The sequence below is a fragment of the Mycobacterium conspicuum genome (assembly GCF_010730195.1).
GTDB classification, from domain to species: domain Bacteria; phylum Actinomycetota; class Actinomycetes; order Mycobacteriales; family Mycobacteriaceae; genus Mycobacterium; species Mycobacterium conspicuum.
In genome coordinates this window covers 912,851-1,026,643 of the sequence record NZ_AP022613.1, presented here as the reverse complement: position 1 = coordinate 1,026,643, position 113,793 = coordinate 912,851, and the positions used below count along the sequence as shown (strand labels likewise).

Genomic DNA, 113,793 nt, shown 5'->3' with positions numbered 1-113,793 from the left:
GAATGTCACCGCCAGCACCTGACCCGGGGCGACGTGACCGCTCGCGACGAGCTGAGCAATCCGCGCGGTGATGGTGCGGGTCTTGCCCGTCCCGGCTCCCGCGAGCACGCAGACCGGTCCGCGCGCGGCCAGGACGGCCTCGCGCTGCTCGTCGTCCAGTCCGGCGGTCAGTGCGTCGGCGACCATCGGCATGGGCTCCATCTTGGCAGCGACGGGCGACAAATCTGGTGCAGCGCCACGCGGCGAATCCCCTCCCCCCGCACGGGATGCATTGTCACCGGGCTACGTTATCGAGCTATGACCAATGCTGCCCTCACGATGTACAGCACGCCCTGGTGCGGCTACTGCCATCGCCTCAAGACAGCGCTGAAGGCGAGCGGGATCGCCTACGACGAGGTCGACATCGAACAGGATCCCGCGGCCGCCGAATTCGTCGGCTCGGTGAACGGCGGCAACCACGTGGTGCCGACGGTGAAGTTCGCCGACGGGTCGACGCTGACCAACCCGAGCGCGGCCGAGATCAAGGCGAAGCTGGCCGCGAATTCGGACTAGTTGCTAATTGGCGCGAGCTGTCACGCGCCACAGTTTTTCGCGGCGGCAGGGGTGCAATAGACGCCGCTTGCCGGGCCCGCATTCAGTTGAATGGTCGGCCCAAAAGGCTGCGGAACCAGCCGGGCCGATATCGGCCCGGCGTTACCACCCTGACCGGTGTCGGTGAGGATGTTCCCGTTGGCCGTGTCGCCCCAGACGGAGGTCAACACGAAGGTGGCGACGGATCGGCGCACCGCGGCCGGCGGACAGCCCGGGCAGGCATTGAAATCCGGGTAGGTGAAATGGCCGTTGCCGCCGCCGTCGATGACAAGAGCCTGCTTCATCCCGGCCCACGATCCGACGAACGGTTCGATCCCCGGCAGGTCGGCGTGGGCGGGTGCCGCGAAGGCAACTGCGGCGATGCCCAGCGCTGCGAGCGCAAACTTGTTCATGAACGGCGAGTATTACATTTGTTCACCGGGCGGTCCCTAGCCACCGCGTTTGCGGGTCGGCGCCCGAGCAACCTAGTCGCTGGCGGCCCAGGATTCGATGATCACCCGGGCGATCGAAATCGATCCGGGCAGTAGCAGTTTCGACTCTGAGGCGCTCGACCAATCGCCGGCGTCCAGCGCTTGGCGCACCTCGTCGCGGGTGAACCACGCCGCCTCGGCGATCTCGCCGTCGTTGAACGAGAACGGCTCGTCGGGGTCACCGACGGCGTGGAAGCCGACCATCAGCGAGCGCGGGAACGGCCACGGCTGGCTGCCCAAATAGCGGACATCGCGCACGGTCAGGCCGATCTCTTCGCGGATCTCGCGCGCGACGCAGACCTCGAACGACTCGCCGGCCTCGACGAACCCGGCCAGCAGCGAGAACATCCGCTCGGGCCACACCGCCTGGCGGGCCAGCACCGCGCGGTCGCCGCCGTCATGGACCAGACAGATCACCGCCGGGTCGATGCGCGGGAACTCCTCGTGACCGGTCAGCGGGTTGACGCGGGACCAGCCGGCCCTGGACGCCTTGGTCGCCGAACCGTCCGTCGCGCTAAATCGCGCGCTGTCATGCCAATTCAGCAGCGCGATCGCCGACGACACCAGCTGACTGCTGGTGTCGTCGAAGATCGGGCCGAGGCTGCGCAGGTTGAGCACCTCGGTTTCGACGCCCTCGGGTGCTTCCAGCGCGCCCCGGATACCCCAGACATGCCGGCCGCCCTCGATGCGGCCCAGAAACACCGCGTCCGGCGGCGGCTTGTCGCCCAGCCCGGCCGTGGAGCCGAGCACCACCCTGCCGTTGGCGACCAGCACCTGATTGCGGGAATCGACGCGCAACAGCGCCGCATCCGCCCAACCGGCGATGGCCGCGTCGACGTCGGTGCGCACCTGATCGGCCCGGTCGGCGCCGACGCGCGACAGTAGCGGAACGGACCGCAGCTGGAAGTCCACGCGGTCTAGTGTCCCGCCTGCCGGATGTAGAGCAGCCGGTCGGTGGCCTCGATGGCGTCCACCTCGGGCGCACCGATGCGCAGCAGGTGGCCGTCGCGCACCACACCGAGCACGATGTCGCGCAGATGGCGCGGGGATCCGCCAATCTCGGTCTCCTCCACCTCGCGTTCGGCAATCGCCAGCCCGGCCTGCGGCGTCAGCAGATCCTCGATCATCTCCACGACGCTGGGTGTGGTGGTGGCAATGCCGAGCAGCCGACCGGCGGTCTCCGAGGAGACCACCACCGAATCGGCGCCCGACTGCTTCAGCAGGTGTTGGTTCTCGGCCTCGCGGATCGACGCCACGATCTTGGCCTTGGGGGCAATCTCGCGGGCCGTGAGCGTCACCAAGACCGCGGTGTCGTCGCGGTTGGTGGCGACGATGATCGAGGCCGCGTGCTGCGCGCCGGCCAACCGCAGCACGTCGGACCGGGTGGCGTCGCCGTGCACGGTGACCAGGCCGGCGGTAGCGGCGTGTTCGAGCGCGGTGCGATCGGTGTCGACGACGACGATCTCGCCCTGGGCTTCCTCGTCCGCGAGCCTGGCGGCGACCGCGGTCTTGCCCTTGGTGCCATAGCCGATCACGACGGTGTGGTTGCGCACTCTGCTCCTCCAACGCTGAATCTTCCATGCCTGCCGGGACCGCTCGGACAGCACCTCGAGCGTCGTGCCCACCAACACAGCCAGGAAGGCGATCCGCAGGGGCGTAAAGACCAGGGTGTTGATCAAACGCGCGGCCTCGCTGTAGGGGGTGATGTCGCCGTAGCCGGTCGTCGACAGCGACACCGCCGAGAAGTAGAGGCAGTCCAGGAAGCTGATGTCGGCGCCGCGCACATCGCGGTAGCCGCCTCGGTCCAGGTAGACGAACAGGGTCGCGGCGAACAACACCGCCACGGCGATCACCATTCGGCGGGTGATCACCCGCACGGGGCTGGCGGGGTCTTCCGGGATGCGCAGCACACCGACCAACAGGTGCCCGGGTTTGGCGGTCAGCGTCTGATCGAGACCGCTCAGCAACCTACCCCTGCGCACGGCACCTATGTAACCACGATCTACGTGGGGCCACCGGCGGTGACAGCGAGCAGTGCGGTCAGCTCGGCCGGATCGGGCAGATCCTCCGGGACGACGGTGACGCCGGTGCGCACGTAGTAGAAGGCGGCGCGGATCGACGATACCGGGCATCCGGACAACGCGGCCCACGCCAGCCGATACACGGCGAGTTGGACGGCGGCCTGGCGCAGGGCTTCCGGTCCACGCGGTGGCTCCCCGGTCTTCCAGTCCACCACGGTGGCACCGCCGTCGGGGTCGGCGAACACCGCGTCGATGCGGCCACGCAGCACGGTGTCGGCGATGGGCATTTCGAAGGGCACCTCCACCGCAATGGGGGTGCGGGTCGCCCACTGCGATCGACCGAAGGCCGCCTGCAGCGCGGCCAGTTCCTCGGTGTCGCCGACGTCGGAGTCCGCCGCGCCGGGCAGGTCGCCGAGCTCGAACAGCCGCTCTGCGCCGTAGAACCGCTGAACCCAGGAGTGAAATGCGTTGCCCAGCAAGGCATGTGGGTCGGGTCGGCTCGGCAGCCGATGCATCAGCCGCTGCGCCGCGCCCGCCGGGTCGCGGGCCAGGTCCACCAGCGCGCTGACCGACAGTTGGCTGGGCAGCGCGACCCGGTCGCCGCAAATGGCCGGTTGCGCGGCGCGGGCACGTTCGGCCAACAGCGCATCCACATCGGCGACCCAGCCGTCGACGTCGCCGCCCGACGGGGCGGGGTCGTCCGTGTCGGCCGCCATCGCCCGGGCCACCAGCGCCGCCCCGCGTTCGACGTCGCCGCGGCGCCCCGCCAGCGGATCGGCGGGCCACACCGCTTCGATGGCGCTGTCGCGCAGCGGATTTCGCTCACCGTCGGCGGGCGCGGGCGTCCAGTGTTCCACCACGCCGCACGGATCTCCGGCCGCGGCGGAACGGTCGATCACGTCCTTGATTTCGCACAGGAAATCCGACGGGCCGCGCGGCTTGATCCCGGTGCAACCCCAGTGATGCCCGGACACCAGCAGGGTGTCCTCGGCGCGCGTGATCCCGACGTACAACAGCCGGCGCTCCTCGTCGACGCGCCGCTGATCGAGCTGGCGGCGATGCGCAGAGATCTTGTCCGACAGCTGCTTTCGGTTGGTGACGTCGGAGGTGTCCAGCACCGGTATGCCGAGCGCGCCCGCGCGGGCGCGGTCGCCGCGCAGCAGCGGCGGCAGTTCGGCCGCGTCGGTGAGCCAGCTGCTGCGCGACGCCGTGGACGGGAATACCCCACCGGACAGGTGTGCCACCGCCACCACCTGCCACTCCAGGCCCTTCGCCGCGTGCACGGTAAGGACCTGGACCCGGTCCTTGGCGACCGCCGACTGGGCCGGCGCCAAACCGTTCTCCACCGCCTCGGCCGCGTCCAGGTAGCTCAGCAGGCCGGCAACCGACGGCGCTTCCGATGTGACGCCGGCGCGTTCGGCGTAGTCGGCGACCACATCGGCGAACGCGTCGAGGTGCTCGGCGCCCGTCCAGCCCGCCGAGGCGGCCACCGCGGCCCGCACTTCGCAGTCGATGCCCAGCACGCGCCGCAGCTCGGCGACCAGATCGGGCAGGGAATGACCGAGGTGGCCGCGCAGCGCGTGGAGTTCGCCGGCCAGGGCGCAGATGCGCTGATACCCCGCGGCCGAATACGGGCCGGCCGGGCCGGGGTCGCTGATCGCGTCGGCCAGGCACGCGCTGTCGGTGTCCGGCCCGGCCGCCATGGCGATCGACTCGGGGGTGGGCGCCTCGGGCCGCCCCCCGGCGAGGGCAACCGCGCGGCGCCACAGCGCCGCGATGTCCCGAGCCCCGAGCCGCCATCGCGGACCGGTCAGCACCCGCATCGCGGCCGCGCCGGCCGTCGGGTCGGCGACCAGCCGCAGCATGGCCACCAGCTCGGCGACCTCGGGCACCGAGAGCAGGCCGGCCAGGCCGACGACCTCGACGGGAATTTTCCGCGCGCGCAAGGCATCCGCGATGGGTGCGGCGTCGGCGTTGCGGCGGACCAGGACCGCGGCGGTCGGCGGGCTGACGCCCTCGGCCCGCGCGCGCTGGTACCGCGCGTGCAGGTGGTCGGCGATCCATTCGCGTTCGGCGCGCACGTCGGGAAGCAACGCGCAACGGACGGTGCCGGGCGCGGCGTCCGGGCGCGGGCGCAGCGCCTGCACCGCCACCGACCCCCTATTTCGGAGTCGCGCCTCGGCCGAGACGGCGTTGGCGACGTGCAGCGCCTGCGGCGGGTTGCGCCAGCTGGTCCGCAGCTCGAGAACCGGCGCGGGAGTGCCGTCGGAGCGCGGGAAGTCGGTGCAGAAGCGCGGCAGGTTGGTCGCCGAGGCGCCGCGCCAGCCGTAGATCGACTGGATCGGGTCGCCGACGGCCGTGAGCGCCAGCCCGTCATCGCGGCCGCCCCCGAACAGCGCCGACAGCGCGACCCGCTGGGCGTGCCCGGTGTCCTGGTACTCGTCGAGCAGCACCACCCGATACCGGCCGCGCAGGTCCTGGCCGACCTGCGGGAACTCCGCAGCAAGCCGTGCGGCGCAGGCCATTTGCGCACCGAAGTCCAGCACCTTCGCGGCGCGCATGCGCTCGGCCAGCGCGTCGAGCAGCGGCACCAGCTCGGCGCGTTCGGTCTGGGCCGCCAGCAACCGCACCAGCCATTGGCTGGGGCCGCGCTCGCGCTGATACGGACCGGCCGGCAGCTGGGTGATCAGCCGCTCCAACTCCACATGGGTGTCACGGAGCTGGCAGGTGTCCACCAGGTGCTCGGCGAGCTGACCCCACAGCCGCAGCACCATCGACGTCACCGCGGCGGGTGTCTTGCCGGTGTGCAGCTCGCCGGCGTAGCCGTTGACGACGTCGAAGGCCAGCTGCCACAACTCGGTCTCGCTGAGCAGCCGGGCGTCGGGCTCGACGGGCAGCAGCAGGCCGTAGTCGCGCAGCAGCGAGCCGGCGAACGCGTGATAGGTGCTGACCAGGGGGGTATCGGCCGCGTCGGCCGGTGCGGCGGGGCCGGTCGTGCTCAACCCGATGCCGGACAGCCGCGCCAGCCGGGACCGCACCCGGCGCAGCAGCTGACCCGCGGCCTTGCGGGTGAACGTCAATCCCAGCACCTGGCCCGGTTCGGCGTAGCCGTTGGCGACGAGCCACACCACCCGCGCGGCCATGGTCTCGGTCTTTCCGGCGCCCGCCCCCGCGATGACGACCAGCGGGCCCGGGGGCGCGGCGATGACCGCGCTCTGCTCCTCGGTGGGCGGGAAAAGCCCTAGGGCGCTTGCTAATTCAGCGGGACTGTAGCGCGTCACCGGGCCGTCCCTTCGGCGTGTGCGGGACACGACGGCCGCAACGGGCAGTGCGTGCACCCGTCGTTGCGCCGGGCGAGGAACCGCGGCCCCGCCGTCGCCTCGGCCGCCCGCCGGATGAGATCACGCCATTCTTCAAGCGCGGCGGGTGTCAACGGATCCTGTTGGCGCTCAACGACTCCCGAGGCACCGGTCTTGGCCGGGTAGACCAGGCGGGCACCGCCGGGCTCGGCCCCTTCGACACCCCCGGGCACCAGGCCTTCGGCCACCGCCAGCTGGTACATCGCCAGCTGGGCGTGCTGTTGGGTGTCGTCCTTGCTGGCGGGTGTCTTGCCGGTCTTGACGTCGACGATCACCAGTCGCCCGGCGGCGTCGCGCTCCAGGCGGTCGATGCGACCGCGCAGCCGAACCTCTCCCCCCTCCCCGCGCCGCACCCCCAGCACCCCGTCGACGTCGACCTCGACACCGACCTCGGTCAGTTCGGCGCGGCTCTCGGTTCGCCACTGGACGAAGGCCTGCACCATGGCGCGATAGCGGGCCAGCTCGTTGGCCGAATGCCATTGCGCATCGAAGGGCAGGTGCTGCCACGCCCGCTCCAGCTCGGCCAGCAGCTGCGCGTCGGTCTTGCCCGGTTGGGCGATCAGCGCGTGCAGCACCGAGCCGAGCGCCGAGCGCAGGTCACGGGCGTTGGTTCCGCCGTGCCGTTCGGCCAGCCAGCGCAGCGGACAGTCGGTCAGCGATTGCATGGTCGAGGGCGTCAAGGTGACGACATCCGTTGCGCCGCACAGTGAATCGTCGGTGCTGACCGGGGTGAGCGCGTGCCAGCCGGCCGGGTCGGCGCCCGGCACGCCGGCGCGCGCCAACCGGGCCAGCTGCGTCGCCGCGCGGGCGCGGGCGGCGTCGTCAACCCCGTCGGGGGCGCCGTCGGGCGCGCACACCACGGCGCGCAACCGGCCCACCAGCGCCGCCGCCGAGAGCACTCGGGGCGCGCTGATCGGCGCCAGTGCCTCCGGCTCACCCGCGCCCGTGTCCCACGCGGCGAGCTCGTAGCAGAACGGCGACGGCAGCGCGGCCTCGTCACCCGCGCCGCCGGCGTCGCTGTCGACCGCAGTCACCAGCAGCCGGCGCCGGGCCCGACCCATCGCCGCCACCAACAGCCGGCGTTCCTCCGCCAGCAGGGGCGCCCGCACCGAGGCGTCCTCGCCGACCCCGTCGAGCACGTCGAGCAGACGCTGGGTGCCCAACACGCCGCCGCGCGGAATCGTGTTGGGCCACAACCCGTCCTGCAGGCCGGCGATGACCACCAGGTCCCATTCATGCCCGATCGCCGCGTGCGCGCTGAGCACCCGGACCTGCTGCGCCCCGTCGGCGGGCTCGGCGGTGACCCCGGGCAGCTGCAGCGCCGCGACGTGCTCGACGAGCCCGCGCAACGACGAGCCCGGCGTCCGAGACACGTACTGGTCGGTGACGTCGAACAGCGCGGTCACCGCATCGAGGTCCCTGGTGGCCTGCGCGGCGCCCGGCCCGCCGCGCTCGCTGGCGGCCAGCCAGCGCCGCTGCAAGCCGGACCGCTGCCACGCCGCCCACAGCGTGTAGCGCGGGTCTTGGCCGTCGCGATCACAGCGGGCCGCCGCGTCCAGCACCGCACGCACCCGGCGCAGCGCGCCGGACAGTGGCGCGTCGCCGGAAAGCGCCTCGACCAACAGGTCGCCCAGACCAGCCGGCGCGCCAACGGCCTTGGCGCGCTGAAGCGTTCGACGCAACTGCCGCAGCGAGACCGGGTCGACGCGACCGATGGGCCCGGTCATCAACTCCAGCGCCCGCGCCCCGTCGAGCCCGTCGGCGGTCGCGGCCAGAACCGTGAGCAGCGCGCGCGCCGCGGGCTCCTCGGACAGCGGGGCCCCGAACGCGGGCGGGGCCACCGGCACCCCGGCGGCGGCCAGGGCACGCGGCAACCGCGAGCCGGCCCGCGCCACCGATCGGACGATCACCGCCATCTGCGACCACGGCACCCCGTCGATCAGGTGCGCGCGCCGCAACGCGTCGGCGATCATCGCGGCCTCGGCGTGCGCCGAGGCCGCCAGCCGCACGGTGACCGACCCCTGCGCACTGCCGGTGCCGTCGATGTGCCTGCCGCCGCTGCCGCCGGACAATCGGCGCGCCACGCCGCTCACGGCGCGCGCGACGGCCGGCGCGCAGCGATGCGACACCGTCAAGGTGACCGCCGGGCCGTCCTCGGTGAGCAGCCCGGCGGGCTCGCCGCCGCGGAAACCGAACACCGCCTGGTTGGGGTCGCCGGCCACGAGGGTCAGTTCGGTGCCCGCGGCCAGCACCCGAATCAGGTCGGCGGCCTGCGGGTCGAGTTGCTGGGCGTCGTCGATCAGCAAGACACGGACCCTGGCCCGTTCGGCCGCCAGCAGCTCGGAATCGACCGCGAACGCCTCCAACGCGGCACCGACCAGCTCGGAGGCGCCCAGCGCCGGCGCCGTCGCCTGCGGCGCCGCCATCCCGACCGCGGCCCGCAGCAGCAGCACCTGCTCGTATTGCCGCGCGAATTGGCCCGCGGCGGTCCACTCCGGCCGCCCGCACCGCCGGCCCAGCCGTTCCAGCGCCGCGGGGTCGACGCCGCGTTCGGAGCAGCGCGCCAACAGGTTGCGCAGCTCGGTGGCGAAGCCGGCGGTGCTCAGGGCGGGCCGCAGCTGCTCCGGCCAGGCGGTGGCCGCGCGTGGTCCGTCTTCGACGTCGCCGGCCAGCAGTTCCCGGATGATGGCGTCCTGCTCGGCGCTGGTGACCAGCCGCGGCGGCGGGTCACCGGCGCGCTCGGCGGCCCGCCGCAACACCGCGTACGCGTAGCTGTGCACGGTGCGGACCAACGGCTCGCGCACCGCGGCACCCAAGGGACCCTGGCCGGCGGCGTCGGCGCGCGCACGCAGCAGCGCCGTCGTCAGAATGCTGCGCGCCCGCATCCCGAGCCGGCCCGAACCGGTAAGCAGCAGAACTGATTCCGGATCCACACCGCCGGCGATGCGGCTGACCGCGGCGTCGACCAGCAGGCTGCTCTTCCCGGTGCCCGGGCCGCCCAGGACACGCACCCGGCCGCGGGTGCCGGCGTGCAGCACGGCGCCCGCCTCGGCTCCCCAGTGCAATGTCATATCGGCATGACAGCACGGGGGTCCGACAAGTCGGGCCGGCCTGGCATCATCGACGCGTGACCGCCGAACTTCACGTGCACCGCTACGGCCCCGCGGGCCCGGTGCGCATGCTGGCCATCCACGGGCTGACCGGTTACGGGGGACGCTGGCAACATCTGGCCGCCGAACTGCCCGAAATCTCCGTCGCCGCACCCGATCTGCTCGGTCACGGCAGCTCGTCGTGGGCGGCGCCGTGGACGCTTGACGCCAACGTGTCGGCGTTCGCCCGCCTGCTCGATGACCAGGCTGACACACCGGTGTTGGTGGTCGGGCACTCGTTCGGGGGTGCCATCGCGTTGGCGCTGGCCGCGGCCCGCCCGGACAAGGTCGCCGCGCTGCTGCTACTCGACCCGGCGATCGGCCTGGATGGCGCCTGGATGAGCCAGATCGCCGAGGCGATGTTCCACCACCCCGACTACACGGACCCGGCCGAAGCGCGCACCGAGAAGCTGACGGGCTCCTGGTCGGACGTGGACCCCGCGCTGCTCGACGCCGAACTCGGCGAGCACCTGGTGCGGCTGCCCAACGGGCGCTACGGCTGGCGGGTCAGCATGCCGGCGATGATGTCGTACTGGAGCGAGCTGGCCCGCGATTTCGTGCTGCCGCCCACGGGAACGACGACGACGCTGGTGCGGGCCAAGTGGACGTCGCCGCCGTACGTCACCGATCGGCTGATCGATGCGCTGCAGCAACGATTGGGGCCCGACTTTCGGCTGCTGGATTTCGAGTGCAATCACATGGTGCCCAACGCCAAACCCGGCGAAGTCGCCGCGCTGATCCGCGAGCATCTCCCGGGGCGCTGACCATGGCGGCCGTGACGGACGAGCAGGTCGAACGGGTGCGCTCGCTGGTCGCGGCCATTCCGCCGGGCCGGGTGGCCACCTACGGCGACATCGCCGCTGTCGCGGGGCTTTCCAGCCCGCGCATCGTCGGCTGGATCATGCGAACCGACTCCTCGGATCTGCCGTGGCATCGGGTGATCACGGCGTCCGGGCGACCGGCGCGCCATCTGGTGACCCGGCAGCTCGAATTGCTGCGCGCCGAAGGGGTTCTCAGCGCCGACGGGCGGATCGCGCTGGCCGAGGTTCGGTACGAGTTCCCGCGCCGAATCTAGAGCACCAACCGGACCAGGGCCGCGGTGCGGGCCAGACCCGGAAACGCCTCGGCGGTGGACCGCGGGTGCAACGCGTGCACCGCCAGCCGGAACATCAACGCGCGCAACAACATCTGTGGCCACTCGGGCAAGGCGTTCCAGCGCTCGATGAGCCCGTCGTCGGCCTCGCCCCAGGACAGCGCGTCGACGACGACCACACCCGCCGCCCAGGATGCGGGCCGCCAGTAGGGCGTGATGTCGGTGATGCCCGGCGCGGCGGTGCCCACGAAAAGCACTGTGCCGTAAAGGTCTCCGTGCACCAGTTGATTGGGGCTGCGGGTTGGCTTGCGCAGCGTTGCCAACTGGTTGATCAGATCGACCGACCGCTCGCCGTCGGCGGTCGGCGGCGCCGTCCGCGCACCCGGCGGCACCGAGGCCAGCGGCCGCTCCTCCCACGCGGCACGGTCGGCCGCGATGAAGATGTCGACGTCGGCCCAGGGCGCCGTGGGCCCCTGCGTCAGGAAGCGGGGGCGCTCCAATTTGCCGGTGGCCTCGTGCAGTCGCACCGCCGCCGAGACGACCTCGTCGTGCCTGGGCTCCGGGGTGCCGGCGACGAATGTGTCTGCGCGCCATCCGGAAACCACGTAGCGCCCGTCCGTCGAGCGGACCGGCCGGGCCAGGCGAACCCCGTCGACGAACAACGTTTCGCGCACCCGGGCCGACCAGGCGGCCCGGGCATGGTCGGCGACGATCGACAACACGACCTCACCGCATCGCCAGCCGCCCTCCCAGCCGACACCCAGAAGAACGGGTTTCACGCCGGTCAAGCCGAACGCCGCCAGCACATGCTCGGGCGGTGGCTCCACTGTCACATGGGCCAGACTAATAGAGCCTGGTCGTGGCGATCGCGAGCGCGGCGAAGCCGGGCGTGGCGGGTCGCCACGAGACAGGTTCGGAGCACCGGGTTAGTACATCACCATGTCGGGCTGCATTTGTTTGGCCCAGGCCACGATGCCGCCCTGCAGGTGGACCGCATCGGAGAAACCCGCCTTGCGCACCACGGCGAGCGCCGCGGCGGAACGCACCCCCGTCTTGCAGTACAGCACCGCCATCCGGTCGTGCGGCAGCTGCGCCAGGCCCTCACCCGAGTCGATCAGCGACTGCGGGATCAGCTGGGCGCCGTCGAGGTGCACGATGTCCCATTCCGCCGGCTCCCGCACGTCGATGAGGGCCAGCTTTCTGCCCGAATCCAGCAACTCGCGCAGCTCGCGCGGGGTGATCGCCGACGCCGGCGGGGCCGCCTCGGCATCCTCCGGCGGTGCCCCGAAAAACTGCTCGTAGTCGACGAGTTCGGTGATCTTCGGCCTGGACTGCTCCGACGGGTCCCGGCGGATCGTGATGGTGCGATAGCTCATCTGCAGCGCGTCATAGATCAGCAACCGGCCCAGCAGCGATTCGCCGATCCCGGTGATCAGCTTGATCGCCTCGGTGCCCATCACCGAGGCGATGGACGCGCAGACGATGCCCAGCACGCCGCCTTCGGCGCAGGACGGCACCAGGCCGGGCGGCGGCGGTTCGGGGTACAGGTCGCGGTAGTTCAGGCCCCGCTCGTTGCCGGCCTCGTCGGACGGCGCGTCCTCCCAGAACACGGACGCCTGGCCCTCGAAGCGGTAGATCGACCCCCACACGTACGGCCTGCCGGCCAGCACCGCGGCGTCGTTGACCAGGTAGCGGGTGGCAAAGTTGTCGGCGCCGTCGATGATCAGGTCGTATTGGCTGAACAGGTCGACGGCATTGCCCGCATCCAGCCGGCACTCATGCACCCGCACGTCGACCAGCGGGTTGATCGCCAGCATCGACTCGCGCGCCGACTGCACCTTGGGCCGCCCGACGTCGGCCACGCGGTGGATGATCTGACGCTGCAGGTTCGACTCGTCGACGACGTCGAAATCGATGATGCCGATCGTGCCGACGCCGGCCGCGGCCAGGTAGAGCAGCGTCGGCGCGCCGAGTCCGCCCGCCCCGATCACCAGCACGCGCGCGTTTTTGAGCCGCTTCTGCCCGTCCACACCGAGGCCGGGAATGATGAGGTGGCGGCTGTAGCGCGCCACCTCGTCGCGGCTCAGCTCGGCTGCGGGCTCGACGAGGGGCGGTAGCGAGGTCAAGGCACCAACACCGCTAGGCGATCGGGTACGGCCAGGGATTGAACCGGCAGGTCTTGCCGTCCGGCTTGACAAATTCGGGGTCGAACTTGGCACCGTCGTCATCGGACGTCGAGAAGGTCTGCTGCATCATGACCGGGGCCAGGCCGCCCTGCTTGTCGCACGGCTCGTGGCGCACATAGCCGATCGCGTGGCCGACCTCGTGGTTGATCACGTACTGGCGGTAGGACCCGATGTCGCCCTCGAACGGGACCGCGCCACGCACCCAGCGCGCCTCGTTGATGAAGACCCGGGCTTGCCGGTCCGGCCCGTACACCGGGTTGTAGCAGGACGTCTCGAGGCGGAATTCGTAGCCGCATCCCTCGCGCACCGTCACCGGCGACACCAGCGAAATCCGGAAGTCGGGCTTGGCCGGGCCAGTTCCGTCGAGGCGGACGAAGGCGAACTGCGGGTTGTGGGTCCAGCCTTTCGGGTTGGCCAGCGTCTGGTCCACCATCTGGGCGAACGCGTCGTCGCCGCCGAACATCGTGGGATCCAGACCGTTTTCGATCTCGACGGTGTACTTGAACACCTTGGCGGTGCCCTGACCGACCTGTGGCGTGGTGCCCGGAACGACGCGCCAGGTCTTGGTGCCGGCCTCGGTGAAGGGGCCGCCCGCCGGCAGCGTCCCGGCCGGCAGGTTGTCGTCGAAGGCGGCGAGCCCGCGCGGTGGTGCGTCCAGGATCGACGTGCCCACCACCCCGATGGCCGGCGGGCCTTGGATCGCCTCACTCGCGGCCGGCTTGACCGTGCTGGTCCCGGTCACCGTCTGGTACATCACCACCACGGTGAGCGTCGCCAGGACCGGCAGCGCATACGCCCGCCAGCCGTACGTGGACACGAACCGGCCCAGCCACGTCTGTTTACGCCAGTGGCGCCGCTCACGGTCGGCGCGGGCGCGTCCCGCGCTCTCGGCGAGAGGGTCGCGCTGAGCCCGCAGCGGCTCCCGCCACTCGTCGTGTAGCACCGGAACTCGACCGGTGCTGCGCACAGGCCGCGGGGAAGTCACTTTTCCAGGATTGCACAGCCGGCAGCCGGTGGGACTCCTGGCGCGCCCGGCGACACCGCCGGACTCCCGGTTCAGCCAGCATCGACGACGCCGTTGCAGGTCCTGTGGAGGTAGTGGGTAGTAATGTCTTTCCGGCGAGCCGCACGGGCGGCACACCGGCCGTCATTGCGGACAGATCAGACGAGGACTTGATGAGCGATCTCACCAGGGCAACCGAACGTCGGGCCGACCCATCGGCCGACCGCGGTGAGGGCTCGGATCGCCCCAGCGCCTCGAATCGGCGCGGCAACCGGCTGCCCCGAGACGAGCGCCGCGGCCAGCTGCTCATCGTCGCCAGCGACGTCTTCGTCGACCACGGCTACCACGCGGCCGGGATGGACGAGATCGCCGACCGCGCGGGAGTCAGCAAACCCGTTCTGTACCAACACTTTTCGAGCAAACTCGAACTGTATCTGGCGGTGCTGAGCCGGCACGTGGACAACCTGGTGTCGGGCGTGCAGCAGGCGTTGAGCACCACCACCGACAACCGGCAACGGTTGTATGCGGCGGTCCAGGCGTTCTTCGACTTCATCGAGCACGACAGCCAGGGCTACCGGCTGATCTTCCAGAACGACTACGTCAGCGAACCCGAGGTCGCCGCGCAGGTGAAGGTGGCCACCGAATCGTGCGTCGATGCGGTGTTCGCGCTGATCGCCGCCGACTCCGGGCTGGAACCGCACCGCGCCCGGATGATCGCGGTCAGCCTGGTGTCCATGAGCGTCGACTCGGCCCGGTACTGGCTGGACGCCGACCGCCCGATTTCCAAGGCGGACGCGGTCGCGGGCACCGTGCAGTTCGCCTGGGGTGGGCTGTCACACGTGCCGCTTACCCGCTCGTAGCGGCCTTTCCGGCGTGGCGGCCGACCTTGGACTCGCCCCCGATGCCGAACCCGACGCGGCGCGCGTCGGCGGCCCCGATCTCGATGTAGGCGATCTTGGCGGCGTGAATCAGGAAGCGACGGCCCCGCTCGTCGGTCAGGCCCAGCAAACCCGAGCCCGCCCGCACCGCGGCGTCGACGGCCTCTTCGACCTCGTCGGGGGTCTGGGAACTGGAAAAGACCAGCTCGCGTGGACTGTCCGTGATTCCGATCTTTACCTCCACGGTGACCCCTTCCGGTTGGCTTCAGCTGGCTTGATACCGGCCTGAGACTGGCACTGCAGTCCCTGGCCTGTTAGCAGCAGGCTAGTGGACTGCGCTGACCCGCTCGACGCGGACCTATCCGGGAGATAACGATTCGCTCCCAGCTCGGCCAACGTGCCGCACGCCGGCCGAACCTCGATAATCACATCAGTACCGTTGGCGCCATCAGACACACACTGGACGATCTCGCGGGCGGCAGCCGGGTGGTCTACGACTACCCGGACTACCCCGATGACGAGATTTACGACACAGGCGGAGCCGACTACCTCTCCGACGAGGACGGCTACGACGATCTGGGCTGGGCAACCGACCGCCGCTGGCGCCCCGTGGTGGCGATCGCCGGCGCGGTGGTGGCGACCTGCGCCATCGCCACCGCGGTCATCCTCAACAGCGGCGACACGGCGACCACCAAGGCCACCATCGGGGCGCCGACCCCGACACCCAAGACGGCAATGAGCACCCCCTCGGCGAAGCCGTCGGCCCCGCGCGTCGCGGCCCCGACCACACCCGCGCTGCCGCCCGAGACCGTCACCACCCTGACCCCAGTGCCCAGCGCCGCTCCGACCCGGACCCCGACCGCGGCGCCGCGCCCGGCGCTCCCGCCGCAGGCCGCGCCACCGCAGGCCGTGCTGAGTCCGCGTGCCGTCCTCTACAGCGTCAACGGGACCAAGCAACTGCTGGACATGGTGAACATCGTCTACACCGATGCGCAGGGCTTCCCGCAGACCGAGCTCAACGTGGCCCTGCCGTGGTCCAAGGTGGTCGTCCTGAACCCCGGCGTTCAGACCCAGTCGGTGATCGCCACCAGCATCTACAGCCGGCTCAATTGCTCGATCGTCGACGCCGCCGGGCAACCGGTCGTGGTGTCGACCAACAACTCGATGATCGCGACCTGCACCAAGTAGCCCGCGCCTCAGCTCAGGCCGAGTTCGTTCATCCGCTGATCGTGCTTGTGCTGCAACCGGTCGAAAAACGCCGCGACGTTGCTCAGGCCGTCGGGGCCCGATACCACCAGCTCGACCAGCTCATCGTGGTCGGCCAGCAAATACTGGGCCTGCGTGATCGTCTCGCCGAACAGCCGGCGCGCCCACAGGGCCAGCCGGCTGCGCTGTCTGCTGCTGGCGGTCACCGCGCTGCGCACCTCGGCGACGACGAACTGCGAGTGCCCGGTCTCCGACAGCGCCGCGCTGATCACCTCGACGCACTCGTCGGGCAGCCCGCCGGCGATCTCGAGGTACAGCTCGGACGCCAACGCGTCGGCGACATACGTCTTGACCAGGGCTTCCAGCCAGGTGCTCGGCGTCGTCAGCCGGTGATAGTTCTCCAGCGGCGACACGTACGGGGCCATCGCGGCAACCACGTCGACGCCGCGCGCTTCCAGCGCGTCGCGCAACAGCTCGTAGTGCCCCATCTCGGCGGCCGCAATGCTGGCCATGGAGATGCGTCCGCGCAGGTTGGGGGCCATTCTCGCCTCGTCGGTCAGCCGGTAGAACGCGGCGATCTCGGCGTAGGCCAGCAACGCGTACAGCTCGTTGACGGCCGGATGATCCGCGGGCAGGCGTGGCTTCAGCGAATCGGCGGAATCGGCCACCTGGTCCGCGGACGAGGACGAGGGCATGGCAACACTCTAGTCGGCAGATACGCAGGACACCGGGGGCCGCAGGTGAGCATTAGTTATCATGTGTGTAGGTAGTGGCTGTATTCATGCCGCCGCTACCGGCGAAATGTGCGTGCACGGCTGGCCCACCGGAGGCCAGCGCCTCGACGACCTGTTGGGCGACCTGTTGGAGTCGGAACTCGTGCGCGCGTGAACCGCGACAGAGAAACACGACAGAAAACCGACACGGTCACCGAAAGGCTTCCTACTCACGTATGACTTCACCCACCAGCACAACTGAACTGACCCCTCAACTGACCCCTCAACTGACCTTTGCCAACCTCGGAGTGCACGACGGCATCGTCCGCGCACTGGCCGAGAAGGGCATCGAAAAGCCCTTTGCCATCCAGGAACTCACGCTGCCGCTGGCGCTGGCCGGCGACGACGTCATCGGCCAGGCCCGCACCGGCATGGGCAAGACCTTCGCGTTCGGAGTTCCTCTCCTGCAACGGATTACGGCCGGCACCGCGACCAGGCCGCTGAGCGGCGCGCCGCGGGCCCTGGTGGTGGTGCCCACCCGCGAGCTGTGCCTGCAGGTCACCGAGGACCTGGCCGCCGCGGCCAAATACCTGACCGCCGAGGGCGGCCGCAAGCTTGCGGTGGTCTCCATCTACGGCGGACGCGCCTACGAGCCGCAGATCGAGGCGCTGCAGAACGGCGCCGACGTCGTCGTGGGCACCCCGGGCCGGCTGCTCGACCTGTGCCAGCAGGGCCACCTGCAGCTGGGCGGGCTTTCGGTGCTGGTGCTCGACGAGGCCGACGAGATGCTCGACCTGGGCTTTTTGCCCGACATCGAGCGCATCCTGCGGCAGATCCCCGCCGACCGGCAATCGATGCTGTTCTCGGCGACCATGCCGGATCCCATCATCACGTTGGCCCGCACGTTCATGGTCCAGCCCACGCACATCCGCGCCGAGGCGCCGCATTCGGCGGCCACGCACGACACCACCGAGCAGTTCGTCTACCGCGCCCACGCGCTGGACAAGGTGGAAATGGTCAGCCGGATCCTGCAGGCCGACGGCCGGGGCGCGACGATGATCTTCACCCGCACCAAGCGCACCGCGCAAAAGGTCGCCGACGAACTGGCCGAGCGCGGCTTCAAGGTCGGCGCCGTGCACGGCGATCTCGGGCAGATCGCCCGGGAGAAGGCGCTCAAGGGATTCCGCAACGGTGACGTCGACGTGCTGGTGGCCACCGACGTCGCGGCCCGTGGCATCGACATCGACGACATCACCCACGTCATCAACTACCAGATCCCCGAGGACGAACAGGCCTACGTGCACCGCATCGGCCGTACCGGTCGCGCCGGCAAGACCGGCATTGCGGTCACCCTGGTCGACTGGGACGAGCTGCCCCGCTGGGCGATGATCGATAAGGCGCTGGGCCTGGACACGCCGGAGCCCGCCGAGACCTACTCGAACTCCCCGCACCTGTACACCGAGCTGGGCATCCCGACCGAAGCCAAGGGCACCGTCGGTTCGGCCCGCAAGTCCCCGGTGAAGCGGCGCAGCACCGAGCGCGACGGCCGAGACGGCCACGCCCCGGAGAAGAAACCGCGGCAGCGCACCACCACCCGGCGGCGCACCCGCGGCGGCCAACCCGTCACCGGGCACCCCGCGCCCCCCGCCGGCGAGAACGTCGCTGCCGAAGCGACGCCCGCCGAATCCCCCGCCGCCTCCACGGGCAACGCGCGGCGGCGCCGTCGCCGCCGCAAGCCGGCGAACGCCACCACGTCCGCCAACTGAGCGCACGCCGCCGCATGGTCAGACCCGAGCGCCGCACCAAGGGCGACATCGCGGCGGCGGTGATCATCGGCGTGGTCGTTGCCACGGTCGCGGCGCTGATCTGGTGGACCAGCGATGCCCGGGCCACGATCAGCCGCCCGGCCTCGGCCCCGGTGCCCAATCCGATTGCGGCAAAGGCAGTTCCGGCCTCACTGAAAGAGCTGTGGACGGCCGCCAGCCCCGCGACCGCCGCGCCCATCGTGGTGGGTGGGGCGGTGGCCACCGGCGACGGGCGACGCGTCGACGGGCGTGACCCGGCCACCGGCGAGTCGCGTTGGAGCTACACCCGGGACACCGACCTGTGCGGGGTGTCGTGGGTCTACCACTACGCGGTCGCGGTCTACCGCGACGACCGCGGTTGCGGTCAGGTCAGCGCCATCGACGGCTCCACCGGTGTCCGCGGGCCCGCCCGCAGCGGCTACGCCGATCGGCAGGTGCGACTGTCCTCCGACGGCACAACGGTGTTGTCGGTGGGCAGCACCCGGCTGGAACTGTGGCGCTCGGACATGGTCCGGGTGATGGTCTACGGCGAGACCGACGCGCGGGTGAAGCCGTCCAACCGCGGCCTGCACTCGGGCTGCACGCTGGAGTCCGCGGCGGCCAGCTCGTCGGCGGTGTCGGTGCTGGAAGCGTGCGCGAACCAGGCCGACATGCGGCTCGTGCTGCTGCGCCCGGGCAAGGACGACGACGAACCCCAGCAACGTTTGGTGGCCGAACCGGGCATCCGGGCGGGTTCGGGTGCGCGGGTGCTGGCCGTGTCGGCGACCAACACCGCGGTGTACCTGCCGTCACCGCAGCCGAGGGTCGAGGTGGTCGACGAGAGCGGCACCACGGTGTCGAGCACACTGCTGCCCAAGCCGCCGTCGAGTTCGGCGGTGGCCACGCAAAGCGGCAGCGTGGTGACCTGGTGGACCGGCGACGCCGTCGTCGTGTTCGACGCGGCGACCCTGACCCAGCGCTACACCATCGCCGCCGGCGAGACGACCGCCCCGTTGGGGCCGGGCGTGATGATGGCGGGACAGCTGCTCGTGCCGGTCACCGACGGGATCGGCGTCTACGACGCGCTCAGCGGGGCGAACAACCGCTACATCCCGGTGCAGCGGCCGCCCAGCAAGGCCGCCGTGATCCCGGCGGTCTCCGGTTCCCGGGTGTTCGAGCAGCGCGGCGACACCGTCGTCGCGCTCGGCTAACTGAGCGCTAACTGAGCTCCACGTCGAACGTCGGCAGCGGGTTGCCGGACTTCCAGTGCTTCAGCAGCGCCTGCGCCAGCTCGCGATAGGCCGCGGCGCCCTTGTTCTTGCGTCCGGCCAACACCGACGACCCGGACGCGCTGGCCTCGGCGAAGCGCACCGTGCGCGGCACCGGCGGCGCGAGCACCGGCAAGTCGTAGCGGTCGGCGACGTCGAGCAGCACATCGCGGGTATGGGTGGTGCGGGAGTCGTACAGCGTCGGCAATGCACCCAACAACCGCAGCTTCGGGTTGGTGATCTGCTGAACGTCGGCGACCGTGCGCAGGAACTGTCCGACCCCGCGATGGGCCAGCGTCTCGCACTGCAACGGCACGATGACCTCGTCGGCGGCGGTGAGCCCGTTGAGGGTGAGCACGCCCAGCGACGGTGGGCAGTCGACGATGACCACGTCGAATTGGTCGTCGAGCTTGGCCAGCGCGCGCTTGAGCGCATACTCGCGGCCCGCCCGCATCAGCAGCATCGCCTCGGCGCCGGCGAGGTCAATGTTGGCCGGTAGCAACGTCATTCCCTCCGCCGTCGTCACCAGCGTGGCGTTCGGCTCCACCTCGCCGAGCAGCACTTCGTGCACCGACACCGGGAGTTTGTCGGGATCTTGGCCGAGCGAGAAGGTCAAACAACCCTGCGGGTCCAGGTCGACGAGCAGGACGCGCCGGCCCTTGTCCACCATCGCCGCACCCAGGGACGCGACCGTCGTCGTTTTCGCCACGCCACCCTTCTGGTTGGCCACCGCCAATACCCGGGTCTCACTCACAAGCGCTGCCCCTCCGCTCTACTTCGTCGCCAGCGCGGTCACAGTGCCCATCCTGGCATGGTTCCCTCGGGCTTCGCTTCGGGACGCCGTCCGGCAGAATTGCTTGGCATGGGCCTCCATAGCCACCGGCTGCTGCTACTGCGCCACGGCGAGACGGAATGGTCGAAGTCCGGCCAGCACACGGGCAGCACCGACATCGACCTGACCGATAACGGCCGCGCGCAGGCCAAGTCGGCCGGACAGGTGTTGGGTGAACTCGGGCTCGATGACCCGGTGGTGATCAGCAGTCCGCGCACGCGGGCCGTGGACACCGCCGAGTTGGCGGGCCTGACCGTGAACGACGTGTCGCCGCTGCTGGCCGAGTGGGATTACGGCGAATACGAAGGCGTGACAACCGCACAGATCCACCAAACCGACCCCGACTGGCTGGTGTGGACACACGGATGTCCCGGCGGCGAGAGCGTGGCGCAGGTCAGCGAGCGCGCCGATGCTGCCATCGCGATGGCGCTGGCGCAGATGGAGTCGCACGACGTGGTGTTCGTCAGCCACGGCCATTTCTCCCGCTCGGTGATCACGCGCTGGGTGGAGTTGCCGCTAGTTGAGGGACGCCGGTTCGGCATGCGCACCGCCTCGATCGCGATGTGCGGGTTCGAGCACGGGATACGACAGCTGCTGGCGCTCGGGCTGACCGGTCAGTGAGCCCGGGCGAACCGCCGTTCGTGCTGTGCGGGCCCAGCGGGACTCTGGTCGCCGACCGGGTCGCAGCGCACTTCAGCGACGTGCACGCCGCCCGGGCGGCGCTGCTGTCGGGGACCACGCCAATAGTGTTGGGCGCGTTGCCTTTTGACGTCAACCGACCCGCGTCGTTGCTGGTGCCGGAGAATGTGTCGCGCCTCGACGGGCTACCGGATTGGCCGACGGGCCCGCTGCCGGCGGTCCGCATCGCCGCGGCCATTCCGGCACCGACGGAATACCGTGCCCGGATCGGCCGGGCGCGCGATCGTCTCACCGCGCCGGGGAGCGCATTGCGCAAGGTGGTCCTGGCCCGCGCGCTGCGGCTGACCGCCGATGCGCCGCTGGACGCCCGCGCCGTCCTGCGCCGGCTGATGAACGCCGACCCGACCGCATACGGCTATCTCGTCGACCTGACCGCGGCCGGCGCCGCGCACGCCGGTGCCGCCCTGGTGGGCGCCACCCCCGAACTGCTGGTGGCGCGCTCCGGCGATCGCGTGGTGTGCCGGCCGTTCGCCGGTTCGGCCCCACGCGCCGCCGACCCCGACGTCGACGCGGCCAACGGCGCCGCGCTGGCGGCTTCGGCCAAGGACCGCCATGAGCACCGCCTGGTGATCGACGCCATGCGCGCCGCCCTGGAGCCGGTGTGCGACGACCTGACCCTCGCGCCCGAGCCGCAATTGAGTCGCACCGCCGCCGTGTGGCACCTGTGCACGCCGATCACCGGCCGGCTACGCGACATGTCAACGACGGCAATCGATCTCGCACTGGCCCTGCATCCGACGCCGGCGGTCGGCGGGGTGCCGACCGATGCCGCCGCCAAGCTGATCGCCGAGCTGGAGGGCGATCGCGGTTTCTATGCCGGAGCGGCGGGCTGGTGCGACGCCGCCGGCGATGGCCGCTGGGTGGTGTCCATCCGCTGCGCGCAGCTGTCGGCCGATCGCCGCACCGCGCTTGCCCACGCCGGTGGCGGCATCGTCGCCGAGTCGGACCCCGATGACGAAGTCGCGGAAACCACAACGAAATTCGCCACGATACTGCGTGCGCTGGGAGTCGAACAATGACCGAAAAGATCCGCCGCGCCCGACCGGAGGACACCGCCGACGTCACGGCCATGATTCACGGACTGGCCGAGTTTGAGCGTGCCCCCGATCAGTGCACTGTCACCGAAAGTCAAGTCGCTGCAGCACTTTTCGGTAGCTCTCCGACGCTCCACGCGCACGTCGCCGAGGTTGACGGCGAGGCCGCGGCGATGGCGCTGTGGTTTCTCAACTTCTCCACCTGGGACGGCGTACCCGGGATCTTTTTGGAGGATCTGTTCGTATGGCCCAAGTTTCGCCGCCGCGGCCTGGCCCTCAGGCTGCTCGCGGCGCTGGCGGCCGAATGCCGCGACAGGGGCTACACCCGGTTGTCATGGGCGGTGCTGAACTGGAACACCGATGCCATCGCCCTGTACGACGGGGTCGGCGCGGTGCCGCAGCGCGAGTGGACCACTTATCGGCTGTCGGGCCCCGAGCTGGCCGAGCTGGCCGGGCCGCGCTGATCGCCGCCGGCGGCCCAGCGCACGGCCGCGGGACTGAACAACAGCACCAGGACCGTCAGCGCCACCAGCCCCACCGGGATCCCGTAAGCCGGCTGATGCGAACCCACCGCGAGGTACCAGGCGACGGGCAGCAGCAGCAACTGCGTGAACACACCCAGGCCGCGTCCCCACCGCTTGCCGGTCACCAACGCGCGTCCGGCGGCGAGCACCGCGCCGCCGAGCACGACGAAGAAGACCGCGGTGCCCAGCCCGTTGACCACACGCTGGTCGGCCCCGCCCAACCCGCGGATCACCAGCACCGCGGCCATCACCAGCGCGGCGACACCCTGCAGGACGACGATCCAGCCCGCGCGCCGCACGGGGGCCGGCGCGGCCGGCTTGGGCACAGTCACAGCGCCAGCGTAGCCAGCCCTCATGGTCCACCTTCGGCTCGCACAGGGGCGGCTTAGCTGCCCCGCCTAAGCTGATCGATCATGCGCGCCGTGCTGATCGTGAACCCCACAGCCACTTCGACCACGCCGGCCGCTCGCGACCTGCTGGCCAACGCGCTCAAGAGCCGCCTCGAGCTCACCGTCGAACACACCCGCCACCGCGGTCACGGCACCGAGCTCGCGCAACAGGCCGTCGCCGACGGGGTCGACCTGGTCGTCGTACACGGCGGCGACGGCACGGTGAGTGGCGTGATCAATGGTCTGCTCGGGCGTCCCGGCTCGACACCGAGCGGTCCGGTGCCCGCGGTGGCCGTGGTGCCGGGCGGTTCGGCGAACGTGTTGGCCCGATCGCTGGGTATCGCGAAGGATCCGGTCGCGGCCGCCAATCAGCTCATCCAGCTGCTCGACGACTACCGCCGCCATCAAACCTGGCGGCGCATCGGGCTGATCGACTGCGGTGATCGATGGGCGGCGATCAACGCGGGGATGGGCATCGACGCGGAAGTGGTGGCCGGGGTGGAGGCGCAACGCGACAAGGGCGTCAAGGTCACCCCGCTGCGCTACTGGCGGGTTGCCGTACCCCTCACCATTGCCTTTAGCCGCCGCGAACCGACCCTCACGCTGGAACTCCCTGGCCGCGAACCGATTTCGGGCGTGCACTTCGTCTGGGTGTCCAACACCACGCCATGGACGTACAGCAATAACCGACCGATGGTGACCAACCCCGGCTGCAGCTTCGACTCCGGGCTCGGCGTCTTCGCGCTCGACGGCATGAAGGTGTTGCCCACGCTGAACTTGGTTCGGCAGATTCTCGGGAAGGGCCCCAAGCCGAACGCCAAACAACTGATCCGCGACGACGACGTGTCCTGCCTGAAGGTCACCTCGCCGGGTGCTCCGATTGCCTGTCAATTTGACGGGGAGTACCTCGGCCTGCGCGAGAGCATGACGTTCCGCGCGGTGCCCGATGCGCTGGCCGTGGTCGCCCCGCCCGCCAAAAACCGTGCCTGACCTGCTGCTATCGCAGAAGTGACGAGCTACACACCGTAAAATCCCGGTAAACAAGCGCGGCAGTGTAGTACAACTGTGTAAGGGCTTTGTTGAGAGATTTTCAAAGTGAGATGGCCCACCAGCCAACTCGGACTATTGACATCTGTCGAGCCTGTGAAACGATCGAAAGGTTGCACGCAGAAATTTTGTAGGGGTACGGAGCCTTTCTTCTGCACGCGTTTAACAGTCGCAGAAATTGCCCGTGCATCTTGCTGCGCAAACGGTAAGGAGTAATACGTATGGATTGGCGCCACAAGGCGGTGTGTCGCGACGAGGACCCGGAGCTGTTCTTCCCGGTGGGGAATAGCGGTCCGGCGCTCGCGCAGATCGCTGACGCGAAACTGGTCTGTAATCGGTGCCAGGTGACCACGGAGTGCCTCTCCTGGGCCCTGAACACAGGTCAGGACTCGGGCGTCTGGGGCGGCATGAGCGAAGACGAGCGACGCGCGCTGAAGCGTCGCAACTCCCGGACGAAGGCCCGTAGCGGAGTCTGACCCAGCTCTACATCGGTGCGGCCTCGACGATCGTCGGGGCCGCACTTGTGTGCGGGCTCCCTACAGCAGCAGCCGCGCCCGCGGGCGGGTGGGTCCGATCGGCACCCGCAGCACGACATCGGTGCCGCGATCGGATCCTTCCCGCATGCCCAGCGAGCCGTCCAGCTCGGCGGAGACCAGGGTCCGCACGATCTGCAGGCCCAGGCTGTCCGACTTCTCCAGGCTGAAGCCCTCCGGCAACCCGCGGCCGTCGTCGTGCACGACGACATCGAGCCAGCGCGCCGAGCGCTCGGCGCGGATCGTCACCGATCCCTCTTGGGCGGCCGGGTCGAAGGCGTGCTCGATGGCGTTCTGCACCAGCTCGGTGATCACCATGATCAGCGCCGTCGCGCGGTCGGAGTCCAGCACGCCGAGATCCCCGACGCGGTTGATCCGGATCGACCTGTCCACCGCTGCGACGTCGTTCATGATTGGCAGAATCCGGTCGATGACCTCGTCAAGGTTCACCTGTTCGTCCACCGACATCGACAACGCGTCGTGGACCAACGCGATCGACGACACCCGGCGCACCGACTCGATCAACGCCTCGCGGCCCTCGGCGTTGGCGGTCCTGCGCGCCTGCAGACGCAACAGCGCGGCCACGGTCTGCAGGTTGTTCTTTACGCGGTGATGGATTTCGCGGATGGTGGCGTCCTTGGAGATCAACGCCCGGTCTCGGCGCTTCACCTCGGTGACATCGCGGATCAGCACCGCGGCGCCGGCGCTGCGACCGTGCACCACCAGCGGCAGGGTCCGCAGCAGCACCGTGGCGCCGCCGGCGTCGACCTCCATCCGCATGCTCTTGCCGCCGGCGAGCAGGTCCTGCACGTGTTCGGCCATCTCCTGGGCCTCGAAGGAGTCGGAGATCAGGGGCCGGGTGACCTGGACCAGGTTGCGGTCCTCCAGCTCGCTGGTCAGGCCCATCCGGTGGTAGGCCGACAAGGCGTTGGGGCTGGCGTACGCGACGACACCGTTGACGTCGAGGCGGATGAAGCCGTCGCCGGCGCGCGGGGTGGAGCGCGACATGGCCACGTCCCGCACGTCGGGAAAGGTGCCCTCGGCGAGCATGTGCAGCAGGTCCGTCGCGCACGCCCGGTAGGCGGTCTCGAGGTGACCGGAGTTGCGCTCGGCCGCCAGCTCGGTCTGATGCTGCGTGAGCACCGCCACCACCTGTTCGCCGTATCGCACCGGCGACGCGGCGACGTGCGGTCCGGGGAGTTTCCGCGAATCCCGTTGGGCCGCATCGCTTTCCCGCACCAGGACGCCGGCGCCGGCGGCGCTGAAGGCCTCGACGACCAGCGGCGCCCGCTCGGCGGTGACGACGCTGCCGACCGCGTCGGCCTGCATGACGGTCGGTGCGGTGTTCGGCCGGCATTGCGCCACACACACCAGCACGTCGTCGTCGCGGCGAACCCACATCAGGTAGTCGGCGAACGACAGGTCGGCCAGCAGCTGCCACTCCCCGACCACCGCGTGCAGGTGATCCACCGCGTTGCCGGGCAGCATCGTGTGTTCGGCGAGCAAATCACCGAGCGTGGACATCAGTTACTTTCGAGTCGTTCCCCGCTGGAAGTTCGGGCCTAGCTGATCACGGCGATGAGGTCACCCGCCTGGATGACGTCGCCCACCGCCACGCTTACCTTGCTGACGGTGCCGCCGACTTCGGCCAGGACGGGGATTTCCATCTTCATCGACTCCAGCAGCACCACGACGTCGCCCTTGCCGATCTCGTCGCCCTCGTTGACAACGACCTCGAGCACACTGGCGACGATCTCGGCGCGAACATCCTCGGCCATCTTCACTCCACTCGTTTCGGCCCTGGAATAGGTCGGCCGCATGCTGGCGGTTGGTGTATATCGAACCACACGACGCACCCAGACCGCGGTTACCCGGCTTGCGAAGGCGGTCAGCGTCGCGTCGGGCGTCCATGAGAAGATGGACAGCAATCTGACGGGTGCGCGGCGCCCGGTATCCCAGCATTGACGGAGGTTCCCCCATGGCCAAGCGCGGCCGCAAAAAGAAAGACCGCAAGTACAGCAAGGCCAACCACGGCAAGCGGCCCAACAGCTAACTCGCTACGGCCCGCCCCGGATGATGGTGGTGCGCCGGATCTCCAGGCGAAGCCGCTCCTTCAAACCCTCGGGGGCCTTCTCGCCTTTGCACTTGGCGGCAATCAACGCCTTGATCCGCTCCTCGAGCCCGTAATGCTTGAAGCATCCCGGGCAGGCCTCGAGGTGCCGACGCAGCTTCTCCTTGTTTTCCGGCGTGCATTCGCCGTCCAGCAGCGTCCATACCTCGGCGATCACCTGCGCGCAGCCGATGTCGCCATGCGCGTCGTCGTTGGGGCACGGCGCCGCCGGCTCGGAAAACTCGCTCATGACGACACCTCCTCAGGCGCCTGACCTCGGATGAAGCCGCGGTCCTTGGCCACGTCGGCCAGCAGACTGCGCAGCTGACGCCGGCCGCGGTGCAGCCGGGACATCACGGTCCCGATCGGCGTGTCCATGATCTCCGCGATTTCCTTGTACGGGAAACCTTCCACATCGGCGTAGTACACCGCCATGCGGAACTCTTCGGGCAATGCCTGCAGCGCCGCCTTGATCTCGGTATCCGGCAGCGACTCCAGCGCCTCGACCTCGGCCGAGCGCAATCCGGTGGAGGAATGCTCGGCGTTGGCCGCCAGCTGCCAGTCGGTGATCTCCTCGGTCGGATACTCCGACGGCTGCCGCTGCTTCTTGCGGTAGCTGTTGATGTAGGTATTGGTCAGAATCCGGTACAGCCACGCCTTGAGGTTGGTGCCCTCCCGGAACGACCGGAACCCGGCGTAGGCCTTCACCATCGTCTCTTGCAGCAGGTCCTCCGCGTCGGCGGGATTGCGCGTCATGCGCAGCGCGCCGCCGTACAGCTGATCCAGCAACGGAATCGCGTCGCGCTCGAAGCGCGCCGTCAGCTCCGCATCGGTTTCTTCACGGGTTTCTTCACGGGTCTCTGCAGGCCGCGGCGGCCCCTGACCATCGTCGAAGTCGTTGAGGTCGGCCATTTCGATTAGCACGGTCCCTTCTGTCGCGGTGTCCCCGGACCACACCGGTAGTGACACCGGACTCGCTAACAGGCTCGTCGCCATCGACGTCGGAGACACCAGACTCCTCCTCCCAATCTAGAGGCTGCGACCGACACCGTGCTCGTGTGTATCACCTGCCGAAAGTAAACCGAACGTTTTAACAGCGGTTTGACCCGGGCTATTTCCGAAGCCCCCGGTCAGATCGGGCGCCGCAGGGCGTTAGTGTGACGCCATGTCCCTTAAAGGCAAGACCATGTTCATCTCTGGGGCCAGCCGCGGCATCGGCCTCGCCATCGCCAAGCGGGCCGCGCAAGACGGCGCCAACATCGCCCTGATCGCCAAGACCGCCGAGCCGCACCCCAAGTTGCCGGGCACGGTGTATACGGCGGCCAAGGAACTCGAGGAGGCGGGCGGTCAGGCGCTGCCGATCGTCGGAGACGTCCGCGACCCGGACTCGGTGGAATCCGCCGTGGCCAAGACCGTCGAGCAGTTCGGCGGCATCGACATCTGCGTCAACAACGCGTCGGCGATCAACCTGGGGTCGATCACCGAGGTGCCGATGAAGCGCTTCGATCTGATGAACGGCATCCAGGTGCGCGGCACCTACGCGGTGTCGCAGGCGTGCATCCCGCACCTGAAGGGGCGGGAGAACCCGCACATCCTGACCCTGTCGCCGCCGGTGCTGCTGGGCAAGGAATGGCTGAAGCCGACCGCCTACATGATGGCCAAGTTCGGCATGACGCTGTGTGCGTTGGGGATCGCCGAGGAGATGCGCGAGCACGGCATCGCGTCGAACACGCTGTGGCCGCGCACCCTGGTGGCCACCGCCGCGGTGCAGAACCTCCTCGGCGGCGACGAGGCGATGGGTCGCGCGCGCAAGCCCGAGGTGTATTCCGACGCGGCCTACGTCATCCTCAACAAGCCGGCGAAGGAGTACACCGGCAACATGCTGCTGTGCGAGGACGTGCTGGTGGACTCCGGCGTCAAGGACCTCTCGGTCTACGACTGCGTTCCGGGTTCGAAGCTCGGCGTCGACTTCTGGGTGGACGGCGTCAACCCGCCGGGATATTCGGGGCCTTAAGCGCGTGGCCACACCGGGGATCGCTGCCCTTGTGAAAGCCGGTGTGCCACATGAGGTTTGCCACTTCGACGTCGTCACCGACCTGTCGGACTCCGGGGAGTTCGCGCCCGAGCAGGTGTTCAAGACGCTCATCATCGCTCTACCGCAGGAGCTGGCCGTGGCGATCGTGCCGGTGCCGTCGAAGCTGTCGTTGAAGGCGGCCGCGGCGGCGCTAGGCGTGCCCAAAGCCACAATGGCCGAACCCGCCGCGGCCGAGCGCTCCACCGGCTACGTGGTCGGCGGGATCTCGCCGTTCGGGCAGCGCAAGCGGCTGCGGACGGTGCTGGACGCCTCGGCGCTGGGCTGGGAGCGGATGTTGTGCAGTGCCGGTAGGCGCGGCTGGGATGTGGTGGTTTCGCCGCACGACCTGATCCGGCTGACGGGCGCGATCACCGCGGATTTGATTGCGCGAGCGTAACCGCACCGCGAAAACCGGCGCTTGGATTCGCGGTGCGGTTACGCTCGCGAAAGTTGGGGAGGTTATCCCGTGCTTTCGCCTGTGGGAACGGTGATGTCGCGTTTCTGGACCTTGCCGGTGGGCCCCTTGGGCAGCGCGTCGACGAGCCACACCTGGCGCGGATACTTGTAGGCGGCCACCCGGGCCTTGACGTAGTCCCGCAACTCCTCGGCCGTCACCGCTGCGTCCTTCTTGAGGGCGACGGCGGCGGCGACTTCCTCGCCGAGGGAGTCGTGCGGGACGCCGATGACGGCGGCCTCGGCCACCTCCGGATGCTCGTAGAGCACCTCCTCGATCTCGCGGGGGTACACGTTGTAGCCGCCGCGAATGATCATGTCCTTGGTGCGATCGACGATGTAGAAGTAGCCGTCCTCGTCGACGCGTCCGACGTCCCCGGTGTTCAGCCACCCGTCTTCGGTGATGGTGGCCTTCGTCGCGTCGGGCAGGTTCCAGTAGCCCTTCATGACGTTGTGGCCGCGGATCTGGATCTCGCCGGTCTGGCCCGGCGGGACCTCGACCCCGTCCAGATCGACCAGCCGCATCTCGACTCCTTCGATCGGGGTGCCGATGGAGCCCGCCTTGCGTTCGCGATTCGGGTGATTGAACGCGGCAGCCGGAGAGCTCTCGGACAGGCCGTAGCCCTCGAGAACGGTGCAGCCGAAAGCCTTTTCGAAGTCGTTGAGCACCTGGACGGGCAGCGCCGCGCCACCGGAGACACAGGTGCGCAGGCTGCGCGTGGCCTCGGAGGAGGTGTCGTCCGCCACGCTGAGCAGTGCCGAATACATCGTCGGCACGCCCTCGAACACCGTGACGTGGTCGCGCTCGATCACCTCGAGCGCGGTGCGCGGGTCGAACCGTGGGATCAAGGTCAACATCGCGCCGGCGAGGACCGACACGTTGAGGCCGCAGGTCAGTCCGAAGACGTGGAACAGCGGCAGGCAGCCCATCACCACGTCGTCCGGGCCGGTCTCGACCAGGGTGCGCATGCTGACCTCGCAGTTGCGGCTCAGGTTGCCGTGCGTGAGCATCGCGCCCTTGGGCTTGCCGGTGGTGCCGGACGTATGCAGGATGACCGCGACGTCGTCGTCGGCGCGCTGCACCGGCGCTTGGCCCGGGAGATCCGCGGTCAGCTCGGCCAGGCCGGCGTCGTCCACGAGCCAACACGTGGCGCCCGCCTCGGCGGCGCCGGCGTTGGCCTCCTCGGCGAAAACGGTCGCCGCGAACAGCGCCTTGGCGCCGGTGTTGGACAGGTAGAAGGCCACCTCGCGGGACTTGAGCAGCGGGTTCATCGGAACCGCGACGGCGCCGCGGTAAATGATCCCGTAGAACGCGATGGCGAATGCCGGGGTGTTGGGCAGCATCACCCCGACCCGGTCGCCGGGCTCGATGTCGGCCTGCTGCAGCAGCGTGGCCACGCGGGCGGCGGCGGCATCGAACTCGCCGTAGGTGATCTGCAGATCGTCACACCGCAACGCGATCCGGTCGGGGTTGCGGTCTTTCGATGCGACGAGGTTGGCGCTCAAACCGGTCATCGGGTGCCTTTCGGAAATGTCCTGTTGCCCTCCCATCGTCGTTCAGGCGTGAGAGCAAGACAATGCCGCGGCAGACGATGCGCGGTCGAGTTTCCTACCCGCCGTGCGCCTTTGCGCGGCTGCGGACCCCGAAGGCGCTGATGATGTCCATCAGGCCGATGGCGATCAGCCAGCAGCCGGCGACCAGGGTCAGGATCGCGATCGACTCGATCGGCGAGATGATCAGCACGCCGCCGCCGATGACGATGATCAGACCGGAGATCACCTGCCAGCCACGTCCGGGCAGGTGATCGAACGACAACGCCGAGGCGAGCAGGGTCATCCCCCGGAACACCCAGCCGATCCCGATCCAGAGGGCCAATAGCGCGACCGCCTCGAACTTGTCGCGGAAGCAGAAGAAGCCCAGCACCACCGACACGGCGCCGGTGATGAACCCCAGCACCCTCATCGCGGCGCCGGCATGGGTACCGAAAGCGGCAAACATGTAACCGATTCCGGACACCACCAGGTAGATGCCGAACAACGCACCGGCCACCCACAATGTCTTGCCCGGCCAAGCGAGCACGATGACACCAAGGGCTATGGATGTGATGCCGACAAGCAGGAGCATTTGCCAGGTGCTCCGGGCGAGTTGCTGCAAAGGACCTTCAAAAACGGTCTTTTCGCTGGTTGTCATGAAAAAACGATAGGTCGGGGCCCGCGCTAAGAGAATGTTCGTGGCGACACAATCCGGTGAAGCGCCGGTATCGCAATGTGGACGAGCCGCTTTCGTTACCCGATCACAACCACGCGTAGATACTGGGCAGTGTGAACAACACCGCGGTGGTCGTGGGCGGCGGCCCCAACGGGCTCGCCGCCGCCGTCGTCTTGGCCGCCGAAGGCGTGCGGGTCACCGTGCTCGAGGCCGCCGACGAGGTCGGCGGCGGCACCCGCAGCGGCGAAGCCATCGTTCCCGGCCTGCTGCACGACCACTGCTCGGCGATCCACCCGATGGCCGTCGGGTCGCCGTTTCTGAGCCGCTTCAACCTCGACCGCTACGGCCTTGCGTGGCGCTGGCCGGAGATCGACTGCGTGCACCCGCTCGACGACGGCAGCGCCGGAGTGCTGCACCGCTCGGTGCGGCAGACCGCCGCCGGCCTCGGTCGCGACGGCTCGCGGTGGGAGCTTGCGTTCGGCTACCCGGCTTCGAGGTTTGACGCCCTGTCCGAGGACATCATGCGGCCGCTGCTGCGGTTCCCGCATCACCCGCTGATGCTGGCGCGGTTCGGGGCGCCCACCGTGCTTCCGGCTTCGACCTTCGCCCGGTTCTTCCGCACCGAGCAGGGCGGTGCCTTGTTCGGAGGCGTTGCGGCCCATGCCTTCCGGCCGTTGCACTACCCGATGACGTCGGCCATCGGGATGGGCATCATCGCGGCCGGCCACCGGCACGGCTGGGCGGTGGCCGAGGGCGGCTCGCAATCGATCACCAACGCGATGGTGTCACTGCTCGGCGATCTGGGCGGCAAGGTCGAGACCGGCGTGCGGGTGGAAGATGCCGCGCAGTTGCCGCCCGCGGATATCACCATGTTCGATCTGGCGCCCGGCGCGGTCGCCCGGATCCTCGGCGAGCGGCTACCTCGCCGAATCTTGCGGGCGTTCACCAAATTCCGGCGCGGCCCCGGCGCCTTCAAGGTCGACTTCGCCGTCGAGGGCGGTGTGCCCTGGACGAACCCGGACGCGCACCGGGCCGGCACGGTGCACCTCGCCGGCAGCTTCGCCGAACTGGCCGCCACCGAACGCGAGATCCACGCCGGCCGCATGCCCGAGCGTCCGTTCGTCCTGGTCGGCCAGCAGTATCTGGTCGACCCGCAGCGCTCGGTGGGCGATGTCCATCCGGTGTGGAGCTACGCCCACGTGCCGAACGGCTACACCGGTGACGCGACCGAGGCGATCACCGCCCAGATCGAACGGTTCGCCCCGGGCTTCCGGGACCGCATCATCGGGTTGGCGGTTCGCTCGACGACCGAGATGGACTGCTACGACGCGAATTTCGTCGGCGGCGACATCATGACCGGCGCCAAGGACCTTCGCCAGCTGACGTTCGGTCCGCGAATCACACTGTCGCCCTACCGCGTTGGCGTTCCGGGCATGTACATCTGCTCGGCGGCCACCCCGCCGGGCCCGGGCGCGCACGGCATGTGCGGCGCCAACGCCGCCCGGCTCGCGCTGGCGCACCTCGCCACCTAGCGCGAGCGGTTAAAAGGTGACCACGACCTTGTCGGTGGCGCCCGGCGTGCTGGCGAGGTCGAGTGCTTCCATGACGTTGTCGAACGCGATGGTGTGGCTGACGATCAACGCGTACTTTTCCCAATTCGCGACGAGATCGGCGGTCACCTGGAAGATTTCGTCGGGATAGCCCATCGATCCGACGATGGTGATCTCGTTGCTCATCACGTTGACGAACTCGACCGGAACTGGTTCTTTGTGCACGCCAACGATTCCGAGCGTGGCCCCCTTCTGCGCGGCGGCCAGCGCGGTGTTGACGACGGCCGGCACACCCGCGGCGTCGAGGTAGATGTTGGTGCCGGCCTTGCCGCCGAACATCGACGAGCCTTCGCCGTGCAGCTCGATCAGCCGCTGGACGACGTCCTCGTCGGCGGAGTTGATGACGGCGTCGGCGCCGATCTTCAGCGCCTTGTCCAGCCGGGACGCGATGAGGTCGATGACCACGACATGGCTGACGCCAAGGGATTTGAAGGCCAGCGTGGCGCCCAGTCCGATCGGGCCGGCACCGAAGATGGCGACCTTGTCCGACGGTTTGGGTTTGCACTGGTTTGCGCCGTGGCGCGCGACGGCCATCGGTTCGTTGAGGGCGGCGACTTCCCACGGGATGTGGGAGGGAATGACTTCGAGGCTCTTTCCGCGGACGGCGTTTCGGATCAACAGGTAGTTGGCCAGGGCTCCTGCGGCCCCTCCGTTGCCGATGATGTCATCGGGGGCCGCCATCGGGTTGATGACGACGTGATCACCGACGGCGATGCCGGAGACGTTGGCGCCGACCTCGACGACCTCGCCCGCGGGTTCATGGCCGAGCGGCGTGCGTCCCTGGCGCGGCGGGATGCCGCCGATGGTGATGTAGAACGCGTCCGAGCCGCAGATGCCGCAGGCCCGCATCGCGACCAGCACGTCGTCCGGCCCGGCCTGGGGGCGTTCGGCGTCGACGACTTCCGCCTTGCCCGGCCCGGTCACCATGGTTGCTTTCACGGCGTGCCCTCCAGTTCGATATCGAAGGTGTCCAGGTATTCGGCGAAGATCGGTTCGAGTTGTTCGACGCTCAGGCCGTACTGGTCGAGGCTGTAGGTGTTCAACGCGAACAGGTCCTGCGGGTGTTCGGCGAGCCAATTGCGCATGCGCGCTTCGGTTTCCGCGGTGAGTGGCTCGTCGGCCCATTCGTAGATGCGGCGCATGACGTCCATCGGGTCGCGCATCATCTCGTGGTAGTACATGTGGAAGAACCGTTCGTCGCCGATGCGTTTCCGCGCGCGCAGCGGCCGGTCGACGTGGTAGCTCATCTGCCACATCGCGGCGCGACCCATCTCGGTCTGATCCACCAGCTCGGTGTTCATCACCAGGCTCTGCGGCAGCCGCCACAGGTTGCACAGCGAGCCCGTCGCCTTGTAGGGGTCGCGGTGCGCCCAGATCAATCTCGCATCGGGAAACACCTTCAGCAACGCTTCGATGTGTACCGAATGCGACGGCATCTTCAGGCTCCAGGTGCCGGGCGCCTTGGATTGCAGCACTTGCAGATACCGCTTCTGGTATTCGTAGGTGCTGGTCATGTCGGTCTCGTCGAACAGCCAGCGGGCGTAGCGATCCGTCGGGAGGAAGGAGTCCCAGGACAGGCCCTTGAAGTCCTGGTTGTGGATGAACATGTCCTCGGTGGGCCCGTCGGCGTCTTCCCAGTGCGGCAGCGGCATTTTCGCCTGCTTGACGAGCTCCAGGATGTTGCGCTGTTCCTCCAGCAGGGCCAGACATCGCGGATCGGTGCGCAGCGTCTCGGTGGTGGCCGGCGGTATCGGGTGCACGCACTGCCAGTGCAGCAGCGATCGGCGTGCCGGGTCCTGGTCGAGCAGGTAGCTGATCACGGTCGTGCCGGTGCGCGGCATGCCCAGCACGATCAGCGGACGCTCGACCGGCGCGTCGAGCACCTCGGGGTGGGCCTGGATGTAGTCGTGGACCTGCAGGCGCCGGCCCAGGGCGTCGGTGGCGTCGCCCAGCACGCGTTCGCGGCCGAACGGCGTGAACGCCGGCGAGGTGTTGACCTCGTCGACGATGAGCGCCAAACCCTCACGCCAGGAGTCGGATTCGACCTCGCCGCTGCAGCCGGTGCGTTGGGCGGCGAGCTTGAGGACGTCGTCGGCGGTCGCGACGTTGGCTAATTCATTCGGGTCGCTCATGGCTCTAGACCGTCAGGTATCCGCCGTCGACGGCGATGGTGCTGCCGGTGATGTAGGACGCGGCGTCGGTGCACAAGAACAGCGCCGCGCCGGCACAGTCCTGCGGGGTTCCGGGTCTGCCCAGCGGTGTGTGGAAACCGACCTCGACATCCATCACCGCGGGAATATCCATGGCCGGGGCCGTCATTCGCGTGTTGATGAGCCCAGGGGCGATCGCGTTCACGCGGATTCCGTCGTTGGCCCAGCGGCGAGACAGGTTCATCGTCAACGCGATCAGGCCCATCTTCGACGAGGCGTACCCGGGCACGAAGACCGCGGAACGGAACGCCGACATCGAGACCACGCTGACGACGCTCGCGCCACCGGCGGCCTGGCTCGCCTTGAGCAGCTCGTGGCAGCGCATGGTCAGCCGCATCGGGCCGAACATGTTCTGCGCCACCGACGCGACGTAGCCGTCCGGGTCGTACTCGTCCCCGGCGGGATAGGGCCCGCCCGCGTTGTTGATCAGGATGTCGAGTCCGTCGAGTGAATTTGCCAGCGCATCAACGGAATCGGGCTCTTGGATGTGGCACTGTTGGTAGGTGAACGCGCTCAGGTCCGTCTCGGGATAGTCGTCGGCCGACGTGCGGGTGCCGGTCACCGTGACCGACGCGCCGGCCTTGGCGAATTCGGCGGCGATCGCGTTGCCGATGCCGCTGGTGCCGCCGGTCACGAGCACGTTGGCGCCGGTGAAATCGAAGGTGAGGGAATTCATTCGGCGGTCCTCAATTCGTTGATTTGTTTGGTGAGCCAGGCCCTTTTCCAGAAGTTGTCGGTGTCGGCCAGCAGCGCCTCGTGGGCGTCGGCGGCCACCGTGCGCGCGCCCGCGTGCGTCGGTTCGGCGGCCAGGACGAGGTCGGTGAGGTGCAGCGCCTCCACCGGGCGCCCGCTCGCCACGTGGGTGCGCGCCGCATCGATGAGCGCGTCGGCGCCGGCGGCACGCACCACGTCGCCGGCGACGGACGCCGGGGCCACGCCGTAGAGCTCGGTGGTGGAGCGGTGCTGGAACCAGCCGGCGTACATCTCCCAGATGGCGCGCACATTCCACGACGTCTGGCCATACCCCTCGCCCACGTCCAGGTGCTCGGGCACCCGGACTTCGCGCATCGCGGTGTAGAGGTCGCTGCCGGAGTTCATCAGCTCGACGGTGCGGTCGTGCACGGCTTGCATCGCGTCGCGCATCGCGGTGACTTCCTCGGCGATCCGGTCGGCGCCCTCGATCGGGGCGAAGTGGCCCGTGATCAGTTGCCGCGGCCCGTACGCCAGCACGGTGTTCAGCGCCTCGATGTAGAGGATCGGGTCGCGGTAGCGATCGCCGCGGATGGTCATCAGATTCGGCACGTGCCCGAACAGCGGCCCGAACAGGTTGCCGGTGAACAGGATTCGGTCCTCGGGCAGCCACACCACCAGCGCGTCGGTGGTCTCCCCACCCGGTGTCCAGGTCAGCTCGAAGGCACGCCCGCCGACCGTCAGGTCGTGGTGGCGGTCGAACGTCGTGGTCGGCTCGGGAAAGGAGAAGTCGATCGTGGCGGGATCGATGGTTTTGAAATGCTCCATCACCGCGTCGGAGAATTTCTGGAAGGCGAACGACGTCTTGGGCACGCGGTACCCCATCAGGCGCTGGTTGTCGTCGCGCCAGTAGTGGTAGTTGCGCTGCATCACAATCTCGGTCTCGAGGTCGGTGCCCCGTTCGCGCAGCGAGTGCACCCCGCCCCAGTGATCGGCGTGGCCCTGGGTGACGACGATGGCCCGCGTCGGGCCGGCCACGGCGGAGAAGGCTTTGCGGTGCAGCGGGCCCTCGAAGACCAGCCCGGCATTGACGATGACCCGCCCGTCGTCGGTGGCCACCGCGTAGGAGTTGGAGACCCCCGGCGACATCCAGATGTGGTTGCCCAGGGCTATCGCGGGGGTGTCGGTCGCCGCGGCGAGGTCGGCAGCTCCTGGACGCTCGCGATGAATCCCAGCCATGACTGGCGATCCTCTACAGTTCTAGAGGTAAAGTCAATATCCATGACACTGCGGGGTCTGAGCGACAAGGTCGCGGTCGTGGTCGGCGGCGCCACCGGCATCGGCGCGGCGACGGCCGCCCGGCTGGGCGTGGAGGGCTGCCGGGTGGTGATCGGCGACATCGCCGACGACGCCGCCCGTCAAACCGCCGAACGCATCACCGTCGCGGGCGGCACCGCGACCCATGTCGCCTTCGACCTGGCCGACCCCGACTCGGTCGCCGAGCTAATCGATTCCGCCGCAACGACTTACGGCGGCGTCGACCTGTTGTTCAACGTCGGCGCCGACATGAGCACGATCCGCGCCGACACCGACGTGGTCGACATCGACTTCGACGTGTGGGATCGCGTGATGACGGTGAATCTGCGCGGGTACGTGGCCGCGATGAAATACGCGATCCCGCGCATGCTCGACCGCGGCGGCGGGGGGATCGTCAACATGTCCTCGGCGGCGGCGTTCCAGGGCGAGCCCGCGCGACCGGCCTATGCCACCGCGAAGGCCGGCATCGGCGCGCTCACCCGACACGTGGCGTCCCGGTGGGGAAAGGAAAACATCCGATGCAACGCGGTCGCGCCCGGCTTCACCGCGACCGAGGCCATCCGATCCGTGCCGCAGTGGCCGGACCTGCAAGCCGGCGCGCTGAAACGCATCCGCGGAACCCGCGTCGGCGATCCCGGCGACGTCGCGGCACTTGTCGCCTTCCTGCTCTCCGCGGAGGGCGAGTGGATCAATGGTCAGGTCGTCAACATCGACGGCGGAACGGTTTTGCGCTGACTCATGGGCACCCCCGCACGCAAGCGCGACGGCGACGAGCGTCGGCGCCAGTTGAGCGACGCGGCGATTCAGGTGCTGGCCGAGCATGGATCGCGCGGCTTGACCCACGGGCACGTCGATCGCTACGCGGGGCTGCCCGAGGGAACCACGTCGTACTACTACCGCACCCGCACGGCGCTGTTGCGCGGCGTGGCCAAGCGCGTCGCCGAAATCGACTTCGCCAACCTGCAATCGGTGATCGATGAACCGCTCGATCCGCTCTCGCCGTTCGCACATTTGGCCAGGCTCACCATGATCCAGGCCGACGGGCCCGGGCTCATGCTGAACCGGGCCCGGCACGAATTGCTGCTGGGGGCCGCCCGCGACCCCGATCTCGCCGAGAGCTCACAGACGTTCGTGGCCCGGATCAACGCCATGACCCGGGACGCCATCGCCCACCTGCAGCCCGGCACTGACGACCCGGAACTGCTCGCCGCGCAAACGACCGCCGTCACCACCTTCATCGCGGGCGTGTTCACCCGGCTCGTCTCCGGGGACCGCACCATCAACGACGCCGAGCAACTCAGCCGACTGCTGGAGGCGGTCGCCACCGCCGTGCAGGCGTAGCGTCACATGACTATGACAGATACTCGTTCGGTTCGGGTGGGTGGCATCGCTGGAATCGTCTATGTCCTGGTCGCATTGGTAGCCGCGGCACTGCCCGGCGCTCCGCCCGAGGCGGACGGCCGGGCCGTCACCTACCAGAACTACTTCGTCGCGCACGAGCACGCGCTAGTCACCCAGGCATGGATGTACGCGTTCGCCGCCCCCCTGATGCTGATATTCGCGATATCGGTACACCGCGTGCTGCGCAAATCAGACGACGACGGCTACCTTGCCGGGATCTTCCTGTTCGGTACCGCAGCCGTCGCGACGCTGCTGCTGGTAACGCAAGCCATACAAATTGCCGTCGCCCAGCATGCGGACGCCATACCCGCCGACGTCGTGTTCACGGTGGGGGTCCATTTCCCGGGCGTCCTCATTGGCTTGTGGGGATTCTTCATGGCGGCAACGGCGTTCGCCTACGCGTACTGCGTGTTCGCCCATGGCGTGCTTCCTCGATGGACGGGCGGGCTGGCGGCCCTAGCGTTCATGGTGAGCCTGACGGCGACCGCGGGTGTGTTCTTCCGTACCGGGGCGTTCTGCCTGGAGGGCGGCTTTTCCGCATGGGCACCCGCCGCCACGACGGTGCTCTGGTACCTGGGCACGTCGATCGCGATTGTGCGGATACGCGACGGGGCTCCCGCCGTTGCGAAAAGCCCCGTATCGGTCGCCGACTAGGCCTAACGTTGTGGCCATGAAGCGATCGATATTTGCTGCGCTGGCTTTCGCGGGGCTGCTGACCACCGGTGTGGGCGTCAGCCACGCCGACACGATTCAGACCGAGGGCAACTACCCGACCCGGCAGGCGTGTCAGGACGCCGGCCCGGGCGTGAAGGCGTCAACCCCGGGTAGCTGGAACAATTTCTGGTGCGTCCCGGATCGAGTGGCGCCGGGCCAGTGGCGGTTGGTGCTCAGCAACTGACGGTGTCGTTTAGGTCGTTCGGTACGTGTAGAAGCCCTCGCCGGATTTGACGCCGAGCTTGCCCGCGTCGACATAGGACTGCAACAGATCGCGCACGCTCTGCGGTAGGTGCGGAAACTCGGCGGCGTAATGGTTTTCGATGTCGAGCACCACGTCGAGGCCGACCAGGTCCATCATCTGAAACGGTCCCACCGGTACCTGCAGGTTGAGCTTGAACATGCCGTCCACGTCCTCGGGGCGCGCCACGCCTTCGGCCACCACGGCCAGCGATTCGCGCTTGATGGCGGCCCAGATGCGATTGAAGATGAAGCCGGTCGACTCCTTGCGCGCCTCGAACGGATGCAGCCCAAATTCGGGTAGGACGGCCAGCAGGGAGTCGAGCAGTCCGCGGTCGGTTTGCCCGTCCGACATCAGCTCGACCGCGGGGAGCTCCGGTGGCATGCCGAAGTGCGTGTTGCACAGACGTGTTTTGTCGCGCACGTTGTCGGCCATCAGCCGCGACGGGAACGACGACGAATTGGTCCCGAAGATGGTGTCCGGCGACGCCGCCCGGTCGATCTCGCCCCACAGCGGGACCTTGATCTCGAGCTTCTCCGGGACGGACTCGACCGCGAGCCAGGCACCGTCCAACGCCTCGTCGAGTGACGAAGCCCCCACCGCGACGCCCACTTCGCCAAAGCCTCTGTCCGACAACAGTTTTGGCAGGCTTTCCGCGACGAACCGGGTCGCTTCGGCGCGCTGGTCGTCGCGCCTGGCGTAGATCCGCACGGTGCCTCCGCGACTGGCGAACATCAGCGCGATGCGGCGGCCCAGCGTTCCCGCTCCGACTACCGCGACCGGGCGGTCCCGGATGTCTTGGAATGTGTGGGTATAGGACACACCAGCATGCTAAATGGGCTGGGTCGCGACGGCCGGGCTGCGGCGGCTCACGCAATAGCGGAACAGGTGCCAGGACACGTCCGCGACGACCCCCGCCTCACGCAGGTAGGACTCCCAATCCTCGCGACGGAAGCTGCGGGCGATCGATATCGCCCCGTCGCGACGGATGATCCGGTGCCAGCCCATCACTCGACACAGGACGGGGAAGGCGTAATAGGCCATCGCATGCCGCTGCAGATCGGCGATATGCCAGCCGCGGGTGGCGTTTTGCTCGAGCCAGGCCACGAAATCGACGACCTGTTCGTCGGTGAAATGGTGAGCGACCTGCGAGCTGACGATGAAATCCACCGGCTCGGGTGGCAGGTAGGAAAACACACAGCCGGTTTGGTAGTCGATCTGCATCCACGACGGGGTCGCCGCCCGCGCCGCGGCCGAGCTCCGCGGATTGAGATCAATGCCCGACAGCTTCGCCTTCAGGCCACGTCGATCAGCCCACCGAGCAATCGCCCGGAGCAGATCGCCGTCCCCGTGACCCACATCCAGGACGGAAAATTCGGTCATCCCCGTGGTTGCCCGCCCCAACCAGCGCAAGGTCGGCCGGTGGGTGAGGGTCATGCGGTTGCACACGGCCAATTCGCTGAGCACGCGCTGATAGGTCACCGGATCAGTGGTGTCGCTGTCCAGCTCTTCAGGCAGCGTGCTGCGGATGGCGAGCATTATCCAATCATTTCGGCGATGCCGTATGCGGACATGCGAAGTCCACTACGTCATTGGTACTACGGGTGGTCACCCCTTAATCGGCGAAACTATCACTGTCGGTCGCAGGGTGGGGGCGATTCGCCACCAGCCTAGAGTAGCTTCATCTGCTCGGGCTCCGGCTCGGCGGGTTCCAGCAGCTCGGGTCCGTTATTGCGGATGCTGTTGACCAACGTCGAGACCTCACGCAGCTCGATGCCGCGGACGTCCGGCGGGCGGTTCAGCAACTCGGGATCCAGTGGGGCGTCGGGATTCAGCCAGGCGTCCCAGTCGGGCTCGGCCAGCATCAGCGGCATCCGGTGGTGGATTTGGGCCAGCTCCCCCACCGCGTCGGTGGTGATGATCGTGCAACTCAGCAGCGGGTCGGCGCCTTTGGCCGGTTTCCACACCGACCACAGCCCCGCGGCGAACAGCGGTTCACCGTCGCTGCGGTGCAGGTAGAACGGCGTCTTGCGGGATTTCTTGCCCTCGACATCGGGGTTGACACGCCATTCGTAGTAGCCGTCCATCGGGACCAGGCAGCGCTTGCTCTTGGCCGAACCGCGAAACGCCGGTGAGCTGCTGACCTTGTCGGCGCGGGCGTTGATCAGCAGCGGGCCTTTGTTGTCCGGCGCGCCGTCGGGACCGGCCTTGACCCACGGCGGGATCAAGCCCCAGCGCATCAGCCGCACCCTTCGGGTGGGGTCATCATCGGGCTCGGTGTGCCGCGTCACCACGGTCGCCACCGTCGTGGTGGGGGCGACGTTGTAGTTCGGCGCTTGAGAAGCCCCTTTGGCAGCACCCGATGCCTCATCGATGGCCTTGATTTTCTCAGCCAGCCGAGCCGGATCGGTCGTGACCGCGAAACGCCCACACATGACTCCATGGTGGCAGAGCCAGCCGACAAGGGAAGATGGACCGGTGAGCGCATGGCCGGCACCCGTCGCGGCTTCCCCCGTGCGCGCGACGGTGACCGTTCCCGGCTCGAAATCGCAGACCAACCGCGCGCTGGTGCTGGCGGCCCTGGGCCAGGGCACGTCGACCATCGGCGGGGCGCTGCGCAGCCGTGATACCGACCTAATGATCGGGGCGCTGCGCAGCCTGGGCTTACGCGTCGATGGGGACGGGACCGAGCTCACCGTCAGTGGCCGCATCGCGCCCAAGGCGGGCGCCCGCGTGGACTGCGGCCTGGCCGGCACGGTGTTGCGGTTTGTTCCGCCGCTGGCGGCGCTGGCCGACGTGCCGGTGACCTTCGACGGTGACGAGCAGGCCCGGGCGCGGCCCATCGCGCCGCTGCTGGACGCGTTGCGCGGCCTGGGTGTCTCCATCGACGGCACGGGCCTGCCGTTTCGGGTGCACGGCGGCGGGTCGGTCGCCGGCGGCACGGTGCGCATCGACGCGTCGGCGTCCTCGCAGTTCGTGTCGGGCCTGTTGCTGAGCGGGGCGTCGTTCACCGAGGGCCTGACCGTGCAACACACCGGCGCGACGCTGCCGTCCGCGCCGCACATCGCGATGACGGTGGCGATGCTGCGCCAAGCCGAGGTCGATGTCGACGACTCCGCCGCCAACCGCTGGCGGGTGCGACCCGGCGCGGTGGCGGCCCGACACTGGGACGTCGAACCCGACCTCACCAACGCGGCGGCCTTCCTGGCGGCCGCGGTGGTCACCGGCGGCACGGTGCGCATCACCGGCTGGCCCGCGACCAGCGTGCAACCGGCCGACGACATCCTGGACGTGTTGCGCAAGCTCAATGCCGTTGTCACCCAAGCTGATTCGGTCCTCGAGGTCAGCGGTCCGCCGTCGTACGACGGATTCGATGTCGACCTGCGCGCCGTCGGCGAACTGACCCCATCGGTGGCGGCGCTGGCGGCGCTGGCCAGCCCGGGATCGGTGTCGCGGCTGAGCGGCATCGCGCATCTGCGCGGCCACGAAACGGACCGGCTCGCCGCGCTGAGCGCCGAAATCAACGGCCTCGGAGGCAATTGCACCGAAACGCCGGACGGCCTGCTGATCACCGCCACGCCGCTCACATCGGGCACCTGGCGCGCCTACGCCGATCACCGGATGGCGATGGCCGGCGCGATCGTCGGGCTGCGGGTGGCAGGGGTGACGGTGGACGACATCGGCGCCACCACCAAGACGCTGCCGGAATTCCCGCGGCTGTGGGCGCGAATGCTCGAGGACTCCCGCGGTTGAAACCCGGCGACTACGACGAGTCCGACGTCAAGGTCCGGCCCGGAAGGGGCACGCGACCCCGAACCAAGACTCGTCCCGAGCACGCCGACGCCGAGGCCGCCATGGTGATCAGCGTCGACCGCGGCCGCTGGGGCTGCGCGCTGGGCGGCCGCGCCGACAAGCGGGTCACGGCGATGCGGGCGCGCGAGCTGGGCCGCACCCCGATCGTCGTCGGTGACGACGTCGACATCGTGGGCGACCTGTCCGGACGGCCGGACACCCTGGCGCGGATCGTGCGGCGCGGTGAGCGACGAACGGTGTTGCGGCGCACCGCCGATGACACCGACCCCGCCGAGCGCGTGGTGGTCGCCAACGCGGATCAACTGCTGATCGTGGTGGCTCTCGCGGACCCGCCGCCGCGCACCGGCCTGGTGGATCGCGCGCTGATCGCGGCCTACGCCGGCGGGCTGGAGCCGATCCTGTGCCTGACCAAGACCGACCTCGCGCCACCCGAACCGTTCGCCAAGCAGTTCGTGGACCTGGAGCTGACGGTGATCGCCGCGGGGGTCGACGATCCCCTGCTCGCGGTGGCGGACCTGCTCGCCGGGAAGATCACGGTGCTGCTCGGGCATTCCGGGGTCGGCAAGTCGACACTGGTCAATCGGCTGGTGCCCGAGGCCGATCGGACCGTCGGCGAGGTCACCGAGATCGGCCGGGGCCGGCACACCTCGACGCAGTCGGTGGCTTTCCCGTTGGCGGGTTCGGGCTGGGTGATCGACACGCCGGGCATCCGCTCCTTCGGGTTGGCCCACATCGAGCCCAACGACGTGCTGATGGCCTTCTCGGATCTTGCTGAGGCGCTTGAGGATTGCCCGCGCGGCTGCGGGCACATGGGGCCGCCGGCCGATCCCGAATGCGCGCTGGACGCGCTGTCCGGCGCCGCCGAGCGCCGCGTCGCCGCCGCCCGGCGACTGCTCGCGGTGCTCAGGGAGACCTGAAGCCTCCGCGAGCGCGCTCATATGTACGCCGACACGCCGTATTTGGCGTACATTTGGGGTCTTTCGCGGCTATTAGCGTGGCTTGATCAAGCGCATGCCGAGCTCGTCGGGCGACACCGGATGCCCTTCGGCGCAACGGATCTCGACGGAAGCCTCCGCGCCACAGCCCAGATGGGTCAGCCGCAGCCGGTTGTGGCCGGGCAGATGCTGTCGCCCCCACTCGAACATCGCCCAGATCACCGGCATGAAATCGATGCCCGCCTGGGTGAGCACGTACTCTTCGCGGCTGCGCTGCCCGGGCTCCTGGTAGGGCCGGCGGGTCAGTAGCCCGAGCTCGACCAGCTCCGCCAGCCGCGCCGAGGTGGCGGCCTTGGTGATGCCCACGCGGCGGGCGAAGTCGTCGAATCGGGTGGTGCCGTAGTAGGCCTCACGCAGGATCAGCATGGCGGACTTGGTGCCGAGCACCGCCATGGTCTTCTCGATCGCGCACTCCCCGACCGCCGACCATTTCTCGCGATCGGCCAGCACCCCTTGCAGGAATGTCATCTAAATCACCTCGATCCTGGGTTGCATTTAGTATACCTAGACGTTTATCTGGGTATAGCTAGCAATATCTAGCCTCGGGACTCAAGGAGGAGCCATGACCAGCTATCAAGGCCGCGATGCCGTCATCGTCGGCGCCGTCCGCAGCCCAATCGGCAAGGGCAAGGCCAGCGGGGCGCTGCACGACGTGCTGCCCGCCGACCTGCTGGCGCACAGCCTGCGCGAACTGGTGGCCCGCACCGGCGTGGACCTGGCGCAGATCGACGACGTCATCGCCGGCGCCGTCACCCAGGTCGGCGACCAGGCCGTCAACATCGCCCGCAATGCGTTGCTGGGCGCCGGCTTCCCCGAGACCGTTCCCGGCGTGACCATCGACCGGCAGTGCGGCAGCAGCCAGCAGGCGATCAGCTTCGCCGCCCACGGTGTGATCGCGGGCGCCTACGACCTGGTGATCGCCGCGGGCGTGGAGTCGATGAGCCGGGTCCCGATGGGCACTCAGGTCTTGCCGGGCAGCGACCCGTTTGGCGCGGGCATGGCCGTGCGCTATCCCGAAGGCCTGGTGCCGCAGGGCATTAGCGCCGAACTGATCGCCGCGAAGTGGGGCTTCTCGCGCACCGAGCTCGACGAGTTCTCGGCCGGCAGCCACGAGAAGGCCGCCCGCGCAACCAAAGACGGGCTCTTCGACAACGAGCTGATCCCGATCGCCGGACTGGAAACCGACGAGATCATCCGGCCCGCGACCACGGTCGAGACGTTGGCCACCCTGCAGCCGGCGTTCTACAGCGAGGCGATGAAAGCCCGCTTCCCGCAGATCAATTGGGAGATCACCCCGGGCAACTCGTCGCCGCTCTCGGACGGCAGCGCCGCGGTCCTGATCACCACGAGTGAGGTCGCCAAGAAGCTGGGCCTGCGCCCGTTGGCGCGGATCCACACCACCACCGTGGTGGGCGACGACCCGCTCTACATGCTGACCGGGGTCATCCCGGCCACCGAGAAGGTGTTGCAGCGCTCTGGGCTGACGCTGGCCGACATCGACCTGTTCGAGGTGAACGAGGCCTTCGCACCCGTCGTGCTGGCGTGGGCCGCCGACACCGGAGCCGATCTGGCCAAGACGAACGTCAACGGCGGGGCCATCGCGATCGGCCACCCGCTGGGTGCCAGCGGTGCTCGGATCATGACGACGCTGGTCAATGCCTTGGAGCAGCGCGGCGGACGGTATGGCCTGCAGACGATGTGCGAGGGTGGCGGCATGGCCAACGCAACCATCATCGAGCGGCTGAGCTAAGCGCGGCTTATACCGCATCGGACTAGGCCGAGCCTACATTTCGCACTGCTCCGAGTGTCTCCCGCGCTTTGCCGGATAAGACCTGTAACGATGGAATAGTGACAGATGAAGAGTGGGAAACCGCCTTGCCAGGTCAGGCGGTAGCCGCATTCAAACGGTCGACGTACAGCCTCGCCGTCGTCGCCGGGGCAAACGACTACGTAGCGACTGGCCTGAGGCATGGGATGCCTGCCGACATGGCCGCGCTTATTGACCGCGACTTTCAGTTGGCGCTCTTTCAGGCGACACCTATTATCGCCTCGGTCAGCATTTTCGAGGCCTACGTTGAGGACTTCTTCAAAGCCGTCATGACCACTAATTGGGAGGCACTCGAACACGAGCGCATCCTCGCCTTTAAGGGTCCGGCGCACGATCTCCCAGCCCCCGAAGGGGAAGGACTCGACAAGGCATATCGCGCAATGAAGAACGCCGCAGGAAAGAAGCCCGGCGTCGGGCGCTACGAAGACCTGCTCCGATTCATTGGACTCAGTGGCGATGCTCCCGATTTGGTCAAGGTCGAATTTTATAACGCTCAAGCGGTGAGGCATGTGTGGGCGCACAATGCGGGAATCGCGGATGATAATTTTGTACGCCTCGCACCGTATCTCGGCTACAGCAAGGGCGATCTTGTTGACATCGGTATGCGACGGTCGAAAGACTTCATCCTCGCTAATTCGGTCTACGGGATGGTGATCGCGAACAGATACCGCAAGCAGTGCGGCCTCGATTACTTACCGCTGGGGCCCGAAACGGAGGGAGAGGGTGCCATCCTTAAAGCCTTTCGGGACTTCTACAACTCCAGCTAATTCCGCTCAATTGCTTTGTGTTCAGCCACAGTCGCGATCTACCAGCCTCCTACGCCATCTCGTAGAACTGGCGCATGCGGGGCGGTCGTTACGGCCTGCAGGCCGTGTGGGGGACGGCATGGCCAACGCCACCATCATCGAACGCTTGAGTTAAGCCAGTAACGGCACAATTCGTTGCTCGAACCCGCGAGTTATGGTCCGGCTGTCACACGTTTGCCTTCGACGCCACACACGATGCGGCCGCGGCAACGGTACCGCCGGGCATTGCTTGGATGCATGGAACCATGCAGCACGCGGGCGGCCGCCGCGTCCGGAGTTGGTCAGCAATGGGAGCCATCAAACGCCGCACAACTCCCCGCCCACTAGTGGGTCAGATGCGCAGCGGCGAACTGCCCAGCGCGCCAATGCCGTTGTGCGCGAACGCAGTCCAGTAACCGCGCGTCTTGCGAGCCAACTCAGCGTCGATCGGGTGCGGCTCGGGGCCGAGCATTGGCGCGTCGGCCCAGCACTCGGGCGAGCCGAACAGCAGCGGCAGCTCGATACAGTGGCATGCGCGAAGCGGCGCGCCGGGCGGCGACCAGTCCACGCGAAAGGTCTTAGCGGCACCGCCATTCGAAGTCCAAGTCTTGGCGAGCTCCAGCGCGGGCCGCCGAAATATCCGCCTGGTGATCACGTCGCCGAGCAGTCGGGCGGCGGCCCGACCGGGTGCGCCAAGGCGGTGCAGTCGTTGCCCTCGCGGGTCCATGGCGACGAACGCATCGGCATCGTTGCGGGTGCAGCCAACGAGTAGCTCGACGCGGGGTGCAGCGTCGGCGATCCGGCGGCTTTCGTCGCGGGCCGGGGGCAATGGGTCCATGCCCGCGATGGGCGCGAACGGGAACCCACCGATCAGACCGAAACGTTGTGCTGTTGTCACAGCGGCGGTTTGAGCGTCGAGCAGTCGCTCGACGCTCGCCTCGCCCGGGGCAATGCCGCCGAGCGCGGCGCTCACCGCGTCTCGCATTGCCGCCGTCATCGCCTCCCTGCCGCGTCGCAGGCCGAGCGGGGCGCTTTGCAGGATGGCGCGCTGAAACAGACCCGCGGTCTCCCCGCAAAGGATCAACGACATCACCGAATCTCCGCCCGCCGACTGACCGAAGATCGTCACCCGGGAGGGCTCGCCGCCGAACGCCGCGATGTGCTGGTGTATCCACCGCAACGCCATGATCTGATCCCGCAACCCCAGGTTCTCTTCCCCGTCGGCGCGGGGATTGAGATACCCGAAGATGCCGAGTCGATAGCTGGCGGTGACGACAACGACGCGGCCTTCGGTCACCAGCGCATCGGGGTCATACTTGGGGGCCTCGCCGCTGCCCGACATGTATGCCCCGCCGTGGAACCACACCATCACGGGCAGCCCATCTGCGCCGCACGGCGCAGCGACGCTGAGTACCTGACATTGCTCGCTTCTCGGAAGGCCATCGGCGACTGGACCGTTGACGAAATCCAACCGCGACGGCAGCTGCGGGCAGGCCGGACCGCGCGAGGTCGCATCGCGCACATCGCTGTGCCTCGGAGCCGGAACCGGCGCGGCGAATCGTTCGGCGGTCGCGTAGCGAATGCCGCGCGCCCTGACAAGCACGCCGTCGTCTTCGACCAGCAATGGTCCGCAGCCCACTTCCAGGCGTCGCTGTGCCACCAGGTCACCGTACCCACCGCGGCCAGAGCCGCCACCGGAGTTTGGGAGCACACTGCACAGCAGTGCGAAACACCGGCGATGAGGCTGCGCTTGCTGGCGCAGCGTGCGAATTTGCGCTTGGCTGGGCGGCATGGGCGACGAGCAGCAACGATCAAATGCCGCGGCGAATGACGACACCACGCACACCGCCGAGCCACACGCCCGTCACAGCACCGGCCGGCTGAATCGCTTGCGCGCGGCGGTGCTTGGTGCCAACGACGGCATCGTCTCGGTGGCCGGCATCGTGGTCGGCGTGGCCGGGGCCACCCCGCTGCGCGGTCCGATCTTCACCGCCGGGCTGGCGGCCGTGGCGGCCGGCGCGGTGTCGATGGCCCTGGGCGAATTCGTGTCGGTTTCCAGCCAGCGTGACAGCGAGACGGCCCAATTGGCGATCGAGCGAAATGAGTTGCGGCACATACCCGATGCCGAATTGGCCGAACTCACCGCGATCTACCGAAGGCGAGGCCTTTCGGCGCAGACCGCGGCGCAGGTGGCCAGGGAGCTGACCGCGCACGACGCGTTGACGGCCCACGCCCAGGCCGAGCTCAACATCAATCCCGACGACTTGGCCAACCCCTGGCAGGCCGCGGCGGCGTCGGCCACCTCGTTCGTCATCGGGGCGCTGCTGCCGCTCGTGGCTATCCTGTTGCCTCCCACCGCGTGGCGGGTCCCAGTGACCTTTGTCGCGGTGCTCGCCGCCCTGGCGCTCACCGGGGCGCTCAGCGCCCAGATCGGCGGGGCAAAAGTTTGGCGCGCGGTACTGCGCGTCGTCGTCGGCGGCGCGGCAGGACTCGCGTTTACCTACGGCATCGGGCATCTTTTCGGCGCCGCCATCCAATGACGAGCCTGTTGCTATGCGTCTAAGCGGCAGAACTCGCCGTCTCGGTATCGCTGTGCACACTCGGCACGCCTCACCTTCCCGCTTGTGGTGATGGGAATCGAGCCGGGAGACACCATGACGAGGTCCGCCACGCTCAGGCCGTGCGAGGTCGATATCGCCGAGATGACTTCGCGTTTGACGATGCCCAGCCTGCCCGACGCGTCTTGCTCAGACTCGCCCCACATCTTGAGTTCGATGATGGCCACCAGCTGCTCGATATCATGGTCGGGAACCGCGATCGCCACGCACCGGCCGCGGGTGATCTCCTGGATCGTCGCCTCGATGTCGTCGGGAGAATGGTTGCGCCCGTAGACGATCAACAGATCCTTGATGCGGCCGATGACGAATAGGTCGCCCTCCGAGACGAAGCCCAGGTCTCCGGTTCGCAGCCAAGGCCCTTCCGGCGTCCCGGGCGATGGAGCGAGAAGCGTTCCGCCGAAGGTGCGTTCGGTCTCGGTCGGCCTGTTCCAATAGCCGTCGGTGACGTTGTCGCCGTGCACCCAGATCTCGGCGACCGTTCCTTCCGGACACTCGGTCTGGGTCTCCGGATCGACGATCCGCACGGCCGGCGACGGCAGCAAGCGGTAACTGACCAGCGCCGTCCCGTCCGGTCCTGGACAACGCTTGGCATTGCCGGCGGAAAGTTCGTCGGAGTCGAAGTGAACGACCTTCGGTGGCTCACCGGCGCTGCTGGCCGCCACGTACACCGTCGCTTCCGCCAGCCCGTAGGAGGGGCGTAACGCCTCGGCGCGCAGGTTGAATCGGCCAAACCGGTCGGCGAAGCGTTTCAGCGTTGCGGGATGTACTCGTTCGCTGCCGCTGATGATGCTGTGCACGCCGCCGAGATCAAGCCCGGCCATGTCGTCGTCTGATGTCTTGCGTGCCGTCAATTCGTAGGCGAAGTTCGGTGCCGCCGAGAAGACGTGAGAGTTGCTGGCCATCAACTGAATCCACCGAGCCGGACGCTGCAGGAACGCCATCGGGCTGGTGAGCACGGCCCGAAACCCGCCGAGGATCGGCGCGCAAACACCCAGAAATAGGCCCATGTCGTGATAGAACGGCAGCCACGACACGACAGTCGAGTCCACTGGCGCGACGCCGCCGCGGTCGGCGAAGTAGCCGGCCATCAGCTGCGAGAAATTGGCGAGCAGGTTCTGATAGGACATCATGACCCCGGCCGGTTGGCGGGTCGACCCGGACGTGTACTGCAAGTACGCGGTGGCCGGATAGTCATCGTCACGGGCTTCGTCTTGTCGGCGAGCATCCCGATCGAGCCGATCCACTTCGATGATCGATGGTGCGGATTCACCGGGAGCCGCGGAAACGTGCGCGACGACATCGCCCATGGCCACAGCTGTCGTGAGGATGACAGTCGGTGACGCGTCGCGCAGGACGGAAACAACGCGTTCGTCGCTGGCGCCACCCAGCGGCACCAGCAGCGGAACCGCGACAAGCCTGGCCTGCAATGCGCCCAGAAAAGCAACGATGTAGTCAATGCCCTGCGGCGCCAATATCAAAGCGCGGTCGCCAGCCGATGCGCAAAGCCTGAGTTCATGTGCGACGTTCAGCACTCGCCGGTACAACTGCAACCAAGTCAGGGTTTCGCCAGCACCGGCCCAATCCTGCTCGTAATCAATGAAAGTGAACGCCGTGCCATCAGGCTGCAGATTGACGCACTGGCGCAACATTGCAGGAAGGGACTGCTTCGTCAAGGAAATACCACCTCTTGGGATGCTGGACTAGTGGGCGCCGGGATTAGGCGCCCAGAAAGCTCTCGACGTTGTGACTACTTTTTGACGTACCTGCGCACTAAGTCGTCTTCGCCAAACGTGCCCGTGTGCTGCAAGCCCTCGGTATCGCGGCTGAAGAATGTCCACTGCCGCGGAGCCGTCTGCGGCCCGCCGATCAGCTTGACGGTGCAGCGCCGGCCGCTGGGACGAGTCGTGCCGATGATGTCACCGACCCGAATGTGCGACGGATGCACCTGCGGTGCATCCCACCAGTCCTGTTCAGTCTTATCCACTCATCCTCGCTTCGGTATGGCCGCCGTGGCGGCGAAATGGCTTGCGGTCAGTTCGGTCATTGACGCGGAAAATCTTTCGGGGACGGTCACGCTCATGACCGGCCCCGAGCCGCGGCAACGGCACGTTGCAGCTGGGCGGCCCGCAAAATCGAGCCCGCGGTGCGAAACGCGGGTTTGTCGCGGTCAGCGATGTCAATCGGCAAATTGGCGGCGCAGCGCATCAGCATGATGGCCAGCGCGCTGTGCGTCGCGTACGAGATGACCAGCAGGTTAGCGACATGATCCGTGCCGCAGAGCGTCATGACGTGCTGGCGCTTGTGTTCCCATCCCCGCCAGTTCAGGTCGGGTGGCCGTTGCAGCGGCGACCAGTTCACATTGATCGAGTTGATGTCACCGAGCAAGGGAGTCAGGGCCGCGACAAGATTCGGCAACTCATTGGTGATGCGATCTGCGTGTGGCCACCACGCGCCGTCGATCTCGTGCCCGAGCTGGGCAGACACCGATAGCCGGACGGAGTTCGCTTGGCATCTTCGCACCATCGGATAGGTCATCGTCGCGCCGTAGCTGGGACCGCACTATCCACGGGTAGCTTCCTTCGCGGTCGGCAGGGCGTCTGCCCGCAGGCGCGGGACAGGCGGAGAAATCACATTGCCCGTAGAGATCACCCGCAGCGAAGCGTGGGAACCAGTGCTGACAACGAAAAGGCTCACACGCGAGCGTACGCCACCCGCGGCGCGCTGAACTGACATCCACCGCAATTGCGGGGCACCCAACGGTATGCCGGCGGCAAACATCGGCAATCCGCGGGTCAACTAGGCGGTGGACAGGGCTCGACGCTGCCGTTTTAACGACGAGGCTGCACGCCTTCGTCCACCTTCGACGTGCTAAACGCAGCCAATCTGCTAGCTCGTCGCAAGACGCACGGTACGCCCAGGTAAACCAAGGATTTCTGCGGCCTGCTCGGGCGTCGCCACGGAGCGACCGACTTGGCGGCAAAGATCCGCCGCTTCGGTCACGAGCTCGCGATTGGTCGGGGTGCGGTCCCCGCCGTAAAACTCGAGCCCCACGTGGAGGTGCCCGCCGCGTTCGAGGGCCAATTTGGCGACGGGATGTGCGCAGAGGTCGCCGCCGACGATCGATGCAGCCCACGGAATGTCGCATCCGTCAAGCAATTCCAAGTACGCGTCAAGGGCTCGCTCCGTCGGGGGCAAACCGAAAGGCGCTCCCAGGTAACCGCGTTCGGTCGCGAAGTACAGCTTGATCATCGCCCCCTGCGGCAGCAGGCCCGCGCGCCACCACGCGAGAGTGGCCCGCAGAAACCCGGGTTCGTAGATGGCCAGGCTGGGGCCGAGTTTCGCCTCGCGGCAGATGTCGAAGGCCCGGCGGATCGAATCGAAGGAGTTGGCGTAGACCAACGGACCCGCGGGTACGCCGTCGGCGTCGGTGCCGCCGAGGTTGACCGACCCGGGGTCGGTGAGCCCGACGCGCAGACCGGCCGCGGCCAGCGGCACGAGGTGTTCGTAGGAGATCGCCGATCCCTGCTCGAAGTGGACCGTCGGATACAGCAGGGCGTCCGGTCGGGCAGCGAGCACCGGGCGCCACGCCTCCAGATAGCGCTCCGCGGCCTGTTCCACGGTCAGGCCGTAGCGGTCGATGTGATTGTGGATGATGGCCGCGCCGGCCTCGATGCAGCCGAGGGCATCGGCGACGATCTCCGCCGGCTCGACGGGCACGTGCGGATTGGTCGCCTTCGACGTCACGCCGTTGATGGCGCACTCAATGATGACGGGGTTCACCCCGATGAGAGTATCGAACGACGGAGGTACATCATGGCGACAGCAAAACTAGGGCCGGTGACCGTCGCGCCGTTGCGTGTCCAGCCGGCCTACGCCGATCGCGAAGCCGTTCGGCGCACCATTCTCGAGCACGCTCCGTACCCCATGATGATTGCCGGCGCGGGATACAGCGAGATGATGCAATCGGCGCCCCTGGAGCCGTGGTTCCGGACTACCTGGGCAGCCGACGCCGACCCTCGCGATGAGTCGATCCACGCTCTGATCCATGACCCCCGGTTCATCGAGGGAGCTGGAAACCTCTTCGGCGCCAAGGTGATTCGCCCTCAGCGTCTTGTGGTGAACGTGATGGGTCCGATGGCGGCGGGATATCGCCACGTCGACCTTCCCACCTATCGCGGCATCTCCCCCGAGATTCCGCTGTGGTTTCCCATGGTGATGGGGGTGTCCGGCCTGTTTGAACGCTGGGCGGTTCGCGTGGCGGGCGCGCTCACCTGGTTTTACGACGGAACCGATGGAGAGTACGAATACTGGCCGCGCGGTATCGACCAGCCGTCGGAGTCCGAACGCGGCCCGTTCGGAAACGTCGCGCTCTTCGGTGACAACGATCTGATGTTCCATCAGATCGGCGCGATCGGGGACGCCGCGCGCTTCAAAGATCAGGTCAAGCTGACGGTGCGGTCCGAGATTCGGCCGGTTCAGGACGGCTGGGAGATCACGGACGGCGGCTCCGTCGTCGGGAAACTTCCCGACGAGCAAGTGCGAATCTCGCTGCTGTGGCGGGCGATCACCTTCCGTGACGAACGCGAGGCGCACGCCTACGACCAACACGAAGACGACCTCGACGTCGACACGGCGATAGCCAGATTCTGCGACGACCTGACCGAGCGCGGTATCGCTTTCACGCCACCGGAGGACCCGTTCAACGACCCGGCATGGAGCTCGCTGCTCACCCAAACCTATCTAGCGAGCGCATTTGTCTGACCCCAGCGCGCTCCACTATGAGCGTCTCGGCGCGGGCCCGCGGCTGTTGTTCTGCAACGGATCTGGCACCACGCTGGACTCCAGCCGCCCGATGCTGGACATGCTCTCGGCGCGGTTCGAGCTGCTCGCCTTCGACTACCGCGGCATGGGACGCAGCGCGCCGGTCACCGAGCCGTACGCGATGGCCGACGTGGCCGCGGACCTAGTCGCGCTGCTCGACGAGGTCGGATGGGAACGAACGGCGTTGGCGGGCTTGAGCTTTGGCGGCATGGTCGCGCAGGAGCTCGCGGTGACCTGCCCGGACCGGATCGACCGGTTGGCGCTGATGGCCACCTCACCCGGCGGCGCGTTCGCGTCCTATCCCCTCGAGAAACTGGCGGATCTGCCGCCCCTCGAGCGTGGACTGAGGTCGCTGACCCTGGCCGACCGGCGCTGGACGGCGGAGTGGTTCGCCACGCACCCCGACGATGCCGCGTTGGTCGGCACCCTCGCGGCGGACCTGCCCGCCGAGGAGACCGAGGATCAGGCCCGGGGCCGCATCCTTCAGCTGCAAGCGCGTGCCGGTCACGATGTCGTTGACCGCCTGCACCGGGTGACCTGCCCGACCTTCGTGGGCAGCGGCCGCTACGACGACATCGCGCCGGTGGCCAACGGCCAGGCCATCGCCGACCGGATCCCGGGCGCCACGCTGCACGTCTACGACAGCGGGCACCTGTTCCTGCTGCAGGATCCGGCCGCCTGGCCGGAAATCGAAGCGTTCTTGGCGGGCCAGTAGAGTGAGTGGCCATGACCGCGGGCCGATCCACCACCTGCGCCATCGCCGGCGGTGGCCCGGCCGGAATGATCCTCGGGCTGTTGCTGGCTCGCGCCGGCGTCGAAGTCACCGTGTTCGAGAAGCACGCCGACTTCCTTCGTGATTTTCGCGGCGACACCGTGCACCCGGTCACCCTGCGCCTGCTCGACGAGCTGGGTTTGTTTCCCCGTTTCGACGCCCTGCCGCACAGCAAGTTCGAAAAGGCCGAGTTCGACATCAACGGGCGGCAGGTCACCTTCGTCGACTTCCGCCGCCTGCGCCTGCCTCATCGCTATATCGCGTTGGTGCCCCAGTGGGATCTCCTCGACCTGCTCGCCGCGGCCGGCAAGAACGAACCCACGTTCACCTTGCGTATGCAAACCGAGGTGACCGGGCTGCTGCGCGACGGTGACACCATCACCGGTGTGCGCTACCAGGGACCCGACGGGCCCGGCGAACTAGCCGCGGACCTCACGGTGGGCTGCGACGGCCGCACCTCGACCGTGCGCCGCGAAGCGGGCCTGACAGCGCGTGAATACACGGTGCCGTTCGATGTCGGATGGTTTCGGCTCGACTCCAAGCAAGAAATCAAATACCAACTCACCCCGCGTACTTCACCGACCCTAACCCTTTTGCTGATACCGCGGGAGGGATACTTCCAGGCCGGATGCTTCCTGCCGAAGGGCGGCGAGCAGCAATTGCACGCCCGCGGGTTCGACGCCTTCCGTGCCCAGGTGGCCGATCTGGTGCCCGAAGCCTCGGTGGAGAACCTCACCTCGTGGGACGACGTCAAAGTCCTTGACGTGCGGGTGAATCGGCTCCGCCGGTGGTACACAAACGGACTCTTGTGCATTGGCGACGCCGCCCACGCCATGTCCCCGGCCGGCGGGGTCGGCATCAACCTGGCGATCGCCGACGCCGTCGCCGCGGCACGACTTCTCGCCGAGCCGCTGCGGAATCATCGCGTCACCGCAGACGATCTGGCCGCGGTTCAAAAACGCCGAAACCTTCCCGCTGTCATCACGCAGGCGGTGCAACAGGTGGCGGGGCGCCTCCTCATCCCCGTCGTGCTGCGCGGCAATATCAAGCCGCCGCCGCCCGTCGTCACCAATGCCGTCGCAAGGCTTTTCAGCTGGATACCCTCGCTGGCCGTCATCCCCGCCTACGCCATCGGCGTCGGCCTACGCCCCGAACAGGCCCCGGAATTCGCGCGCCGCAGCCCGGACGGCTAGGGGTTCGCCTGCGGGGTCACCAGGAACTTCTCCCCCGTCGCCCGTTTGAGATAGGCGTGAAACGCATCGGGTCTGAGCATGCCGGCCAATGACACCTCACGGTTGTAGGCGCTGGCGAACGTCGTGGTGAGCTCGGCGGCCACCCGACCCCGCAGCCTGGCGAGGTCGTCGGGTCCGAGGCCGGCGAGGAACGGCGTCAGCAGCCACCCACCGACACCCCAGGCCATGCCGTAGTTCCTGGTGAGGATCGTCGGGCTGGTGTCGAGACCGCCGTAGATGTACACCTGCTTGTGCACGCTCGACCCGTAGCGGGAGTACTCCGCTGCGTCCGCACTCGCCGCTTCCTCCATGCCGCTGAGGATCTGGCTCGCGAGCGTTCCCCCACCGGTGGCGTCGAACGCAAGCGTCGCGGACGTCGCCTTCAGGGCGGCGACAAGCTCGGTCGAGAACGTCGGTGATGCCGAGTTGCACACATGCACGGCGCCGAGCGACCTTAACAAGTCCTCTTGGTCGGGCTTGCGGACGACGTTGACCAGCGGCACCCCGTCCTTGAGGCAGAGCTTGACGAGCATCTGGCCGAGATTCGACGCAGCCGCCGTGTGCACCAGGGCCGAATGACCTTCGCGGCGCATGGTTTCCAGCATTCCGAGTGCGGTCAGCGGATTGACAAACGACGAGGCTCCGTCCTTCGCCGTCGCCCCCTCGGGCAGCACCAGACACGCGGCGGCATGGACCACCCGATACTGCGCATACATGCCGCCGCCCGCGATCCCCACGAGCTTGCCGAGCAGGTCCTGGGCCGCCGGGGATGAGCCGGCCGCCACCACGGTGCCAGCGCCCTCATTGCCCACCGGAAGCGGTACGTCCAGCCGCGCCGAGAGCCCCTTCAGCGCCTCTGTGGGCACCGCTGCGGTGACGCTTGGGCGGTCCGGCGTGCCGGTGACCGAAGCGGTCGACATGTCCGCGCCCGCAACCAGGACGCCCAGGTCCGACGGGTTGATCGGGGAGGCTTCCACCCGCACCAGCACCTGGTTATCGGTCAGGGGTGGAATTTCGACGTCGATCAGTGTGAGCTCGAGTGTGCCCTGCGACGTCACCAATGAACGCAGTTCCAGTGCACTGTCGGGCAAATCCGCTGCGGTCATCTGGTTGCCTCGTTTCTGTTGTGGAGGTGTTTTGATCATACGAATCCGGGGCGCGGGCATCGATATTCCCGCGGACTCGTCTTGTCCTGCCGCCTTTGGCAGGCGTAGGGTTCCGGCTTGATGGATCGTGTCGCGGTGATCACCGGGGCCAGCCGTGGAATCGGCGCGGCGACCGCACTGGCCCTCGCGCAGAACGGATTTCGGGTCGTCGTCAACTACCGATCCAGTGCCGAGGAAGCCGACGCCGTGGTGCGGGCGGCGGCTGCGGCCGGTGGCCAGGCCGTGGCGATCCGGGCCGACGTCACCGCACCAGACGACGTCGCCGCGTTGTTTGAGCAAACCGAACAACGGTGGGGCCGAGTCGACGTGTTGGTGCACAACGCGTTAATTCCTTACGATGTAACGTCGTTCGCCGATCTCAGCTGGGAGCAGCTCGGCGGCAAGCTGAACAGAGAGCTGCACGCGGCTTACCTGGTGACCAAAGCCGTTGTGCCAGGCATGGTTTCCCGGAACTACGGCCGGCTTATCTTTCTCACCACGATCCTGTCCCGCCGGCCCAGGCAAGGCATGATCACCATCGGAACGGCCAAGGCCGCGATGGACCAGTTCGTCCGGTACGTGGCACTCGAGCTGGCGCCGCAGGGGATCACCGCCAACCTTGTCTCGCCCGCCACGGTGGCCGACACGGCGGCGAGCGGGCTGTTGAAGGACGAAGAGTTGCGACAAATTGCCGCGGCCAATCCCATGGGGCGCAACGTTCGTCCCGACGAGATCGCCAAGGCGGTGGCTTTTTTGGCGAGTGAGGATTCCGGGTTCATCACCGGCCACTGCGTGGAGATCAACGGCGGCCTGGCCATGGATTGAGAGGGTTGTGGAAACGATCGACCTGGCCTATGTCGGGCGTGGCCTGCACGAGGAGTTGGTCGCGCACGTCGCCGACCAAGAGGGCTACTTCGAGGATGAGGGTGTCCACGTGGCGATCCGCGACGGGGTGGGCTGGCCGGTGGAACGGTTGCGCCGCGGCGCGGTGATCGGTCTGGGCCGAACGCTGGTGTCGCGGCTGACCGACAGGATCGGCTGGACGGCACTCAGTTTCAGCACCGATCGTCCCTTGTTCTGGTTTCTCGGCAATGCCGAGGTGAAGTCCATGGCGGACCTTCGCGGTCGGCGGCTGGCGGTCCATGGCGCCGCCGCTCCGCCCGGCACGTTCGCCCGGATCGTGCTGCGTAAGCACGGCCTGGATCCGGACCGCGACCTGCACTGCATCACGCGGCATCCCGGTGACTACCAGATGGATTTGCGACGGATGCGCGATGGTTCGATCGACGCCGCCTACGTGGGCAGCACGCTCTCCGCCGAGCAGGTCGCCGCCGAAGAGGGGTTCCACGTCCTGGCCTGGGTGGGCGATCACTTCCAGATCCCCACCGTCGGCGTCGTCGTGGACCCTGACCGGAATCCGCCGAATAGCCCCGCCGTGCAAGCGGTGGTGCGGGCCAACCAGCGGGCGTTGCGGTTCCTCGCCGAACAACCCGACCGGGCCGTCTTTTACGTCAACCGGTTCCTCGACCGGCTCACCCGTGATGAGGCGCAGCAGTTCTACAAACGTTACGTCGGGCCGTATTTCATTCCCGACCGCAAGGTGGACCTCGCGGCGGCCCAGCAAGCCGTTGACAGCGTCGCTGCCGAACTCGGTGTCGCCTCAACCGCGGCCGCCGAAATGTATCAGCCCGCGCGGTGAATCGCCGAACGTGAACGCACGGCGAAAAATCGCCGTGATTTTCGCCGTGCGTTCACGCTCGGCGAAGTGCGTTAGGCGGCCAGGCCGTCCCGCGCGTCACTGACTCGCGTTGCCGCGGCGCGCTTTTGACGCCGCCACGCGCGCACGGTGGCGATCGCGGTCTTCAGCCCGCGGCGACGTCCCGTGGTGGCATCGACGCCGGCGAAACCGGGCTGCAGCTCGGCGAACATCCGCTCGCTGCGGGTCTCCGGCGCGTTGTCGGTGTCGTCGGTCAGATACTTGTTCGGCAACGACAGCTTGGCCAGCGTGCGCCACGTCTTGGCGTACTGCACCAGGAAAGAGCCTGTGGTGTAAGGCAAGTCGTATTTGTCGCACACCGCGCGCACCCGCACCGAGATCTCGTGCAGGCGGTTGCTCGGCAAGTCGGGATACAGATGATGCTCGATCTGGTGGCACAGGTTGCCACTCATGAACCGCAGCACCGGTCCGGCCTCGAAGTTGGCGCTGCCCAGCATCTGCCGCAGGTACCACTGCCCCTTGGTCTCGCCGATCATGTCGGTCTTGGTGAATTTCTCTGCGCCATCAGGGAAATGGCCGCAGAAGATGACGGCATTGGCCCACACGTTGCGGATCACATTGGCAACCGCGTTGGCCGTCACCGTGGACCGGTAGGTCGCGCCCGGCGACAGCACGGTCAGCGCGGGGAAGGCGATGTAGTCCTTGAACACCTGTCGGCCGGCCTTGGCCAGGAACTCGTCGATCCGTTGCCGCGCATCCTCGTGATCCATCCGCTTCTTGAGGATCTTGCCGATCTCCACGTGCTGCAGCCCGACGCCCCACTCAAACAGGGTGGCCAGCAAGGTGTTCCACACCAGGTTCAAGATGTTGAAGCGCTTCCAGCGCTGGTCGCGGGTGACGCGCAGCATGCCGTAGCCGACGTCGTCGTCCATCCCGAGGATGTTGGTGTACTTGTGGTGCACGAAGTTGTGGGTGTATCGCCAGTGCTTGGACGACCCGCTCATGTCCCACTCCCACGTCGAGGAGTGAATCTCGGGGTCGTTCATCCAGTCCCACTGGCCGTGCATGACGTTGTGGCCGATTTCCATGTTCTCGACGATCTTGGCCACCCCCAGGGTGACGGCGCCGGCCCACCAGGCCGAGCGTCGTGAACTGGCGGCCAGCAGCACCCGGCCGGCCACCTCTAGGGTTCGCTGCGCCGCGATGGTGCGTCGGATGTAGCGCGCGTCGCGTTCGCCGCGCGAGTCTTCGATGTCCTGGCGGATAGCGTCCAGCTCAACGGCCAGGCTCTCGATGTCGGCGTCCGTCAGATGCGCGAATGCGTCGACGTCGGTGATCGCCACCGTGTTCCCTCCTTCGCCGTCGTTCGGTCAACACCTACGCTATCGTAACCTACGATGTCGTAAGTTACCAATGAGTAGCTTCTAGATGTCGATCACGCAATCGCCCGACGCGGACGAGATGCAGGTCTGGATGCGAGAGCCCGGCTCCTGTTCCCGGCCGGTCCGCAGGTCACGGACGTGGCCCTCCACCAGGCCGACCACGCACGATTGGCAGATGCCCATCCGGCAGCCGAATGGCATCTGCACACCGGCGCCCTCTCCCGCATCCATCAGGGACGTCGCCGCGTCAGCCACCACGCTGCGACCACTTCGGGCGAACGTCACCGTCCCACCCGCGCCGGCGGGCGCGGCCTTGGCGACGGCAAACCGCTCCAGGTGCAGCCGGTCACCGAGGCCAGCCCCCGACCAGACCCGCTCGGCCTGGTTGAGCATCCCCTCCGGACCGCAGGCCCAGGTGTGGCGATCGCGCCAGTCCGGCACCTCCTGACTCAACCGGGCAAGGTCGAACCGACCCTCGCTGCGGGTCTCACGCACCCGCAACCGGTAGCCGGGTTGATCTGCTGCCAGCGCGCTCAGCTCGGAACCAAACATCACATCGGCCGCGGTGGGGGCCGAGTGCAGGTGGACGATGTCACCAATTTGGTTGCGGCGCACCAACGTTCGCAGCATTGACATCACCGGCGTGATGCCGGATCCGGCGGTGAGGAACAGGATCGACGGCGGCGCCGGGTCGGGCAGAACGAAGTTGCCCTGGGGTGCGGCCAGCCGCACGATGGTGCCCGGCTCGACGCCGGCCACCAGGTGGCTGGACAGGAAGCCTTCGGGCATGGCCTTGACGGTGATGGTCACGGTGCGGTCGGTCCCCGAGTTGGCCGGGCTGGACGTCAGCGAATAGGACCGCCACCGCCAGCGCCCGTCCACCAGCAGCCCGATCCCGATGTACTGGCCCGGCTGGTAGTCGAAGCTGAAGCCCCAGCCCGGCTTGATCACCAGGGTGGCCGAATCTTCCGTTTCGCGGCGGACCTGGATGATGCGGCCGCGCAACTCGCGCGCCGACCACAGCGGATTGGCCAGGTGCAGGTAGTCGTCGGGCAACAGCGGAGTGGTGATGCGCGCGGCCAGCTTGCGCAGGGCGTGCCAGCCCGGATGCCGGTCGGCTCCGGCGACGGTGGGACGGGCGGTCGCGACGACGTTGGCGGTGACCGGCGCGTGTTTCTCGCTCATCGAAGGATCGCTTCCGGTTGGCTTGGACCCGCTCCCTACGGGACCGTAACCTACGGTACCGTATCCAGCCGGCGTCAGAGCAGGTCAAGCAAAAACGGCAGCTCCTGGGTGGCGTACCAGGCCAAATCGTGGTCCTGCGCGTCCCCGACGACCAGGTCCGCGTCCTCATCCCCCAGGTCGGCGTCGTCGATGACCGCGATCGCCGCCTCGACCGCCGGCTCCGCGTCGGAGGTGTCGACGAACGCGGCGACGACCTGGTCGATCCGGACGGGCTCGGCGAGCCTGACGACGGCGTCGTCGAGGTCGGGACGACAGGTGGCGGCTGATTCCGGACCGATCTCCGCGGCCAGCACCGCGCGACGCCGTAGCGTGTCGGGATCGGTCGCGAGCAGGCGCAGCGACGCCAGCGCCGCCTCCCGCAGCGCCACCTCGGCGAGTTCGTCGTCGTCGCCCTCGGCGTAGGCCTCGCGCAACGTCGGGGTCACGGCGAACGCGGTGCCGTTGAGGGGCCACAGCGAGCCGTCGGCGACCAGCTGCTGCAACGTGGCCACGGTGGCCGGGATGTAGACCCGCATCATCCGATCAGCGTGGCCGCGTAGTCATCGACGTAGTTCGACAGCTCGCGCGGCGGACGCTGGTAGCTGCCGCTCACCACCGGCCGGGCCGGCAGTTTGACCTTGGGCCGCTTGACTTCCCGGTAGTCGATCGAGGACAGCAGGTGGTGCATCATGTTGAGCCGGGCGTGTTTCTTGTTGTCGGATTCCACGACATACCACGGGCTGTTCGAGGTGTCGGTGTGCACCATCATTTCGTCTTTGGCGCGCGAATAATCCTCCCACCGATACACCGATTCCAGGTCCATGGGGCTGAGTTTCCACTGCCGCACCGGGTCGTTGAGGCGTGCCTTGAACCGGCGCAGCTGTTCGTCGTCGGACACCGAGAACCAGTATTTGCGCAACAGAATCCCGTCGTCGATCAGCATCTGCTCAAAGATCGGCGTCTGCCGCAGAAACAACACGTACTCCTGCGGCGTGCAGAAACCCATGACCTTCTCCACGCCGGCGCGGTTGTACCAGGATCGATCGAACAGCACGATCTCACCCTTGGCGGGCAGATGGGCGATGTAGCGCTGGTAGTACCACTGACCGCGTTCGCGATCGTTGGGCGCGGGCAGGGCGGCGATCTGAGCGACGCGCGGGCTGAGGTATTCGGTGATCCGTTTGATCGCGCCGCCCTTACCCGCGGCGTCGCGGCCCTCGAATATCACCACCACGCGCGCGCCGGAATAACGTACCCACTCCTGCAGCTTGACGAATTCCGTTTGCAGACGAAACAATTCGGCTTCGTAAACTTCGTTGGAAATCTTGCGTTCGGTGCGGGCGCTGGATTTCTTCTTCTTCGGCTTCGCCGGCGCGCCATCGTTTGTCGCGGTGCTCATAGCATCGAATGTTATCGCCAAGCAGGGTTTTTGGCCTATCGGGACGCTTCCAGCAATTCTTCGAGTGATTGGTTGAGCAGTGCGGGCAGCAGGTCGACATCGCTCATCGCCTCGCGGTCGGCATTGATACCGAAATACAACATCCCGTTGTAGGACGTCACGCTGATTGCGAGCGCCTGGTTGCTCAGCAGCGGCGGAACGGCGTAGGTCTCGAGCAGTTTGGTGCCGGCGATGTACATCTGGGACTGGGCGCCGGGCGCGTTGGTGATCAACAGGTTGAAGGTCCGCCGCGAGAAGGTGGGAAAGCTGGTGGCCACCCGAATGCCCATGGCGTGCAGGGTGGGTGGCGCAAAGCCCGACAGCGTGACGATGGTTCTGGCGTCCACCAGGCTGGCCGCCGTCGGGTTCGATTCGGTGGCGTGCGCAATCTGCGACAGCCGCACGACGGCGTTGCCCTCCCCCACCGGAAGATCGACCAAAAACGGCGCCACCTGACTGATCGCCTGCCCCGGACCGCTGGCGTCGAGCGCGTCGTCGGCATACACCGACAGCGGCGCCATCGCACGCACCGTCGCGGTCAGCGGCACCCCCTCACCGCGCGACATCAGCCAGTTGCGCAGCGCGCCGGTCACCACCGCCAACACCACGTCGTTGACGTCGCAGTCGTAGCGCGCCCGCACAATCCGGTAGTCGTCAAGCTTGCCGCTGGCGACGGTGAACCGGCGATGGCGCGACACGGTGGCGTTCAACGGGCTACTGGGCGCGGTGCCGCGCGCCAGCAGCCGCGCGACATCGAAGACGCGGCGACCGGCGTCGACGAGTTGCCCGGAATTCGTTGCCATTCCGGCGATCGCGGATCCCAAGGTCTGCATCTGCGCGCCCGGGCCCGTCACCAAATCGCCGAGCGCGCCCAGCAGCAGCCGGGTGTTGCCGGGATCGCGCTCCGGTATCCAGATGTCCTCGGGGAACGGCGCCGGACGCCGCACGCGATCGACGATGACATGGCCGATCTCCAGCGCGCTCATGCCGTTGATGAGCGCTTGATGCGATTTGGTGTAGAGCGCGAGGCGGTTCTTGCTCAGGCCTTCGACGAGATACATCTCCCACAGCGGGCGCGACTTGTCGAGCGGCCGCGCGGCCAACCGGGCGATCAGCTCGTGCAGCTGTTCGTCGCTGCCCGGCGACGGCAGCGCCGACCGCCGGACGTGATAGGTGATGTCGAAGTCCGGGTCGTCGACCCACACCGGCCGGGCCATCGGGGCAACCATGATTCCGCGGACCTTCTGCCGGTAGCGCGGTATCTGCGGCAGCCGCTGCTCGACGGTGGCCAGCAGCGTTTCGTAGCTCAGCCCGGCGCGCGGGCGGCGCAGGATGGACAACGATCCGACGTGCATCGGGGTGGCCGTGTTCTCCAGCCGGTACGACGCCGCGTCGGCAGGGGACAACCGGGTCACCATACGGCCTTGTCCTCCTTGTCGATTCGTCGTCGATTCGTCGTCGGTCCGTCGCCCCGACCGTACCGTCCGGGCGAGCCCCCCGCGGGGCGGGTACGCGCCGCGCCCGTATGTGCGATGATGACCCGCACACCACTCGTCTGCCACTCTCCAGCAGGCTGCCGTTTCATCGATGCAGTTGGGGAGTGCACATTGAAGACCCGGGACAGCCGCGACACCTTCGCAGTCATGCCCGTCTCCGAGTACGAGCCGCCGACCCGCAACGTCGACAATGTCGCGCAGTGCCGGCCACCGTCGCACGCGACGTTGCGTCGCCGTCACCCTCGTGCGCCCGGCCAGCGCGGCATGCCGCGCCCGCAGGCCGTGCCGGCTCGGGAAGTCATGTCGCCGTCGATGCGCCGCGCGGCGGTCTTCGCCGACGGGGCCCTGCGCCGGGTGCTGGAAGTCATCGACCGCCGTCGCCCGGCGACCCAGCTACGGCCGCTGCTGGCGCCCAGCCTCGTCGACTCGGTGCTGTCGGCCGGCCGGGCGCTCGCCGGCGGATCGGACGGCGCCGCGGTGTTGCGCCGGATGCGCGTGCAGCCCGCCGGGCGACACGACCCGGACACCGCGGAATTCCGCGCGGCCGAGGTTTTCGGCACGTACAGCCGCGGGGACCGGATCCACGCCATCGCCTGCCGGGTGGAACAGGTGCCGGCAGCGGCCGGCCCGCGCTGGCTGGTGGTTGCCCTGCATATTGGCTGACGCGTCAGGTGGCCGGCCCGGCACCCTCTGGTAGCGGGCCACCGGTGAAGCGGGCCAGCACCGGGCCCGCTATAGCCATAACGAAGACATACGACGTCGCCAGCGCTGCCACCTCAGGGATCGACGCGCCGACCAATCCGATGATGATCAGCGAGAATTCGCCCCTGGCGATGAGCGCCGTGCCCGCACGCAATTGACCACGACGTGCCACTCCGTCGCGCCGGGCCGCCAAACCCCCGGTAGCCACCTTGGTCGCCGCAGTGACCACGGCCAGGATCAGGGCCACCGGAAGCATCGGAAGCAGCTCCTGCGGGTCAACCTGCAGGCCGATGGCGAGGAAGAAGATCGCGGCGAATAGGTCGCGGAGCGGGCCCAGCACCGTGCGCGCGCGGTCAGCGGTGTCGCCGGTCAGGGTGAGACCGACCAGGAACGCACCGACGGCGGCCGACGCATGCAGGGACTCGGCCAACGCGGCCACCATCAGGGCGATTCCCAGGACTCTGAGCAAAAGCTGTTCGGAATCGGAGTGTGCGACCAACCGCCCGAAGTGATGGCCCCAGTGAAACGATGCGGCAAACGCGGCGACCAGAGCGCTGACCGCCACCAGCATGCCGGCCACCGCCTGCAGCCAACTGCCACCCGCCGCCAGCACTGCGAACAGCGGCAGGTAGGCCGCCATCGCGAAATCCTCGAGCACCAGCACAGACAGCACGGCCGGTGTCTCCCGGTTGCCGAGCCGTCGCAGGTCCTCCAAGAGGCGCGCGATCACACCCGACGAGGAGATGTAGGTGACTCCGGCCAAGGCAAGGATGGCGACCCCGTTCAGGCCCAGCAGCCAGCCGGCGACGGCGCCGGGCGCGGCGTTGAGGACGACGTCGACACCTGCCGACGGCAGGTGATGCCGCATGCTGCTGGCGAATTCGGCGGCGGAGAACTCCAGGCCCAAAGTCAGCAGCAGCAGAACAATGCCGATGGGTGCGCCCGTCATGATGAACTCGCCGGCCGCGGCCACCGGCCAGAAGCCGCCTTTACCCAGCGAAAGACCCGCCAGCAAATAGACCGGTATCGGGGACAACGCGAATCGGCGGGCGACGGAGCCCAACACCGCAATTGCGGCCAAGAGGGCACCGAGCTGGAATAGCAGCGCCCCCGAAATCTGCACCGGCTCAGCCCTTTTCGACGATCTGTTGAACGGCGGCGATAGCCTCATCGGAGCCGATCACGATCAGCACATCTCCCGCCCGAAGTGTTTCGGCCGGACCTGGCGAGGCGAGCACATCCTCGTCGCGCACGATTGCGACGATCGAGGCTCCGGTACGGGTGCGGGCGCGCGTGTCGCCCAGCTGGCGGTCGACGAACGGGCTGTCCGGCCCGATGTGAACTTGACCCGCTTCAAGCCCGGGCACTTCGCGAGTCAATTCGGTGAACCGTTCAGCGATCCTCGGTGCGCCCAGAATCTGGGCTACGGCGTCGGCCTCTTCGTCGTTGAGGCGGAATACCGGCCGAGCCTGGTCCGGATCGTCACGCGTGTACAGAACGACGTCGAAATCACCACCGCGCCTGGCGATTATGCCGATTCGGTCACCCGTGTGCGAGGTGAATTCGTATCGCAAGCCGACACCTGGCAGCAGCACCTCCTTGACGTCCATATCGTCAACATACCGGGATCTCGTGGCCAAATCCCGCGAGATGGAACCGATACTGGGCAGCCTGATAACAGTAAAGACGCGCTAGGGTTGCCGGATGGACGGCAACACGGTCAGCGTCGACCGCATCATCAATGCGCCGGCCGACAAGATCTTCGCGCTCGTGGCCGACGCGGGCAAGCACGCCAGCATCGACGGTGCGGAATCGGTGAACCACGCCTCGGCGGCATCGGTTCCGTTGTCGATGGGTACGAAAATTCGGGATCGCGATGCGGGGCCGCAAGGAGACGCTGTTCATCCCGTACCGGACGACCAACACCGTCATCGAATACGAGCCGGATCGCCGCATCGCGTGGCAGACCACGTTTCTCGGCGGTCGCGTCGGTGGCCGCATCTGGCGCTACGAACTCGAGCCCGCCCCGGGAGACCCGGCCGGCACCCTGGTCCGCGAAACGTGGGACGTGTCGCAGGACAAGCAGAAGCGGATGATCACCAGCGGCTCGCTTCCGCAAAAGACCGCGGACGGCATGCGCGCTACGCTGGATCGGATCGCCAAGCTGGTCGAAGGTTAGATCGACTGTGCGCCTACGGTTTTCAGTGTGCGCCTACGGCGACGACACGCCCCGATCGGCGGCACCGTAGACGCACACTCGAAGCCGGCCAATGCTTGTGGCGAGCACCTGAGGCCATCGAAAGCTAGTGCTGGCCAGCCGCTTTGGGCGCTCCCCCGCGCGGGCGCGGCAGCAGCATCGGCACCTCGCGGCGGTAGTCGCGGTATTGGTCGCCCAGCGCGGCCACCAGGTCGCGCTCTTCGAAATGCACCGCGATCAGGATGTAGGTGGTCATTCCGGCCGCGAAGAGCAGGTGCCCCGCCGTCATCGTGGGCGCCGACCAGAACGCGATCAGGAAGCCAAGCATGAGCGGGTGACGCACCAGCCGATACAGCAGCCGGACGTGAAAATCGATGTCGGTGTAGGGCTTTCCGCGCGACGCCAGATACACCTGCCGCAGCCCGAACAGGTCGAAGTGATTGATCAGGAACGTCGCTGTCAACGCCATCACCCAGCCGAGCCCGAACAGCACCCACACCGCCAGCCGACCGGCGGGTAGTTCCACGTGCCAGATCACCGCGGGCATCGTGCGCCACTGCCAATAGAGCAACAGCAGCACGGCGTTGGACAGCCACACGTAGGTGCTGCGCTCGATCGACTCCGGGACGAATCGCGTCCACCACCGTTTGAACCCCGGCCGGGCCATGACGCTGTGCTGGACGCCGAACACGGCGAGCAGCGCGACGTTGACGAGGATGGCCACCCCGATGGGCGCGGACAGCCCGTGATCGACGGTGCGCGGCACCACGATGCCGCCCACGAAACCAACGAGATAGAGGAACACCGCTAGAAACAGCAGGTAGGCGGCGGCGCCGTAGCCGATCGTCAAGTATCGCTTCATACGCCAAGTGTCACCTCGCGCCGGCATTTCGGATATAGGTCATTTGCCTCAATTTTTCGCGCGGCCGGCGCTAGTCAATTCTGACTATTCGCGCCCAAGCCAGTCGATTTGAGGCAAACGCCTCATGCGGGCGCAAAGGCCGCGCACCGATGATCGCCGATGGCACAGCTTACTTCAGCGAGAACGGAGATCGGATCATGACCGAATTGACCTGCGGCGCAGACACCGACGCGCGGCTGGATACCCCGCGACCAACCGAACCGCCGCGCGGCACGCGCCTCGAAGCGATCGACATCAGCCAGCGCGTCGATGGGCGCCAGATCCTGCAAAACCTCTCGCTGTCGGTGGAACCCGGCGAATTGGTCGCCATCGCCGGGGGCAGCGGAGCGGGAAAGACCACCTTGCTCGAGATCCTGGCGGGACTGCGGCTCCCGTCCACCGGCGAGGTTCGGCGCGACGGCGTCGTTCGGCAGAGCAAGGCCGGCTCCGTCGTCGGGTACGTGCCCCAGGACGACATCATTCACCTCGAGATGCCGTTGCGGCGCACGCTGCGCTACGCGGCGATGCTCAGGCTGCCCGCGGGTACCTCGGCGCACGAGGCGGATCGGATCGTGGACGAGACGCTGCGCGATCTCGCGTTGGCCGATCGGGCCGACGTGCCGGTGCGCGCGCTGTCCGGCGGGCAACGCAAGCGGGCCAGCATCGCCGTGGAGCTGCTGACCCGGCCGCGGCTGTTCTTCCTGGACGAACCCACCTCCGGGCTCGACCCGTCCACCGCCGCCGACGTGATGCGCCTGCTGCGCGGGCTTAGCCGACGCGGGGTGACGATCGTCCTGACGACCCACGAGCCGGCGGGCATCGACCAGTGCGACCGGGTCATCTTCCTCGCCCGCGACGGCCATCTGGCCTTCACCGGCAGCCCGGCAGCGGCGCGGCGCTACTTCGGCGCGGAGCACCTCACCGAGGTGTATGAGCGCCTGGCGACCGAGCACACTCCGCAGACCTGGGCGAAGCGATTCGCCGAGAACGGCCCGACGGCGCCAAGCCGCTCTGACCGGACTCCCGTCACGACCGTGCCGCCCGAGGTCAAGCGCCCCGGCGCGGTCCGGCAGTGGTGGCTACTGACCCGGCGCAATGTCGACGTGCTGTTCCGCAACCGGCTGACCCTGGCGATCCTGCTCGGCTCACCGGTACTGGTCACGGCGATGATGGCGACATTGTTCAAGCGCGGTGCGTTCGATCCGGGCGGCCCGGCCGACGTCGGCCCCGCCCAGATCGTGTTCTGGATTGCCTTCGACGGCTTCTTCTTCGGGCTGACGTACGGTCTGCTGCAGATCGTCGGCGAAATGGCCGTCTTCCGCCGCGAACGCCTTGCCGGCCTGAGCGTGGGCGCCTACGTGGCGTCGAAGGTGACGGCGCTGCTTCCGATCTTGGCGGCGGTGAGCGCGGTGCTGCTGGTGGTATTGCGCGCGCTCGGTCGGCTCCCCGCCGTCGGGTGGGACGTGTACGCCTTGCTCTTCGCGACGATCGTGGTCGAGGCGACCTCGGCGATGGCGCTGGGGCTGCTGGCGTCGGCCGCCGTCTCCAACGCCGCCCAGGCCGCCCTCGCCCTGCCGATGCTGTGCTTTCCGCAGGTTTTGTTCGGTGGCGCCATCGTCCCCGTGGACCAGATGGCGCGCCCCGGACGCCTGATGAGCCTGGTGCTATCCAACCGCCACGCCTTCTTTGCCTTGGGCCGTGACCTGGAGCTCGACCGCTACACCACCACCTTGCCGGCCATGTCCGCCTACCGCGCGACCTTCCAGGGCGGCACCGCCGCCAGCCTCGTCGCGCTCGGCTCGTCCGCGATCGTTCTCACGCTGGCCACGGCCTGGGTATTGGACCGGCGATCCCGCCCCGGCGCAAGCCGGCGATGACGGCCGCGCCCCGGCCCCGCGATCTCAATTCAGGTCGCGGGGTCGGGGCCTCATATTGTTCGGGCGAAGACGCTGATCGGCTCTTCGTGCCCCCGCAGGGTCAGCGTGCGGGGCAGCATGCCGGCCGTGAGTTCGTCGGCGACGCCGCTGGCGACCAACAGCTCGCCGCCCGCGGCGTGTTGTTGCATGCGGGCGGCGGCATTGACCGGGCGACCCAGGGCGGTGAAGTCGACCACGGCCCCGCCCACGTTGCCGACGTATGCGACGCCCGCGTTCACTGCGACACCGACGTCGAGCCACGGTCCGTCCGGTGTGCCGTAGCCAACCGCCTCGAGCAGCTGGTGTCCCGCCTCGACGGCTCGTTGCCGGTACCGGGGGCCGCTGATGCCCCGCACGAAAAACGCCATCACCTCATCGCCGATGAGTTTGTCGATCACCGCGTCGTGGCGGAGCAGGGTCTGCGTCGCGGCGCTGTAGAACTGGTTCAACAGCGCGGCGAAGTCGGCGGCGGCGCGGCCGTGGCCGAGCGCGGTGGAGCCGCGGACGTCGGCGAACAGCACCGCGATGTCGACCTCCGCTCCGCCGCGGGGCAGCGCGTCGCAGCAACGACTGCACAGGTTGGGATTCTTGCGCGATCGGCGGAACCCGGCGGCGGCGAACAGCCGGCCGACGGGACCGCCGAATGGGTTGTTGCACAACTTGCATCGCGGCGCCGAGGGCAGGTAGCGGAATGCGTGTCTTGCCCGCAGCAATGACGCGTGCCCGTCGGTGAGCACCTTGTCCCACACACCGGACGACCGCGTCGGCTCCAACAGGTTCGCATACATGCACAAAATCGTCCCCGCGGCCGGCCGCCCGCGCATGAGGCATCCACCCCAATTAGTGGGGCGCGCTGCCGGTCAGGCCGTGCCGTGTCGCGTACAGGCTGGCCCCGATCCGGTTCGAGACACCGATCTTGGCGTAGATGTGCTCGACGTGATTGCGCACCGTCTTCTCCGAAATCCAAAGGGCCGAGGCGATCTGGCGGTTGGACAACCCCTGGGCAACATGGAGCAAGACCTCGGCCTCGCGCCGGGTCAGCCCCGCCGGCCTGGCCGCCGTGCGCGACGGCCGGTGGCCGGCGGCCTCCAACACGGCTTCAACCGCGCCGCCGTCCAGGCGGCCGCCTGCGGCTTCGCTTCGCAGCTTCTTGGCCGCGGCGGCCTCGTCCAGTGCATCGCGATACGGCCGTGGTTCCATTGCGGCGCAATAGCTTTCGGCGGCAGCCAGCACCCGGTCGCGAAGCGAGAGGTCCTCGCCCCGCAGACCGTTGGGATAACCCGACCCGTCCAGTCGTTCGTGATGGTTCACCGCGACCTCCCGGACGGCCTTCAGCCCGCCGACCCGGGCCAGGATCCGGCCGGTCAAATACGGATGCAAATTCACCCGCTCGCGTTCGGCGTGGGTTAGTTCGCCGGGCTTTTCCCAGACGCGGTTGGACACACCGATCCGGCCGAGATCGTGCACGTGGCCCGCGCGGCGCAGAACGTCGACGTCGTCTGGCGGCAGCCCCGCGCATTTCCCGGCGTTTTCCGCCAGCTGGGCGACGGCGCGCGAATGGCCCAGGGTGAAAGGACATTTCAGATCGACAAAGTCGCCCATCGCGCACAGCAGTCGGTCCAACGCGGCATCGTCCAGCGCGGCGCCCGGGTCCGGCGCCAACTCGGCGGCGGTCGACCACACATCCTCGTGCTCGCGCAGCAGGTCGTCGGCGGCCGCGGCGAACGCCGCGACCACATCGGGGTCGAACTGTTTGCCGCTGCGGCGGCGCACCTCCGCGATCGCGGCCTCCGCGCCGTACGTGCGGTGGTGCACTTCCGCGATGTCGGCAAGCTGCGCCACCCGCATCGCCATCGGTATCTGGGATCCGGCCGCCCCGGCGGGAAGACCGCTGCCGTCCCACCGTTCGTACGCGAACGGCAGGGCCTCGCCCACATCCGCGCCCAGGCCGATCTCCTCGGCGAGCAACGCGGCCGACAGGCAATGCGACTGCACCAACGCGCCGAGATTCCCACGCGCGTCGAGAAATACCTTGGCGGCCAACTGGGCTCGTTTCGGCAACGCCGATCCACGGCCCAGATTGCCCATCAGAAATCGCCGGTACGGCGCACCCGACCAGTCAATCAAGTGGCTGGCCCGCCGCATCGCGATGTCGTCGCCGAACCACCGGGCGTACTCGTGAGAGTCGGCATGACAGCCGATCCACATCACCAGATTCGTGTAGAAAACGGTTCCGCGCTCACGCTCGCCGAGCCCCAGCCGCTCCGCCAGCCGCGCGCCCATCACCGCCGACCGCAGCATGTGATCCATCGGCTGCCCCAGCCCGAGGTCGATCGCCAAGGACAGCGCCGCCAGGATCTCGGTCCGCGACACGGCTGTGTCGAAGGGCATGAAACGCGCCCCTTTCTCGAGCCGGTCGGGCGAAGATCGCGCGGCTAACGCCGTTTGACCGATTTCGGCGGCTTGGTCCCCCGGCCCTGTTGGCGCGCGGCGGCCCGCCGTTCGCGTCGGCTGGCCCCGGCCGGCACCCCCGCCGGCGTCTTCTCGGCACCGCCGCCGTTTCGCTGCAACTGCGCCGAGCCGTCCTCGGACGGTCCGGAATAGGTCAGCGCGGGCGCCTCGTTATCAATACCCTTGGCGCGCAACGTACTTGGTGGCTCTTCCCGCCCGGTTGGGGCCGGGGCATCGGCCGTCAATTCCGCCAACCCTTCGGGCGCTTCGACGGGTGCGACCTCAACCTGCGGGGCCGGCACCGCCTCCACGCTGACGTTGAACAGGAAGCCTACCGACTCCTCCTTCATGCCGTCGAGCATGGCCATGAACATGTCGTAGCCCTCGCGCTGATACTCCACCAGCGGATCGCGCTGCGCCATCGCACGCAGCCCGATGCCCTCCTTGAGGTAGTCCATCTCGTAGAGGTGCTCGCGCCACTTGCGGTCGATGACGTTGAGCAGCACGTTGCGTTCCAGCTGGCGCATCGCCCCCTCGCCCGCCAACTCCTCGAGCTCGGCTTCCCTTGCGGCATAAGCACGTTCGGCGTCCTTGAGCAGCGCGTCCAGCAACTCGTCGCGGGTGAGCTCGTCGCGGTCGGAGTCGGTGTCCGGGTGCGTCAGATCCTCGTGGGAGATCCCGACCGGGTACAGCGTCTTGAGCGCCGTCCACAGCGCGTCCAGGTCCCAGTCCTCGGCGTAGCCTTCGGCCGTCGCGCCGTCGACGTAGGCGGTGATGACATCGACCAGCATGTCGGTGGCCTGTTGCTGCAGGTTCTCGCCCTCGAGAATGCGGCGACGCTCGGCGTAGATCACCTTGCGCTGCTGGTTCATCACCTCGTCGTACTTCAGGACGTTCTTGCGCACCTCGAAGTTCTGCTGCTCGACCTGGGTCTGCGCGCTCTTGATCGCGCGGGTCACCATCGGGGATTCGATGGGCACGTCGTCGGGCAGGTTGATCCGGGTGAGCATGGTCTCGAGCATGGCGCCGTTGAAGCGGCGCATCAGCTCGTCGCCCAGCGACAGGTAGAACCGCGACTCGCCGGGGTCGCCCTGGCGGCCGGAGCGGCCGCGCAGCTGGTTGTCGATGCGCCGCGACTCGTGGCGTTCGGTGCCCAGCACGTACAGGCCGCCGGCCTCGATCACTTCCTTGGCCTCGGCGGCGGCCTCCTCCTTGACCAGGGGCAGTTCCTCGTGCCAGGCCGCCTCGTACTCGTCGGGCGTTTCGACCGGGTCCAGGCCGCGCTCGCGCAGCCTCAGGTCGGTCAGGAAGTCGACGTTGCCGCCCAGCACGATGTCGGTGCCGCGGCCGGCCATATTGGTGGCCACCGTGATGCCGCCGCGCCGGCCGGCCTCGGCGATGATGGCGGCCTCTTGTTCGTGGTACTTGGCGTTGAGCACGTTGTGCGGCAGGCGCCGCTTGGTGAACTGGCGCGACAGGTACTCCGAGCGCTCCACGCTGGTGGTGCCGATCAGCACCGGCTGGCCCTTCTCGTAGCGTTCCGCGACGTCGTCGACGACCGCGATGAACTTGGCCTCTTCGGTCTTGTAGATGAGGTCGGACTGGTCCTCGCGGATCATCGGCTTGTTCGTCGGGATGGACACGACGCCGAGCTTGTAGATCTCGTGCAGCTCGGCCGCCTCGGTCTGGGCGGTGCCGGTCATGCCGGCCAGCTTGTCGTAGAGCCGGAAGTAGTTCTGCAGCGTGATGGTGGCCAGCGTCTGGTTCTCGGCCTTGATCTCGACGTGCTCCTTGGCCTCGATGGCCTGGTGCATGCCCTCGTTGTAGCGGCGGCCGATCAGCACGCGGCCGGTGAACTCGTCGACGATCAGCACCTCGCCGTCGCGCACGATGTAGTCCTTGTCGCGGTTGAACAGCTCCTTGGCCTTCAACGCGTTGTTCAGGTAGCTGACCAGCGGGGAGTTGGCGGCCTCGTACAGGTTGTCGATGCCGAGCTGGTCCTCGACGAACTCCACCCCGAGTTCGTGCACGCCGACGGTGCGTTTACGCAGGTCGACCTCGTAGTGAACGTCCTTTTCCATCAGCGGGGCCAGCCGGGCGAACTCGGTGTACCAGTTCGACGCGCTGTCGGCCGGGCCCGAGATGATCAGCGGCGTGCGGGCCTCGTCGATCAGGATGGAGTCGACCTCGTCGACGATGGCGTAGCTGTGCCCGCGCTGCACCAGATCGTCGAGCGAATGGGCCATGTTGTCGCGCAGGTAGTCGAAGCCGAACTCGTTGTTGGTGCCGTAGGTGATGTCGGCGTTGTAGGCCACTCGGCGCTGCTCCGGGGTCATCTGGGCCAGGATCACCCCGACCTGCAGCCCGAGGAAGCGGTGCACGCGACCCATCCACTCGCTGTCGCGCTTGGCCAGGTAGTCGTTGACCGTGACGATGTGGACGCCGTCGCCGGCCAGCGCGTTGAGGTAGGCCGGCAGCACGCAGGTCAGGGTCTTGCCCTCGCCGGTCTTCATCTCGGCGACGTTGCCCAGGTGCAGCGCGGCCGCGCCCATCACCTGCACGTCGAACGGGCGCTGGTCGAGCACCCGCCAGGCCGCCTCGCGGGCCACGGCGAACGCCTCGGGCAGCAGGTCGTCGAGCGTCTCGGGGTTTTTGGGGTCGGCCAGCCGCTTGCGGAACTCGTCGGTCTTGGCCCTCAGCTCGGCGTCGCTGAGCTTCTCGACGTCGTCGGACAGCGTGTTGACATAGTCGGCCACCTTTTTGAGGCGTTTGACCATGCGGCCTTCACCGAGGCGCAGCAACTTCGACAGCACAGGCACAGCTATGTCCCCTGTTGGTAGGAGTCTTGTTCTACGAGACTCCCATCGTAGGTGACAACCCTGCGATGACCGCTCGCCAGGACAGTCTGATCAGGCCAGTCGGATCAAGCCGTAGTCGTAGGCGTGCCGCCGGTAGACCACCGAGGGCCGTTCGGTCTGCTTGTCGTAGAACAAGAAGAAATTGTGTCCGACGAGCTCCATCTCGTAGAGCGCGTCGTCGACCGTCATCGGCTTGGCCTCGTGCTCCTTGGTGCGCACGATGCGCCCCGGGGCGTGATCCCGGTCGAGGAAAACGGCCTCGTGTTCGTGCGGCTCGGTCGCCTCGTGGTCGAACGCCTGCTCCGGCGGCGGGATCGCTGCGGAGGCTGCGGTGGCTTGGGCCAGCGAAACCGGGGTCTTGTCGCCGTAGTGAACCTTGCGCCGGTCCTTGCCGCGACGCAGCCGGCTTTCCAGTTTGACGACGGCCGACTCGAGGGCGGCATAGAAGCTGTCGGCACACGCTTCGCCCCGGACCACCGGCCCGCGACCCCGCGCGGTGATCTCCACGCGCTGACAGGATTTACGCTGGCGCCGGTTGCGTTCGTGATTGAGCTCGACATCGAACAGGTAGATCGTCCGGTCGAACCGCTCCAATCGTGCGAGTTTCTGCGAGACATAGATGCGGAAGTGGTCGGGGATCTCGACGTTGCGGCCCTTGAACACCACCTCCGCGGTCGTCTCGGCGGTGTCAGTCGGTTCCATTGTTTCGTCGATTCCCACCGATGCACGGTCCAGAACCTGACCGGAATCCACGGTTACCCTTGACATACGCGACAACTCGTTTCTCTTTTCACGTCACGCGCGCCTTGCGCGGCGTCTTCGAATGGGAACGCGCCGACGGGGGTTGGAGCGGCTCACGTCACGATCACCGCCAAGGCAGCCCGCCGATGCAAGGGGTCGAATACTCACCTCCTACCGGGTGGCGCCTCAACCTGGAAAAAACCTGCTAATCGCGACTATTGGTCACTTTTAGTCTCAGAAGGTTGTTCTCGACGGTAGCTCGTGTTCGCCCCGGCGTGCCACCCTTTGCCCGAGCTGTTGCGAGTTCTTCACATGTTCTCATCGGAAACTCAGGCGCAGCTAGGCGAACGCGACCGCCAGCACCGCGGCCACCCGGGCCCCGGCGGCCTGCAGGACACGGACGGACTCGCGCGCGGTCGCCCCGGTGGTGACGATGTCGTCGACGAGCACCACCTCGGCGCCGAGCAGCCTCCCGGGCGCACCGCTTAACAGCACCCGGCCGGCAACATTGCGCTCGCGCGCGGAGGTCGTCAGGCCCACCGAGTCACGCGCCGACGCCCGCATGCGCAGCGCCCGCACGACGCTAATCTCCGGATGGCCCGCCACCGCTATCGTCGCGACCCTGGCGACCGGGTCGCCGCCGCGACGGCGCGCCGCCCACCGCCGCGTCGGCGCGGGCACGATCGTCAGCGGCGTCTCGACCATCCCCCACACCAGCAGCCGGTGCACGCCGGTGGCGAGCGCACGGGCCAGCGGCGCGACGAGGTCTCCGCGCCCACGCTCCTTCATCGCCAGGATCGCCTGGCGGCGGGCACCGGCGTAGCGGCCGAGCGCGAAGACCGGAACCTGCGGGTCGATGCGCGGGTTGACCACGTGCGGCTGATCGGCGGCGACCGTGAGCTCCTTGGCGCAGGCGTCACACCAGCGGGTGGCGGGCGCGCCGCAACCCCCGCACTCCAGCGGCAGGATGAGGTCGAGCATGGCCGCCAGTGTGGCGCCCGGGGGTGACATCAGTCGGTGGTGAACAGCGATGGCCACGCAAAGCTGAGCGCTCCCTGGCTCAGTTGGCTGATGACGTCTTCCAGATGCCGCAGCGGCAAGTCCATCCGCCATTCCGGCAGCAGCCCCGAAACCTGCAACGATTCCGCGCCCAGGGTCACGTCGGTGACCAACAGCCCATGCGGCACGTCGGGCAGGGGCACCGCTTGGGCGGGCGTCCGGTCCGGCAGTTTCCAGCGCTTGGCCCCGGTGTGCAGCGCGCGCGGCCGCACCCACAGCGTCGTCCCGACCACATCGACGTCGACCTCGAGGCTGCCCAAGCCGGGCCGGCGGGCCCAGTGCAGCCGCGCGGTGCGATCCCCGTTGAGCTGGGCGTGCAGCCGCGGCGCCGCCTGACGCAGCATGTCGTCAAAAGCCTTGGCCGGCAACTCCGTTGACAATTCGACCGGGGCGGCGATCACCAGCGGCGGCACGCCCGGGCGGATGTGCACGTTGCGCAGGACGGCGATGGCGCTCTGCAGGTGCTGATCGCTCCACTCGATGTCGCGTGCGGCCACCCGGATCTCACCGAGCTGACCGACGGTCAGGCCCGCCGGCTCGAGCTCCGAGTCCAGCTCGGTGACGGTCAGCGCCACGTCGACCTCGCCCATCCGGATCGTGACCCGCTTGCCGACGAGCAGCTGCTGCAGCGTAAGGAACACCGTCCGATACGGCATCGCCACGGCCTGCGCCGCCGAACCGGTGACCGACGGCAGCCCGGTGGACGACCATAACGAGCCCAGCATGTCCAGGGCGCGGAACGGATCATCCCAGCGCAGGCGGGGAACTTTGGGTGACTTGGGTGACATGGGGGCGACTCCTGCTTGCGAGGGTAGCCCGTGGCCTAGCCCGTGACTCAGCCCGGCAGCACCGGCACGGCGCCGGGCACCGTCAGCCCCGACACCGCCGACCAGCCCTGCTCGTTTTGCGCGACGGACGCCGAATACTGAAGCACCCCTTCCAGATGGTTTGGGCCGATCGGTCAAGCGGTGGGCCCAAGCCGAGCTCGATAACCGGCCATAGCCGGTCGTGCAAGGAGCTTCACCAGCAACCGTTGCGGTGGCGGCATCCCGGCGAGGAAGCGTCGCCGCTCGTCGGCGTTGCATTGCTTTAGCGCCATGCCGACGAAGGCGAGGCCGAACCACATATCCCGGCCGCTAAGGAAGGAGCCGCCTCGTCCCGTCGCTGCGCGCCATTCGGCGTCGGTTAGGTTCTCGTTGATGAGCGGGACGACGCGTTCCTCCTCGGCACTGAGGTGATCGCGAACCAACTCTCCGAGCGCGTTGATCTCACACACCAACGCCTCCTCGGCCCCTGACTGGGCGCGCCGCGGGGTTCGGGGGCCACTTGCGGCGATCCACCCGGCCAACCTCAGCTCGACGCTGGCGGCCGCCTTCGCTATGAAGTCGTGTTCACTTTCCATCCGCTGGATGTCTTCGGCATGCAAGGGTGTCCGATCATGCAGCTTCGGCCACAGCAGCTCGTCTTCGGCCGTGTGGTGGTGGTGCAGCGCTTTCAGTACGTTTGCGATGTGGCCGGCCACACGCTTGCGGCGGCCATGCTGACCGGGCTGCACGCGGCGGACGAGCTCCGCAGCACCGTCGAGCTCGTTGCGGAAAATGCGGTGAACCAGGGCCATTTCGAATGCGTCGGTTGCCATCGTTTATTCAACCCGGCTCGGAGCGGTCGACGATTGGACCTTCAGCAAGATCATTTCGGGCGCCGTCTGGCGAAAATCAGGGCCGCGCACACGATCCTCCTTTCGGTCGGGGTACGGGGCTGCCTCGCAGCCGATAGCCACACGACGTATCTGAGTATCGAGATCTCTAATATCATTGCGGCACAGATGGTTTCGACGGCGTGAATAGTACTGGCATCGATTCCGGTCCGCTGACGAAATTTGCCGGCCGCAACGGCAACTCGGCGTCGCCGGCCAGCCGCAAATCAGGCAGTCGCTGAAGCAGCCGCGTAAGCATCAGTGAAAGTTCCAGTCGCGCCAGCTTGTTCCCTAGGCAAAAATGCGTGCCAAAGCCGAATGCCAGGTGCTTGTTGGGGTTGCGGTCGATGCAGAATCGCTCCGGATGGTCAAAGATCGTCTCGTCGAAGTTCGCCGACTCGAACAGCAGCATGATCTTCTCGCCGGCATGCAGCGCCGTGCCGTGAAACACGGTGTCGGCGGTCAGCGTGCGGCACATGTTCTTTATCGGCGAAGTCCACCGAAGCATCTCCTCGACCGCATGCGGTAGCAGATTGGGTTCTTCGCGCAGCCTGTTCCATTGGTCGCGATTCCGCAGCAGCTGCTCGACCCCGCCGGAGAGAGTGTGCCTAGTGGTCTCGTCGCCGCCGATCAGAATCAATAGTGACTCAAGCACGATTTCGTCATCGGACAACGTGCGTCCATCCACTTCGGCATCCACCAGGACGCTGAACAGGTCGTCCGTCGGCTCAATCCGGCGTTGGGTAATCATGTCCGTCGCGAACGCCGTGTATTCGGCGAACGCATCCATCACCGCTCGCACCGATTGTGCGTCGTCCGGCGACGCCGGGCCACCAACGAGATCGTCGGACCATTTCAGCAGCGTCGTGCGATCCTCGGGCAGCACACCGAGCATGTCGCCGATCACCGCCATCGGCAGTGGCGCGGCGATGTCACGGACAAAATCGCACTCCCCCGACTCGCACACCGCATCGATCAACTCGTCACAAAGCCTGCCGATGGATGGCACCTTCCCCACTACCCGGGTGCCGGTGAACGCCGCGCTGACGAGCTTGCGCCGCAACAGATGTTCGGGGTCGTCCATCTCAACCATGTAGGGCTTGCCCGGGTACTCGGGCCGGATTCCGCCGGCGTTGGAAAACCGCTGTGGGTCGCGTTCGGCATCGATGACGGCCTGATACGTCGCGGCCGCGGCCAACCCGTTCCGATCTCGAAAGACCGGCTGGTTGGCCCGCATCCAGCGATACGCGTCGCGCGCGCCCCCGCCAGAGTAGAACCTGCCGTCGGTCAGGTCGACGTCAAGAATCTGCAACATGGGCTATCGCTCCGGTTAGCACTTATTGCTGGTAACGCTATGTACCCCAACCCAATCCGGCTAGCCGCTGCGCGCGGACTGCTGGACAGATTGCGTCACGGTCGGTCTCCAGTGGCCGTGACCGCGATCACCGACACGGGCGATCCGCAGCATCATCGCCGGCCGCAGCAGCGAAGCCGGCGGGTCGATCATTCCCACCACGCGTAGAAATTGTTCCGCCACAACAGGGTCCGTCTAGGCCGCTATCATCACCCGTTCCAGGAAGGCATTGGTGATTCGCATCGAGATCGGCCGCGGTCCGGCCACTTGCGGCAGGGCCAGATCAGCGCCGACGGCAGTCCGCCAGGCCACGGCAATGTTCTTGGCGGAGTCGTGGTAGAACCGTCGCGGCAGATGGCGATCTTCATGCCGCAGACAGTTGCCCAGCACCACCGCGTCCAGCGCGGCCATCGTCATGCCCTGGCCGTAGACGGGGTTGAAGCCGCAGATGGCGTCGCCGACGACGATCAATCCGTCGGGCAGTCGGCGCATCTTGTCGTACCGCCGCCACCGATTCGACGGTACCCGGTAGCGGGTTACCGGCCCCACGGGTTGGGCCGTCCGGACCGCCGCAAGAATGTCGACTGGCGCGAGTTGTTCTACGAATTCCAGCATTTCGGCGTATTCGGTTGGCGGTTGGCTTCCCGCCAGCGCGGTGAGGGTGAGCACCCAGTCGTCGTTCTCATTGCCCACCAGAACAAAGCCGGCCGGCAGGCCCGCCTCGGGCAGCCGCCCGACCAACCGTGTGTGGAGCGTTCCGGTTGGGATTTTCAGCATTTGGCTGGCGTAAGCCACCCGCACCATCAGCTCGTTCTCGGGAGGACGCCCGTAACCCAACTTTTCCAGAAAGACGGGCGTTCGCGAGCCTCGGCCCGTCGCGTCGACGACCAGCTGCGCGGTCAGCGCCGTCTCGCCTTGATCTCGGCCCGCCACACGCACTCCCGAAATCCGCGTACGGTCGGCGGTCGCTGTCAAGTCGGCCGCCCCGCATCGATCCACAAGGGTGACATTCGGTATGGCCCGGATTCGTTGTCGCAGGCGATATTCCAGTAACGGGCGGCTCGGGTAGTACTGTGCGTACGCTTCGGGGCAGCGCAGGCTTCCGGTGCGCACCAGCCGATGGCCGCCAAACGATAAGTCGATCTTCGAAAGGTCTCCGTCAGCCCACACGGGGGCGCCGTCGGCGACGAGCTCATGCAGAATTCCGGGAAACAACTCGTTCAGAATCGGCGGGCAGCGTGCCAGCAACAGATGACCGTGCGCGGCTTGTGGTACCCCGCGCCGGCTCAGTGGACCAGCCGGAAGGACGTCTCGATCCACCACCGTCACATGTTCGTAGTGGTCGGCCAGCACCCGGGCGGCGAGCAACCCGCTGATGCTGGCGCCGATGACCACGGCCCGACGACCAAGCGCGGGAATCACGAACTTTCCAATTCACTCACGGATTCGGCGTCATCGAGCGTGATCACCGCGCCTTGCCCCGACATTCCGTGTTCCGACCTGATCTCATCGCCGGCGCGCTCGCCGATGACCACGCACGGCGCCATCGTGTTTCCGCTGGTTATTCTGGGCATGATCGAGGCATCGGCGACTCGGAGGTTTTCGATGCCATGGACCTTCAGACTGCCGTCGACGACCGAGAGCGAATCGTGGCCCATCTTGGCCGTGCCGACCATGTGCCAGTAGGTGATCGCGGCATCCCGGAGGTAGGCCAGAAGTTCTTCATCCTTCAATCGGCCAGGCATAACCTCGCGCTTGAACAATTGTCGGTTTCCGAGCAGCGCGGAATTGCCGACGGCGCGCATGTCCTCGACGCATTTCACGGCGAGCCGCAGATCGTCGGGATGTGACAGACCGTTGTGCATCACCCTGGCGGGCTGATCGGGATCTGAACTTGTCAACGCAACGCTGCCGCGGCTATCGGGATGCGTGAGCGCGCCGATCATCGTCCACCCCATCTCGGGTAGGCCGAATCGCGCGATGTTCTCCTGGCTTGCCAGCACCATCGCTCCTTGGCAGGCGAACAAATCGGGCTCGTTCAGGTCGTCCCGACTCGCCCAGAACATCGCAGCGTCACCCGGCTGATCTGCCGGAGGGCAGGCGGGGATTTCCCAGATGCACGAGAAGCCAAGGTGGTCCTGGAAGTTCAGACCCACCCCGGGCAGATGCTGTTTGGTGGGTATTCCCAATGGCCGCAAGATGTCCTGGTCGCCGATTCCGGAGAGCATGAGGATCTTGGGGGTATGGATAGCGCCCGTCGACAGCACGACCTCCGCGCCGGCCCGGAACCTGCGCAGTTCGTCGCGGTAGCAGACCTCGACTGCGATCGCCCGACTGCCATCGACAAGCACGCGCCGAACGAGAGCGTTCGCCAGCACGGTCAGGTTGGGCCGGTCCATGTACGGATATGTGTACGAACGGAAGGCCGAACGACGCTTGCCGCCGCGAGCTCGAACTTCGATGATCGCCGCCCCACCCCTGCCCTCCATCATCTTTCCGTTCGCCTGGTCGAAGGCGCCGATGCCCAGACATTCGGCGGCTTGCAGCACCAATCGACCGGCGGGATGGGGATCGCATTTGGGCTGCACATAAACAGGTCCACCGCTGCCCCTGCGTTCAGGGTCGGGGGCGCCCTGCCAATCCTCAATGCGGCGGTAGATATCCAGAACCGACGCATAGCTCCACGCCTTGTTGTCCGACGCGGCGGCGAAGAAATCCCAATCCGCCCTGTGCCCCCTGGCCCAGGCCATCAGATTGATGCTCGAGCCGCCACCAAGGACCTTGCCCATCGAGAGGGTCAGCGCCCGGTCGTTGAGGTGCTGATTAGGTTCAGACCGAAAGGCCCAATCCGTCGCGCTGCCCAGATTTGTGTGCCACAGCTTCGATTCGGTGACACACGGCATGTCGTCGCCACCTCCCGCCTCCAGCAACAGGACGTTCGCTGAGGGATCCTCGGCCAGCCGACGGGCAACGACGCAACCCGACGATCCCGCACCACAGACGATGAAGTCGTACTCCTGTTTGAGGTCGGCGGCTAGGCGGTCCTGATTGACCCGGATCCGCAGGTCCAGCTCGTCGTCCACGTCATCGGTTGCAGCAGTTGACATCTGTCGTACCTCACTGGCTCCGGCTCGATCGGTTGTGGTCAATGGCCCGCGCTCTGACCGCCATCGACGTGGAGGATCTCGCCGGTGACGAAGGGCGCCGTTTCGAGGTAGAGCGCACCGTGCACGATGTCGGCGACGGTGCCGATCCGGTTTTGTGGGTGCATCCTTGCGTAAGATGCACGCACATCGACTCCTGCATGCATGGGCGTGTCGACGACGCCGGGAGATATCGCGTTGACCCGGATTCCGTGCCGCGCATACTCGATGGCCAACGATTTGGTGACAGCGGTCAAACCACCCTTGGTGAGTGCGGTCAATGCTGCCGGCACGGCAGCGTTCGCCTGCTCAACCAGAGTGCTGGTGATGTTGACGACATGACCGCCACTGCCCTGCGCGAGCATCACCTCGATGGCGCGTTGCGCAACGTGAACAAAGCCGAGCAGGTTCACTGACGTCACACGTGCATAGTCATCGAGGCTGTACTTGGTGAACGGCTTGGCGATGAACACACCGGCGTTGTTGACCAGAGTGTCGATGCGGCCAAATCGTCCCACTGCCGCGACGACGAGGCGCTCGGCTGTGGCGGGATCGGCGATATCTCCTGCGACGGTGACGACCTCGGGGTGAGACGAGTCGGTGATGGTGCGGGAATTGGCGATCACGCGGTAACCTTGCTTGCGGTACGCCTCGACCAATCCTGCACCGATTCCGCGCGATGCGCCGGTGACGATCGCGACTTTTTCGCCGCCGAATTCCATTGCGGTACCTCTTTCCGTTTGCTTCAGCCGGCCAGCCCCCGCACGATGTCGGCGGCCGGGCCAGTCTTGGTATTACCGAAGGCCACACCAGCCCACAGTGCAATGCCGTGCGGGTCACCCAATTTCGCTGCTGCCTCCTGGATTGGCGCAGTCATCATCGCGACATCGGGAAAGCCGAATGTGGCTTCACCGTCGTGCTTTTCGATGAATCGGTTGCGCAATGCGCGCGCGTACCGTCCGGTGAACGCGGGCGTCACCACCGTTTCGGTGAACCGCGGATCGCACAGAGCAGCCCGATGCACCGGATTGGTTCCGGCCTCGTCGGCGCGCAAGAGCGCGGTGCCGAGTTGCACCGCAGCGGCACCGGCGGCGCGAAGCCGGCCAACATCGCGAGCTGTTCCCAGTCCCCCGGCCGCGACGACCGGACAGTCGAAACAGGCCACCAGGGCGGAGACAAGATCTTCCAGCGGGTGGCTGGGCGGTAGGGCAAGCGCGTCGAATGTCGCACGATGCCCGCCCGCTCCGGGACCTTGGGCCACCAAGGCATCCACGCCGGCGCTCAGCGCGATCATCGCTTCGCGGATCGAGGTGATCGTCCCGAGGGTCAAGATTCCGACCCTTTGCAGACGCCGGCACTCGTCATCGCTCGGTGAGCCGAACGTGAACGACACCACCTCCGGCCGCAGATCGCACACCACGTCGAGTTGCGCGGGCCACTCGTTGTCTGCACCATCCGGCTCACCGAGAGCCACGCCGTACCTTTCGGCCTCCTCAGCCAAGGCCGCGGCGAACGGTGCGAGCCGTTCGGGCTTACCCGCTGATCGCTGGCGCACAAAGAGATTCACTCCGATAGGACCCGATGTCAGCCTGCGCGTCGCGACGATGGCATCAGCTAAGTCTTCGGCCGACGACAATCCGGCCGGGAGAAAGCCAAGTCCGCCTGCGTTGGTCACCGCGGCCACCAACTCGGGTGTCGATGGGCCCCCGGCCATGGGCGCGCCCAGCACCCGAACGCTCAGATCCGGCAGGGTAAATCGATCAAGCACAAGCCACCTCCGACTTATCGGTCAGGCGCAGAGACGCGAGCGCCTGGCCTTCGGCGATCACAACGCTGTTGTCCTCCAACCGGATCCAGCCGCGCTGCTCAAAGTCGCGCAAAACCGCCACGGTCGTCCTGGGTTCGACGCCGACGAGCCGAGCGAACTCTTTCAACGTCAGGTCATGAACCACTCTCACCACATCGCCTTCCCGTCGGCCAAACCGCTTCCGCAAAGACAGCAGCCGGCTCGCGATGCGCTCCCGCGTGTCGGCGAATGCGAAGTCGGCCATGGAGTTCGTCGTCGCGTCTGCCCACCGGGCGAACAGACGCAGAACCTGATCGATGATCTCGGGGTGTGCAACCATCCAAGCCGTCAGTAAATCGCGTTCAATCGGTACCGCCAGCACATCAGTGAGGGTGGTTACGCTGGTTTCTCGCGATTCGGGGTCGAAAAGCGCCACGATACCGAATATTTCGGATCGCCCCAGTATGGTCAGAATGACCTCACTACCGTCGGGAAGCCGGTATGAGACCTTGACCTTGCCGGAAATGATCACGTACAGGCGCCGCGTAGGGCCACTCGGAGAGCCCACGATGCATCCGGGCCCGAACTGCTCGGGAGCGAGCTGCTTGGCCCAAGCGGACAACGTCTCGGGATTGGTCCTGCTAAAGATTCCCGATTCGGCCAGCGCCGTGTAGACGTTGCCGCTCGTTGAGTCTTCGCAGCGCAACTCGCAATGTGAAACCCGCTGCGCGGGAGGCTGCTCTGCCGTCGCGAGGGCCGTTGTTCGTAACCACAACAACGCCATGGCTAGTCACCGGTAAGAATGACGGCCGCTGAGTTGGTCATACCGCCAACGCTATGAATGCGAAGGCGAGACGACTACCCGCCCTACGCGGGCTATTAGCCATACTGCGCAGGTTGGGAGTGCAGCCGCGAATTCAGAGAAAGCGACGAATGCACGGGGCGATGCGGTGCGACCCCGACGCGGATCCTCAACGCCGGCGGTCCGATTCGCATGTAAGTGTCTGGCGGACACGTTCGAGGAACTGCCCCGTGGGGGTGTGCCCGCACGAGGTCATCCTCAGCTGGCCATCGTAGGTGACGACCCCGGTCACGTATTCCCCCTCGATCTGTGTCAGCACGATCGGACCCCAGATGGTCCGGGGTCGAATCGGTCCTAGGCGAGGCACGTATTGCACGCCCAGATTGGTGACGGTGAGCTCAAAAGGCAACACGGTCCGCAGAAAGTGTTCTGCTGCGCCGCAGTCGGCGTCGATCGAAAAATACTCTTCGATTACCGCAGACCCGAGCATCAGCCCGGCTGCGGATCTGGCCATCTTTAGCCGGTCGCCGGTCTGGCGCGCCTGATCCCAAAACGAGTTGCCATCTGCAGGCGGCATTCCGGTGCATGCGAAGGAGATGGATAGGCAGCAGCCGGCGCCTTGGTCCACAAGGTCCCTGGCGTTTATCGGGGTGTAAGTGCGGACGAATTCGTCACCGCACACTGCGCTACGCGCCCGGGAGGCGGCTGCGACGATCGCCGCATGCACGGTGGTGCGTTCCTCACGGCATCGCTCGTGAAGGCGCGCGGTGGCATCGCGGCCCAGGGCAATCCGGTGCAAGTACGGCGGACTCGCATCAAAGGGCCTGATCGATGTGGGCACACCCATGCGCGGATCGCCGACATCGGTTGACATAGCGGTGATGTGGACGGCACCCAATCTACGAGTTGCCAGTTCCTCGAGCGAATCCGGTAGTGGCAGAGCCGCCAGCGGTTGACCGTTGAGTGCGGCAACCAAGTCGTTGAGCACCAGCACGGCGGAGATTCCGTCGGAAATGACGTGATCGAATGTCAGAAGCAGAGCCGATGATTGACCCTGGGTGACAAGTGTTGCCCTCACGAGTGGAGCGGCGGCCGAATCGAAGGGTCGCGTGAGTTCCTGGGCCGCGATAGCTTGCCACGCTTGATCGGCGTCGCACAGGAACGTCAAACCTATCGATGCCGCAGGGTTAGCTTGGTAGAACCCCAATCCCGTCTCGGGGTCGTCTTCGATGTGTGCCGATAGCAACGGATGACGGCGCTGCACGGCGTCGAGCGCATCAATGACCAGATGGGCGTCTAGGGCTGCGTCGAATTCGGCGACCATGGTGAAAATGAGGGGATTGCGTTCGGAGTAGCGGTGCAAGCACCGTTCCCGCAGCCCCAGCGCACGCAGGAAGGCGGCGGCCCCTGCCGCGCCGCTTTCGCGTATCACTCTTCGTTTCTCCGAAAGCGGGGGTAGACCTTGGTGGACGCGCAAATCAGCGGCGGCATCACCACCACGGCTTGCGCCACGGCGATTTCGTCTTGCAAGCGTTGCCTTAGTGTGTCGAGATCGGCCAGCTCGGCCGGAACCAAGCCGCGCCGCTCGGCCAACGGGAAAACCGAGCGCCATGTCTCTGCCACGTAAGCCGGAATGTCAGCGTCGCCGGCCCCGCCCAGTGGGGCGCCGAGCGCCAGCCGCGGTGCGCCCAGACCGGCGCGACGAAACAGCGTCGGTAGTTTCGTTCCGAACGCCGGATCGACGCCCGCGGCCTGAAAGGCCTTGGCCGCAGTCTCTTTGATCGCCGCGAACAGGGGCAAGCCGGCGACATTGTATGCCCCGTTGGCGTCGGATTCACAAAACGCGACCAGGCCACCAGGCCGCACATTGGTGGCGAGATGGCGCAGCGCTGTCACGGGGTCGCGCAGGTGCATGAGAATGAGCCGGCCGATCACGGCATCGAAGGGCTGGTCCAAGGAGATGTCATCGATCGCAGTTGCCTCGAACCTCACCGTTTCGAGACCTTGGTCTGCGGCACGGGTGCGGGCGAGCGCGACGACCTCGGCGTTCGCATCGACGCCCAGTACCGCGCCGCGCTGTCCCACGATCCGAGCGGCGATGATCGACACATCACCCGGCCCGCAGCCCACGTCCAGCACCCGCATTCCAGGCCGCAGACCTGCCAGACGCAATGCGTGCTCGGTGAAGTCGTTGTACAGACGGCCCTGCAACAGCAGCCGCTGAATCTCCGCGTCGACATGACCGAGCACGTATGTGTTGTCGTCCGACAACGTTTGATTGATGCCCATGACCTTAACCTCGCTGAATCGGGTAAGCACGGCAAACGTTAACGAGCCCGACAAGCGCCGCCTAGCCGCACCGCGCAACGCTCTGGCCTGATTGCGCAGGTTACGAGCCCGCGTCTTGTTATCGCCGCGGAGTAGCCTGGACACTGGCATTAGCAGCGTCCCGGCGGTAGCTCGCCGACGCGATGGTGCCAGGAAGGTGGGAAGGCTGACCGAGTGATCGATCGGCAGACAGCTGGTATTTCGGATACCGGCGGATGGACGACGACGAAATCGCTTCACGACTTCGCCGTTCTGTGCTGCGAAGAACCCCACCTCGAACTGCGGGGCAAGCCGGGCACCTTTTCACTCACCCAGCGGACCGGTCGGTTGGGACCGATCGCCTTCAGCGAATTCGTCACGGACGCAGACGTATTCATGGATTCCGGCGAGCACTGCAGCGGGTATCGCATCAATGTTGTGCAGTCGGGCCGCCTCGAATCCATCCACCGTGGGCTGTCGCTCTGCACCGGCGCCGACACCGTAGCCGTGTATCAGCCGGAAGGTTACGGTGCCGCGCGCTGGGTGGCGGGCAGCCGGATGTTGGGCGTGAAGATCGACCGGGGCGCCGTCGAGGACGCGCTCGGTAATGCACTCGGTCGATCCTTGAAGTCGCAAGTGGACTTCGCACCCATCACGCCCATCGATGCCGCGCCGACTCGGAGCTGGGTCAACATGCTGAAGCTATTGGCGCAGCAATTTTCCCGGCCCGACAGCCTGTTCCACCAACCGTTGGTCGCGGGCCCATATGTCGACAGCCTCGTGCGCGGATTCTTGCTGGCCATCGGTCACCCGCATCGCGAAGCCGTAGCGACCGGCGCCGGTCAGGCCCCGCCCCGGACCATCCGCGTGGCAATCGACATCATCGAAGAGGAGGCCCACTTGCCGACGAACGTCTCCTCGCTTGCGGCACGCAGCCACGTCAGTGTCCGTTCCCTCCAAGAAGGCTTCCGCAACTATCTGGGAATGTCGCCGATGGCATATTTGCGCGAAGTCCGACTGCGTCGAGCACATCAGACACTGCGGGAGTCCGACCCATCGGAAATCACGGTGGCGTCAGTTGCGTACAACTGGGGATTCACCAATCTCGGCCGGTTCGCTAGCGCACATGCCAACCGGTACGGTGAGACGCCCTCGGTGACCTTGCACCGCAGGGCATTACCGCGTTAGGCGCAATCCGGCCAGAGGACCACGCGCTTCGGCTCGTCGATCCGCAGTCGCCGCAGTAGTTTCGAAACCATGCCTGAACGTGGAACGCCCTTGCGCAGAATGGGTTTTCTCACCATCGGCCGGTTCGACCCCGCCGATCCGCTACCCGGCCACGACGAGACGCTGCGGATGATCGAGCGCGCCGAAGTGCTGGGCTTCGACACTGTTTGGGTTCGGCAACGGCATCTACAACCGGGTATCTCCTCGCCGGTAGCGCTGCTGGCCGCCGCCAGCCAGCGCACCCGCCGAGTCGAGTTGGGTACCGCGGTTATCCCGCTTGGTCTCGAGAACCCGCTGCGGCTGGCCGAAGATCTGGCAACCGTCGACATCCTGTCCCACGGGCGACTCAACCCGGGCGTCTCGGTGGGCATGCCACTCCTCTACGAACATTTCAAAGCTGCGCTGTATCCGGAGACCCACGAGCTGGAGAACTTCTCGAAGGCGCGCGTGGTGCGATTGCTGGCGTGCTTGCGCGGCGATCCAGTCAGCGATTTCGAGGGAACCTTGGGCCACGACAAGTTCTTCCGTCGAGTCGAGCCTCATTCGCCCGGTCTGGCCGGCCGGGTCTGGTACGGCGGGGGGATGCACTCCGCAGTGTGGGCCGGGCTCCACGGCCTCAACTACCTCACCGCTAATCTGGTCAGCAGCGAAGGCACCCGATCGCTTGACTTCGCCACGATCCAGGCAGAGCACATCGAGGCGTTCCGCGCACACCATCCCAGCCCCGAAACCGCCCGTGTTGCACAGTCATTGGTGGTGATCCCGACAGACTCGGCGTCTGCCAAACAGGTAGATCGTTACCGAGCTTACGTTCAAAGCCGCATCAGACGCACCGGGCAACCTGCGGGCCCGCGTGGCATGGTCGCCTCGCCCGACTTCGTCGGCACATCCGAGGAACTCGCCGAGGTACTCCACGCCCACGCGGGCTTTCACCGCGTCGACGAGGTGGCCTTCGCATTGCCACACGGCTTTGACGAAGACGATCACGTACAAATCGTCACCGACATGGCCGAGAAACTCGGACCGAAGTTGGGATGGGCTCCAGGTCAGCAACATCATGAGCGAACACGCTTACAGCACAACCACATTCGCGGCGCGAGTGATCAAGAATGGACTGTCGGTGCAAAATAGCCTCACGTCGAATCGGGGTAGCTATCGACGTCTGTTAGGTGAATTCAGCGCAGCACTTTTCGAACCAGATTGGATCGCTGTGATGAATAATTCACTATCGCACCAACTTTCGGCGCTGATCGACAAATTTGACATCGGACGGTGAACAACCCGCAGGCGGGGATGGGAATCCTTTGTCGCCGCCGCGCGCATACTGACGTTGACCAGGACCGCGGCGGCGCTCAGCGCGGAGGATGCCGACCACATAAAAACCGATCGCCCTCGTACGTGTGAGGTTGCTGATCGATTAAGCACCACGGCGCAATGTCTGCACCGGCGGCTCGCGGTAGCGTGCGGCGTGTGCAGCAGCGAACCTACCGAGGTTGCTGAAGCCCCAGCGGTAAGCGACCGCAGCGACGGTGGCGGTCGATGGGTCGGATTCGAGCAAGTTCTGGTGGGCTCGGCGCAGCCGGACCTCGCGCACGTATGCCATCGGCGTGGTGCCCAGGTGACGCTGGAAACCGTGCTGGAGCGAACGCACGCTGACACAGCAGCGCGCGGCCAGCGTCGAGACCGTCCACGGTCGGTCCGGCTCGGCCTCGATGACGTCGATAGCCGCGCCGATCGCGCGTGGCGAAGGCTCGGGCGCCTCACCCGCCAAGGTCGTGCGGTATCGGTGATTCGCCATCAGCAAGAGACCACGGACCACGCTCTCGGCGAATGGCATCCCGACCATTGGTTCATGCAGGACACTCTGAGGCCGAAACAGCTGCTCGGTGAACACCGACACCATGGCAACCCAGCTGCGGACGGCTTGGCTCGCGGTTTGGATGATGGGTTCGAAGTCGATCTGGGAAGTTAACGAGCGCCCAAGCGCATCGGCGAGGGCATCTTCGACAGCGTGACGATCGATCATCACCGCCAGCAGACGACCAACGTAACCGTCCACGCCGGCGGTGCCCTCAGGCCGATACACCGCAACTGTGCCAGGCTCCGCGGCGAGGGAAAGACTGCCATCCGTCGCGGCAGACGAACCCGCGACCGGCAGAGTGACGTGATAGTGGGGACGCAATTCGCCCCCGTTCACCCATACGTTGTCGGGAAAATCCACATCCAGCACCGTAATTGGGCCCAACCGACGCATACGATGCGTCATCGAAAACGAGTTTGTGGCTCCGAGTGGCCCGATCTCGGGCCACCAGTAGGCCGATGATTGCATCTGGCTCTTCCGCAACTCGGCGAAGTCGTCCAACGACCGCACCGAAACCCACGCGTTGTCATCGTTAGTCATCGCGGCAGCTGTTGTCTGGTTTGCCATGGCGGGACTCGCTTTCGGCACGGCTACGCAGTCGTGGGGATCATCAGGTTCGTCGCGCGCCGCTGGACCGCTCTGCGGCGCAACGTCTCGGTAGGAGTCTCACGATAACGAGCCGCATGCGCCGCGGCAAACCTGCCGAGGTTGCCGAAGCCCCAGCGGTAGGCAACCGAAGCCACGGTAACCATCGATGGGTCGGACCTCAGCAAAGTTTCGTGGGCCCGGCGCAGTCGGACCTCGCGCAGATATGCCATCGGCGATGTGTCCAGATGGCGCTGGAACCCGTGCTGCAACGTACGGACGCTTATGTGGCTGCGTGCGGCGATCGAGGACAGCGTCAAAGGCAAGTGTGCTTCCTCTTCGATGATGTCGAGGGCGTGACGAATCGCGCGCGGTGCCGCCAGCCGTACGTCGGCGGTCAGGGCGTCGAGGTGGGGATGCTCGGCCGCGAGCAAGAACCCGCGCACCAGGCCGTCGACGAAGGGCAATCCGACGAGCGGTTGGTTCAGCACGCTGTCGGGCCGGAAGAACTGCTCCTTGAACGACACCAACATGTTGATCCAGCTCTGAGTCGGCTCGGCATGGGTCGGCAGCAGGGGCGTGAAGTCGACCTGAGACGTCACCTGCCGACCAAGCGCGTCGCTGAGAGCGTCATCGAGCGCGGACCGGTTGATCTTGAAACAGATGATTCTGCTTCCCGCGTCCCATTGGCCTTTGCCGAGACCCTCCGGCGCGAACACGGCCGCACTCCCCGGACCGCCGATGACAACGCTGTCCGCGTGTTCGACCTCGGTGCGGCCCGCCTGCACCACAATCACGCGATAGCTGCCGCATACTTGACCGCCGTCCATGGGCAGATCGGATCCGACGGCGATTTCGGACAACGTGACCGGACCCATCCGACCCACCCGCTGGGCCAGTGAAAACGAATCGGGATCGGCCAACAGATTCAGGTGTGGTCGGCCGCAGCAGACCCGGGCAAAGTCGTCGAATTCCTTTGCTGCTGTCCATATGTGCGGCTCGGACGCGTCAGCTGTCGGCCCCTTGGTCTTCTGGTCGTCGTTTGCCATCGTCCGTGCGCTTCCTCTCGACACCTGCGCACGCGACGCTAGCGCCGCTGACTTTGCTGCGCTATGCGGCTGGAGGATGTCTGCGCGATCTGGCCAGAGGCGTGCGCGAAGTGGCCAGGGCTCGCCTAAAGCGCCTCACCGGCCTGCGTAGGCGACACGCCATCCTCGTCTTATCACATCGGCTGTGGTCCAGCTCAACGCTGGATTACCTTGAGCCCGTTGACAACCGGGAATCGCACTTGGACCATCCTTGCCGGTTCGAACTATCAGCGCCCGGCGCTGCCAGAAAGGCTCGTTGTGTCTCTGCGAGACTCCAGCCGGCAGCGGCGCGACGGGGCGAACCGATCATGCTGAGCGACGGAGACAGCGGCCTACCGCTTGCTACCAGCCATGCCTAGCCCGGCAGCACCGGCACGGCGCCGGGCACCGTCAGCCCCGCCACCGCCGACCAGCCCTGCTCGTTTTGCGCGACGGACGCCGAATACTGAAGCACCCCTTCCAGACCCGCGACGTACACCGTCGACGGGTTGGCCGCGATCCCCAACAACGGAACCTGCAGACCGCGCGACGGCGCATCGGAGTTCACCCCGTCGAGGTTCACATACGACACCGGGTGCGCGGCGTCGGTGCGGGTGACCACGATGTCGTCGCCGGTCCGCCAGGACAACGACACCACCGAGGTGCCCAGCCCGAAACCGAGGCGCCGCGGGTAGGTCAGGGCGAACTGCCCAGCCTGGGTCTGCTCGACGCTGGCCAGGATCACCTGGCCGCCGATCACCATGGCGGCGCGGGTGCCGTCCCGCGACAGCTGCAGGTCGGTGATCGGCCCGGGGAAGCTGCTGGCCACCGCCGCCGAATCCACCGGGATGCGCGCGGGCTGACCCGAGGCCGGTTCCTGAATCGCCCGCAACACATTGTTGGTGTCGACCACCACCCAGACCGCGTCGTCGAGCGACCAACTGGGCCGCGAAAGGCTGTGTCCGTCGGCGGATTGCACCGCCTCGGCACCGAGATCGCCGATCCACAGCGACGCCGCCATGTCCGGTTCGCCGCGTCGCAACGTCACCACGGACGCCACCTGGCGCCCGCTGCGCGACAGCGCGGCCCCGGTCTGGTCGCCCATGCGACCGAAGGCCCCGGGCACGTTGTTGGCGTGCTGCCCGTCCAACGCGACCAGTGACCCGTTGATCAACGCGTGCAGGCCCGCGCCCGCGCCGTCGGCCACGCCCGGGTCGGTGGCCGCGACATCGGAGGTGGTCCAACCGTCGGCGAACCTGTCGTCCAGCGGTGCGCCGTCGGCGTTGATCACATAGGGTCCCCGGATGTCCGCGCGGGCCAGCGTCCAAATGATCTGCGCCGCAAGCAATTGCCTGCTATGCGGATCGGTGGTGGACAGCTTCTGCAGCTCGATGCGCGCGCCGCCGTAGCCCCGCCCGATCCCGCTCTTGCCGCCGTCGGCGCGGGTCACCGGCCCGCGCAGCCGCAGCGGCGGGGCGAGCAGGTTGCGGACGGTGTGCGCCATTTCCGGTCGCGGACCGGCCAGCAATTTGGAGACCAGCTCGGTGGCCAGCTGATCGTGGTCGGCGACCGCGACGTAGCGCGGATCGGGGACCACGGTCTTGCCGGTCGGGTCGGCGAAGTACAGCGTGTTGCGTTTGTAGGTGGACTGGAACTGTTGCCAGTCCAGGAAAACGCCGTTGGGCAGTTTGTCGATGCGCCAGCCCCCGGACGTCTTGACCAACTCGATCTGTCCGGGGTCGGGCAGCACCCCTTCGGCCGTTACGAACACCCCGACGTCGGACAACGAGCCCAGGATGTCGGCCCGCATGGTCGCCGAAACCCGTTCGGCGCCACGGGTTTCCACGAAGACGACGTGGTCGATCAGCAGGGCGCTGCCGGCGTCGTCCCATGCGTTGGACGCCGACTGGGTGAGGAACTGACGCGCCGCCAGGTGCCGGTTGGCGGGATCGGCTGTGGCCTTGAGGAATTCGCGCAGCAGCACGTCGGGGTCCATGCCCGGGGTGGGTTTGGGCAGGTTCGACGGCGCCGGTCGTTCGACGGTGCCGATGGCCTGCGGGGCCGACGAGCTCGGTATGCCGGCGCAGCCGGCCAGCAGCACGGGCGCCAGCAGCAACGTCAGGAGTTTCCTGCGCATCTACCCGCTCCAGTCGGCGGGCTCGGGCTGGCGTTGACGGTCGCCGTCCGGCGGCGCGGCCGGTTGCGGGGCTGGCTGCGGCACCGGTTGCGGGATTGGCTTCATGGGCAGCGGGCTGGTGGTGACCTTGTGGCCGCGCACCAGCGGCAGCGTCAGCCGGAAGCAGGCGCCCTCGCCCGGCTCGCCCCACGCTTCGAGCCGGCCCTGATGCAGTCGGGCGTCCTCGACGCTGATCGCCAGGCCCAGCCCCGTTCCGCCGGAGCGCCGGACCCGGGACGGGTCCGAGCGCCAGAACCGGCTGAACACCAGCTTCTCCTCGCCGGGCCGCAGCCCCACCCCGAAGTCGCGCACCGTGACCGCGACCGTGTCCTCGTCGGCGGCCATCCGGATCTGCACCGGCTTGTGCTCGGCGTGGTCGATGGCGTTGGCGATCAGGTTGCGCAGGATCCGCTCCACCCGGCGCGGATCGACCTCGGCGATCACCTCTTCGGCGGGCATGTCCACCCGCAACTCGATGCCGGCGTCCTCGGCCAGGTGGCCAACGTTGCCCAGCGCGCTTTGCACCGTGGTGCGCAAATCGACTGCCTCGACGGACAATTCGGCCACGCCGGCGTCGTGCCGCGAGATTTCCAGCAGGTCGTTGAGCAGCGTCTCGAAGCGGTCCAGTTCGTTGACCATCAGCTCGGTGGACCGGCGCAGCGCGGGGTCGAGATCGTCGCTGTGGTCGTAGATCAAATCCGCGGCCATCCGCACGGTGGTCAGCGGCGTGCGCAGCTCGTGGCTGACGTCGGAGGTGAACCGGCGCTGCAGGTTGCCGAACTCCTCGAGCTGGGCGATCTGCCGGGACAGGCTCTCGGCCATGTCGTTGAACGACACCGCCAACCGGGCCATGTCGTCCTCGCCGCGCACCGGCATTCGCTCGGAGAGGTGTCCCTCGGAGAAGCGTTCGGCGATGCGGGAGGCCGACCGCACCGGGCCGACCACCTGACGCGACACCACCACCGCGATGCCGGACAACAGCACCAGCAACACCAGGCCGCCGGTGGCCATCGTGCCCCGCACCAGCGTGACGGTGGCCTGCTCGTTCTTCAGCGGGAAGATGAGGTACAGCTCCAGGTTCGCCACCGGCGACGACGTCGGCGTGCCGACGATCAGCGCCGGCCCGGAGAAGCCCTCGGTGTGCACCGTGGCGTACTGGTAGGCCGCCTGCCCCGCTTTGACGAAGCCGCGCAACGCGTTGGGCACCTGATCGACGGGCCCGGCCGAGCTGGCCGCGCGCGGGCCGTCACCGGGCACCGTTAGCACCGCGTCGAAGGCGCCGGCGAGACCCGCGCCGGAGGCCGGGTCGGTTTTCGACGTCAGCGTGTTGCGGGCCAGCTGCAGGCTGCTATCCAGGGACCGGGTCTCCTCGCCGTTGACGATCCCGCTGACGGTGCTGCGCGCCCGTTCGATCTGCTCGACGGCGGCCTTGACCTTGACGTCGAGCACGCGGTTGGTCAGCTGGCTGGTCAACACGAAGCCGAGCACCAGGATCACGACCAGCGATAGCCCCAGGGTCAGCGCCACGACGCGCAACTGCAGCGATCTGCGCCAGGCGGTCGCCACGGCTCGGCTCACCGCACCCACGGCGCTGGCCATAGGGCCGGTGCGCCCCCAACGACTACGAGTCCGTTGGCGAGAGCCCCACCCCATCAATGGCGGGGCTCTGCATCGTCGCGGATCACGGAGGTCCGGCCTTGTATCCCACTCCTCGAACGGTCAGAACCACGGTCGGGTTCTCGGGGTCTTTTTCGACCTTGGCCCGCAGACGCTGGACGTGCACGTTCACCAGGCGGGTGTCCGCCGGGTGCCGGTATCCCCACACCTGTTCGAGCAGCACATCACGAGTAAACACCTGGCGCGGTTTGCGCGCCAATGCGACCAGCAGGTCGAACTCCAGCGGTGTCAGCGAGATCTGCTCGCCGTTGCGGGTGACCTTGTGCGCCGGCACGTCGATCTCGACGTCGGCGATGGACAGCATCTCGGCCGGCTCGTCGTCGTTGCGGCGCAGCCGGGCCCGCACCCGGGCCACCAGCTCCTTGGGCTTGAACGGCTTCATGATGTAGTCGTCGGCACCCGACTCCAGCCCCAGCACCACGTCCACGGTGTCGGTCTTGGCGGTGAGCATGACGATCGGCACCCCGGAGTCGGCGCGCAACACCCGACAGACGTCGATGCCGTTCATGCCGGGCAGCATCAGGTCCAGCAGCACCAGATCGGGGCGTAGCTCGCGCACCGCGGTCAGGGCTTGCGTGCCGTCGCCGATGACTGCGGTGTCGAAACCCTCCCCGCGCAGCACGATGGTCAGCATCTCGGCCAGCGAAGCGTCGTCGTCGACGACGAGAATCCTTTGCCTCATGGAGTCCATGGTGTCACCAGATCGGGACAAATTCGGCGCACCACACGGGCGTTTCGTGCCCGATAGCGCCAAATCGTGACATTTCTGTGCTAATTGGCCGACTGTTGGCCAACTATTGGCCCGCGAAAGTGGCCGCCAACCGGGCCGCGTCGACGTCGGCGTCGACGACCAGCCATCGCCCGCCCCAACTCGCGGCGGCCAGTCCGGCATACACCGCGCCGGTGCGCCGCTGAAGTCCGTCGTCCCGTTCGTAGGCGTCGCGCGCGCGGTCCGGTTCGCTCTCGGCGCGGCTGCGGGCCCGCTGCCCGGCGAGCTCGGCGGGGACGTCGAGCAGCACCTGCCAATCCGGTCGGGGCAGCCCGAAGCGTTGATACTCCAGCGCGCCCACCCACGCGACCGCCTCCCCCGCCGCGTCCTGATGCAGGCGCGCCGCGGTGTAGGCCGCGTTGGAGGCGACGTAGCGATCCAGGATCACCACGTCGTGCTCACGGCCCAACGCCTCGATCTCGGCGATCGCGCCGGCGCGGTCGAGCGCGAACAGCATCGCCATCGCATGCACCGACGACGCCAAGTCGCCGTGCTGACCGTGCAGCGCCTCGGCCGCGATGTCGGCGGTCGTCGACCGCCCGTACCGCGGGAAAGCCAGGGTGGCCACGGATTTTCCGGACGCCTCGAAGGCGCTGCGCAGCCCGTCGGTCAGCGTGCGCTTGCCGGAACCGTCGACCCCTTCGATCGCGATCAGCACACTCAGTAGCGGTAGTGGTCCGGCTTGTAGGGGCCCTCGACGTCGACACCGAGGTACTCGGCCTGGTCCTTGGTCAGCTTGGTCAGCTTGCCGCCGAGGGCCTCGACGTGGATGCGGGCCACCTTCTCGTCGAGGTGCTTGGGCAGCCGGTACACCTCGTTGTCGTACTCGTCGTTCTTGGTCCACAGCTCGATCTGGGCGATCGTCTGGTTGGCGAAGCTGTTGCTCATCACGAACGACGGGTGGCCGGTGGCGTTGCCCAGGTTGAGCAGCCGGCCCTCGGACAGCACGATGATCGACTTGCCGGTCTCCTTGAACGTCCACAGGTCGACCTGCGGCTTGATGTTGAGCTTCGTCGCACCGGAGCGCTCCAGCGCGGCCATGTCGATCTCGTTGTCGAAGTGGCCGATGTTGCCCAGGATGGCGTGGTCCTTCATCGCCTTCATGTGCTCGAGCGAAATGATGTCCTTGTTGCCGGTCGCGGTGACGACGATGTCGGCCGTGGCGATGCCGTCCTCGACGGTGACCACGTCGAAGCCCTCCATCAGCGCCTGCAGCGCGTTGATCGGGTCGATCTCGGTGACGCTGACCCGGGCGCCCTGACCCTTGGCCGCCTCGGCGCAACCCTTGCCGACGTCGCCGTAGCCGCAGATCAGCACGTTCTTGCCGCCGATCAGCGCGTCGGTGCCGCGGTTGATGCCGTCGATGAGCGAGTGCCGGGTGCCGTATTTGTTGTCGAACTTGGACTTGGTCACCGAGTCGTTGACGTTGATCGCCGGGAAGGCCAGGTCGCCGGCCGCGGCGAATTGGTAGAGCCGCAGCACGCCGGTGGTGGTTTCCTCGGTGACGCCCTTGACCGACTCGGCGATCTTGGTCCACTTCGTCTTGTCGGTCTCGAAGCGGTTGCGCAGTACGCCCAGGAAGACCTTCCACTCGGCGGGGTCGTCGTCCTCGGCGGGCGGGACGACGCCGGCCTTCTCGTACTGCATGCCGCGCAGCACCATCATGGTGGCGTCACCGCCGTCGTCGAGGATCATGTTGGCCGGCTTGTCCGGGTCGGGCCAGGTCAGCATCTGCTCGGCGGCCCACCAGTACTCCTCGAGCGTCTCGCCCTTCCACGCGAACACGGGCACTCCCTTGGGCTCTTCGGGAGTGCCGTGCTTGCCGACGACGACGGCCGCGGCCGCGTGGTCCTGGGTGGAGAAGATGTTGCACGAGGCCCAGCGCACCTCGGCGCCCAGCTCGACCAGCGTCTCGATCAGCACGGCGGTCTGGACCGTCATGTGCAGCGAGCCGGAGATGCGGGCGCCCTTCAGCGGCTGCACTTCGGCGTATTCGCGGCGCAGCGACATCAGGCCGGGCATCTCGTACTCGGCCAGGTCGAGTTCCTTACGGCCGAAATCCGCCAGCGACAGGTCGGCGACCTTGAAATCGATGCCGTTGCGGACGTCGGCGGTGAGCGAACTTTCGGTCGTCGTCATGGGCGGGCTCATCCTTTTACTTAGCCTGGGTATGTTCCGCCGCCACTCTAGTCGGTGCGATTTAAGGCCCGGTGTCGATCACCCCATGGCGCTCCACGAACGGCGCCAACAACCGGGCCAGGTCCGCCGCGACGTCGTGATCGGATTCGGGCGGCATCGACACATAGCTCAGGCACAGCCGCACGATGGCCCGCGCAATCACGCCGGCGTCCTCGTCGCTGATCGCGACCCAGGTCTGGTTGAACGCCGACACCAGTCGCGCCGAGGCGCGGGTGATGATGGGCGCGCTGTCGGTGGTAATGAGCTGCAGCAGATCGGGTTTGGCGACGCCGGTGAGCAGGGAGATCACCAGCGGGTCGGCGGCCGACTCGGCGAAGAACTCGCGAAAACCCTGCAGCAGCGCCGTGTGGATATCGCCGACGTTGGCGTCAACGGTGTCTTTGATGGTGTCGACCAGGCGATCGGCCAGGCGCAGGGCGTAACCCTGCGCCAGGCCCTGCCGCGAACCGAACTCGTTGTAGATCGTCTGCCGGCTGATGCCCGTGGCGCGGGCCACGTCCGCCAGCGTGATCGCCGACCAGTCCCGGGTCAGCAGCAGGTCGCGCATCGCGTCCAACACGGAGTCCCGTAACAGGGCCCGTGAGGCCTCGGCGTAGGGCATCCGCTTCACAGGCGCGACAGTATCGGTCACGGCCGCGCCACTTCCACCATGACGAAGTCCGACTTGGCCGCGCCGCAGTCCGGGCAGCTCCAGTCGTCGGGGATGTCGTCCCAGCGGGTGCCCGGTGCGATGCCGTCCTCGGGCCAGCCCAGCGCCTCGTCGTACTCGAAGCCGCACTGGACGCACTGGAAGAGTTTGTAGTCGCTCATGAGGTTGCTCCCATCGGTATGAAATCGGGCTTCTCGCGCACGGCGCAGTCGGGACAGCACCAGTCGTCGGGAACCTGCTCCCACGGCGTACCCGGCGGAAAGCCTTCGCGCGCTTCGCCTTTGGACTCGTCGTAGACGTACTCGCAGACGGGGCACTGGTACGCCTTTGGGTTCATGCCCCCCTCCCGTGCCGGGCCAGCAGCTTGGCCGCCACGCGTGGCTGCAGGTTGACCCGGGTGATGTCGCCGTCGTAGTGGTCGAGCACCCGGTGGTCCATCACCTTGCGCCACAGCGGGGGGAAGTAGGTCAGCGAGATCATCGACGCGTACCCGCTGGGCAGGTTGGGCGAGCCCGCCATGCTGCGCAGCGTCTGGTAGCGGCGGGTGGGGTTGGCGTGGTGATCGCTGTGCCGCTGCAGGTGGTACAGGAACAGGTTGGTGACGATGTGGTCGGAATTCCAGCTGTGCACCGGCGCGCAGCGCTCGTAGCGGCCGCTAGCGTTCTTCTGCCGCAGCAGCCCGTAGTGCTCGAGGTAGTTGACGGTCTCGAGCAGGCTGAAGCCGAAGACCGCCTGGATGACGACGAACGGGATCAGCGCCGGGCCGAAGACCGCGATCAGCACGCCCCACAGCACCACCGACATCGCCCAGGCGTTGAGCACGTCGTTGGATAAATACGTCTTGGGGTTCCACGGGTTGCGCCCGAGTCGGCGGATGCGCTGCGCCTCCAGGTGCACGGCCGAGCGCAAACTGCCGAAAACGCTGCGGGGCAAGAACTCCCAGAACGTTTCGCCGAAGCGGGCGGACGCCGGGTCTTCGGGGGTGGACACCCGCACGTGGTGACCGCGGTTGTGCTCGATGTAGAAGTGGCCGTAGCAGGTCTGCGCCAGGGTGATCTTGGCCAGCCAGCGTTCCAGCGAGTCCTTCTTGTGTCCCATCTCGTGTGCGGTGTTGATGCCCACCCCGCCGAGCATCCCGACCGAGAGCGCGAGCCCGATCTTGCCGACCCAGCTCAGGCCGCCGCTAAAGCCCAGCCACCCCAAGTTGTCCGCCGTGAACAGGTAGGCGCCGAGGAGCACGCTGAGGTACTGGAACGGGATGTAGATGTAGGTGCAGTAGCGGTAGTACTTGTCGTTTTCCAGCCGCTGCATCACCTCGTCGGGCGGGTTCTGCCCGTCGGGTCCGAAGAACAGGTCGAGCACGGGCAACAGGATGTAGAGCAGGATCGGCCCGATCCACAGCGGTACCTGTGCGGCGCCATGCCAGCCTGCGCGGTTCATGCCCCAGACGATCGGCAGCATGACGAACAACGCCGTCGGGGCGATCAGCCCCATGAGCCACAGGTAGCGCTTCTTGTCGCGCCATTTGGTTGCGGGTGCTTCGCGGGTGAGCTGTGTGGTCATGCGTTGGACAATATATGGCTTTGCGTCTTGTGTCTAGACATAGAGCCATAGTTTGTAAAGCGTCCTAGGCATCGAAACTGCGCTCAGAGCGCAAATTCGTCGATTTTTACGCGCTGGACGCAGTCTCGGTGGCCGAAGAGGGGGCCGCGCGGTCTTGCCGCCGGCCCTGCGCCGAGTGCCGCAGCCCATAGCCCAGGTAGATGGCGGTTCCCACCACCAGCCAGACACCGAAACGCACCCAGGTCAGCGTGGTGAGGTTCAGCATCAGCCAGGCGCAGGCACAGATCGAGGCGATCGGGAGCCAGGGCACGCCTGGAGCCTGGAACCCACGCTCCAGATCGGGCCGGGTGCGGCGCAGCACGATGACCCCGGCGGACACCAAGACGAACGCGAACAGCGTCCCGACGTTGACCATCTCCTCGAGCTTGCTGATCGGGAACAGCGCCGCCGTCGCCGCCACCACCACCGCGACCAGCACGGTGATCCGCACGGGTGTCCCCCGCGCCCCGGTCTTGGCCAGGCCGCGCGGCAACAGCCCGTCGCGCGCCATCGCGAAGAGCACCCGGCACTGCCCGAGCATCAGCACCATCACCACGGTGGTCAGCCCCGCCAGTGCGCCGACCGCGATGATCTTGCTTGCCCAGGTGATCCCGTTGGCCGTGAACGCCGTGGCCAGGTTCGCCGAGCCTCGGCCCCCGACGGTCTTGAGCTGGGTGTAGGAGACCATGCCGGACAGCACCACCGAGACCGCGACGTACAGCACGGTCACGATCGCCAGCGACGCCAGGATCCCCCGGGGGACGTCGCGCTGCGCGTTCTTGGTCTCCTCGGCCATGGTGGCCACGATGTCGAAGCCGATGAACGCGAAGAACACGATCGACGCGCCCGCGAGGACGCCGTACCAGCCGTAATGGCTGCTGTGCGCGCCGGTCAGCAGCGACAACACCGACTGGTTGACGCCCTCGGCGTCGCGGCCGGCTTCCGGCTTGGGAATGAACGGCGAGTAGTTGGCGGACTTGATGTAGAAGGCGCCGACCACCACCACCAGCAGGACCACCGACACCTTGATGGCGGTGATCACCTGGGAGAACCGCGACGACAACTTGGTGCCCAACGCGATCAGCGTCGACACCGCGGCGACGATCAGCAACGCGCCCCAGTCGACCTGCATCGCCCCCAGTTTGACTGTGCCGCCGGCGAATCCGAACACCGTGCCCAAGTAGCTGGACCAGCCCTTGGACACCACGGCCGCGCCGACCGCCAATTCCAGCAGCAGGTTCCAGCCGATGATCCAGGCGATGAATTCACCGAACGTGGCGTAGGAGAAGGTGTAGGCGCTGCCCGCAACCGGCAGCGTCGAGGCGAACTCGGCGTAGCACAGCGCCGCCAGTGCGCAGGTCGCGGCCGCGATCACGAAGGAGATCCAGATCGCCGGGCCGGTGATGTCGCCCGTCGTCGACGCGGTGACGGTGAAGATGCCCGCGCCGATCACCACGGCGACACCGAACACCGCCAAATCCAGCCAGGTCAGGTCCTTGCGCAGCTTGGTGTCCGGCTCGTCGGTGTCGGCGATCGACTGTTCGACCGACTTGGTGCGCCATCGACCGGCCATAGGTCCGCACAGTACTGGGTACTCTGCGGCAATGCCGGTTAGCGCGCGGAACTCGAGCGACCACGCCGTGGTGATCGGAGCCAGCATCGCCGGATTGAGCGCCGCGCGCGTGCTGGCCGACCGCTACGACCGCGTCACCGTCTACGAGCGCGACGAGTTGCCGGACGAACCGGCAAACCGCGCGACGGTGCCGCAGGATCGGCATTTACACATGCTGATGGCCCGGGGAGCGATCGAGTTCGAGAACCTGTTTCCCGGGCTGCTCAAGGACATGGTCGCCGCGGGGGTGCCGATCCTGGAAAACCGGCCGGACTGTATCCACCTGGGCGCCGCGGGGCACGTCCTCGGGACGGGACGCACCCTGCGCGACGAGTTCACCGCCTACGTGCCCAGTCGGCCGCACCTGGAGTGGCAGCTGCGCCGCCGGATCGGCGAGCTCGGCAACGTCGAGATCCAGCGGCGGTCCGTGCAGGAGCCCATCTTCGACGCGGCGCGGCAACGCGTGACCGGCGTGCGGTTGGACATTGGCGATGCCGCGGAAATCGTCGACGCGGACCTCGTCGTCGACGCGGCGGGCCGCGGGACCCGACTGCCGGTGTGGTTGGCGCAGTGGGGGTTTGAGAAACCCGTCGAGCAAACCGTGGACATCGGCATCAACTACGCCACCCAGCAGCTCCGCATCCCGGACGGCCTGATCGCCGAGAAGGTGGTGATCGCCGGCGCCTCCCACGACAAGTCCCTGGGCCTGGGCATGCTGTGCTACGAGGACGGCACCTGGGTGTTGACCACCTTCGGCGTGGCCGGCATCAAGCCACCGGACGCGTTCCCCGGGATGCTGGCGCTGGCCGCCGAGCTGCTGCCGGCCCACCTCAGCGACGCGGTGTCCCGGGCCGAGCCGCTGGGCGACCCGGCGTTCCACGCGTTTCCGGCCAGCAAATGGCGCCGCTACGACAAGCTGGACCGCTTCCCCGCCGGGATCGTCCCCGTCGGTGACGCCGTGGCCAGCTTCAACCCCACCTTCGGGCAGGGCATGACGATGACGGCACTGCAGGCGAGCCATCTGCGGCGCGCGTTGCGGTCCCCGGATGCCGACCTGGCCCGCCAACTCAACCGCGCCACCGCCAAGAGCACCTACCCGGTGTGGATGATGAACGCCATCGGCGACATCACCTTTCACCACGCGGCGGTGGAATCCATTCCCTGGTGGTGGCGGCCGTCCGGCAAGCTGTTCGACCAGTTCCTCGGGGCCGCCGAAACCGAACCCGTGCTGGCCGAATGGTTTCTGCGGCGGTTCTCGCTGCTCGACAGCCTCTACATGGTGCCGCCGCCGCGGATCATCGGCCGCGCCATCGCGCACAATCTGCGGCTGTGGACCAGGGAGCGCACGCGCCGGGTGGCCAACGACCGGGCGGTCACAACCCGATAGTCGCCCGAAACAACTTGGCGGGCTCGGCCGCAACCAGCCGAACCGGGCCGTCGTCGGCCGCCACCCAGGCGGCCATGCCGCGTTCCAGCGTGAGCGACTTGGACTTGGCGTGCACCGTCGTGGCGCCCTCGACGGACAGCAGAATCTGCGGGCCCTCGTGATGCGACGGCGCGTCGACCTCGTGGCCGAGATGGTCGCCGTCGAGCGTGATCAGCGCGGCGGCGAACTCGTCCGTCGGGGTCTCGTAGATCAGCTCCAGCCCCTCGCGGCGGGTGGGTGCGCGCAGCCGCTCCTCGGTGGTCGGGGTGAAGTCCAGCACCCGCAGCAGCTCGGGCACGTCGACGTGTTTGGGGGTAAGGCCGCCGCGTAACACGTTGTCGGAGTTGGCCATTATCTCCACACCGACGCCGCGCAGATAGGCGTGCAGGTTGCCGGCGCTCAGGAAGATGGTGTCGCCGGGGGCCAGGCTGATCCGGTTGAGCAACAGCGCCGCCAGCACCCCGGCATCGCCGGGATAGCGTTCGCCGAGCTCGAGCACCGTCTTGGCCTCGGCCGCGAATTCGCCTGAGCCCGAGCTGATGTACTGGATGGCGCCCTCGAGCACGGCAGGTACCAGGACGTCGATGTCGGGTTGGGGTGCGGTGATCCAGGTGGTGAACAGCGCGCGCAGACCGTCGGCGTCGGACTGGTCGTTGAGCAGATCGATGAACGGGTCCAGGTCGGAGACCGCGAAGGCCCGCAGCAGCTCGATGGTTCGCGACGCCTGACGAAAACCGGCCAGGGCCTCGAACGGCTGCAGCGCCACCAACAGCTCCGGCTTGTGCGACGTGTCCCGGTAGTTGCGGACCGGCGAGTTCACCGGAATGCCCAGGCGCTCCTCCCGCAGGTAGCCCTCCACCGCCTGCTCGGCGCTGGGGTGGGCCTGCAGCGACAGCGGCTCGTCGGCCGCCAGCACCTTGAGCAGGAACGGCAGCACGTCGCCGAACCGGGCCCGGGAGGCGGATCCGAGCTGTCCTTCCGGGTCGGCGCCCAGGGCCGTCAGCAACGACGTCTCGCCCTGCTCGGTCTCCAGAAAGGCCGGGTCGCCCGGGTGCGCGCCGAACCAGAGTTCGGCCTCGGGGTGGGCGGCCGGCACGGGCCGCCCGGTGAACTCGGCCAGTGCGGTGCGCGATCCCCACGCGTATGTCCGCAACGCTCCGCGTAGAAGTTCCACTGTCCTATTTATCCCCGCACCAATCGCAAGTAAACCGCGGCCATCTCCAGCCGAACGGCCAATATCGCCAGTTGCTGCTCGGCGCGACCTGCCCCCGGTTGCGCTGGTGAAGCCACGGATACGTCCGGTGCGCCGGGCGCTTCCGGCACGTCGTCGGCCGCGATCAGGTCGACGTCCAGGCCGGCGACCCGAGCGGCCACCACCGTGCGCTCGCCGCCCAACGTCAACGCCAACACCCGCAGCCGCTCGGGCAGCGGCCCGTCGATTTCTTCGTCGTGAAACAGCGCATCCACCGCGGCGGGGTCGTTGCCGCCCTGTCCCGAGGTCGCGCGCAACGCCACGACCGCGTCGGCCAGCGCGCTGGCCCCGACGACCTGGTGCGCGATGCGCAGCAACGCCGAACTGCCGTGCCGGGCCAGCGCGATCGTGGCGGCACAGTCGCCGGCCAGCGCCACCTTCCGACCGGAGATCCGCGCGGCGATGGTCTTGGCCGGGTTGGTGAACAGCTCGCGGCCGGCGCTGTTGCGCAGCGCCTCGGCGTCCAGTTCGTCGGCGAGCACGCCCAGATCGATGCGCTGTTTGGGGTCCACGGTGTGCAACGCCGCCAGGCCCGCCGCCAGGTAGCGGCACAGCCCGAACTCGTCGGGGACCTGCAGCCGCGGCGCAAGCTCGGCGACGCGCCCCGCCGTGCTGTCGCGCAGCGGCCCCTCATACGGCGCCGCCACCACGACGCGCGCGCCCCTGCGCACCCCGGTCGCGGCGGCCTGTACCAACGCGGGATCGCCGGGGTCGTCCCCCGCGACGATCAGCACGTCGAGCGGCCCGACCCAGGGCGGCGCCGCGGCGGCGACCACGATCGGCTCTTCGGCGGTCCCGGCCAGCGTCGCGGCCAGCATGGCGCCGGCGGTCTCGGCGTTACCCCGGCCGGCGACCCAGATCACCGAGCGTGGACGCTCGTCGATGCGCAGCGAATCCAGCGCGCCTTCCTGCACCGCGGCGGCCACGGACCGCACCGACGCGCCGGCCATCGACGCGGCCCGCAGCAAACCCTCCCGGTCGGCGGCGATTAGGCCCTCGGCGTCTTCGAGATCGATCGCCCAGGTGGTGTTCACGGCCCGGCTTCTCCCGCGGCTATCTGTGCGCTGATCTGGGCCACCACCGCGTCGACGGCCTCGGTGGTGCGCGCCTCGACGTTGAGCCGCAGCAACGGCTCGGTGTTGGAGCTGCGCAGGTTGAACCAGCTGTCGTCGCCCAGATCCACCGTCACCCCGTCCAGGTGATCGATGGAATGTATCCGGGTCTCAAACGACTTCAGCACGGCATCGACACAGTACGCGGCGTCGGTGACCTTGAAGTTGATCTCCCCCGACGATTCGTAGCGCTGATAGTCGGCGGTCAGATCCGACAGCGGCCGTTCCTGCTCGCCGAGCGCGGCCAGCACGTACAGCGCGGCCAGCATCCCGGAATCGGCGCCCCAAAAGTCACGGAAGTAGTAGTGCGCCGAATGTTCGCCGCCGAAAATCGCGCCGGACTCGGCCATCAGCGCCTTGATGTAGGAGTGCCCGACCCGCGAGCGCAGCGGGGTGCCGCCGCGCTCGGCGACCAGTTCGGGCACCGCCCGCGACGTGATCACGTTGTGGATGACGGTTGCGCCGATCTCCCGGCCCAGCTCGCGGGCTGCCACCAGGCTGGTCACCGTCGACGGGGAAACCGGCTCGCCGCGTTCGTCGACCACGAAGCATCGGTCGGCGTCGCCGTCGAAGGCCAGCCCGATGTCGGCACCGACGGCGCGGACGAAGTTTTGCAGGTCCACCAGGTTCGCCGGGTCGAGCGGGTTGGCCTCGTGGTTGGGGAAGGATCCGTCGAGCTCGAAGTACAACGGCAGCAACGTGATCGACCCGATCGCGCCCAGGACGGCCGGCGCCGTGTGACCGGCCATGCCGTTGCCGGCGTCCACGGCCACCCGCAGCGGGCGCAGCCCGGAGGTGTCGACCAGCGAGCGCAGGAATTCGCCGTAGTCGCGCAGCACATCGCGATCGGTGATGGTCCCGGGCCGGCCTTGATGGTCCTGGTAGGCCGAGATTCCCGTGATCAGGTCGTCGCGGATGAGGCTCAGCCCGGTGTCCGCGCCGACCGGTTTGGCGCCCGCCCGGCACAGCTTGATGCCGTTGTACGCCGCCGGGTTGTGGCTCGCGGTGAACATCGCGCCCGGGCAGTCCAGCAGCCCGGAGGCGAAGTAGAGCTGATCGGTGGAGGCCAGGCCGATGCGCACCACGTCCAGGCCCTGATTGGTCACCCCGTCGGCGAAGGCGGCGGACAGCTTCGGCGAGCTGTCGCGCATGTCGTGGCCGATCACCACCTGCCGCGCATCCTCGGCGCGCATCAAGCGCGCGAACGCGGCGCCGATCTCGGCCGTCAGCGACTCGTCGATCTCGTCGCCGACCAGCCCCCGAACGTCGTAAGCCTTGATGACCCGGTTGACAGCCGCGGCGGGCCGACCCATGCGAGGCCTCCTGACGACATGGACTTCTTCGACTACTCGCCGTCAGCCTATCGGCCCGAGCAGGCCGCGGTTGGGGCCAGTCCGGCTAGCTCCGACTAGGCCCGTGCTAGTCCCGTGCTAGTCCGAGGGGTCGGGCAAAACCCGCAAATGCCCCCGCCGGCGTCCCGAACGCGGCTCGGGTGGCGCCAGGACGCCACCGCTCGGCGCGGTGGCCTGCACACCCGAATGAGGGCCGTGACCGTTGGAAACGGGGCCGAAGGGATCGGTGAAACCGGGGGCGGGCGCGCCGCCCTGCGGAACCCGATCCGCGCCCTCGCGCACCGCATCGGCCAGGGCGACCAGTTCGTCGTCCTCGTCGGGGTGGGCGGGCTCGGTCAAAAAGGGTCCGGCATGGCGTACGAGGTCCCACCCGCGCGGTGCGGTGATGCGGCCGGCATGGCCGACGCACAGATCCCACGAGTGGGGTTCGCGCGCGGTGGCCAGCGGTCCTACGACAGCCGTGGAGTCCGAGTAGACGAACGTCAAGGTCGCTACGGCATAGTGCGGACACCCGGGCCGGCAGCAGCGACGGGGAACGTTCACGAACGAAAGGCTAGCGTGCACAAACGCCCCGCAAGCGCCGGACACGCGCATCGGTTCCAGGCGCCTCCTCAACCGTTATAAACGGAGGTCGACCGTTACCATCGGGCGCGTGGGCGATTCGCGCAGCTCCCCCCGGAGCGGACGGTCGGCCCCGGCTCGGGCCGCCCGGCGGGGCCGCGACATGCGCGGTCCGCTGCTACCGCCGACGGTGCCGGGCTGGCGCACCCGGGCCGAGCGATTCGACATGGCGGTGCTGGAGGCCTACGAACCCATCGAACGGCGCTGGCACGACCGGGTGGCCGACCTGGACGTCGCGGTCGACGAGATCCCGCGCATCGCGGCGAAGGATCCCGATTCGGTGCAGTGGCCCCCCGAGGTCGTCGCGGACGGCCCGATCGCGCTCGCCCGGTTGATCCCCGCGGGCGTCGACGTGCGCGGCAACGCCACGCGGGCGCGAGTTGTGTTGTTCCGCAAGCCAATCGAGCGGCGGGCGAAAGACACCATCGAACTTGGCGAGTTACTGCACGAGATCCTGGTGGCTCAGGTGGCGATCTATCTGGACGTCGAGCCCTCGGTCATCGACCCGACGATCGACGACGACTGACCCGGCCGCGCTCAGATGATGCCGCGCTTGAGGCGGCGGCGCTCGCGCTCGGAGAGACCGCCCCAGATGCCGAAGCGTTCGTCATGGGCCAGGGCGTACTCGAGGCACTCGCTGCGCACCTCGCAGCCGAGGCAGATCTTCTTGGCCTCCCGGGTGGAACCACCCTTCTCGGGGAAGAAGGCCTCCGGGTCGGTCTGCGCGCACAGCGCGCGGTCCTGCCATTGATCGGCGGCCGGCAGCTCCTCGTCTTCAAAGGCCGGAGCGGGCTCGAAGGCGACCGGCGCCTCGGTGACCAGACTCAAATACGGTCGGGCACTTAAGGGTTCGGCCATCGGGGCCGCACCGAAAGTGGTGTGCGGTGTGCCGCCCATTACGCCGCGAAGGTGCTCGTAGGACATGCTGTCCCGCCTCCTCACTTATGATTAGAAGTGAATGTGGTTCCCGCTGTTCTGATGTACAGACAATTCGAACAAGTGATCGAATCTCGGTCTGCGACACCGGAACCGGCCGGCCAACCGGGAAATGACACTGATGTGATTAGACACGGGTTGACCTGGCTGGTCAAGCACAACGGCGAATTTCCATACCATCTCGTGATCAAATTTCGGCGTTTCTGTTGTTTCGGCCCCTCGGCGTGTCGGAGTGCGACTGCTCACAAACCCGCCGCGGGTACTGTCGTGCGATGTGAAGGTCACCGTGCTGGTCGGCGGAGTCGGCGGCGCCCGCTTCCTGTTGGGGGTGCAACAGCTACTGGGACTGGGTCAGTTTGCGGCGCAAGCGACCACCGGTCATGAGCTGACCGCGATCGTCAACATCGGCGACGACGCCTGGATCCACGGGCTGCGGGTCTGCCCGGACCTGGACACCTGCATGTACACGTTGGGCGGCGGCGTCGACCCGCAGCGCGGCTGGGGCCACCGCGACGAAACCTGGCACGCCATGGCCGAACTCGCGCGCTACGGGGTGCAGCCCGACTGGTTCGAACTCGGCGACCGCGATCTGGCGACGCATCTGGTGCGCACCCAGATGCTGAACGCCGGCTACCCACTGTCGCAGATCACCACCGCGCTGTGTGACCGCTGGCAGCCCGGCGCACGGCTGCTGCCCGCCAGCGACGACCGCTGCGAGACGCACGCGGTGATCACCGATCCGGCAGACGACAGCCGCCGGGCGATCCACTTTCAGGAGTGGTGGGTACGCTACCGCGCCAAGCCGGTGACCCATAGCTTCGCGTATGTGGGCGCCGAACAGGCAAGCGCCACAACCGAAGTCGTGCAAGCGATCGCCGATGCGGATGTCATCATGCTGGCGCCGTCGAATCCGGTGGTGAGCGTCGGCGCGGTGCTGGCCGTGCCCGGCATTCGCGCGGCGTTGCGGGCGGCGTCCGGCCCGGTGGTCGGCTACTCGCCGATCATCGCCGGAAAGCCGTTGCGTGGCATGGCCGATAAGTGCCTCTCGGTGATCGGGGTGGACTCCACCGCCGAGGCGGTGGGCCGCCACTTCGGGTCGCGACGCGGCACCGGGATCCTCGACTGCTGGCTGGTCGACGAGGGCGACGACGCGGACATCGAAGGGGTAGCGGTCAAGGCGATACCCCTGTTGATGAGCGACCCGCAGGCGACCGCCAAGATGGTGGCCGCGGGACTGGACATCGCGGGCGTGGCTTCATGACCAACCCGGTGGTCGAGCACGGCACCGGCTCGGCGATCGAAATCCTGCCCGTGGCGGGGCTTCCCGAATTCCGGCCCGGCGACGATCTGAGTGCTGCCGTCGCCGCCGCCGCGCCCTGGTTGCGCGACGGCGACGTCGTCGTCGTCACCAGCAAGGTGGTGTCCAAATGCGAGGGCCGGCTGGTTGCAGCGCCCGAAGACCCCGAGGCGCGCGACGAGCTGCGCCGCAAGCTGGTCGATGACGAGGCCGTGCGCGTGCTGGCACGCAAGGGCCGGACCCTGATCACCGAGAACCGGATCGGGCTGATTCAGGCCGCCGCCGGCGTGGACGGGTCCAACGTCGGGCGGGCCGAACTCGCGCTGTTGCCAGTCGATCCCGACGCCAGTGCCGCGGCCCTGCGGGCCGGACTGCGCGACCGGCTGGGCGTCACCGTCGCGGTGGTGGTCACCGACACCATGGGCCGCGCCTGGCGCAACGGCCAAACCGACGCCGCCGTCGGCGCCGCGGGGCTGGCGGTGCTGCACGGCTACGCGGGCGCCGTCGACCAACACGGCAACGAGCTGGTGGTCACCGAGATCGCGGTGGCCGACGAGGTGGCCGCGGCGGCCGATCTGGTCAAGGGCAAATTGACCGCGATGCCGGTGGCCGTCGTGCGCGGGCTGTCCGTCACCGACGACGGCTCCACGGCGCGACACCTGCTGCGCCCCGGCGAGGAAGACCTGTTCTGGCTCGGCACCGCCGAGGCCCTCGACGCGGGCCGCCGGCAGGCCCAGCTGTTGCGCCGGTCGGTGCGTCGGTTCGCCGCGGAACCGGTGCCGCCGGACCTGATCGAGGAGGCGGTGGCCGAGGCACTCACCGCACCGGCCCCGCACCACACCCGGCCGGTGCGCTTCGTCTGGTTGCAGACCCCGGTCGTCCGGACCCGATTGCTGGACCGCATGAAAGACAAATGGCGCCAAGACCTGTCCGGCGACGGCAGGCCTGCGGATTCCGTTGAGCGACGCGTGGCGCGGGGCCAGATCCTCTACGACGCACCGGATGTGATCATCCCGTTTCTGGTCCCCGACGGCGCGCATGCCTACCCCGACGCCGCTCGCACCGACGCCGAACACACCATGTTCACCGTCGCGGTCGGCGCGGCCGTGCAGGCGCTGCTGGTGGCGTTGGCCGTGCGCGCGGTGGGCAGTTGCTGGATCGGCTCCACGATCTTCGCCGCCGACCTGGTCCGCTCCGAGCTAGAACTGCCGGCCGACTGGGAGCCGTTGGGCGCCATCGCGATTGGCTACCCCGAGGAGCCGGCCGGCCCGCGGGACCCGGTCGCCGCCACCGACCTGTTGATCCGCAAATGACGCGCACATGACAGCGTTCGCCGGCAAGGCCGCCGCGTCACCGGACAAGGTGCGCGGCGGCTACTACACCCCC

General features: G+C 67.5%; 114 protein-coding genes (2 of these 114 only partly in view). 41 read left to right on the top strand and 73 right to left on the bottom strand.

Annotated elements, in window-relative coordinates; all coding sequences use genetic code 11:
• Positions 1-192: the 5' end (the start) of an ATP-dependent DNA helicase UvrD2 gene (locus tag G6N66_RS04905; RefSeq protein ID WP_163645780.1), read on the bottom strand. Its footprint begins 1,911 nt before the window's first position; only the first 192 of its 2,103 coding nucleotides appear in the window; the start codon lies at positions 190-192; its stop codon lies beyond the left edge, outside the window.
• A gap of 105 nt (positions 193-297) precedes the next feature.
• Here G6N66_RS04905 and mrx1 point away from each other — a divergent pair, with 105 nt between their 5' ends.
• Entirely contained in the window at positions 298-552 is a 255-nt protein-coding gene (mrx1, locus tag G6N66_RS04900; RefSeq protein WP_085231385.1) for a mycoredoxin Mrx1, read from the top strand.
• Positions 553-572: 20 nt separating this feature from the next.
• Here mrx1 and G6N66_RS04895 read toward each other — a convergent pair whose 3' ends face one another.
• The 5 genes from G6N66_RS04895 to G6N66_RS04875 form a co-directional block, all read right to left on the bottom strand.
• Entirely contained in the window at positions 573-983 is a 411-nt protein-coding gene (locus G6N66_RS04895) for a hypothetical protein (RefSeq protein WP_085231386.1), read from the bottom strand.
• Between the two features lie 72 nt (positions 984-1,055).
• Positions 1,056-1,973: an NAD(+) diphosphatase gene (nudC, locus tag G6N66_RS04890; protein WP_085231387.1), complete on the bottom strand. Its 918-nt coding sequence runs from the start codon at positions 1,971-1,973 to the stop codon at positions 1,056-1,058.
• A 5-nt stretch (positions 1,974-1,978) separates the two neighbouring features.
• Positions 1,979-3,043: a potassium channel family protein gene (locus G6N66_RS04885; RefSeq protein WP_085231388.1), complete on the bottom strand. Its 1,065-nt coding sequence runs from the start codon at positions 3,041-3,043 to the stop codon at positions 1,979-1,981.
• Between the two features lie 20 nt (positions 3,044-3,063).
• Positions 3,064-6,363, bottom strand: a complete 3,300-nt coding sequence (locus G6N66_RS04880) for an ATP-dependent helicase (RefSeq protein WP_179968252.1) — start codon at positions 6,361-6,363, stop codon at positions 3,064-3,066.
• Positions 6,360-9,512 (bottom strand): ATP-dependent helicase, encoded by a 3,153-nt coding sequence (locus tag G6N66_RS04875; protein WP_163645779.1) that lies wholly within the window; start codon positions 9,510-9,512, stop codon positions 6,360-6,362. Before G6N66_RS04875 ends, G6N66_RS04880 begins: the two co-directional genes overlap by 4 nt.
• Positions 9,513-9,568: 56 nt before the next feature.
• On the opposite strand from G6N66_RS04875, the gene G6N66_RS04870 reads away from it, so the two are divergent.
• Complete coding sequence (locus tag G6N66_RS04870; RefSeq protein ID WP_085231391.1) at positions 9,569-10,354, top strand: alpha/beta fold hydrolase; 786 nt, start codon at positions 9,569-9,571, stop codon at positions 10,352-10,354.
• A gap of 2 nt (positions 10,355-10,356) precedes the next feature.
• Entirely contained in the window at positions 10,357-10,665 is a 309-nt protein-coding gene (locus tag G6N66_RS04865; RefSeq protein ID WP_085231392.1) for an MGMT family protein, read from the top strand.
• On the opposite strand, the gene G6N66_RS04860 is transcribed toward G6N66_RS04865, so the two are convergent.
• From G6N66_RS04860 to G6N66_RS04850, 3 genes are all read right to left on the bottom strand, one after another.
• Positions 10,662-11,516, bottom strand: coding sequence for a TIGR02569 family protein (locus G6N66_RS04860; protein WP_085231393.1), 855 nt, complete (start codon positions 11,514-11,516; stop codon positions 10,662-10,664). The two genes, G6N66_RS04865 and G6N66_RS04860, sit on opposite strands and share 4 nt — an antisense overlap.
• A gap of 93 nt (positions 11,517-11,609) precedes the next feature.
• Positions 11,610-12,809: an adenylyltransferase/sulfurtransferase MoeZ gene (moeZ, locus tag G6N66_RS04855; protein ID WP_232079207.1), complete on the bottom strand. Its 1,200-nt coding sequence runs from the start codon at positions 12,807-12,809 to the stop codon at positions 11,610-11,612.
• A gap of 13 nt (positions 12,810-12,822) precedes the next feature.
• Positions 12,823-13,854: a DUF3152 domain-containing protein gene (locus G6N66_RS04850; RefSeq protein ID WP_085231395.1), complete on the bottom strand. Its 1,032-nt coding sequence runs from the start codon at positions 13,852-13,854 to the stop codon at positions 12,823-12,825.
• Between the two features lie 191 nt (positions 13,855-14,045).
• On the opposite strand from G6N66_RS04850, the gene G6N66_RS04845 reads away from it, so the two are divergent.
• Positions 14,046-14,732 carry a TetR/AcrR family transcriptional regulator gene (locus G6N66_RS04845; protein WP_085231396.1) on the top strand — a complete coding sequence of 229 codons (687 nt, stop codon included), beginning with the start codon at positions 14,046-14,048 and terminating at the stop codon, positions 14,730-14,732.
• Here the strand turns inward: G6N66_RS04845 and G6N66_RS04840 are convergent.
• Complete coding sequence (locus tag G6N66_RS04840; RefSeq protein WP_085231397.1) at positions 14,719-14,994, bottom strand: DUF3107 domain-containing protein; 276 nt, start codon at positions 14,992-14,994, stop codon at positions 14,719-14,721. The genes G6N66_RS04845 and G6N66_RS04840 overlap by 14 nt on opposite strands.
• 242 nt (positions 14,995-15,236) lie before the next feature.
• Here G6N66_RS04840 and G6N66_RS04835 point away from each other — a divergent pair, with 242 nt between their 5' ends.
• Positions 15,237-15,938, top strand: coding sequence for an MmpS family transport accessory protein (locus G6N66_RS04835; RefSeq protein ID WP_169721507.1), 702 nt, complete (start codon positions 15,237-15,239; stop codon positions 15,936-15,938).
• Between the two features lie 8 nt (positions 15,939-15,946).
• Here the strand turns inward: G6N66_RS04835 and G6N66_RS04830 are convergent, their stop codons facing one another.
• Complete coding sequence (locus tag G6N66_RS04830; RefSeq protein ID WP_085231399.1) at positions 15,947-16,651, bottom strand: ferritin-like fold-containing protein; 705 nt, start codon at positions 16,649-16,651, stop codon at positions 15,947-15,949.
• A 61-nt stretch (positions 16,652-16,712) separates the two neighbouring features.
• On the opposite strand from G6N66_RS04830, the gene G6N66_RS29960 reads away from it, so the two are divergent.
• From G6N66_RS29960 to G6N66_RS04820, 3 genes are all read left to right on the top strand, one after another.
• Positions 16,713-16,844, top strand: a complete 132-nt coding sequence (locus G6N66_RS29960; RefSeq protein ID WP_263988241.1) for a hypothetical protein — start codon at positions 16,713-16,715, stop codon at positions 16,842-16,844.
• A 61-nt stretch (positions 16,845-16,905) separates the two neighbouring features.
• A complete protein-coding gene (locus tag G6N66_RS04825; protein ID WP_085231400.1) occupies positions 16,906-18,435 on the top strand; it encodes a DEAD/DEAH box helicase in 1,530 nt (509 codons plus the stop codon).
• A 14-nt stretch (positions 18,436-18,449) separates the two neighbouring features.
• Positions 18,450-19,664 (top strand): Rv3212 family protein, encoded by a 1,215-nt coding sequence (locus tag G6N66_RS04820; RefSeq protein WP_085231401.1) that lies wholly within the window; start codon positions 18,450-18,452, stop codon positions 19,662-19,664.
• Between the two features lie 7 nt (positions 19,665-19,671).
• Here the strand turns inward: G6N66_RS04820 and G6N66_RS04815 are convergent, their stop codons facing one another.
• Positions 19,672-20,475, bottom strand: coding sequence for a ParA family protein (locus tag G6N66_RS04815; RefSeq protein ID WP_085231402.1), 804 nt, complete (start codon positions 20,473-20,475; stop codon positions 19,672-19,674).
• A gap of 108 nt (positions 20,476-20,583) precedes the next feature.
• Between G6N66_RS04815 and G6N66_RS04810 the strand changes: the two genes are divergently transcribed.
• The 3 genes from G6N66_RS04810 to G6N66_RS04800 are packed head-to-tail and all read left to right on the top strand — an operon-like array spanning position 20,584 to position 22,750.
• Positions 20,584-21,174, top strand: a complete 591-nt coding sequence (locus tag G6N66_RS04810; RefSeq protein ID WP_085231403.1) for an acid phosphatase — start codon at positions 20,584-20,586, stop codon at positions 21,172-21,174.
• On the top strand, positions 21,171-22,271 hold the full coding sequence (locus tag G6N66_RS04805; protein WP_085231404.1) for an isochorismate synthase: 1,101 nt from the start codon (positions 21,171-21,173) through the stop codon (positions 22,269-22,271). The genes G6N66_RS04810 and G6N66_RS04805 overlap by 4 nt, the downstream gene beginning before the upstream one ends.
• Complete coding sequence (locus G6N66_RS04800; protein WP_085231405.1) at positions 22,268-22,750, top strand: GNAT family N-acetyltransferase; 483 nt, start codon at positions 22,268-22,270, stop codon at positions 22,748-22,750. Before G6N66_RS04805 ends, G6N66_RS04800 begins: the two co-directional genes overlap by 4 nt.
• Here the strand turns inward: G6N66_RS04800 and G6N66_RS04795 are convergent.
• A complete protein-coding gene (locus G6N66_RS04795) occupies positions 22,702-23,166 on the bottom strand; it encodes a hypothetical protein (protein ID WP_085231406.1) in 465 nt (154 codons plus the stop codon). The two genes, G6N66_RS04800 and G6N66_RS04795, sit on opposite strands and share 49 nt — an antisense overlap.
• A 57-nt stretch (positions 23,167-23,223) precedes the next feature.
• Here G6N66_RS04795 and G6N66_RS04790 point away from each other — a divergent pair, with 57 nt between their 5' ends.
• A complete protein-coding gene (locus G6N66_RS04790; protein WP_085231407.1) occupies positions 23,224-24,189 on the top strand; it encodes a diacylglycerol/lipid kinase family protein in 966 nt (321 codons plus the stop codon).
• 278 nt (positions 24,190-24,467) lie between these two features.
• Positions 24,468-24,722 (top strand): transcriptional regulator WhiB1, encoded by a 255-nt coding sequence (gene whiB1 / locus G6N66_RS04785; protein ID WP_085231408.1) that lies wholly within the window; start codon positions 24,468-24,470, stop codon positions 24,720-24,722.
• 60 nt (positions 24,723-24,782) lie between these two features.
• On the opposite strand, the gene G6N66_RS04780 is transcribed toward whiB1, so the two are convergent.
• Together G6N66_RS04780 and G6N66_RS04775 are read right to left on the bottom strand one after the other, a co-directional pair.
• Positions 24,783-26,303, bottom strand: coding sequence for a sensor histidine kinase (locus G6N66_RS04780; RefSeq protein WP_085231409.1), 1,521 nt, complete (start codon positions 26,301-26,303; stop codon positions 24,783-24,785).
• A gap of 38 nt (positions 26,304-26,341) precedes the next feature.
• Positions 26,342-26,557 carry a biotin/lipoyl-binding carrier protein gene (locus G6N66_RS04775; RefSeq protein WP_085231555.1) on the bottom strand — a complete coding sequence of 72 codons (216 nt, stop codon included), beginning with the start codon at positions 26,555-26,557 and terminating at the stop codon, positions 26,342-26,344.
• 200 nt (positions 26,558-26,757) lie between these two features.
• Between G6N66_RS04775 and G6N66_RS30330 the strand changes: the two genes are divergently transcribed.
• A complete protein-coding gene (locus G6N66_RS30330; RefSeq protein ID WP_139825066.1) occupies positions 26,758-26,832 on the top strand; it encodes a 50S ribosomal protein bL37 in 75 nt (24 codons plus the stop codon).
• 4 nt (positions 26,833-26,836) lie between these two features.
• Here G6N66_RS30330 and rsrA read toward each other — a convergent pair whose 3' ends face one another.
• Both rsrA and G6N66_RS04765 read right to left on the bottom strand, forming a co-directional pair.
• Positions 26,837-27,139 (bottom strand): mycothiol system anti-sigma-R factor, encoded by a 303-nt coding sequence (gene rsrA, locus G6N66_RS04770; RefSeq protein ID WP_085231410.1) that lies wholly within the window; start codon positions 27,137-27,139, stop codon positions 26,837-26,839.
• Positions 27,136-27,801: a sigma-70 family RNA polymerase sigma factor gene (locus G6N66_RS04765; protein ID WP_372515611.1), complete on the bottom strand. Its 666-nt coding sequence runs from the start codon at positions 27,799-27,801 to the stop codon at positions 27,136-27,138. The genes rsrA and G6N66_RS04765 overlap by 4 nt, the downstream gene beginning before the upstream one ends.
• Positions 27,802-28,054: 253 nt before the next feature.
• On the opposite strand from G6N66_RS04765, the gene G6N66_RS04760 reads away from it, so the two are divergent.
• Entirely contained in the window at positions 28,055-28,903 is an 849-nt protein-coding gene (locus tag G6N66_RS04760) for an SDR family oxidoreductase (RefSeq protein WP_085231412.1), read from the top strand.
• The gene (locus tag G6N66_RS04755; RefSeq protein ID WP_085231556.1) at positions 28,890-29,360 is read left to right on the top strand and encodes a YbaK/EbsC family protein; all 471 of its coding nucleotides are present in this window, start codon (positions 28,890-28,892) and stop codon (positions 29,358-29,360) included. The genes G6N66_RS04760 and G6N66_RS04755 overlap by 14 nt, the downstream gene beginning before the upstream one ends.
• A 62-nt stretch (positions 29,361-29,422) precedes the next feature.
• On the opposite strand, the gene G6N66_RS04750 is transcribed toward G6N66_RS04755, so the two are convergent.
• Entirely contained in the window at positions 29,423-30,931 is a 1,509-nt protein-coding gene (locus tag G6N66_RS04750; protein ID WP_085231557.1) for a long-chain-fatty-acid--CoA ligase, read from the bottom strand.
• A 94-nt stretch (positions 30,932-31,025) separates the two neighbouring features.
• Complete coding sequence (locus tag G6N66_RS04745; RefSeq protein ID WP_085231413.1) at positions 31,026-31,607, bottom strand: HdeD family acid-resistance protein; 582 nt, start codon at positions 31,605-31,607, stop codon at positions 31,026-31,028.
• Between the two features lie 131 nt (positions 31,608-31,738).
• On the opposite strand from G6N66_RS04745, the gene G6N66_RS04740 reads away from it, so the two are divergent.
• Complete coding sequence (locus tag G6N66_RS04740) at positions 31,739-33,157, top strand: phytoene desaturase family protein (RefSeq protein WP_139825052.1); 1,419 nt, start codon at positions 31,739-31,741, stop codon at positions 33,155-33,157.
• Positions 33,158-33,166: 9 nt separating this feature from the next.
• On the opposite strand, the gene G6N66_RS04735 is transcribed toward G6N66_RS04740, so the two are convergent.
• From G6N66_RS04735 to G6N66_RS04720, 4 genes are read right to left on the bottom strand one after another with little or no spacing between them, the layout of a single operon-like run.
• Positions 33,167-34,174, bottom strand: a complete 1,008-nt coding sequence (locus G6N66_RS04735) for a zinc-dependent alcohol dehydrogenase (RefSeq protein ID WP_085231415.1) — start codon at positions 34,172-34,174, stop codon at positions 33,167-33,169.
• Positions 34,171-35,367: a sulfotransferase family protein gene (locus G6N66_RS04730; RefSeq protein ID WP_085231416.1), complete on the bottom strand. Its 1,197-nt coding sequence runs from the start codon at positions 35,365-35,367 to the stop codon at positions 34,171-34,173. Before G6N66_RS04730 ends, G6N66_RS04735 begins: the two co-directional genes overlap by 4 nt.
• A gap of 4 nt (positions 35,368-35,371) precedes the next feature.
• Positions 35,372-36,121 carry an SDR family NAD(P)-dependent oxidoreductase gene (locus G6N66_RS04725; protein ID WP_085231417.1) on the bottom strand — a complete coding sequence of 250 codons (750 nt, stop codon included), beginning with the start codon at positions 36,119-36,121 and terminating at the stop codon, positions 35,372-35,374.
• Positions 36,118-37,374 (bottom strand): alkyl sulfatase dimerization domain-containing protein, encoded by a 1,257-nt coding sequence (locus G6N66_RS04720; protein ID WP_085231418.1) that lies wholly within the window; start codon positions 37,372-37,374, stop codon positions 36,118-36,120. The genes G6N66_RS04725 and G6N66_RS04720 overlap by 4 nt, the downstream gene beginning before the upstream one ends.
• A 42-nt stretch (positions 37,375-37,416) precedes the next feature.
• On the opposite strand from G6N66_RS04720, the gene G6N66_RS04715 reads away from it, so the two are divergent.
• Genes G6N66_RS04715 through G6N66_RS04700 form a run of 4 tightly spaced genes read left to right on the top strand, consistent with a single transcriptional unit; the run spans position 37,417 to position 39,751 of the window.
• Positions 37,417-38,187, top strand: a complete 771-nt coding sequence (locus tag G6N66_RS04715) for an SDR family NAD(P)-dependent oxidoreductase (RefSeq protein ID WP_085231419.1) — start codon at positions 37,417-37,419, stop codon at positions 38,185-38,187.
• A 3-nt stretch (positions 38,188-38,190) separates the two neighbouring features.
• A complete protein-coding gene (locus tag G6N66_RS04710) occupies positions 38,191-38,793 on the top strand; it encodes a TetR/AcrR family transcriptional regulator (RefSeq protein ID WP_085231420.1) in 603 nt (200 codons plus the stop codon).
• 12 nt (positions 38,794-38,805) lie between these two features.
• On the top strand, positions 38,806-39,507 hold the full coding sequence (locus G6N66_RS04705; RefSeq protein WP_139825053.1) for a DUF4386 family protein: 702 nt from the start codon (positions 38,806-38,808) through the stop codon (positions 39,505-39,507).
• Between the two features lie 16 nt (positions 39,508-39,523).
• On the top strand, positions 39,524-39,751 hold the full coding sequence (locus G6N66_RS04700; RefSeq protein WP_139825054.1) for a hypothetical protein: 228 nt from the start codon (positions 39,524-39,526) through the stop codon (positions 39,749-39,751).
• 9 nt (positions 39,752-39,760) lie between these two features.
• Here G6N66_RS04700 and G6N66_RS04695 read toward each other — a convergent pair whose 3' ends face one another.
• The 3 genes from G6N66_RS04695 to G6N66_RS04685 form a co-directional block, all read right to left on the bottom strand.
• Positions 39,761-40,630 carry a 3-hydroxyacyl-CoA dehydrogenase family protein gene (locus G6N66_RS04695; protein ID WP_085231423.1) on the bottom strand — a complete coding sequence of 290 codons (870 nt, stop codon included), beginning with the start codon at positions 40,628-40,630 and terminating at the stop codon, positions 39,761-39,763.
• A 9-nt stretch (positions 40,631-40,639) separates the two neighbouring features.
• A complete protein-coding gene (locus G6N66_RS04690; RefSeq protein ID WP_085231424.1) occupies positions 40,640-41,347 on the bottom strand; it encodes a methyltransferase domain-containing protein in 708 nt (235 codons plus the stop codon).
• Positions 41,348-41,478: 131 nt separating this feature from the next.
• Positions 41,479-42,243 (bottom strand): SOS response-associated peptidase, encoded by a 765-nt coding sequence (locus G6N66_RS04685; RefSeq protein WP_085231425.1) that lies wholly within the window; start codon positions 42,241-42,243, stop codon positions 41,479-41,481.
• Positions 42,244-42,286: 43 nt separating this feature from the next.
• Between G6N66_RS04685 and aroA the strand changes: the two genes are divergently transcribed.
• Together aroA and rsgA are read left to right on the top strand one after the other, a co-directional pair.
• Positions 42,287-43,561 carry a 3-phosphoshikimate 1-carboxyvinyltransferase gene (gene aroA, locus G6N66_RS04680; protein WP_139825055.1) on the top strand — a complete coding sequence of 425 codons (1,275 nt, stop codon included), beginning with the start codon at positions 42,287-42,289 and terminating at the stop codon, positions 43,559-43,561.
• Positions 43,558-44,538 (top strand): ribosome small subunit-dependent GTPase A, encoded by a 981-nt coding sequence (gene rsgA, locus G6N66_RS04675; RefSeq protein WP_085231427.1) that lies wholly within the window; start codon positions 43,558-43,560, stop codon positions 44,536-44,538. The genes aroA and rsgA overlap by 4 nt, the downstream gene beginning before the upstream one ends.
• Positions 44,539-44,610: 72 nt before the next feature.
• On the opposite strand, the gene G6N66_RS04670 is transcribed toward rsgA, so the two are convergent.
• The gene (locus G6N66_RS04670; protein WP_085231428.1) at positions 44,611-45,084 is read right to left on the bottom strand and encodes a winged helix-turn-helix transcriptional regulator; all 474 of its coding nucleotides are present in this window, start codon (positions 45,082-45,084) and stop codon (positions 44,611-44,613) included.
• 94 nt (positions 45,085-45,178) lie between these two features.
• Between G6N66_RS04670 and G6N66_RS04665 the strand changes: the two genes are divergently transcribed.
• The gene (locus tag G6N66_RS04665) at positions 45,179-46,366 is read left to right on the top strand and encodes a thiolase family protein (protein ID WP_085231429.1); all 1,188 of its coding nucleotides are present in this window, start codon (positions 45,179-45,181) and stop codon (positions 46,364-46,366) included.
• 98 nt (positions 46,367-46,464) lie between these two features.
• The gene (locus G6N66_RS04660; RefSeq protein WP_085231430.1) at positions 46,465-47,211 is read left to right on the top strand and encodes a hypothetical protein; all 747 of its coding nucleotides are present in this window, start codon (positions 46,465-46,467) and stop codon (positions 47,209-47,211) included.
• Between the two features lie 370 nt (positions 47,212-47,581).
• On the opposite strand, the gene G6N66_RS04655 is transcribed toward G6N66_RS04660, so the two are convergent.
• Positions 47,582-48,889 (bottom strand): carboxylesterase family protein, encoded by a 1,308-nt coding sequence (locus tag G6N66_RS04655; protein ID WP_139825056.1) that lies wholly within the window; start codon positions 48,887-48,889, stop codon positions 47,582-47,584.
• Between the two features lie 130 nt (positions 48,890-49,019).
• Between G6N66_RS04655 and G6N66_RS04650 the strand changes: the two genes are divergently transcribed.
• Positions 49,020-49,769, top strand: a complete 750-nt coding sequence (locus tag G6N66_RS04650) for a VIT1/CCC1 transporter family protein (protein WP_085231432.1) — start codon at positions 49,020-49,022, stop codon at positions 49,767-49,769.
• Between the two features lie 11 nt (positions 49,770-49,780).
• Here G6N66_RS04650 and G6N66_RS04645 read toward each other — a convergent pair whose 3' ends face one another.
• From G6N66_RS04645 to G6N66_RS04630, 4 genes are all read right to left on the bottom strand, one after another.
• On the bottom strand, positions 49,781-51,520 hold the full coding sequence (locus G6N66_RS04645; RefSeq protein WP_085231433.1) for an AMP-binding protein: 1,740 nt from the start codon (positions 51,518-51,520) through the stop codon (positions 49,781-49,783).
• Positions 51,521-51,594: 74 nt separating this feature from the next.
• The gene (locus tag G6N66_RS04640) at positions 51,595-51,831 is read right to left on the bottom strand and encodes a hypothetical protein (protein WP_085231434.1); all 237 of its coding nucleotides are present in this window, start codon (positions 51,829-51,831) and stop codon (positions 51,595-51,597) included.
• A gap of 92 nt (positions 51,832-51,923) precedes the next feature.
• A complete protein-coding gene (locus G6N66_RS04635; protein WP_163645945.1) occupies positions 51,924-52,370 on the bottom strand; it encodes a DUF5994 family protein in 447 nt (148 codons plus the stop codon).
• A gap of 363 nt (positions 52,371-52,733) precedes the next feature.
• Entirely contained in the window at positions 52,734-53,627 is an 894-nt protein-coding gene (locus G6N66_RS04630) for a BKACE family enzyme (RefSeq protein ID WP_232079206.1), read from the bottom strand.
• Between the two features lie 33 nt (positions 53,628-53,660).
• Here G6N66_RS04630 and G6N66_RS04625 point away from each other — a divergent pair, with 33 nt between their 5' ends.
• The 3 genes from G6N66_RS04625 to G6N66_RS04615 are packed head-to-tail and all read left to right on the top strand — an operon-like array spanning position 53,661 to position 56,633.
• Entirely contained in the window at positions 53,661-54,608 is a 948-nt protein-coding gene (locus tag G6N66_RS04625; RefSeq protein ID WP_139825057.1) for a hypothetical protein, read from the top strand.
• Positions 54,601-55,383 (top strand): alpha/beta fold hydrolase, encoded by a 783-nt coding sequence (locus G6N66_RS04620; protein WP_085231437.1) that lies wholly within the window; start codon positions 54,601-54,603, stop codon positions 55,381-55,383. Before G6N66_RS04625 ends, G6N66_RS04620 begins: the two co-directional genes overlap by 8 nt.
• An 11-nt stretch (positions 55,384-55,394) precedes the next feature.
• Positions 55,395-56,633 (top strand): FAD-dependent oxidoreductase, encoded by a 1,239-nt coding sequence (locus G6N66_RS04615; protein WP_085231438.1) that lies wholly within the window; start codon positions 55,395-55,397, stop codon positions 56,631-56,633.
• Here G6N66_RS04615 and G6N66_RS04610 read toward each other — a convergent pair.
• On the bottom strand, positions 56,630-57,778 hold the full coding sequence (locus G6N66_RS04610; RefSeq protein ID WP_085231439.1) for a zinc-binding dehydrogenase: 1,149 nt from the start codon (positions 57,776-57,778) through the stop codon (positions 56,630-56,632). The two genes, G6N66_RS04615 and G6N66_RS04610, sit on opposite strands and share 4 nt — an antisense overlap.
• A gap of 120 nt (positions 57,779-57,898) precedes the next feature.
• Here G6N66_RS04610 and G6N66_RS04605 point away from each other — a divergent pair, with 120 nt between their 5' ends.
• Both G6N66_RS04605 and G6N66_RS04600 read left to right on the top strand, forming a co-directional pair.
• Positions 57,899-58,642, top strand: a complete 744-nt coding sequence (locus tag G6N66_RS04605; RefSeq protein ID WP_085231440.1) for an SDR family NAD(P)-dependent oxidoreductase — start codon at positions 57,899-57,901, stop codon at positions 58,640-58,642.
• A 7-nt stretch (positions 58,643-58,649) separates the two neighbouring features.
• Entirely contained in the window at positions 58,650-59,516 is an 867-nt protein-coding gene (locus G6N66_RS04600) for an ABC transporter substrate-binding protein (RefSeq protein ID WP_085231441.1), read from the top strand.
• 71 nt (positions 59,517-59,587) lie between these two features.
• On the opposite strand, the gene G6N66_RS04595 is transcribed toward G6N66_RS04600, so the two are convergent.
• From G6N66_RS04595 to G6N66_RS28960, 5 genes are all read right to left on the bottom strand, one after another.
• Positions 59,588-60,877, bottom strand: a complete 1,290-nt coding sequence (locus tag G6N66_RS04595; protein ID WP_085231442.1) for a fatty acid desaturase family protein — start codon at positions 60,875-60,877, stop codon at positions 59,588-59,590.
• 81 nt (positions 60,878-60,958) lie between these two features.
• Entirely contained in the window at positions 60,959-62,101 is a 1,143-nt protein-coding gene (locus G6N66_RS04590; RefSeq protein ID WP_085231443.1) for a ferredoxin reductase, read from the bottom strand.
• A gap of 74 nt (positions 62,102-62,175) precedes the next feature.
• A complete protein-coding gene (locus tag G6N66_RS04585) occupies positions 62,176-62,679 on the bottom strand; it encodes a DUF6912 family protein (RefSeq protein ID WP_139825058.1) in 504 nt (167 codons plus the stop codon).
• Positions 62,676-63,539: a polyphosphate kinase 2 gene (ppk2, locus tag G6N66_RS04580; protein ID WP_085231444.1), complete on the bottom strand. Its 864-nt coding sequence runs from the start codon at positions 63,537-63,539 to the stop codon at positions 62,676-62,678. Before ppk2 ends, G6N66_RS04585 begins: the two co-directional genes overlap by 4 nt.
• A gap of 35 nt (positions 63,540-63,574) precedes the next feature.
• Positions 63,575-64,996: a WS/DGAT/MGAT family O-acyltransferase gene (locus G6N66_RS28960; protein ID WP_085231445.1), complete on the bottom strand. Its 1,422-nt coding sequence runs from the start codon at positions 64,994-64,996 to the stop codon at positions 63,575-63,577.
• Positions 64,997-65,221: 225 nt separating this feature from the next.
• Here G6N66_RS28960 and G6N66_RS04570 point away from each other — a divergent pair, with 225 nt between their 5' ends.
• A complete protein-coding gene (locus tag G6N66_RS04570; RefSeq protein WP_085231560.1) occupies positions 65,222-65,737 on the top strand; it encodes an Rv3235 family protein in 516 nt (171 codons plus the stop codon).
• 4 nt (positions 65,738-65,741) lie between these two features.
• Here G6N66_RS04570 and G6N66_RS04565 read toward each other — a convergent pair whose 3' ends face one another.
• Complete coding sequence (locus tag G6N66_RS04565) at positions 65,742-66,899, bottom strand: cation:proton antiporter (protein WP_085231446.1); 1,158 nt, start codon at positions 66,897-66,899, stop codon at positions 65,742-65,744.
• Positions 66,900-66,903: 4 nt separating this feature from the next.
• Positions 66,904-67,386 carry a cation:proton antiporter regulatory subunit gene (locus tag G6N66_RS04560; RefSeq protein ID WP_085231447.1) on the bottom strand — a complete coding sequence of 161 codons (483 nt, stop codon included), beginning with the start codon at positions 67,384-67,386 and terminating at the stop codon, positions 66,904-66,906.
• 266 nt (positions 67,387-67,652) lie between these two features.
• Here G6N66_RS04560 and G6N66_RS29300 point away from each other — a divergent pair, with 266 nt between their 5' ends.
• Complete coding sequence (locus G6N66_RS29300; RefSeq protein WP_232079205.1) at positions 67,653-67,955, top strand: SRPBCC family protein; 303 nt, start codon at positions 67,653-67,655, stop codon at positions 67,953-67,955.
• 124 nt (positions 67,956-68,079) lie between these two features.
• On the opposite strand, the gene mddA is transcribed toward G6N66_RS29300, so the two are convergent.
• On the bottom strand, positions 68,080-68,835 hold the full coding sequence (gene mddA / locus G6N66_RS04550; protein ID WP_085231448.1) for a methanethiol S-methyltransferase: 756 nt from the start codon (positions 68,833-68,835) through the stop codon (positions 68,080-68,082).
• 197 nt (positions 68,836-69,032) lie between these two features.
• Between mddA and G6N66_RS04545 the strand changes: the two genes are divergently transcribed.
• The gene (locus tag G6N66_RS04545) at positions 69,033-70,751 is read left to right on the top strand and encodes an ABC transporter ATP-binding protein/permease (RefSeq protein ID WP_085231561.1); all 1,719 of its coding nucleotides are present in this window, start codon (positions 69,033-69,035) and stop codon (positions 70,749-70,751) included.
• Positions 70,752-70,801: 50 nt separating this feature from the next.
• Here G6N66_RS04545 and G6N66_RS04540 read toward each other — a convergent pair whose 3' ends face one another.
• The 15 genes from G6N66_RS04540 to G6N66_RS04470 form a co-directional block, all read right to left on the bottom strand.
• Entirely contained in the window at positions 70,802-71,578 is a 777-nt protein-coding gene (locus G6N66_RS04540) for an adenylate/guanylate cyclase domain-containing protein (protein WP_139825059.1), read from the bottom strand.
• 52 nt (positions 71,579-71,630) lie between these two features.
• On the bottom strand, positions 71,631-73,181 hold the full coding sequence (locus tag G6N66_RS04535; protein WP_085231450.1) for an HD domain-containing phosphohydrolase: 1,551 nt from the start codon (positions 73,179-73,181) through the stop codon (positions 71,631-71,633).
• 44 nt (positions 73,182-73,225) lie between these two features.
• Positions 73,226-76,054 carry a preprotein translocase subunit SecA gene (secA, locus tag G6N66_RS04530; RefSeq protein ID WP_085231451.1) on the bottom strand — a complete coding sequence of 943 codons (2,829 nt, stop codon included), beginning with the start codon at positions 76,052-76,054 and terminating at the stop codon, positions 73,226-73,228.
• 96 nt (positions 76,055-76,150) lie between these two features.
• Positions 76,151-76,852, bottom strand: a complete 702-nt coding sequence (gene hpf, locus G6N66_RS04525; protein WP_372515619.1) for a ribosome hibernation-promoting factor, HPF/YfiA family — start codon at positions 76,850-76,852, stop codon at positions 76,151-76,153.
• Between the two features lie 327 nt (positions 76,853-77,179).
• A complete protein-coding gene (locus tag G6N66_RS04520) occupies positions 77,180-77,821 on the bottom strand; it encodes a ComF family protein (protein ID WP_085231562.1) in 642 nt (213 codons plus the stop codon).
• Positions 77,822-77,850: 29 nt separating this feature from the next.
• Positions 77,851-78,687: a hypothetical protein gene (locus G6N66_RS04515; RefSeq protein WP_085231453.1), complete on the bottom strand. Its 837-nt coding sequence runs from the start codon at positions 78,685-78,687 to the stop codon at positions 77,851-77,853.
• 173 nt (positions 78,688-78,860) lie between these two features.
• On the bottom strand, positions 78,861-79,538 hold the full coding sequence (locus G6N66_RS04510) for a hemerythrin domain-containing protein (protein ID WP_085231454.1): 678 nt from the start codon (positions 79,536-79,538) through the stop codon (positions 78,861-78,863).
• 172 nt (positions 79,539-79,710) lie between these two features.
• Positions 79,711-80,910, bottom strand: coding sequence for a cytochrome P450 (locus G6N66_RS04505; protein WP_085231455.1), 1,200 nt, complete (start codon positions 80,908-80,910; stop codon positions 79,711-79,713).
• Positions 80,911-81,144: 234 nt separating this feature from the next.
• Positions 81,145-82,371, bottom strand: a complete 1,227-nt coding sequence (locus tag G6N66_RS04500; protein ID WP_232079203.1) for an FAD-dependent oxidoreductase — start codon at positions 82,369-82,371, stop codon at positions 81,145-81,147.
• Positions 82,368-84,056 carry a GMC family oxidoreductase gene (locus tag G6N66_RS04495; RefSeq protein ID WP_085231456.1) on the bottom strand — a complete coding sequence of 563 codons (1,689 nt, stop codon included), beginning with the start codon at positions 84,054-84,056 and terminating at the stop codon, positions 82,368-82,370. Before G6N66_RS04495 ends, G6N66_RS04500 begins: the two co-directional genes overlap by 4 nt.
• Positions 84,057-84,094: 38 nt before the next feature.
• Entirely contained in the window at positions 84,095-84,814 is a 720-nt protein-coding gene (locus G6N66_RS04490) for an SDR family NAD(P)-dependent oxidoreductase (protein ID WP_085231457.1), read from the bottom strand.
• Positions 84,815-84,837: 23 nt separating this feature from the next.
• Positions 84,838-85,860, bottom strand: coding sequence for an NAD(P)H-dependent flavin oxidoreductase (locus G6N66_RS04485; protein WP_263988250.1), 1,023 nt, complete (start codon positions 85,858-85,860; stop codon positions 84,838-84,840).
• Positions 85,853-86,662, bottom strand: a complete 810-nt coding sequence (locus G6N66_RS04480; RefSeq protein WP_085231458.1) for a Crp/Fnr family transcriptional regulator — start codon at positions 86,660-86,662, stop codon at positions 85,853-85,855. Before G6N66_RS04480 ends, G6N66_RS04485 begins: the two co-directional genes overlap by 8 nt.
• Before the next feature lie 187 nt (positions 86,663-86,849).
• Complete coding sequence (locus tag G6N66_RS04475; protein WP_085231459.1) at positions 86,850-88,112, bottom strand: condensation domain-containing protein; 1,263 nt, start codon at positions 88,110-88,112, stop codon at positions 86,850-86,852.
• A complete protein-coding gene (locus G6N66_RS04470; protein ID WP_085231460.1) occupies positions 88,109-88,969 on the bottom strand; it encodes a class I SAM-dependent methyltransferase in 861 nt (286 codons plus the stop codon). The genes G6N66_RS04475 and G6N66_RS04470 overlap by 4 nt, the downstream gene beginning before the upstream one ends.
• 213 nt (positions 88,970-89,182) lie before the next feature.
• Between G6N66_RS04470 and G6N66_RS04465 the strand changes: the two genes are divergently transcribed.
• A complete protein-coding gene (locus tag G6N66_RS04465; RefSeq protein WP_085231461.1) occupies positions 89,183-90,175 on the top strand; it encodes a helix-turn-helix transcriptional regulator in 993 nt (330 codons plus the stop codon).
• 69 nt (positions 90,176-90,244) lie between these two features.
• On the top strand, positions 90,245-91,345 hold the full coding sequence (locus G6N66_RS04460; RefSeq protein WP_085231462.1) for an LLM class flavin-dependent oxidoreductase: 1,101 nt from the start codon (positions 90,245-90,247) through the stop codon (positions 91,343-91,345).
• Positions 91,346-91,631: 286 nt separating this feature from the next.
• On the opposite strand, the gene G6N66_RS04455 is transcribed toward G6N66_RS04460, so the two are convergent.
• From G6N66_RS04455 to G6N66_RS04400, 12 genes are all read right to left on the bottom strand, one after another.
• Positions 91,632-92,642, bottom strand: a complete 1,011-nt coding sequence (locus tag G6N66_RS04455; protein ID WP_085231463.1) for a helix-turn-helix transcriptional regulator — start codon at positions 92,640-92,642, stop codon at positions 91,632-91,634.
• 23 nt (positions 92,643-92,665) lie between these two features.
• Positions 92,666-93,709, bottom strand: a complete 1,044-nt coding sequence (locus G6N66_RS04450) for an AraC family transcriptional regulator (protein ID WP_085231464.1) — start codon at positions 93,707-93,709, stop codon at positions 92,666-92,668.
• Between the two features lie 394 nt (positions 93,710-94,103).
• The gene (gene lpqB / locus G6N66_RS04445; protein WP_085231465.1) at positions 94,104-95,864 is read right to left on the bottom strand and encodes an MtrAB system accessory lipoprotein LpqB; all 1,761 of its coding nucleotides are present in this window, start codon (positions 95,862-95,864) and stop codon (positions 94,104-94,106) included.
• Positions 95,865-97,556 (bottom strand): MtrAB system histidine kinase MtrB, encoded by a 1,692-nt coding sequence (gene mtrB / locus G6N66_RS04440; RefSeq protein ID WP_085231466.1) that lies wholly within the window; start codon positions 97,554-97,556, stop codon positions 95,865-95,867. It abuts the gene before it with no gap.
• Positions 97,557-97,584: 28 nt separating this feature from the next.
• Entirely contained in the window at positions 97,585-98,271 is a 687-nt protein-coding gene (gene mtrA / locus G6N66_RS04435) for a two-component system response regulator MtrA (protein ID WP_007168097.1), read from the bottom strand.
• 103 nt (positions 98,272-98,374) lie between these two features.
• On the bottom strand, positions 98,375-99,007 hold the full coding sequence (locus G6N66_RS04430; protein WP_085231467.1) for a dTMP kinase: 633 nt from the start codon (positions 99,005-99,007) through the stop codon (positions 98,375-98,377).
• A gap of 2 nt (positions 99,008-99,009) precedes the next feature.
• Positions 99,010-100,488: an adenosylhomocysteinase gene (ahcY, locus tag G6N66_RS04425; RefSeq protein ID WP_085231564.1), complete on the bottom strand. Its 1,479-nt coding sequence runs from the start codon at positions 100,486-100,488 to the stop codon at positions 99,010-99,012.
• Between the two features lie 61 nt (positions 100,489-100,549).
• Complete coding sequence (alkX, locus tag G6N66_RS04420) at positions 100,550-101,149, bottom strand: TetR family transcriptional regulator AlkX (protein WP_085231565.1); 600 nt, start codon at positions 101,147-101,149, stop codon at positions 100,550-100,552.
• Positions 101,150-101,175: 26 nt separating this feature from the next.
• The gene (locus G6N66_RS04415) at positions 101,176-101,358 is read right to left on the bottom strand and encodes a rubredoxin (protein WP_085161191.1); all 183 of its coding nucleotides are present in this window, start codon (positions 101,356-101,358) and stop codon (positions 101,176-101,178) included.
• A complete protein-coding gene (locus G6N66_RS04410) occupies positions 101,355-101,534 on the bottom strand; it encodes a rubredoxin (RefSeq protein ID WP_085231468.1) in 180 nt (59 codons plus the stop codon). The genes G6N66_RS04415 and G6N66_RS04410 overlap by 4 nt, the downstream gene beginning before the upstream one ends.
• Positions 101,531-102,760 carry an alkane 1-monooxygenase gene (locus G6N66_RS04405; protein ID WP_085231469.1) on the bottom strand — a complete coding sequence of 410 codons (1,230 nt, stop codon included), beginning with the start codon at positions 102,758-102,760 and terminating at the stop codon, positions 101,531-101,533. The genes G6N66_RS04410 and G6N66_RS04405 overlap by 4 nt, the downstream gene beginning before the upstream one ends.
• Before the next feature lie 106 nt (positions 102,761-102,866).
• Entirely contained in the window at positions 102,867-104,372 is a 1,506-nt protein-coding gene (locus G6N66_RS04400; RefSeq protein ID WP_085231470.1) for an amino acid permease, read from the bottom strand.
• A gap of 67 nt (positions 104,373-104,439) precedes the next feature.
• Here G6N66_RS04400 and G6N66_RS04395 point away from each other — a divergent pair, with 67 nt between their 5' ends.
• Positions 104,440-105,798, top strand: a complete 1,359-nt coding sequence (locus G6N66_RS04395) for an FAD-dependent oxidoreductase (protein ID WP_139825068.1) — start codon at positions 104,440-104,442, stop codon at positions 105,796-105,798.
• Here the strand turns inward: G6N66_RS04395 and manA are convergent.
• The 4 genes from manA to G6N66_RS04375 all read right to left on the bottom strand — a co-directional run bounded on the left by manA (position 105,785) and on the right by G6N66_RS04375 (position 110,096).
• Entirely contained in the window at positions 105,785-107,011 is a 1,227-nt protein-coding gene (gene manA / locus G6N66_RS04390) for a mannose-6-phosphate isomerase, class I (RefSeq protein ID WP_085231472.1), read from the bottom strand. The two genes, G6N66_RS04395 and manA, sit on opposite strands and share 14 nt — an antisense overlap.
• Before the next feature lie 8 nt (positions 107,012-107,019).
• Positions 107,020-108,123 carry a TobH protein gene (locus G6N66_RS04385; protein ID WP_085231473.1) on the bottom strand — a complete coding sequence of 368 codons (1,104 nt, stop codon included), beginning with the start codon at positions 108,121-108,123 and terminating at the stop codon, positions 107,020-107,022.
• Entirely contained in the window at positions 108,120-109,514 is a 1,395-nt protein-coding gene (locus G6N66_RS04380; RefSeq protein WP_085231474.1) for a phosphomannomutase/phosphoglucomutase, read from the bottom strand. Before G6N66_RS04380 ends, G6N66_RS04385 begins: the two co-directional genes overlap by 4 nt.
• Before the next feature lie 117 nt (positions 109,515-109,631).
• On the bottom strand, positions 109,632-110,096 hold the full coding sequence (locus G6N66_RS04375; protein ID WP_197747036.1) for a DUF3499 domain-containing protein: 465 nt from the start codon (positions 110,094-110,096) through the stop codon (positions 109,632-109,634).
• Positions 110,097-110,277: 181 nt separating this feature from the next.
• On the opposite strand from G6N66_RS04375, the gene G6N66_RS04370 reads away from it, so the two are divergent.
• Complete coding sequence (locus G6N66_RS04370; protein WP_085231476.1) at positions 110,278-110,700, top strand: metallopeptidase family protein; 423 nt, start codon at positions 110,278-110,280, stop codon at positions 110,698-110,700.
• 11 nt (positions 110,701-110,711) lie between these two features.
• Here the strand turns inward: G6N66_RS04370 and G6N66_RS30240 are convergent, their stop codons facing one another.
• Positions 110,712-111,071 carry a WhiB family transcriptional regulator gene (locus G6N66_RS30240; RefSeq protein WP_085231477.1) on the bottom strand — a complete coding sequence of 120 codons (360 nt, stop codon included), beginning with the start codon at positions 111,069-111,071 and terminating at the stop codon, positions 110,712-110,714.
• Between the two features lie 313 nt (positions 111,072-111,384).
• On the opposite strand from G6N66_RS30240, the gene cofD reads away from it, so the two are divergent.
• The 3 genes in view from cofD to G6N66_RS04350 are tightly spaced (at most 7 nt apart) and all read left to right on the top strand, a layout consistent with a single transcriptional unit that may run on beyond the window.
• Positions 111,385-112,371, top strand: coding sequence for a 2-phospho-L-lactate transferase (gene cofD, locus G6N66_RS04360; protein WP_085231478.1), 987 nt, complete (start codon positions 111,385-111,387; stop codon positions 112,369-112,371).
• Positions 112,368-113,720 (top strand): coenzyme F420-0:L-glutamate ligase, encoded by a 1,353-nt coding sequence (locus G6N66_RS04355; RefSeq protein WP_085231479.1) that lies wholly within the window; start codon positions 112,368-112,370, stop codon positions 113,718-113,720. Before cofD ends, G6N66_RS04355 begins: the two co-directional genes overlap by 4 nt.
• A 7-nt stretch (positions 113,721-113,727) precedes the next feature.
• Positions 113,728-113,793: the 5' end (the start) of an Eco57I restriction-modification methylase domain-containing protein gene (locus G6N66_RS04350; protein WP_085231480.1), read on the top strand. 1,503 nt of this gene lie beyond the right edge of the window; 66 of the gene's 1,569 nt are visible here — the first part of the coding sequence; its start codon is at positions 113,728-113,730; its stop codon lies beyond the right edge, outside the window.

Excerpts from the sequence above, each read along its gene's own strand:
- mrx1 (WP_085231385.1), top strand. The coding sequence starts at position 298 with ATGACCAATGCTGCCCTCACGATGTACAGCACGCCCTGGTGCGGCTAC.
- G6N66_RS04685 (WP_085231425.1), bottom strand. The coding sequence starts at position 42,243 with ATGTGTGGGCGTTTCGCGGTCACGACCGATCCGGCTCGGCTGGCTGAG.
- G6N66_RS04460 (WP_085231462.1), top strand. The coding sequence starts at position 90,245 with ATGCCTGAACGTGGAACGCCCTTGCGCAGAATGGGTTTTCTCACCATC.
- G6N66_RS04495 (WP_085231456.1), bottom strand. The coding sequence starts at position 84,056 with ATGTCAACTGCTGCAACCGATGACGTGGACGACGAGCTGGACCTGCGG.
- G6N66_RS04400 (WP_085231470.1), bottom strand. The coding sequence starts at position 104,372 with ATGGCCGGTCGATGGCGCACCAAGTCGGTCGAACAGTCGATCGCCGAC.
- G6N66_RS04730 (WP_085231416.1), bottom strand. The coding sequence starts at position 35,367 with ATGAGCGACCCGAATGAATTAGCCAACGTCGCGACCGCCGACGACGTC.
- G6N66_RS04665 (WP_085231429.1), top strand. The coding sequence starts at position 45,179 with ATGACCAGCTATCAAGGCCGCGATGCCGTCATCGTCGGCGCCGTCCGC.
- G6N66_RS04895 (WP_085231386.1), bottom strand. The coding sequence starts at position 983 with ATGAACAAGTTTGCGCTCGCAGCGCTGGGCATCGCCGCAGTTGCCTTC.
- ppk2 (WP_085231444.1), bottom strand. The coding sequence starts at position 63,539 with ATGAGCACCGCGACAAACGATGGCGCGCCGGCGAAGCCGAAGAAGAAG.
- G6N66_RS04830 (WP_085231399.1), bottom strand. The coding sequence starts at position 16,651 with ATGCCCTCGTCCTCGTCCGCGGACCAGGTGGCCGATTCCGCCGATTCG.
- G6N66_RS04610 (WP_085231439.1), bottom strand. The coding sequence starts at position 57,778 with ATGACCGCAGCGGATTTGCCCGACAGTGCACTGGAACTGCGTTCATTG.
- G6N66_RS04450 (WP_085231464.1), bottom strand. The coding sequence starts at position 93,709 with ATGGCAAACGACGACCAGAAGACCAAGGGGCCGACAGCTGACGCGTCC.
- lpqB (WP_085231465.1), bottom strand. The coding sequence starts at position 95,864 with ATGCGCAGGAAACTCCTGACGTTGCTGCTGGCGCCCGTGCTGCTGGCC.
- G6N66_RS04765 (WP_372515611.1), bottom strand. The coding sequence starts at position 27,801 with ATGGCCGACCTCAACGACTTCGACGATGGTCAGGGGCCGCCGCGGCCT.
- mtrA (WP_007168097.1), bottom strand. The coding sequence starts at position 98,271 with ATGGACTCCATGAGGCAAAGGATTCTCGTCGTCGACGACGACGCTTCG.
- G6N66_RS04780 (WP_085231409.1), bottom strand. The coding sequence starts at position 26,303 with ATGTCCACGCTCGGTGATTTGCTCGCCGAACACACGATGCTGCCCGGC.
- G6N66_RS04470 (WP_085231460.1), bottom strand. The coding sequence starts at position 88,969 with ATGGGCATCAATCAAACGTTGTCGGACGACAACACATACGTGCTCGGT.
- G6N66_RS04560 (WP_085231447.1), bottom strand. The coding sequence starts at position 67,386 with ATGGACGTCAAGGAGGTGCTGCTGCCAGGTGTCGGCTTGCGATACGAA.
- G6N66_RS04480 (WP_085231458.1), bottom strand. The coding sequence starts at position 86,662 with ATGGCGTTGTTGTGGTTACGAACAACGGCCCTCGCGACGGCAGAGCAG.
- G6N66_RS04690 (WP_085231424.1), bottom strand. The coding sequence starts at position 41,347 with ATGCTCGCCATCCGCAGCACGCTGCCTGAAGAGCTGGACAGCGACACC.
- G6N66_RS04750 (WP_085231557.1), bottom strand. The coding sequence starts at position 30,931 with ATGACCGGTTTGAGCGCCAACCTCGTCGCATCGAAAGACCGCAACCCC.
- G6N66_RS04415 (WP_085161191.1), bottom strand. The coding sequence starts at position 101,358 with ATGAGCGACTACAAACTCTTCCAGTGCGTCCAGTGCGGCTTCGAGTAC.
- G6N66_RS04370 (WP_085231476.1), top strand. The coding sequence starts at position 110,278 with ATGCGCGGTCCGCTGCTACCGCCGACGGTGCCGGGCTGGCGCACCCGG.
- G6N66_RS04590 (WP_085231443.1), bottom strand. The coding sequence starts at position 62,101 with ATGAGCGAGAAACACGCGCCGGTCACCGCCAACGTCGTCGCGACCGCC.
- rsrA (WP_085231410.1), bottom strand. The coding sequence starts at position 27,139 with ATGAGCGAGTTTTCCGAGCCGGCGGCGCCGTGCCCCAACGACGACGCG.
- G6N66_RS04760 (WP_085231412.1), top strand. The coding sequence starts at position 28,055 with ATGTCCCTTAAAGGCAAGACCATGTTCATCTCTGGGGCCAGCCGCGGC.
- G6N66_RS04410 (WP_085231468.1), bottom strand. The coding sequence starts at position 101,534 with ATGAACCCAAAGGCGTACCAGTGCCCCGTCTGCGAGTACGTCTACGAC.
- G6N66_RS04455 (WP_085231463.1), bottom strand. The coding sequence starts at position 92,642 with ATGGCAAACCAGACAACAGCTGCCGCGATGACTAACGATGACAACGCG.
- G6N66_RS04705 (WP_139825053.1), top strand. The coding sequence starts at position 38,806 with ATGACAGATACTCGTTCGGTTCGGGTGGGTGGCATCGCTGGAATCGTC.
- G6N66_RS04710 (WP_085231420.1), top strand. The coding sequence starts at position 38,191 with ATGGGCACCCCCGCACGCAAGCGCGACGGCGACGAGCGTCGGCGCCAG.
- G6N66_RS04625 (WP_139825057.1), top strand. The coding sequence starts at position 53,661 with ATGGCGACAGCAAAACTAGGGCCGGTGACCGTCGCGCCGTTGCGTGTC.
- G6N66_RS04510 (WP_085231454.1), bottom strand. The coding sequence starts at position 79,538 with ATGGCAACCGACGCATTCGAAATGGCCCTGGTTCACCGCATTTTCCGC.
- G6N66_RS28960 (WP_085231445.1), bottom strand. The coding sequence starts at position 64,996 with ATGGTGACCCGGTTGTCCCCTGCCGACGCGGCGTCGTACCGGCTGGAG.
- G6N66_RS04820 (WP_085231401.1), top strand. The coding sequence starts at position 18,450 with ATGGTCAGACCCGAGCGCCGCACCAAGGGCGACATCGCGGCGGCGGTG.
- G6N66_RS04490 (WP_085231457.1), bottom strand. The coding sequence starts at position 84,814 with ATGGAATTCGGCGGCGAAAAAGTCGCGATCGTCACCGGCGCATCGCGC.
- G6N66_RS04545 (WP_085231561.1), top strand. The coding sequence starts at position 69,033 with ATGACCGAATTGACCTGCGGCGCAGACACCGACGCGCGGCTGGATACC.
- G6N66_RS04605 (WP_085231440.1), top strand. The coding sequence starts at position 57,899 with ATGGATCGTGTCGCGGTGATCACCGGGGCCAGCCGTGGAATCGGCGCG.
- G6N66_RS04795 (WP_085231406.1), bottom strand. The coding sequence starts at position 23,166 with ATGAGGGCTGGCTACGCTGGCGCTGTGACTGTGCCCAAGCCGGCCGCG.
- G6N66_RS04810 (WP_085231403.1), top strand. The coding sequence starts at position 20,584 with ATGGGCCTCCATAGCCACCGGCTGCTGCTACTGCGCCACGGCGAGACG.
- G6N66_RS04800 (WP_085231405.1), top strand. The coding sequence starts at position 22,268 with ATGACCGAAAAGATCCGCCGCGCCCGACCGGAGGACACCGCCGACGTC.
- G6N66_RS04720 (WP_085231418.1), bottom strand. The coding sequence starts at position 37,374 with ATGGCTGGGATTCATCGCGAGCGTCCAGGAGCTGCCGACCTCGCCGCG.
- G6N66_RS04585 (WP_139825058.1), bottom strand. The coding sequence starts at position 62,679 with ATGATGCGGGTCTACATCCCGGCCACCGTGGCCACGTTGCAGCAGCTG.
- G6N66_RS29960 (WP_263988241.1), top strand. The coding sequence starts at position 16,713 with ATGTGTGTAGGTAGTGGCTGTATTCATGCCGCCGCTACCGGCGAAATG.
- G6N66_RS04775 (WP_085231555.1), bottom strand. The coding sequence starts at position 26,557 with ATGGCCGAGGATGTTCGCGCCGAGATCGTCGCCAGTGTGCTCGAGGTC.
- G6N66_RS04790 (WP_085231407.1), top strand. The coding sequence starts at position 23,224 with ATGCGCGCCGTGCTGATCGTGAACCCCACAGCCACTTCGACCACGCCG.
- G6N66_RS04670 (WP_085231428.1), bottom strand. The coding sequence starts at position 45,084 with ATGACATTCCTGCAAGGGGTGCTGGCCGATCGCGAGAAATGGTCGGCG.
- G6N66_RS04715 (WP_085231419.1), top strand. The coding sequence starts at position 37,417 with ATGACACTGCGGGGTCTGAGCGACAAGGTCGCGGTCGTGGTCGGCGGC.
- G6N66_RS04635 (WP_163645945.1), bottom strand. The coding sequence starts at position 52,370 with ATGGTGCGAAGATGCCAAGCGAACTCCGTCCGGCTATCGGTGTCTGCC.
- mtrB (WP_085231466.1), bottom strand. The coding sequence starts at position 97,556 with ATGGGGTGGGGCTCTCGCCAACGGACTCGTAGTCGTTGGGGGCGCACC.
- G6N66_RS04745 (WP_085231413.1), bottom strand. The coding sequence starts at position 31,607 with ATGACAACCAGCGAAAAGACCGTTTTTGAAGGTCCTTTGCAGCAACTC.
- G6N66_RS04380 (WP_085231474.1), bottom strand. The coding sequence starts at position 109,514 with ATGGGTCGGCCCGCCGCGGCTGTCAACCGGGTCATCAAGGCTTACGAC.
- mddA (WP_085231448.1), bottom strand. The coding sequence starts at position 68,835 with ATGAAGCGATACTTGACGATCGGCTACGGCGCCGCCGCCTACCTGCTG.
- G6N66_RS04520 (WP_085231562.1), bottom strand. The coding sequence starts at position 77,821 with ATGCTCGACCTCATCCTGCCGCTGGAGTGCGGGGGTTGCGGCGCGCCC.
- G6N66_RS04505 (WP_085231455.1), bottom strand. The coding sequence starts at position 80,910 with ATGTTGCAGATTCTTGACGTCGACCTGACCGACGGCAGGTTCTACTCT.
- G6N66_RS04405 (WP_085231469.1), bottom strand. The coding sequence starts at position 102,760 with ATGACCACACAGCTCACCCGCGAAGCACCCGCAACCAAATGGCGCGAC.
- G6N66_RS04845 (WP_085231396.1), top strand. The coding sequence starts at position 14,046 with ATGAGCGATCTCACCAGGGCAACCGAACGTCGGGCCGACCCATCGGCC.
- ahcY (WP_085231564.1), bottom strand. The coding sequence starts at position 100,488 with ATGACGACGACCGAAAGTTCGCTCACCGCCGACGTCCGCAACGGCATC.
- G6N66_RS04700 (WP_139825054.1), top strand. The coding sequence starts at position 39,524 with ATGAAGCGATCGATATTTGCTGCGCTGGCTTTCGCGGGGCTGCTGACC.
- G6N66_RS04650 (WP_085231432.1), top strand. The coding sequence starts at position 49,020 with ATGGGCGACGAGCAGCAACGATCAAATGCCGCGGCGAATGACGACACC.
- whiB1 (WP_085231408.1), top strand. The coding sequence starts at position 24,468 with ATGGATTGGCGCCACAAGGCGGTGTGTCGCGACGAGGACCCGGAGCTG.
- G6N66_RS29300 (WP_232079205.1), top strand. The coding sequence starts at position 67,653 with ATGCGGGGCCGCAAGGAGACGCTGTTCATCCCGTACCGGACGACCAAC.
- alkX (WP_085231565.1), bottom strand. The coding sequence starts at position 101,149 with ATGCCCTACGCCGAGGCCTCACGGGCCCTGTTACGGGACTCCGTGTTG.
- G6N66_RS04355 (WP_085231479.1), top strand. The coding sequence starts at position 112,368 with ATGACCAACCCGGTGGTCGAGCACGGCACCGGCTCGGCGATCGAAATC.
- G6N66_RS04615 (WP_085231438.1), top strand. The coding sequence starts at position 55,395 with ATGACCGCGGGCCGATCCACCACCTGCGCCATCGCCGGCGGTGGCCCG.
- G6N66_RS04725 (WP_085231417.1), bottom strand. The coding sequence starts at position 36,121 with ATGAATTCCCTCACCTTCGATTTCACCGGCGCCAACGTGCTCGTGACC.
- G6N66_RS04540 (WP_139825059.1), bottom strand. The coding sequence starts at position 71,578 with ATGTATGCGAACCTGTTGGAGCCGACGCGGTCGTCCGGTGTGTGGGAC.
- G6N66_RS04825 (WP_085231400.1), top strand. The coding sequence starts at position 16,906 with ATGACTTCACCCACCAGCACAACTGAACTGACCCCTCAACTGACCCCT.
- G6N66_RS04865 (WP_085231392.1), top strand. The coding sequence starts at position 10,357 with ATGGCGGCCGTGACGGACGAGCAGGTCGAACGGGTGCGCTCGCTGGTC.
- G6N66_RS04570 (WP_085231560.1), top strand. The coding sequence starts at position 65,222 with ATGCCCGTCTCCGAGTACGAGCCGCCGACCCGCAACGTCGACAATGTC.
- G6N66_RS30240 (WP_085231477.1), bottom strand. The coding sequence starts at position 111,071 with ATGGGCGGCACACCGCACACCACTTTCGGTGCGGCCCCGATGGCCGAA.
- G6N66_RS04875 (WP_163645779.1), bottom strand. The coding sequence starts at position 9,512 with ATGACATTGCACTGGGGAGCCGAGGCGGGCGCCGTGCTGCACGCCGGC.
- G6N66_RS04535 (WP_085231450.1), bottom strand. The coding sequence starts at position 73,181 with ATGCCCTTCGACACAGCCGTGTCGCGGACCGAGATCCTGGCGGCGCTG.
- G6N66_RS04515 (WP_085231453.1), bottom strand. The coding sequence starts at position 78,687 with ATGTCACCCAAGTCACCCAAAGTTCCCCGCCTGCGCTGGGATGATCCG.